Source organism: Paenibacillus camelliae, assembly GCF_023715345.1.
GTDB classification, from domain to species: domain Bacteria; phylum Bacillota; class Bacilli; order Paenibacillales; family Paenibacillaceae; genus Pristimantibacillus; species Pristimantibacillus camelliae.
On sequence record NZ_JAMBNY010000002.1, the window covers coordinates 113355 to 228697 of the forward strand.

The following is a 115343-nucleotide window of genomic DNA, read 5'->3' on the forward strand; positions in this document are numbered from 1 at the left end:
TCGTGCCAAAGCATGCCTTTAGCACGAGCAGCGGTCCCTTAACATGGTTCAATATATAGAATAGCTAGATTAGGATGAACTAGCAACCTTGCCTAGTAGATAGACAAGCAGCTGTTGGTTATGACTAGATATCCGGTCTAGTGATTGCTCGATGACTGATTTTCTTATGTTAGAGCCTCTTACAGCTTCCGCGAAACCCTTTTCAGTCACCTGAATCCATACAACACGTCGATCACGCTCATCACGCTCACGTGTAATCAATTCATTTCGCTCCATACGATCAAGTATTGTCGTAATCGCTGCAGGTGTTGTGTTCAAATACTGAATGAGGTCAGAAGGCTTCATCGCCTCTGATTCCAGCAATAGTTCTAAAATATGTAACTGTCCTTCTGTCAATGGTGCTAATTCCTGCTCTAAGGTAAGTTTCCAATCTCGTGACAGCTTGTTCCATAGCTTAGAAAAATCTTCGGCTACCATGCTCCACCAACTTTCTGACGTTCTTCTACTTTATATTATACTAATCCTAATTGTCGAAAGAAAGATTAATGCAATTAATAGTTTACGATAAAATATGCTGCATTGCGGAAGCTTTTCCTACAAATCAACATAATCGCCAGCATTCATTGTAGTATCTTGCGGAAAGGTTGGGAATTTTGCATGCGCCAAATAAACAAAAAAGCGCTCTGCATAGCATTTAGCTATGCTTACAATTCAGCTTTTGCTGAACAGTAAGCATATGACTAAAGCTCCTGAGCGCCACTTGAATCATAGTGTTTGTAGCTGGATTATTAGTTCTCAGCTTTCGGTTGCTGAATACGATCCGTTACTGAGAATAAAATTAACAGCTTCTCTTCCTTCTCTAGCTGGAAGATCGTTCGACCTGTTGATTTTCTTTCCTCGATGATTGTTTTCTCAGATTGAACAATTTGCATCAATCCTTTATCTGTAAAGCCAGCTAATTCAATGGGTTCACGGCAATAGAAAGCAGACAATAATCGTTGTCCGTTGCTTCTTACTCGTTTACCTTCCTTAAACTCAAACGTTTGGACACCTTTACCACCGCGTCCTTGAATTGGATAATCAAGCAAGAGCGTACGTTTACCATGACCAGTATCGGAAACGACTAGTACTTCACCTTCATCATTCTCTACCCATAGTGCGGCAATGATCTCGTCATCCTCTCGCAGCTGTATTCCTTTTACTCCGCCAGCTGCACGGCCCATTGCATTTACCTCTGTTTCGTAGAAACGGATCGACATACCAGAAGCAGTAACGAGCATAATTTGCTTGGACGAATTGCTAACCTTAACCTCGATCACCTCATCGCCTGCGGCAACCTTACAAGCTGCGATAGCGGTAGAGCGAGTTGTTGCATACTCTTTAAGCTCTGTTCGCTTCACCTGTCCTCGCTTCGTCACAAATACAAGGCTTTGGTCCGTATTAAAGTCCTTCACCGGGATCACCGCGACAATGCTGTCATCCTTAGGCAACGGAATGACGTTGACAATTGCTGTCCCAGTATCCTTCCATTTAAATTCAGGTATTTGATGAACAGGCAATAGGAAATACTGTCCATTTTTCGTGAATAGAAGCAAGTTATCGAGCGTGTTCACCGACAAGCAATGGGTAATCACATCTCCGTCCTTCACCCCTGCACTATCCATCTCTCCGCCTGAACGTGTATAAGAAAGCATACTGGTTCGCTTCACATAGCCTTCATGGCTAAGTGTAAATAGCACATCCTCAGCATTAACTAGAACCTCGAGATTAACCTTCAGCTCTTCGATCTCAAGTTGAATGTCAGAGCGTCGCTCGATCATATAAGCTTCTTTAATTTCAAGCAGCTCTTTTTCAATGACTCCAATTAGCTTTTTGTCGCTCTCCAGAATCGATCGGTAGTATTTAATCTTCTTTATCGTATCGGCATGCTCTTTTTCAAGGCTCGTTATTTCAAGATTCGTCAATCGATACAATTGTAATGTTAGAATGGCATCTGCTTGTCGCTCCGTAAACTGAAACTTCGCAATTAAATTATCGCTCGCATCAGCACGATTTTTTGAAGCTTTAATCGTTGCGATGACATCATCAAGCAGATTCAATGCTTTAACTAAGCCCTCCAACACGTGTGCACGGTCTTCTGCTTTTTCAAGCTCATATTGTGTGCGATGTGTAACGACTTCCTTCTGGTGCTCAATATAAGCTGAAATAATATCAATAAGTCCTAGCTGCTTCGGTGCTTTGTTAACTATAGCTACCATATTAAAATTATACGTAACCTGCAGATCGGTTTTTTTAAGCAAATATGCGAGAATCCCGTTCGCATCAGCGTCCTTTTTTAGCTCAACAACAATACGCAGTCCATTGCGTCCACTCTCATCACGTACCTCGGCGATACCTTCAACCTTTTTTTCTAGTCGAATGTTTTCCATAGCGGTAACGAGACGAGATTTGACAACTTGATATGGAATTTCTGTAATGACGATTTGCTGCTTACCACCGCGAAGCGTTTCGATCTCCGTTCTGGAACGGATATAGATACGTCCTTTTCCTTTTTCGTACGCATCACGGATCCCTTCTCCCCCCATAATAATGCCACCTGTTGGAAAGTCAGGACCCTTCACGATATTCATCATTTCATCTAAGCTAATGTTTGGATTGCGCATATAGGCAACGCTTGCCTCAATAACCTCTCCCAGATGATGAGGCGGGATTTCCGTTGCAAAGCCTGCAGATATTCCGCTAGAACCATTGACTAGCAGGTTAGGGTAGCGAGCAGGTAGTACAACCGGCTCCTTCACCGTATTATCAAAATTATCTTTGAACAGCACTGTGCGTTTTTCAATATCACGCAGCAGCTCCATTGCAATCTTGGAAAGTCGAGCCTCTGTATAACGCATTGCAGCTGCCGGATCATCATCCTGCGAGCCCCAATTTCCATGTCCATCGATGAGTGGATAGCCCATTTTCCAAGGCTGTGCCATCCGTACCATACCTTCATAGATCGAGGAGTCTCCATGCGGATGATAATTACCCATTACATCCCCTACCGTCTTAGCAGACTTGCGGTAAGGCTTGTCCGGTGTATTCCCAGAGTCGTACATCGCATATAGAATACGACGCTGTACAGGCTTTAGGCCGTCACGCACATCTGGAATAGCACGATCTTGAATAATGTATTTGGAATAGCGACCAAATCTGTCTCCGACAACCTCTTCGAGAAATGCCGGTAAAAATTGCTCTAACGGTTCCATCTATTTCGCTCCTTACTCCTCATATTCTGTAAAGTCAACATTTTCAATGATCCAGCGCTTACGTGGGTCTACTTTATCCCCCATCAGCGTCGTTACGCGACGTTCTGCTTTAGCTGCATCATCAATATGCACCTGCAATAGCGTTCTCGTTTCTGGATTCATCGTTGTTTCCCACAGCTGGTCAGGGTTCATTTCCCCTAAGCCCTTATAGCGTTGGAGCTCGAAGCCTTTCATTTCCTTCGTATAGTTTTGCAGCTGTTCATCCGTCCACGCATAACGTACCGTATTCAGCTTGCCTGATTTTTTTGTAATTTTATAAAGCGGCGGCTGTGCAATGTATACCTTGCCACTGTCGATAAGTGGGCGCATATAGCGGTAGAAAAATGTAAGCAGAAGCACTTGAATATGTGCACCGTCCGTATCCGCATCTGTCATAATAATAATTTTATTGTAATTGCTTTCCTCGACAGAAAATTCCGAGCCGACTCCCGCTCCAATTGCTGAAATAATTGCACGATATTCATCGTTTTTCATAATGTCAGCAAGCTTTGCTTTTTCAGGATTCATTGGCTTCCCTTTAAGCGGAAGAATCGCTTGATGCTTAGAATCTCGTCCTTGCTTCGCTGAACCGCCAGCAGAGTCTCCCTCTACGATAAACAGCTCATTGCGGCTGAAATCCTTTGACTGAGCTGGTGTTAGCTTGCCACCAAGATTCGAGGATTCGCTTCTTTTTTTCCCTGATCGAATATCCTCGCGTGCTTTACGAGCTGCCTCTCTTGCTTTAGCTGCTTGTACCGCTTTTTTAAGCAGTGATTGGCCAACCTGTGGATTCTCCTCAAGAAATACATTCATTCGCTCCGTGACAACTGCATCAACAGCACCACGAGCTGAGGAGCTGCCCAGCTGGTCCTTCGTCTGACCGACAAATTCGACCTCAGCCATTTTGATGTTAATTACGGCAATCATCCCTTCACGGAGATCATTACCATCTAAATTCTTTTCCTTTTCCTTCAGGATACCTGCCTTACGTGCATAATCATTCATAACCCGAGTGTATGCCGTCTTGAAGCCTGTCTCATGTGTACCACCACCGCGTGTCGGAATGGAATTGACAAACGAAACAATCGTCTCCGTATAGCCATCGTTATACTGCAGGGCGATCTCGACCTCGATATCCTCGCGCTCTCCAGTATAATGAATGACTTCATGCAGTACAGACTTTCCCTCGTTCAAAAACTCAACAAATTGACTCGCTCCGCCTTCATAATGAAAAACATCCGACGTATTGGTACGTTCATCCTTAATCATTACCTTAAGTCCTGAGTTTAAGAACGCAATTTCCTGCAGTCGATCTGCTAATGTATCATAATTAAAGGAAATGCCTTGCTGGAATACACGAGTATCCGGTTTAAATGTAACCTTTGTACCCGTACGATTCGTGTTCCCTATAATGTCTAGCCCAGTTACGGGCTCCCCGACATGCTCTTTTCCTTGCTCATCGATCCAATACTCAAATCGCTGCTTATAAATTTTACCTTCACGGAATATTTCTACTTCCAAATATTCTGATAGCGCATTCGTAACGGAAGCACCAACACCGTGTAATCCGCCTGATTTCTTGTATCCGCCACCGCCAAACTTACCACCAGCATGTAATATCGTAAACACGACTTGCGGTGTAGGTATACCAGATTTATGAATAGCTGTAGGTATTCCGCGTCCGTTATCCTGAATCGTAATCGAGCCATTTTTATGTATAGTGACATCGATATTTGAACAAAATTTCGCCAAATGCTCATCAACCGCATTATCAATAATTTCCCATACGAGATGATGTAGGCCCGAATTGCCGGTGCTCCCAATATACATCCCTGGGCGCTTTCGTACTGCAGATAAACCTTCTAATATTTGAATATCATCAGCGCCATATTGCTCTGATTTTGGAACGTCATTAAAAAGATCGATTTGCTCTGCCATGATCTTCCCCCAATCAACAACCAATCATTGTCACATCTTTTAGTATTTTAGTGTAATTCCTCGTCCACGTAAAGCTAACATATTTACACTATAAACATAAAACTGTAGTTTTAGCAAACGTATTCTAATAATGATACGCTTAATTGCACCTGCTATGATTCTCATCAGGCATTCGAAATGCGAACACACATTCTACTATAGAAGGCTCTTTTTTGCAAGTTACGCAAGGTTCGCTTCGTATGTAAGCCAGTTTCGGATATGGCGAGGATCCAATTGCTATTAGTCCTGTTCCATTGGCTGGTTCAAGCTAGCACTATTGCAAAAAAGAAAACATGGCAAAGAAGCAAGTGCATGAGCTACTTACTGCCTTCTCACACTACTTGCTTCTCTTGATCATCATATATTACAACGCATTAGCTTTAACTCAGCTATAGGCGCTCTTCATCGCTTCAATAATAATAACATTTGCAGCACGTGATACAGACTGGAACTGTGACAGTGGTAATGGGTTTTGGCCTAGACCCAATTCAATGGTGAAACCTGGACGGCGCCAGTCCTGGATAAACCAATCCTTATAGCCTGCTGTACTGTTTACATAACGGATTGCACGGTAGCCGCTCGCCTGTGCCATTCGAGTTGCATAAATCTCAGACTCTGGCGGCTCCAAGCCCTCAAAGCCCCAATAAATTTCCTCGCCCTGTGTATGCAGCGCGAGAACACGATTAAAGCTACGCTCTCGCGTGAGCTGTGCGATCGCTTGAACCTCAGGCTCGGTAAGTGGAGCTGTTCCCGAAAAGTCTCTTGGCGCAGGCTCTTGTGGCCCTTTCACAGCATCCACCTCCCATAAAGCAGGAAATTGCTTATTCAAGTCAACGCCGCGTATGTTGGCTTTCCAGCCGGTAAAGTCGGTTGATCCGTTATTAATTCTAAGCACCTCTGAGCGGAAAGGCTCCTCCCATGGCGCCCCGTTTATGGCCAAATTAACTCCATCAGGATTAACCATCGGCACAAAGGACATCGTATTCATGGCATAGAGCGGAAACATAAACTGACCCTCAAGCGGGGTGCTATTCGTGACTGCCAGCATATAATCATTAATAAATGTCATTAATGCTCCTGTCGTGATCCATTCATTGGCATGAATCGCCGCATTTACATGAATCTCAGTTGGACCATTACCTACTCGTAGCTCGATAATATCTCTCCCCATTACACTTTTTCCAATAGTATGTGTGGAAAGATTAGGATAAATTCTGCGCAGCGTTTCCATATCCTGAAGCAGCTGCTCATATGTGTAATTTTTCTCTCCATTGATCACTCGACTTGTTACACGGCTTGGAAGTACAATCTTCGTACCGATTTGCAGCTGCTCGCTTTCCAAGGTAGGGTTGCTTTGCAATAGCAAATGTAACGATATATTGTTGCGTTTAGCAATTTGCCAAAGCGTATCCCCTGCTACAACCGTATATTCATTCCACGTATAGCCTGGTATATTGACCAGATCACCTACCTGTAATGTCGAGCCAAGTGAAGGATTACTATCTAATATTAGCTGCAAGGGGACATCAAACATTACACTAAAGCCCCACAGCGTATCGCCAGGACGTACGGCAATTTGCATCGTAATCACCCTCTCATAGCTTTCTCCACTAGTAGCCTATGACAAATGCCTATAAAACGTTCCTATAATATACGCAGTACAACAACGGCGCTCACGCTTAAACACATTGAAAAACAGCAATGAAGACGAAAAAAGCCGACTTTCCTAAGTTAACCGGCATCTTTCGCTCAAGTATTCCTTAGAAAAATCGACTTCCTTAACGCGCTCTATACGTTTATTGCTTATTTGTACTTGCTCCAGTTTGGATCGGAGTTCTCGAGCAAATAGTTAAAGTCATTCTCCAATCGTTTTCGTTCCGCTCTCTCTGCTTCAGCCTTGCGAGCCGCTTCCTCTTCCCTGCGCTGCTTCTCATTCTGCTCCATAGCCTCACTTTGTGCCTTAAGCTTCGCGAGTGTATCAGCATTTAACAGCTCTTTCAGACTAGCTCCAGAAGCTACCGTATCCTGACTTGCAGGCCGTGCAGCCTTTGTTCGCTGCTGTGACATCTTCTTTTGCTTCTTACCCATTTTCTCACCTTCTTATAATTCCTCTATCGATAGACTTGACGCTGCACGACTTGCCAGACTCCGTGCCTCTTCCACTGTACCTGCTGACGATAAAGCTACAGCCATCCTACGGCCAATCTTCGTCTCAGGTTTACCAAATACACGAACAGTTGTATTTGGAATAGACATCGCTTCCTCTAATCCACCGATTGCGAATTGCTTCAGCTCTGCATCAGATTTTAATGTATGCGTCGCTGCAGGCGTTAGCAAACGAATCGTAGGGATTGGTAGTCCCAAAATCGCACGAACATGAAGCGCAAACTGTGACCAATCCTGTGAAGCCATCGTGACCATCCCTGTATCATGCGGACGAGGCGATACTTCACTGAACAGTACACCATTCTTCGTTAGAAATAGCTCCACACCATAAATTCCATAGCCACCCAGCTCATCCGTTATGCTACGTGCGATATGCTCTGCTTGCTCAATCTGCACTTCACTCATCGCATGAGGCTGCCAAGATTCGATATAATCTCCGTCACGTTGAATATGGCCGATCGGATGGCAGAAGCTTGTGCCTGACACAGAACGAACGGTAAGTAGTGTAATCTCCGATTCAAACTCAACAAAGCCTTCCACGATGACACGACCCTTTTGCGTACGACCGCCTTCCATCGCATACGTCCAGCAAGCAGCGATCTCATCCTCGTTGTGGCAGATGCTTTGACCTTTACCAGATGAGCTCATTAATGGCTTAATGACGCATGGAAAGCCAAGCTTATGTGCAGCGGTTCGCAGCTCATCGAGTGAATCAGCAAAGGCATATGGTGCAGTTGGCAAGTCTAGTTTTTCTGCTGCTAACCTGCGTATTCCTTCACGATCCATTGTAAGTCTAGCTGCTCTAGCAGTAGGCACAACATGGAAGCCCTCTGCTTCAAGCTCAAGCAAAGTCTCTGTTGCAATGGCTTCGATCTCTGGAACGATATAGTCGGGCCGTTCCTGTTCAATTATCGCTCGAATAGCAGCCCCATCCTGCATATTCGTAACATAATGACGATGCGCCACCTGCATCGCAGGAGCATGCTCATAACGATCTACAGCTATCGTCTCAATGCCGAGACGCTGTGCTTCGAGTATTACTTCCTTGCCAAGCTCTCCTGAGCCTAGTAGCAGCATTTTTTTGGCATGCTGTGAGTACGGTGCACCATACATAAGAAAAGAACCTCCTTGGAATCATCGACCTCATCGGTCATTATTCTTCCATTATTGAGGTTCTTCTCTTAAAAATCAACTATACAAATCGATACTGCGCTTTAATTAAGCCGTGATAGACGCCTTGCTCCGCCATCAATTGCTCATGGTTGCCCTGCTCAACGATTCGTCCGTGATCGAGCACAATAATATCGTCAGCGTGTCTAATCGTTGATAGACGATGTGCAATCATAAACGATGTACGTCCTTTTAGCAGCACCTTAAGCGCTTCTTGAATCTTTAACTCCGTATCGGTGTCAATGCTTGCTGTTGCTTCATCTAGAATGAGTATCTTTGGATTCGACAGCAGCGCACGAGCGAAGGATAGAAGCTGCCGCTCACCCATTGACAGTACGTTACCACGCTCTTCGACCTGCGTATCGTATCCGTCCGGTAGATTCATAATGAAGTCATGTGCATTAACCGCCTTCGCCACACTTACAATTTCATCATGCGTTGCATCAAGCTTACCATAGCGAATGTTGTCGCGAATCGTACCTGAGAATATGAATGTATCCTGCATCACGAGTCCAACCTGCTTACGCAAGCTTTCTAATGATACATCTCGAATATCCATGCCATCTATTAATACGCGGCCCTGAACAGGGTCATAGAAGCGACATAGCAAATTGATAATCGTACTTTTACCCGAGCCTGTATGACCGACTAATGCAATAGATTGACCTGCTTTTACATTAATCGAAATGTTTTTCAATGCTGGACGATTCGGCTCATATTCGAACACAATGTTCTCGAAGGATACATCTCCGCGAATCTCAGGAAGTGGCTTAGCGTCATCCTTCTCAGATACCGTCGGCTTCTCATCGATAAATTCAAAGATACGTTCAGAGGAAGCCATCGCGATCAACAGCTGCGAATAAAGCTGGCCTAAACGGTTAATTGGCTCCCAAAAATGCGCCATATAGGTAGAGTATGCGACGAGCAAGCCGACAGAAAACAGTCCTACACTAATTAAATACGAGCCGTACCAGTACAAGATACATGCACCAAGTGCTGCCGTTACCTCAATGATCGGACCAAAGCTTTGGTTCATCGCCGATGCTCTATTCCAAGACTTGAGGTTAGAATCATTCATCTGCTCAAAAAACTTAATATTGCTTTTTTCCTGTACAAAGGCTTGTGTTACCTTCATCCCTTGAATACTTTCATTCAAATGAGAGTTAATCCGAGAGTTTTTCATACGTACGTCCTGCCATGCAAAGCGAATTTTTTTGCGCAAGGAGGTAGAAACGAAAAACATAATCGGTACAGTAACCATAACCGCTAAACCTAGCTTAAAGTTCATCACTAGCAGGATAACGATAATTCCCGCGAGCTGAATAATATCCATTAGCAAGTTAACAACACCGTTAGTGAACAGATCCTGCAATGCATTTACGTCGTTCGTCACACGTACGAGCACTGAGCCTGCTGGGCGCTTATCAAAAAAGCGGAAGCTTAGCTTTTGAATATGTGTAAAAATATGACTGCGGATGCTTAATAGTACCTTTTGACCAATAATATTCGAATGCTTAATGCGATATTGGTTCGCGAACATTTGAATAATATACATACCTAGCATTGTCGCTCCCAGCAGCCACAGCGTAGACTTCTCTCCAGTTCCATCAACCGGATGGATAATATTATCGATTGCATAATAGATTAACAGAGGTACACCGAGCCTTGTTAGCGTTCCAATCAACATCATAATAAGAACTGGAATTAGCTCGCGATTATGAGGCTTCAAGTAAGTGTAAAGCCTACGCATTTGCTGCCAGTTAAAGCTTTTTTCTATCGCATCATCATCGGTGTAGACGAAGCGATCACGTTTTGTTGTTTCATTCGCTGCTGTTTTATTCGTTGCCAAGATCTCTCACCCCCTATTCCTGATTGCCTGCTGCAAGCTCAAGCTCGCCAGGAAAATCTGCATATTGAATTTGATACGTTTCACGGTATGGACCAGGCAGGTGCACGAGCTGGTCATGTGTTCCACGCTGAACAATATTACCTTCTTCAAGCACGATAATCTCATCAGCGAATCGCAGCGAGGAGATACGATGTGCAATAATAAACGTCGTTCTACCTGCCATTAATTGCTTGAAGCCTGCTTGAATCTCATGCTCTGTCTCCATATCAACAGCACTTGTTGCATCGTCGAGAATAAGAATTTTAGGATTTTTAATAAACGCGCGTGCAATAGCAATACGTTGCTTCTGGCCGCCGGACAATCCCATGCCTCGCTCGCCGACTACTGTATCATAGCCAAGTGGCATCTCCATAATGAAATCATGTGCTTTGGCTAGCCTTGCTGCTTCCTCAATCTGCTCCTGCGTCACACCCGAGATTCCGTAAGCAATATTATCGCGAATCGTTGCAGAGAACAGGAAGGTCTCCTGGAACACTGGTGCGATAATGGAGCGCAAGCTATGCACATCAAGGTGTTTAACATCAATACCATCGATAGTAATTGATCCCTGCTTCACATCGTAAGCGCGCATCAGCAATTGTATAATTGTCGATTTCCCTGCTCCTGTTGCCCCAAGTAATCCTATAACCGTGCCGGCAGGCGCGTGAATGTTAATATCCTTAATTGCTGGTTTTTTATCAGGGTAATTGAAGGTTACTTGGTTAAAGGATACATCGCCTCTTGCTGTTCTTGGATCTAAAACGACAGCATTGGACTCACTTTTAATGTTAATCGGCTCGTTAAGTAGTGTTAACACGCGTTCACTTGATGCTTTAAACTGTGTGTAGTTGTTAATATGGAACCCTAGTCCCCATAAAGGACCGATAATGTACCATATCAAGCTAAAAAACGCTACAAAGTTGCCTAGTGACAATTCTTTATTGATAACTAAAATGCCACCGACAATAAACAACACAATAACACAAAGGTTCGCAGCCGTTTCCATCGCTGGGAAAAATTTTGCCCACTTAGAGGAAGCCTCAATCTGATTCGTTCTGAATTGCTCGCTTCGTTCAGTAAATTTATGAACCTCATAGTCCTCTTGCGCATATGATTTTACTGTGCGAACGCCTGTAATATTTTCTTGCACAGCAGTCGTTAAATTACTCATTGCTTTACGCATCTCACGGAAGATCGGATGAATCTGTCCCTCAAAGCGAAACGCTAATAGTAATAGCAGCGGTATCGGCAGCAGCGTGATGAGTGTAAGCTTCCAATTCATCATAATCATTGCCGTGCCGCCAAGCACAACCATGAATAGTACATTCAAGAGCTGTGCAAAACCAAAGCCAATGAAATTTCGAATCGCTTCCAAATCTGCAGTTAAACGAGACATCAAATCTCCCGTTTTCGCTTTATCATAATATTGGAAAGATAACGTATTCAATTTCTCATACAGCGTGTTTCTCATTTTCGTTGCAACTCGGTTACCTAATCTGCCGCCGCAAAATCCGTGTAAAAATTGATTAATTGCCTTCAAGCAGACGACCCCAACAACCAAAAGTGAGATAGGTGCTACCAACTCGAAATTGCTAGGCATAATTACATTGTCGATCAAATAACTTACCAGGTAAGGCTGAACCAGTCCAATTCCAGTTGCAAGTACAAGAAAAAGTATTGCTCCGACAATAAACTTTTTCTCTGGTGCATAGAATCGCTTCAGCTGCCTAAATATTTCCAAAACGGTCACTCCTCACTTATTTTAGATATGAAGAATCTTATCAACTCGCTTGTTGTTGAGCAAACATCAATATAATGTAAATCTTTATTTTTTTACGGTTATTGTGGCAAATCAATGAACTAACCTCCCCTTTACTCTCAAATGATGGCATTCATTCGGCTTTATGTTCAAATTACTCCATTTTTGCACGTTTTCACACAAAAAGGCAAAAAAAAAGCTGCTATTTTCGATATCGAAAGATAGCAGCTTCATCACGAACTCAGATCAATTATCTCGAAAGTTAATCAATCAAGCTCCATTGCTTAATTTTCTTATTTACAACCTCAAGCTTGCTTACATAGGATTCATCCTCAAGCAGCAGAAGCTGTTGCTTGCCATACTGAGTGATGCTGTGACCAAGCCTATCCAGCTGAGAAGCGAGAATAAGCTGCCACTGCTCCTCATAATGCTTCTGCCATTCACGCTGAACCTCGCTCATCCATTGCTGTAGACTTGGGAAGATTAGCTCCTCCAGCTCTTTTCTAAGCTTTGCTTTACCGTCCCCTTCAAAAAACTGCTTTGGAGACTTCATCCGTTGGCTAAGCCACTTCATCGTAATGCTGCGCTCCTGCCAATCAGTTGGCTGCTCAGGCTGCCCATATTGCGATTCTAATACGCCAGGTCTCTGATAGCCTGAAAGTCGTTTGGCAGCGAGCTCAGCAAGCTGATCTAACTGCTTGTGAACAGCCGATTCAATCGCTCGCTCTACGCGCATGGTCGTAGCAAGCAGCTCTTGCTGAAGCTCTAGCGCTAGGGAACGCTGTAGCTCTAGCCATGCACTCCATACCGCTTGCGACATGGAGCGACCATCATCCTTCAGCAGTGCAGGATTGAACGCATAGTTATAAAAATCTCCGAAGCGGAATGATAGACGCTGTACAATATAATACATAAGCTCTTCGATTTCCTGCTTCATTGCTAGAGGCAGCTGAACAGCTGCTTCCTCCTCCAACGCTTGTGCTAAGGCATTCATGCTTTGCTTGATGCTAACTACCTGCTGCTCCGCATGGGCCTTAGCAGACTTCGCGTTATCCAGTAGCGCACTGACCATGTTAACCGCTCGTTGCAGCTCAAGCGATGCTGAGTTCAGCGCTAATGCACCAAGCTCATCATGTATAAACGAATGGAATACTTGCTCAAAGCTTGCAATGCCTGAAGCTTCAATAGCCTGGTCATCACTAGATTGTTTCGCTTCAAGCGCAAGCAGGCTCGATATCGGAAACATTCTAGGTGACATGATGCCATGTCGATTTAGATTTGCCTCCACATGCTCCATAACGGAGCGCAGCTCCTGCTCGGTGGAAGCAAGATCCGCTGCATTAACAATAAAAAACATTTTATCCAGCTCAAACTGATCCTTTACACGTCCAAGCTGATCTAGAAACTGACTATCTGCATGTGAAAACGCATGATTATAATACGTAACGAAAAGAATAGCATCTGTACTTTTAATATAATTGAAGGCTACCCCTGTATGACGAGCATTAACTGAATCTGCACCTGGAGTATCAACTAAAATAATTCCGGCTTGCGTTAAGGTACAGTCAAAGTAGAATTTAATCTCTGATACAAAGCATGAGCGATGCTCCTGCGCAACATACGCCTCATATAAAGCATAATCCACCTCGCGATGTCTGCCGAGCCATTGCTCCTGCTCTTCCCAGCCTTCACGAGCCGCCTTAACGAAGCTGTAATGAGCTCTGCCACCGTTATGGATATGTTCAGGAACTAAAGCATCGATAAGCTTAAACAAATGCTGCTGATCCTGCTTCTGCTGCTCAGTCAGCTCTAAGCCTAGCAGCTTTAACGAATAAGCGATATCATCCAGCATCAGCTCCCGCGTCTTCATAAAGATTGTCGCGCTGTTATGCGGATGCTCCGAATCTGGCGGTAATAAGCTATTAATCGCTGCGGTAGTAGGATTCGGACTTACAGGAAGCACGCGCTCTCCAATTAGTGCATTTGCAAGCGATGACTTTCCAGCACTGAACGCGCCAAATAATGAAATGGTGTAGTTGCGACTCTTCAGCCGATCAGCCTTCACGGAAAGCTCTTCGACGATTTGCTCCATTCCATCAATATCTGACAGCAGCTCTGCACATTGCAGCAGGGCTGCTGTAAGCTGCTGGGCATTATGTGCTGCTTTAACTGCTACAGTTCCTTCTTCACCAATACTTGATATAGCGCTTAGGTTGATCGCTTCTTGCTCCTCTACGAAGCTAACATCATTCCCGGTACGTAGATTAGCTACCTTAGGCAGTGTAGGTGCGTCGACTTTCGGTAATAAGAGCTGCTCAAGCCCCTTCCGATAGCTTTCTTCTTGCTGTATGACTGCACGATACTCCACAGCCTGCTGCAATTGCTCAGCAAGCTCTGTCATCTCACCCTTCAGCTCCGCCAGCTTGCTGTGCTCTTGCTCTGCGAACGATAGTGCCAGCTTATCTACAATCGTTAGTGCGTGTCTCCGATAATTTGATTTAATCGAAGCTGCTATATCCTTACAATAGATTAGTGTATATTCATTACCAAGTACTGCACCGCTATGAATACTAGCTATAAGCTGCTGCTCGGTAGGTCGAGCCTGCTCCAGCAGCTTCAGTTCTTCCTCCAGCTGCTCTCGGTTATACGATATGCCTTCCCCAGCTTTTCGAAGCAGCGTTTGCATATGCCAGTGAATATTAGCTTCGGTGAGCTTCAATAGCTCAGAATAAAACGCTTGCAATCGTTCTTCTTGAACGGCAGTTGTTTTTTGCTTAGAGGCTAAAAATCCGGCACGAAAGCCTGGCTTGCGGCTGTCTAAAAATTGCTGGGCAAGATCTCGTAATGCCGCTGGCGTAATGTTCGCATTATCAAGCAGGCTTTCAATCTCCTTACGCAGCTTAACAGGATATTGCTCTACCGCTTCATTTCGCATATCGATTTGCCCTTGTGTCTGCTTCGCCACTTGCTCAAGATCTTCTAGCTTTTCTTGACCGCCAATCTGCACCAACAGCTGCTGCTTCAATGGCTCTGATGCTTGCTCCAGCTCAGTTAGATATGTTTTCGTCACATGCGCTAGAGAGCTCCAGACACTATAAGCTGTCAATTCACTTTGAGCATGCTGCAGGTCGTCGATGAGACGTAATACACTTTCCCACTGATGATAGGGATGCTTAGGCTCACGAAGTGATAGATACATAATACCCGCAGGCTCTAAATGCCAAGCTTGGAAGCTGTCAGCTACGCTTTGCTGGTAGCTCTCAAAGCTCAGCTCTGCATCGCGATGCTTATCGATTTGATTCACAATAAAATATAATGGCTTGCCCCACTCACGTAATTCCTTTGCAAAGGTAAAGTTAATTTCAGACTGAACATGGTTGTAATCCATCACATAAAACACGACGTCAGCCATATGCAGAGCGGATTCAGTCGCCATTTTATGTGCCGCATCGGTAGAATCAATGCCCGGTGTATCTAGCAGCGTAATACCTTTACTCAATAATTCACTTGGATATTCGATATGTACAGAAATATATGATTCTCCGTCTTTACAATATGCATCCAATTGATCAATCGGTACTTCGTCGTAACGAATAATGCCATTTGACGATACTTTTACCTTTGCCTTGCTTTCCTCACCGTAAGCAATTGTTACAACGTTAGCACTCGTTGGTATCGGACTGGATGGCAATAATTTTGCACCGCATAACGTATTTAATAGAGTTGATTTCCCCGCAGAAAAATGTCCACATAAAGCAATAGTAAGCCGACCAGCAGTCAGCTTACTATTGAGCTCCTCTACCTTTTGAGCATGGAGATGATCGTTATGTGCGGACATTTCACTTGAGAATTTGTATAGCTTCTCTCGTAAATTGTCAGTCAGCATTGTCTATTTCTCCTTATTCACTAACCTCATCATCATCAGCCGATGGCAAGCAAATTTCAAACACATTTCCATGTTGCAGGATCATAATATCACGAGCTTTTTCTTTCATTACGACAACCTCTGGCTTCACACGCATACGCTCAATGTATTGCACGGGCACATGACCAGAGCCACTTACCGTAATTCCTTCAATGACAATATCCTCATTCTCCTGAGGTGCTGCTTCCAGCACTTGCTCGTAAATATCAGAAAACTGTTCAAAATTATTAGTGTACACGGAAATGCATTTCATCAATAATCATCCTCTTAACTTTTTGTAGTTTTACGTTTAGTTTTGGTTGAATCAGCAGCTTTCATACGCCGCTGGCCTTCTTTGCATATATCTAGCAGTGGACAGATGTCGCATTGAGGTCTTTGTGCCTTGCAATGATAACGCCCGAAGAAGATCAATCTGTGATGCGTGATTGTCCACTCCTCTCTCGGGACAAGCTTCATAAGCTTCTGTTCAACGACTAACACGGAGTCATCTGGTTTTGCAAATGACAAACGCTTCGAAACACGCTCTACATGTGTATCGACAGCAATTGCAGGTACACCAAAAGCATTAGACATGACGACGTTAGCCGTTTTCCGACCAACTCCAGGAAGCTCAACGAGTCCCTCGTGGGTATTCGGAACCTCGCCGTCATACTTATCAATTACAATACGACATAATTTCTGTATATTGGCCGCCTTGCTGCGAAACAAGCCTATACGTCTTATGTCCAATTCAAGCTCCTCTAAAGGTACTGCCAGGTAGTCCGCAGGCGTTTTGTACTTGTGAAACAAATCAACCGTTACTTTATTTACCGTTTCATCGGTACATTGTGCAGATAATAGTACAGCAATCGTCAACTCAAATGGATTACTATGATTTAGCTCACAATGGGCATCGGGAAACATCTCTGCCAACACATCAAGAACATGCCTCATTTTATCCTTTGCTTTCATCTATAAGCCTCCTCTTCATAACCATCGTTCAAAGTTTAGCGAAAAACGAGTCTGTAGGCAAGTAACATTTCCCCAAAATGGAAAAAAAACTGCCCAAAACGGGCAGCTTTTCACAAAATGTTACTTAAAAGCAGCAAATTATTGGACAAATACTCGAACAATGCGGTGACCTTCAAAGCCCACAACGACATTTTTATTTGCCTTCAAATCGCTAAATGCAATCGGTTTGCCATTGGCGTCAACAAACTCCGCCTCATCAAACAATACAGAATATGTCTTATTATCATGCTTGAAGGAAACTTCCTTCGTCGTATTAGAAATCGTCGAAATCGTCATCGATTGTGCTTCATATAGACGGAATTTTGTAATCGTACCATCCTTTGATGAGAGATCGGCCGTTACGATATCGCCCGGTTTAATATCCATATACGTAAGATTAGTCTTCGTTAAGCTTTCCATAGTAGCATTTTTATAGCTCAGCTCCGTGACGATTCCGTCTGGCAGCTTCAGCTTAATTTTTTGATCGAAGTAATTAACATCCTCAACTGTAGCATTAATCTCCGAGATCATATCATAATAAACGACTTGCTTTCTGCCGTTCGTTTCTACATAACGAAGCATTAACCCTTTCCAGTCTGTTGGGTTCACACTAATAAATCTACGATCTACTAATACACCATCAAGCAAGTATCTTGTAGAATCAGAGATAAACAGAGCTTCTGCGTTCATGCCCGTTGCATCCAGTACTGTAATAAGTCCCTTTGCAGCATCTGCGCTCACCACAGTAGGTAAGTAAAGTGATTTATAGTCTTGCGACTGAACAGAAATACTAACGACCTCATCTTTAGCGTTCAACGTTAATGTCACCTTATCTACATCTGATATCAGATTATCAAGCGTTGCATGCTTAACGTAAGGAATGTTAATTGTCGGAGTCTTCGTTAGCAGCTTACTAACTAACTGTCCATTTTCACCTTTAATCGTAATCATCTTACTAGAATCGGCATAGCTAAAAAATGTTCCATTAACCGTCGAAACAGACGATTCACCTGCAGTTACGAGCTCAATGGAGAGCACTTTAGGTGTACTGCGGAACGTATCTGTTGTAACTTTAATATTGCTATTTACCTTCAGATCGTTAACGGTTAGCTTATTTCCAGAAGTATCTTGGATGATCGTCGTATCATCATATTCAATAGCTACCGGCTTATTATTAACAACGACATAGATGATTTTTTCAGCACTATTCACAATACCGATTGGCGCTGTTAACGTCTCCGTGTAAGTTGCCTCACCTAGCGTCTCAACGAATTTAGCTACGCCATTAATATGAATAAGTGATACGGCTGAATAAAGCTTAAATTGATCTCTCTTTACAGCTAGATCCGAATCGCTGCTATAGAAGCCAGTAGATTGATCAAAAGCATATGTTGTTTCCACATCATGCTCGTAGATCGTGATCGAGTTGTCAGTCATATTCGTAATGACGCCATGCTGCTGATTAGCTACTTTTATTGGAAAATCCTTTTGTGCGCGACTAAGAATCGTAGCAAAGCTAGCACGATTAATCGCTGTTTTCGGAGCGAAGGTCGTTTCCGTATAGCCCTTCACAAGACCAAGCTCAACAGCAGCATTTACATACCCTGTATATTTGCTGTCAATTTTATCTCGATCGGCAAATGTAGACGGTGTTTCCTGTAGCTCTTTTGCTTTAGCTTGTGCACCAATCGTATGAATAATTAGCTTTGTAACCCATTCACGAGCTGCTGGCTTTGCTCCCCACTCTTCATCCGGCTCAGCGGCAGCAATTGCAAATTCTTGTTCTCGATCTAGCAATCCTTCATCAAATGCTAGTGATATGTAAGCCTTATAATCTTCTTTTACATCAAAGCCTTCTGGGAATATAAACACGCCATTTTTATCTACTTTGTGCTCAAGTCCGGCAAAGCGAATCGCCATAATAACCGCTTCCTGCTGACTAATTGTGTTATTGTATTTGAATGTAAACTCACCAGTCGCTTTATTCTCATATCCTTTTACAATTTGCTGCAAGGACAGACGGTAAATATGCTTCTCTGCATATAAGCCCGCTGGCACATCTGTAAATGGAGTTATTCCTTTTTCTGCAGCATGCACGATGGCCACCTGATTAGGAAGCACCGGTAAGGCTGCGCTGCTAACTAACGTAATAGCTACTGCTCCTGTTACTATTTTTTTCCAAGACTTATGTATAGGCAATTTTGTTCCCACCAATCATATAAGATTATCGCGGGTCTACACTTCCACTTAAGTGCGACCCGCGATTCTAGTAAACTATCAATATTATACCATTCTTCTTAAGCAAATTACCCAGAATTATTATTCAAGCTCTAAATATTTTTTGATCCCTTTTGTTAGCTCTTGTGCAAATTTCGTCTGAACATCGTTGTTGAACAGCACCTTTGCATCAGAAGCATTGCTTAAATATCCAACCTCAAGCAGCACGGCTGGCATCGTCGTTTCACGTATCACTTTGAATGAAGCTGTTCTAACGCCGCGGTCATTCAATCCGACTGCTCCCAAAATGTATGGATGTAACGTATTGGCAAGCTTTTTACTATTTTCCCGAGTATAGTACGTTTCCGTACCGTTAATATTCGATGTTTTATAGCTGTTTGCATGGAATGAGATGAACAAATCTGCTTTTTTTCCTATGCCAGGTAGTTTCTCTGCGAAAGCTACGCGCTCAGACAGCTCTAAGAACGTATCGTCCGATCTCGTCAAATGCACAGCAATTTGAGGATGCTTTTCCAGCTCAGCCTTGACCTTCAACACTGCGCTTAAGTTGAAATCCTTCTCACGCAATCCGAGTGTTTTGTTAACGGCACCTGGATCCGAATCTCCGTGACCAGCATCTAGTACGATATGATAGATTGGTTTAGTGTCTTCAGTCTGATCAGGAGTTGTGCTTGGTGGTGTGGATGGGTTGTCCCCTGGTAAAGGCTCCTCTGTTGCCGGCGGAGTATCCGATGGCTCTGGCGTCTCAGTAATCATCCCATTAAAGCTAATAATTAATTCGCCTTCAGAATGAACAAGTGCGTAATTGGCTTGTTCATTCAACAAAACAACCACTCTTGCTGTTAACGGATTACTAGAAAACTGAGAAAAGCGATAGCCGGACAAATCCTTATAGCCATTAAGCGTTACTTCTGTTTGTCCTTTAATGAAGCTGTTCGCAAGCTCATATGTATAGCCGGTGTTATTGAGATCGACGACAAGCCTTGTTGGAGCTGTATCACTTGCAGGCAATAGCATCGTCTTCGGTTCAGTTAACACTCCTGTATAGGCAATATGAAGGTTGCCATCTTCACCTAAGTGAACCTGCGATACCGTGGCATCCTGTACTGGTGAAGGTGTAGGAGACGGCTCAGGCTCTTTGACCGGACTAGTTAGTAGCACTTCAGAGGTTTGCTGCTTCCATTCTACTTTAAGCCCTAACACTTCTGAGACAAAGCGTATAGGCACCATCGTTCTGTTTTTAACAAGACTTGGAGGCTGACTTAACTCATAGCTATCATCATTCACGTAGCCGACTTTTTCACCGATTGCAAGCTTTATCGTAAGCTCTTGATCCAGTACGGTAACTTGTTTTGCCTTGTTATCCCATTTCACTTCATACCCGAGCCCTGATGACAGTACGGCTAACGGTACTAAAGTAGTTCCTTGCTTAATAATAGGATCTACATCAGATACAATCTGTTTACCATCCATAAAAAGCTTGGGTGTGGTGGTTGAAGCATTAACATTACTTGCAAAACCTACCATTACGAATAAAACTGCGACAATAAACAAACTACTAAATATTCTCTTCATTTCCCACCCCGTTGATCAATACTTTCTAACAATCTATCATTTCATTAGACGTGATTTTCTAGCAAAAGTTGCGTTCATTCAACAACTATTTTTACAAGTGAAACATTATCACTATATTATCAAATTATCCTTTATTTTTGTACAATCTTCGCAATGTTTATTGTAAATTAATATCTAAAATTGCGATCATTCGTATGATCATAAAAAATAGAGTGCTCGGCAAATGCCTAGCACTCTATTACGTTCATTATTGATAGATAACAATCGTTTGGATGCCTAGTACGTTTACGAGATAGACTCCTTTTTCATTTAACTGGTAACGATGTGTGAACGAGCCATCGCCGTTAAAGGATTCCATATCGGAATAAGCATTGCTTATACCTTCAACAGATATAGTAGGATTATGCATATCTCGACCAGTTACATTTAGAGAACCGTCTGTCGTTACAATGACATCAGGCACAACATCCATTCCATTCAATGCAACAAAGGACAGGCTTGAATCTGAGAACACTGTATTGTCGTCTACAAAGCTTTGCAGCTCAGCAGCTTGTTCTTTATTCATACTGCCGAATAGTCCCTTGTGGTAATAGGAGTCTGGATAATACAAGGATGCAAAGTCCTCAGCAAAGTTTTCTCCAACACGATTAGACCAGTCATTGGTAGCAGGCACATAATTAGAACGGTCACGAATAGCAAGATATTGCGAGTGATCGCCGAATTTGTGATCCCAGTTATGACCGAATTCATGTAGGAACGTGCCAATACCACCATTTACAACGTATGCACGATGTGTACCGCTTGCTAAGCCCGCATAATGATTGACCGTTACACCATCGTCCTCTGTAATTGTGAACGGCAATGAGAATACCTTTAACCCTTTCAACGCTTCAACTGGCAGGTCAGACATCGTTGCGATCGTCTGCTGAAGCTTTGTATCCTGCTCAATTAGGTCGCTATAATTATAGTCCTGAACGGTGTAGATCGAGCGGTGATATGGACTATTCAAGCTGGTGTCACTACTTTTATTCATTGCTGGATATTCATATGCCTTAGGCTCGTAAAGATGCATATATCTCGCTTCAAGAGCACGGCTAATTACATCCAGCTTTCCAGTTGTGAATGTGCTGTAGTAGGTAATGTCGCGAATCTCTTTTCCTTCGCTTAATACGGACTTGTACTCCTTCATCAGCTCGTTCAATTCTTCACGAATCTTCTGCTCACTTACCTTTTTCTTACCTTGCTGCACCAGGCTCATATAATCCTCATCCTGCTTCGTCCAATTCCAGTATGGAAGCTTACCATGAACAGAAGCAACAGCAACTTGAGGCGCATCCTTAACTATCGTCGCATTTGTAATCGTTGGTGCCTCTACTGCGATAAGAAAATCATTAGGATAGAAAGTTAGCTTCTGCTCCAGTGCCTGCAATACCTCGTGTGCTTTAATATAGGGTTGTCCGTTCACAAAAATAACAGGCTCATTAACCTTAGCTGACGTATCCCCTATCCAGATCGTATCAGATCCGTCCTCGAGCTGAATCGTAGCACCTGCAACACTTGTCAATGTAAAGGAACGGCTTGTCAGCTCTTGTACAGCATAACCAAGACGTTCGAACAGCTCAATTGGAGCATACCAGCCGCTGCGTAGAACTAATGGTTGATCCAGACGAATGTACTGACCATTTAGTCTTAGATCATAGATTGTCCCTTCTGCATCGATGCCTTTATCTTCGAGTTTAAATGCCTCATTCATCGCACGACTCATAAACACGGCAAATTCTGCACGTGTTACGTTAGCATCTGGGCGGAATGTACCGTCAGAATATCCGCTTGAAATTCCGTTGCTAGCTAGTATTTGTATTTCCTTAAACGCTTTGTCTTCTCGCGTCACATCCTTGAATGTGCTTGCCTTGATCGAGTTTAGCTCAAAGGTTTTAACAAGGATCTGAGCCATTTCACCACGTGTTAATGGTTTATTCGGTTCGTACTTTCCTTCTGGCTTGAAAATGTCTAATTCGACTAACGTAACCATATCGTTATAAGCCCAGTGTGACTCTGACAAGTCTGGATATCCTGGATTTTCTTGTCCGGTAGCATTCCAACCAAAGTAACGCATAATCATCGTTGCAGCTTCTGCACGTGAGATTGACTTATCGTCACAGAACATATCTGTTGAACAGCCTTTAATGATCTCGCGATCAACTAAAAAATTAATTTGTTCCTTTGCCCAATGCTTGCTGGAAATATCCTTAAATGACTTAGCTTGTACCGACTGGGCACCCAGTAGCAACGTTAATGCAACCGTTGAAGCAATAATGGCTGACTTTTTCACAATGATGCACCCCATTCTATTGTTAGTATATGAATTATGTAATAAATGGTATTAAACAAAAATAGCTAGCAAGCGAGCCTAATACTCACTTGCTAGCTAAGTTTACTAGCTGTTAACGACTAGCTGCGCACGTTTTTCCTCATATGCTGAAATCAAGTCTTCATGCTTAAGCGTTAGACCGATATCATCAAGTCCTTGAAGTAAGAATTGACGGCGATGCTCATCTAGATCGAAGGAAATATTTAAGCCGTGTTCATCTGTGATCGTTTTGCTTTCAAGATCAACATTAAGCTTATATCCTTCATGCTTAGCCGTACGCTGGAATAGCTCTTCAACCTGCTCTTCAGTAAGCTTAATTGGCAGAATACCGTTTTTGAAGCAGTTGTTGTAGAAGATATCCGCATAAGACGGTGCAATGACAACTTTAAATCCGTAATCAAGAATTGCCCAAGGCGCATGCTCACGAGATGAGCCACAGCCAAAGTTTGCGCGTGAAATTAGAACTGATGCCCCTTGGTAACGCGGTTTATTCGGTTCGAAGTCAGGGTTTACATTCCCTTCCTCGTCAAAACGCCATTCGTAGAACAAAAATTGACCGAAACCGCTACGCTCGATGCGCTTAAGAAATTGTTTTGGAATGATTGCGTCCGTATCCACGTTTACACGGTCTACTGGAGCGACAATGCCTGTATGTTTAATAAATGCTTCCATTCTCGTTACCCCTCTCTTATATGAGCTATTAGTTAGCTACTGGCTCTTTAATATCCCATTTGCGAACATCATAGAAATGACCTTTAATCGCTGCAGCTGCTGCCATTGCTGGAGATACAAGGTGCGTACGTCCACCACGACCTTGACGACCTTCAAAGTTACGGTTAGATGTCGATGCACAACGTTGACCTGGCTTAAGCACGTCTGGGTTCATCGCAAGACACATAGAGCACCCTGCATCGCGCCATTCAAATCCAGCTTCCTTAAAGATAACGTCCAAGCCTTCTTTTTCTGCTTGCAGCTTAACGCGTCCAGATCCTGGAACGACAATAGCTGTAACTTTTTCAGACACTTTATAGCCACGAGCGATTTCTGCTGCTGCACGAAGGTCTTCAATACGACCATTCGTACAAGAACCGATAAATACATAGTCGATTGCAATATCAGTCATTGGAGTGCCTGGTGTAAGGTCCATATATTCAAGCGCTTTTTCAGCTGCTTTACGTTCGTTTTCAGTTGCCATCTCAGCTGGGTTAGGAACAACCGCTTCAATGTTTGTACCCATACCCGGGCTTGTTCCCCAAGTTACTTGAGGGATTAGAGAGTCTACATCGAACTCTACAACCGTATCATACGTTGCGCCCTCATCTGTTTTAAGCTCAGACCATACTTTTACTGCTTCATCGTAATTCGTAGGCGCATATTGACGACCACGTAGGTATTCAAAAGTTGTTTCGTCTGGAGCAATCATACCAGCACGAGCACCAGCTTCAATAGACATGTTGCAGACAGTCATGCGCTCTTCCATGGAAAGTTCACGGATTGCTTCGCCTGTATATTCAACAACATAGCCTGTTGCAAAGTCCGTACCATATTGAGCAATAACACCAAGGATCAAGTCCTTCGCCGTAACGCCTGGTTTGCGTTTACCTACGAAACGAACTTCCATTGTTTTAGGCTTTGCTTGCTGCAAGCACTGAGTTGCAAGCACGTGCTCAACCTCAGAAGTACCGATACCAAATGCCAAAGCACCGAATGCACCATGTGTAGAAGTATGAGAGTCACCACATACGATTGTTTTACCAGGTGCTGTTAGACCAAGCTCTGGTCCCATAACGTGCACGACACCTTGATCAAGTGTGTTAAGATCGTACAATGTAACACCAAAATCTTTACAGTTTTGAGTTAGTGTATCGATCTGTTGCTTAGAGATAGGATCTGTAATGTTAAAACGGTCAAACGTTGGAACGTTGTGGTCCATCGTAGCGAAAGTCAAATCCGGACGACGAACTTTACGACCTGACAAGCGAAGTCCTTCAAAAGCTTGTGGAGAAGTAACCTCATGTACTAGGTGAAGATCAATATACAAAATGCTAGGTTTACCTTCTTCTGACTGAATGACGTGATTATCCCAAATTTTTTCGAACATAGTTTTTTTCGCCATCATACTCACCTCTATCGTTTCTAGCATTGCACCGCAACGCGTTCTTTAATTAACGTAATCATAACATGTCTTTTTTCATAATTCTAAGATATAATAACTATAGAGACTATAGGTAAAACCTATTAAGATTCTATTGTTTATTGATTTTGATAATCCTTCTCAATTAGCTATTGTAAACATGCATACATTTAATATTTTCGCTGAAAGGAATACTAGTTTATGGAATTACGCCAACTAAGCTATGTTATACAAATTGCAAAAGAAAAAAACTTTTCCCGTGCTGCTGAAAAGCTTCATATCGCACAGCCCTCTCTCAGCCAACAGCTCTCGAAGCTGGAGCAGGAGCTCAATGTTATGCTGTTCCGAAGAACGACTAATAGTGTAGAGCCGACCGAAGCTGGAGAGGTGTTTGTTGAGAAGGCTCAGCATATATTGGATGCTGTTGAGCAGCTGCGTCAGGAAATGGATGATATGGCACAAATGCGTAAAGGTAAGCTTGTCGTAGGTACATTACCCATTACAGGTGCTCATATATTGCCGCTCGTGCTCCCTCGTTTCGGCGAACAGTATCCTCAGATCGAAGTTGTGCTTGTCGAGGATACAACATCGAAGCTAGAGCAGCTTACTGCTAGTGGCGGTACCGATGTCAGCTTGCTTACATTGCCGCTAATTGATGCGAATTTGAGCTGTGAGCCTTATATGGAGGAAGAAATTTGTGTAGCTGTGCCAAAAAATCATCGTTTAGCTAATGTAACAGAGCCGATTGAGCTTAGTGAGCTGAAGAATGAACCTTTTATTGCATTAAAGCGAGGACAAGGCTTTCGTCAAATAACAGTAGATTTATGTGCGGAAGCTGGATTTATCCCTAATATCGTATTTGAAAGTACAAATATTGAAACTGTGCAAGCGCTAGTCGCAGCAGAAATGGGAATAGCCTTTGTGCCTAATATGCTTATTAAAACAACAAGCAGTGATTATAGTCCCTTCTATCTTCGTTTGAAAAGTCATCCAACCCGCACGCTCGTTATCGCTAGAGGGAAAGGTCGATATCTCTCGAAAGCAGCACAGGCTTTTATCGAAACATTAAAAGAAACGATTCAAGAACATACTCATTAAAAAAGCGAAGCTGCCCTTGCTGGCAGCTTCGCTTTTTATTATTCCCTATCTATCTTCTATCGAGCACTACTTCTATTCAATCACTCGATTGTAGAATTGTGGCCTACGATCCTCAAATATTGGAATGGTTGCTCGTACTTTCTCAACAATCGATAGGTCAATTTCTCCAGTTAATATCGTATCCTCATCCTGTGCTTCAGCAACGATCTCGCCCCACGGATCTATAACGATAGAATGACCAAAAAATTCTGAATCCCCACTCTTGCCCATTCGGTTGCAAGCTACGACATACATCTGATTCTCAATCGCTCTTGCCATAAGCAGTGTGCGCCAATGATGCAGCCTTGGATTCGGCCATTGCGCAGGAACGAAGAGCACCTTAGCACCCTGCAGTGCTAACGAACGTGCTAGCTCTGGGAAGCGAATATCATAGCAGATCATCATCGCAGCTTGAACTCCGTCTATTTCCAGCTGTCCGAGTTTATCACCGGCTTGCAAATATTTCTCTTCTTCCATCAGACGGAACAGATGCAGCTTGGAGTAATCATTGATGAGCTTACCTTCACGATTAAAAGCAAAGATTGTGTTATATACTCCATTATCTTTTTTCTGAGCGATTGAACCGCCAATAATGTTAACATGATGGCGCTTTGCGAATTCTGAAAGCATCGCGACCGTTTGTTTCCCCTCCGGATCAGCTAATGTGTCAATTTCCGTTAACGCATAGCCCGTATTCCACATTTCAGGAAACAGTATGACATCAGGTTTTTCTGAACCATTAACTGCTTCATTGAGCTTTCCTTTTAGCACTTCTATATTATGTGCAACATCGCCAGCTTTTACATTCATTTGGATGATGGCAAATTTCAACTTTTGTGTCATGTGACGAATGCCTCCTATACTTTGGTACATTTCCCTAATCATACATCGTCATGACGACATGTCAAGATGGGCAAGCTAATGCACGTCAGGTTGATTTGAGCAGTTACTCATCTTGCATGACATACATTTCATATTGAAGGAGTGGTAGTAATGAAACGGTCTATTACAGCATTGCTCATTCTGATGTCCTTCGTCATGATTGCGCCTGTAGCTTCACTAACAGCGTCAGCTCACGAGCCGCAGCAAGTATATGAAGACTACAATTGGGTAAGCATCCCTGCACAATTTATGATGGGCGAGTCGCAATCACAGGCACAACCAGTCAATAACAACATCCAAGTGTTTGATGTTGCGAAGGGAAAGGTTGTCCATGCGGTAGCCAATAATGAACAGTTTCAAAAAACTGCAGAGCAATGGTTAGGGCAAATCACAAGCTTAGCCCCTGAGATTCAACCAGATATGAAGGCGACTTATATCGTTCGTGTTCCGGTCGATCCGGCAAAACCATTGAAAGTTGGACAGGTCACTCTAACGGTGAAGGAAATTTTTCTGTTTTATTATGCGGATCCGAACAAAGAACCGCTGCTGCTTATGTTTGATGACAATAAAAAACCGTATTTCTTCCACATTCATGAAGATATCACACCGTTCATTAAAAGCTTGAATATTCCTAGCTAGCCTGTTGGATTGGCATGTAATAGTTGTATAAAGCTCTTCATTTCTCCAACCATTCATGCTACATTAGTTCTATTGGTTAAGTTTAAGACTTGGAATTTTGAAGCGTGGATGGTGGAGATCATATGACAACAGAGCAACAAATTCATATTGAGCCAGCAGCTCGTATGACCGGGCTGCCAACTCAGTTTTTTTCTACTCTCGTTGCTAAGGCTAATAAGCAAATTGCAATGGGGAAAGATATTATTAATCTTGGACAGGGCAATCCTGACCAGCCTACTCCCTCTCATATCGTTGAGGCGCTGCAACAGGCAGCGGCTAACCCTTTATATCATAAATACCCTCCGTTTAGCGGTTATTCGTTCCTAAAAGAAGCGATTGCTAAACGCTATCTTGAGGATTATGGTGTTGAGCTTGATCCAGCTACCGAGGTTGCTATTTTATTTGGCGGTAAAACTGGACTAGTCGAAATAAGCCAGTGCTTCTTAAATCCTGGGGATATTTGTCTCGTCCCTGACCCGGGTTATCCTGACTACTGGTCTGGTGTTGCACTTGCAGGCGGTAAGATGGAATTTATGCCGCTGCTAGCTCAGCATCAATACTTACCTGATTTTAAGGCCATCGCACCCGATGTTGCCGACCGAGCGAAGCTAATGTTCCTTAATTACCCGAACAATCCGACTGGCGCAACAGCAAGTACTGCCTTCTATGATGAAGCCATTGCTTTTGCACGCAAGCATAATATTATTGTAACGAGCGATTTTGCTTACGGAACGATTGGCTTCGACGGCAAAAAGCCGACAAGCTTTCTTCAATCGGCTGGTGCCAAAGATGTCGGTATAGAGGTCTACACCTTGTCTAAGAGCTATAATATGGCTGGCTGGCGCGTAGGTTTTGCGCTTGGTAATGCCAAGATTGTAGAGCAGATTAATCTTATCCAAGATCACTATTATTGCTCACTGTTCGGTGGCATTCAAGAAGCTGCGACCGTTGCATTAACGAGCTCACAGCAATGTGTGGATGAGTTAACGGCTACCTACGAACGTCGTCGCAATGCATTGTTCCAAGCATTGCATGAGATCGGCTGGAAGGCAGAAATGCCTAGCGGCTCATTCTTCTGCTGGCTTCCAGTTCCAGATGGCATGACTTCATCTCAGTTTGCTGACATCGTGCTTGAGCAAGCAGGCGTCGTCGTCGCACCAGGCAATGGCTTCGGTACTTCTGGTGAAGGCTATGTGAGATTAGGTCTGCTTACGAATGAAGCAAGATTACAGGAAGCAATCTACCGTATCGGCAAGCTTTCCTTATTCAAATAGGCTGTGTCATTTCTTTACAGAGCAAGCCGATTCATGCTATTCTTAATACAATCAAATGATGAAACGTGTTGAAGGGACCAGTAAGAAGAAACGCTTTGTGCAGAGAGTAAATTCCACCGGCTGTAAGAATTTATCTAAGCCTCTTCTGAAACCTATCTCTAAGCGGCCGAGTAGATCGGACAGCGCCTCTGTTATCAGGCATTGAGCTGGGCACAACTGTGTCAACAAAGGTGGTACCGCGGGAGTTAACGACTTTCGTCCTTTATATAGGGACGAAGGTCTTTTTTATTATTTATCATAGGATACTAGGTGAGTATAATGGAACGTATTGTAGTTAAAATCGGCAGCAGCTCATTAACTTCTGCTGAAGGCGGTTTACATAAACCTAATATTGAATTTTTCGCATCAGAGCTTGCTCAGCTGCATCAGCAAGGCAAGCAAGTTATGCTCGTTACGTCAGGTGCCGTTGCAGCTGGCTTTCGTGAGATTGGGTATGAGAGTAGACCGAAGCTCGTACACCAAAAGCAAGCTGCTGCTGCTGTCGGTCAAGCATTGCTTATGCAGGCCTACCAGGAATGCTTTGCCCAATACGGTATTGTTACGGCTCAAATTCTATTAACTAGGCACGACTTTTCTAATCGCACGCGCATTAATCACGCATTAATGACGATAGAAGAGCTGCTCTCTCAGCGTATTGTTCCAATTATTAATGAGAACGATACAGTATCAACAGCCGAAATTGTACTGAAGTTTGGTGACAATGATCACCTCTCCTCTCTTGTTGCTACAATGACGAGAGCTAGTAAGCTAGTGATCATAACGGACATGGATGGCTTATACACTGCTGATCCTAGAAAAAATCCGGATGCAACAAAAATCGAACGCGTTGAGCAAATCTCTAATGAACTGTTAGAGCTTGCTGGCGGCGCGGGCAGTGCTGTAGGCACAGGTGGAATGCGTTCGAAGATCGAAGCTGCACGTATTGCGATGCGTGGTGGTGTTCCAACCTTTATTGGTCGTGTGCAGCAGCAAGGAGACTTAGTTTCTGCTCTTAACGGCAATGGACGTGGAACGTATTTTGATACGGTACAGAACTCTTTACCTATGAAAAAGCAATGGCTTGGCTTCCACTCCACTCCTAGCGGAACCATCGTCATTGATCAAGGGGCCGTCCTTGCCATGCAAGAAAAACATAAAAGCTTGCTTCCAGCTGGCGTCATTAGCTGCAACGGTGAGTTCCATCCAGGCGACGTTGTTGAAGTAATGGATGTTGACGAACGGATAGTCGGGCGAGGTGTCGTGAACTATGCTAGCTGGCAGCTCCAAGCAGCAGCTGGTCTATCAACAGAGGAAGTCCAACGGCGTCTTGATGTGCAGAGGATTGAGGTAATTCATCGTGATGAATGGATAACCCTTTAGGGGAAGTTTAAAAGCTGGGCTTTGATTACGATGTATCTCGTTGCAGCGTAATCGACAGCGAATATGTAACGCTACCGAAGCCTTCTCTGCTCACGTACCAAGAACGTACGCTGCGCTGCTCGGCTTCTAGTATCGTCTCATCTTCTTGGTACTGAAAGCTCAACTTTTAAACTTTTATTGGAATTGGGGACATTTAAAAGTTGAACTTTGATTACGATGTAACTCGTTTCAGCGTAATCGACAGCAAATATGTAACGCTACCGAAGCCTTCTCTGCTCACGTACCAAGAACGTACGCTGCGCTGCTCGGCTTCTAGTATCGTCTCATCTTCTTGGTACTGAAAGCTCAACTTTTAAACTCTTATTTATCATTTATTAATAACCAAACTTTTAATATAGGTATTTATATCAAAGGAGGAATTGTAATGATTACTGAAGTGAAGCAAAAGGCGTTGCTGGCGAAGCAGGCGGCGGCGTTGACGAACAATGTATCGACGGAGCAAAAAAATGAAGCGCTACTTGCGATGGCTGATGCACTAATTGCTCATGCAGACCAAATTATAGCTGCTAACCAAATTGATCTAGATAATGGTCGCAGCAACGGAACAAGTGAATCCCTACTTGATCGGTTAGCCTTGAATAAGGAACGAATTGATGGCATTGCTGAAGGTCTGCGTCAGATTGTTGCATTAGATGATCCTGTAGGTGAAGAGCTTGCTCACTTTACTCGCCCTAACGGACTATCTATTACGCAGATTCGCGTACCGCTTGGTGTAATTGGCATGATCTATGAAGCGCGTCCAAATGTAACGGTAGATGCAACCGGACTTTGCTTGAAGACGGGGAATACGGTTGTTCTTAGAGGTGGTTCAGCTGCGCTAGAATCAAACAAAAAAATTGTTGAGATTATGCGTGATGCCCTAGCCTCTACAGCACTTCCAGCTGACGCCATCCAACTCATCGAGGATTCCGATCGTGCATCCGTTAACGAGATGCTAAAGGCTAATGGATTGCTTGATGTCGTCATCCCTCGTGGCGGCGCATCGCTTATTCGTACGGTCGTCGAGAATGCAACAGTTCCTGTGATTGAAACAGGCTCCGGTATTTGCCATACATTTATCGATGAAACAGCACAGCTAGAAATGGCAAAGCAAATTGCTTGGAATGCTAAAGTGCAGCGTCCTTCCGTTTGTAATGCAATGGAAACATTACTTGTGCATAAGCAATTTGCCGCACAGCACTTATCAGAGCTGCTCGCTCCACTTGCCGACTCACAGGTAGAGATCCGCGGTTGTTCCGAGACAAAGGCTCTATATCCAGCAGCTGCTACTGCAACAGATGAAGATTATGCGACGGAATACAATGATTATATACTAAATGTTCGTGTTGTTGACGATGTACATGAGGCACTTGCCCATATTAGTAAATTCGGCACGATGCATTCCGAATGTATCGTCACCGAAAATGAGCAGCACGCTGCTCTATTTCTACAAAGCGTTGATGCAGCCGCAGTATATCATAACGCCTCCACTCGATTTACGGATGGCTTTGAGTTTGGCTTTGGCGCAGAGATCGGGATTAGTACACAAAAGCTGCACGCAAGAGGACCTATGGGACTGCCTGCATTAACGAGCAGTAAATATATGATTCGAGGCAATGGACAAATTCGTAAATAATATAACCTAAAGAACATCAATGAGAAGCAATAGACAAGGAGGAAACCTAACGATGAACCTTCATGAGGATTCTAGCAGCATAGCCAAACAGCGTTTATGCTTTTATGGTGCAGGTGCGATGGCAGAAGCCATAGTGAGAGGAATTTTGAATCAAGAGCTTGTTCCAAGCAAGCAAATTGCCATGATTAACCGTTCCAACAAGGAACGCCAGCAAGAGCTCCATATGCAATACGGTGTACAGACTGCCATGCAAGGCAAAACCAATGAGCAATATTTACAGGAAGCAGACATCGTATTTCTTGCAATGAAGCCTAAGGATGCCGTTGAGGCAATTCGCAGCCTTAAGCCATTGCTGCGTCCTTCTCAGCTTGTTGTCTCCGTCATTGCTGGACTCAGCATTCAAGGCATGCAGAAGCTGCTAGGTAACGAAATACCAATTGTGCGTACGATGCCGAATACGTCAAGCACAATCGGTCTTGGTGTGACTGGAATTAGCTACTCTAGCACAGTGACTGAGCAGCAGCGATTTATGACAGAAACCATCTTCGATTCTACTGGTATTTATGCGGTAATTGATGAATCGATGCAGGACTCAATAACGAGTATTACTGGTAGTGGACCAGCGTACATTTACTATATTATGGAAATTATGATGAAGGGTGCTCAGCAGGCCGGCTTCACAGAGGAGCAGGCCTCTCAGCTTGTAACGCAAACCGTGCTTGGTGCAGCTTCAATGGTTGAACAAACACAGGAGGCTCCTGCAGACCTTCGTCGCAAAGTATCATCTCCAAATGGAACGACACAAGCAGCGATTGAGGCGATGGCAGAAAACGGTCTTGAGCATGCGCTATTGTCTGGCATTAATCGCTGTGCAGAACGCGCAGCAGAAATCGGACGTGCGATTGAGGAGGATATCTAACATGAGTATGTGTATTGCAACGTATCGTGCTTTTGATGAAAAAGCTGATTTTGATAAAAAAGCATTATCTATTGCAGTCGGCTTGACCGTTGGCAGCTGGACTGAGCTGCCAGAAGCTCAAAAGGCTTCAATGGAGAAGCATCTTGGCAAGGTACTGTCGGTAACCGTTCATGAACCAAAAGATGCAGCGCGCTATGCAGATATCGTTATCGGTTACCCAGATATTAATTTTAGTCGTGACATCCCTGCCCTGCTCGTTACAATCTTTGGCAAGCTATCGATGGATGGCCGTATCAAGCTCATCGATATTGATGTCAGTGAGGATTTTGCTTCCGCTTTCCCTGGTCCGAAATTCGGCTTGCAGGGTGTTAGAGATTTAGTTGGTGTGCAAGATCGCCCGCTGCTGATGAGTATTTTCAAATCCGTTGTTGGCTATGATCTTAATGGTCTGCAGGAGCAGTTTTATCAACAGGCACTCGGTGGTGTAGATCTCATAAAGGATGATGAAATTCTGTTCGAAAACCCGCTTACTCCGATAGAGAAGCGAGTTGAGGTTTGTATGGAAGCAGCAAGAAAAGCTCAGGAGGTAACTGGACAAAAGCTCTTATATGCTGTAAATTTGACGGGGCCGACGAGCAAGCTAGCCGAGCAAGCGAAAAAAGCAATCGCAGCTGGAGCGAATGCTTTGCTTTTTAATACGTTATCCTATGGCTTTGACGTGCTGCATGAGCTAAGCAGCGATCCAGACATTAATGTTCCGATTGCTTCACATCCCGCACTAGCAGGCGCCATCTATCCTTCTGCATACTACGGTATGAGCCCTGCTGTGCTTTTAGGCAAGCTGAATCGCTTAGCTGGAGCTGATCTTGTTCTCTTCCCTTCACCGTATGGTTCTGTCGTTATGCCAAAAGAAGAAAACCTAGCCATCGATGCAGCATTGAAGCAGCCGCTGCATCACCTAAAGCAAAGCATGCCTGTCCCTTCTGCTGGTATTCATCCTGGTATTGTACCGCTTATTATGAAGGATTTTGGACATGACGTAGTCGTAAATGCAGGCGGAGGTATTCATGGTCATCCAATGGGTACTGCTGCAGGTGGACGAGCCTTCCATCAAGCCATTCAAGCCTGCCTTCAAGGCGTATCGCTCGAGGAAGCCGCTACAAAGCCGCAGCATGATGAGCTAGCTGCTGCAATTCAAGCATGGGAGATTAAGCAATCATGACAGCAAAGAAAAAAATCGTATTCTGTGACTTTGATGGAACGATTACGGTCAATGACAATATTGTTGCAATTATTAAGCATTTTCAGCCAGAAGGCTGGGAAGAGCTCGTAAATAAAACCATTTCCACAGAGATTTCGATTAAAGAAGGAGTCGGTTCCCTATTTCGCCTCCTTCCTACCTCGATGAAAGAGGAGGTCGTCCAATTCGGAATCTCAAACGCACGAATTCGTGAAGGCTTTGCAGAATTCGTTCAATTCTGTAAGGATAACGACATTGAATTTTATGTAACGAGCGGTGGCATTGATTTCTTTGTATACCCGATATTAGCACGATATGAGATCGCTGAGGATCATATCTATTGCAATAAAAGTGACTTTTCTGGAGAGCGTATCGAAATTCTATGGCCACATCCTTGTGATGAGCATTGCAGCAACGATTGCGGCATGTGCAAGCCAACGATCATGCGTAAATTCAGTGAGGAGCAATATGAACGGATCATTATCGGAGATAGCGTAACTGATTTCGAAGGGGCAAAGCTAGCAGATCAAGTATTTTCCCGTTCACATCTAACTGAAAAATGCCGAGAGCTTAGCATTGCTCATACGGAATTCGCTACCTTTTACGATATTATCGAGGCTATGAAGCAGAAAGGATAGAAGTTATGAATTTTAAAGATATTCCATTGCAGGACAAGCAGGAAGTGCTTATCAAGCTCCGTGAAATTAAGGATGCATTCGCTTCACGAAATTGGTTTCCTGGAACAGCAGGCAACCTGTCGATTAGAGTTGGTGATTACTCACCAGACCAATTTTATTTCGGCATAACAGCGAGCGGTAAAGACAAATATATCAATACACCGGAAGATTTTTTGTTCGTCGATCAGAATGCACAGCCGGTTGAAGCAACGAATCAACGTCCTTCTGCTGAAACATTAGTTCATTGCGAAATCTACCGTTTAACTGGAGCAGGAGCGATATTCCATATTCATTCTGTATTCAGTAACGTAATCTCTGAATATTTTTGGCATCGCCGCTCTGTACCGGTCGATGGTGTAGAGCTTATTAAAGGCTTGAATATATGGGAGGAAGAATATCAATTGGAAATTCCAATTGTAAACAACTTCGCTCATATTCCTTCAATTATTCCAGAGATAACAGAATCACTTGATCATAAGGTACCTGGTATCATTTTGCGTAAGCATGGTATTTATGCATGGGGCGCTAATGCATTTGAAGCTAAACGTCATCTAGAATCATTTGAATTTATATTCGAATATGTTTATCGATTAGAAATGCTGAAAAAAGGGCTTCCGTCCATATAATTAATAACTGTCATAGTAATGGCAACAAAATAGCCAGCTTACATGAGCGCTCTTCCCGCGATTATGCTAGGAAAGCCTCACTAAGCTGGCTTTAGTTTTCATTTATTAAATCTTAGCTTCTACTACAAGGAAGCTATTCACTCCGCACATCTTAGTCATCATAGCGATCATCATCATCGTCATCATCGTTGTCATCGTCATCGTCATCGTCATAACGATCATCGTCGTCATCATGATAATCAAGCTCTTTGGACAATACCTTACCACCATAAGCAGCGATTTCGATATCTGCTTCTAGCTCGCTATTAACAATTTCGATTTCGTACTTTAGAACGCCATCGTCTTTATCTAGCTCAACCTCTTCTACTTTTCCATCAACAATCTTAAGTGCGATAGCAATAGCTTGCTCCTTCGTAATACGCCCATCATTTGACTTCTTCGTTTGCTTCTCTACAGCTTTTACCGTTGAGGTTGTTGATTGATTTATCTTGCTGCTTTGATTTGCAGCTTTCTTTTGTTTTACATCATCATCATAATCTACTTTAACAATACTACCAGTTACAGCATCGACCTTTACTTCAACATCGTCCTTATCACCTGTTTTAATTTCCACCTCATAGACAGGTTTACCCTTTTCATTGTCTAGTTCAATTTCTTCTACCTTGCCCTCTTGAATAGAAAGAGCTGCTTCCTTTGCTTTTGTGGAACCAATGAATTGCCCTGATTGTGCAGCCATGACACCACCTGTAATACTTAGTGCTGCAACAGATGCAATCGAGATCATCCAAAACTTTTTCATCATCATTTATTCCTCCTCTTTATTTCATAATGTAAGAATAACGTTCGAATCTAAGAGAAACATAAGAGAAAGATTAGAATTTGATGAGATTGTGCTGAATATCTTTCAAAGTTTTCATTATTCGTCGTCGTCATCGTCATCGGTGCCATCATTATCCCAGCTAATTGACATTACCTTTCCTGAAACTGCATGAATTTGTACTACTGCATCTTGACCGTCAGTGGACTCGATTTTGATTAAATAATATCGCTGATCTCCCTTCGAATGAAGATCAATATCATCGATTTCTCCAGCTATCTGCTTTAGAGCAATCTCACTCGCCTTTTTCTCAGAGACGAGCGCTGTAGTAGTCGATGATGGTACAGGGGTAGAGCTATTAGCCGCCTTCTCATTTTGTTCAAGAGGAGCAACTTCACGGCTTGGAGCTTTGTTGGGCTTTGATGTGTTACTTGGGCTTGCAACAGAATTGGAATCTGTGTCCTTAGCTGTAGCTCCCGTATCAACTGATTCCGCTTGCTTTTCAGAACTGCTCGATGGTTTATCGTGATGCATGCCAGCATGCTTATTTTCTGAGAGAGCAGTATCTTCCTCAGAGACAATCGTTGAGCCCGTTAGACTTTCGAGCTTAGCAATACTTTCAATACCTCCACCGCGCTTAGGTACGGTTATTTCATAAGTACCTGCGGTTGTAGCTAACGTAACAAGATACTCATTCCCTTGCTGCTTAGCATCAATAACCTCTCCCGCATACTCTGTCTGCACGATCTTCAGCGCTTCCTCTTGTGTGAGACTTGGAGAAGTATTAACTGCTGCGTATACGATGGCCCCAGCTATGCAAAGTATCCCAAATGAACCTAGTATCAATAATCCCTTGTTTTTTCTTGTCATAGATTCGTCCCCTTTTTACTTTTTCACCTTAGTTTACAGGGGGTTTATTAATTTCACTGAGAAGACACTGCATGATTAAAAATAATCGTAGCCGTTGTGCCTAAACCCTCCACGCTATCTAACTGAATATCTACCTGTATCGCCTCAGCAATTTCCTTCGCTAACGATAAGCCAAGCCCTACACTAACTTTATCCTCTGTTGTTTGCCTCGTCCTAGTCTGATCAACACGATAAAATCGCTCAAATATTCGCTCGAGCTCATCCTTTGGAATACCGATACCATAATCTTTTACAGTAAGCGAATATACCTCTGTCTCATCTTGCTTTAATTCAATTTGTATCGTCGATTCACTGTATTTGCGTGCATTGTCTAGCAATATAATCAATAGCTGTGTTAGCTTTTCTGGATCAGTTTGTACGACCACAGCCTCTTGAGCTGTACTTGAAATAATCGTAATCTCTCGTTGATATGCCTTCCTATAATGCTGCGCTGTTTTCTCCGTTAGCTCGAGGAGGTCCACATCTTTCTTGACGATGTTCCATTGTCGACTTGGCTTTGCAAGCAGCAGCAGCTGTTCTGTCATCTCCTTCATTCGAATCGCCTCTGAATGTATGGCTTCAATGGATTCTTCAAGAATCTCAGGCTGCTGTTTAACTCTTCGCTTAATCAAGCTTGCATAGCTCTCAATGACTGTAATCGGTGTTTTAAGCTCATGAGAAGCATTAGATACAAACTGCTCCTGCCTCTTATAGTTCGATTCTAACAGCTCTATCATCTCATTGAAGGTTTCACCCATCTCATATAGCTCATCCTTTGATTGCTCCACTGATTGAAGCTTCACAAAGCTCCCGCTTCTTACGACCTCCTTCATCGTTCTAGTCATCGCTTTAATTGGCTTCATAATAAGCTCTCCGAGTAAACGACTAGAAAATATCGCAGGGATACATACACAGATCGCAACAACTACTAACACGAGACGAAGCAATCTCAGCATCGAAGTTAGCTCAGCGAGGTTCATCATAAGCTGAACATTCATGATCTGCCCGTTACTTGCGATATAAGGTACAGAAACGTAGCCATATTGTGAATCCTTGAACGAAACCTTCTCAATAATTAAGCTTGGAGAGAATGCAAAGGTATACTCATTCAGCTTAGCCTCTGAGGCCGATGTAACGATGATCGGGAGCTGATTCGGATCATCAATTAATGCGATTAATCCATTTACCGGTACGAAGGAGCGTAGTAATTCCTCTACAACGGCTTGATCACTTGCTTGCTTAAGCTCACTGGTCACATGAACTGCTTCAGCTCTTAGCTGCTGCAGCTCATTCTGCAGGGAGATATAACTAAATACAAAGTAAATCACGATGCTTGCTACACAATGTAGCACAATAAATAATACGGATGAGAACAAATATATTTTTTTACTTAGCTTCATGGCGTTTGCTCTCTTATGACGTATCCAATACCGCGAACGGTATGTATTAATGGCTTATCAAAGCTCGCATCTACTTTTTTGCGGACATAACGAATATACACATCAACGATATTTGTATCTCCTGCGAAGTCGTAGCCCCATACCTCAGTCAATATTTGCTCTCGATTCAAAACAATTTTTTCGTTACGCATTAAATATGCAAGTAAATCAAATTCCTTTTGCGTTAATTGAATAAGTTGCTCGCCGCGATATACCTCTCGCATCATTTCGTTTAAGCGTAAGTCCGCAACCTCAAACCATTGTTCAGTCTGAACTGGTACAGGGGTTGCTTTCGATGAAATACGAAGTGCTGCTCGTATACGTGCGAGTAGCTCTTCTATCTCGAACGGCTTAGTCATATAATCCGAGGCTCCAAGATCGAGACCAGACACTTTATCCTCGATCGAGCTTTTAGCAGTTAATAATATGACAGGCGTGTATTCATCAACCGTTCGTACTCTACGCAGCAGCTCTATACCGCTCATGCCAGGCATCATCACATCTAGAATGAGTAAATCAATGTCGCCCTCACGATAGAGCTCCAGTCCAGTTAACCCGTCACCTGCTACCTTAACGTGATAGCCTTCACTTTCTAGTTCAATTTGAAGTAACCTCGCAATTTTCCTCTCGTCTTCTACGACTAATATCGTATTACTCAAGCCGACACACTCCTTTATAACAACCATGGCTGTCAAGCCTAGCATTTAATATCATTTCATTCATCTCATCTATTAATCTGCTTACTTCCTTTCAATTATAGAACATTCATATTAACGAAATGTAAACTCGATGTGAAATTTTCACGCAAACAAAAAAATGCAAGCGGAGAGAGCTCAAACTCTCCACGCTTGCATCGTCATTACTTCGCTCTTGATATTGTAAATTCAAAGCTTAGCGTCTGCTCGCTAGCAATATGATATTCTGGATGAACCGGCGCACCCCAGCTATCGTCTCCGCCTACGCCCATCTGCTTGCCTGCAACAGTTACGACAGTATAGTGTACATTAGGCAGCTCATAATGATGCACAGCATTTTCTAGCTCGAATGCGGTATAAGGAGCGATGCGGCATTCAACTGGCGCTTCTGGAGAAGAATTGATAACAAGGCCTTGCTTCAGCTCATTCGTTATCGCCACTCTTCTTACGCCTGTACGGTTGCCGCTCTCCTGAGGGACAACATATCTAGCAACGTTATCCTGCGCTCGATTCTGGAACGTCATTAAGCGCGCACCGTGAACACGGTCGATATAGTTCTCCTCTGGTCCCATCGCATACCAATCAAGCAAATCATAGTTAGCTGGCACCTTGAAGGACAGTGCAAAAATTGGCAACGTCGGTAAGCCTTCCGCACCCGAGTAATCAGCTTTGACAGCGATATTTCCGCCCTCAGTTACAGTATAAGCTACTTTTACCTCTAGCTCAGAATGAATGCTGAATTTATACGTAAAGGTAACCGTCACGCTATATTCAGACTGTTCTAGCTCAAAGCCAACACATCTACGAGACAGGCTCGCTGCATACCAAAGTGCACGTTCGTAGCCCTGAGCATAGCCTTTATCGTTATCGGTAGTCGCTCTCCAGAACAGGACATGAGGCGGCTGTGCAATCATCTCACGACCGTCATAATTAACTGAAATTAAAGTACCTGCACCTTTACTGAACATAATGCTGAAATCACTGCCATGGACTCCAACGTTGACATCGCCTTCCGCCACGCGGAATGTACGCTGCTGCAATGGAGCTTCTTGCTTCGCTTCAATAAAGCGATGCTGGCCAAAGGCAACCTCATGACCGACTTCAGCCCATCGTGTTGCTTCTGCAAGCTGGACGGAAGCTGTTACTGTATATTCTCCAGCTGCTGACTGGTCAGCAGTCCAAGCTAGCTCATATTCGCGCTGCTCACCCGCAGGAACGTCTATCGTCAGCTGCTGCTGCTCCAGCACCTCACCATCCCTTGCAAGGGTAATCACCAGCTTGTAGTCGCCGGTGCCTATAAACAGATTATCATTACACACAAGTACTGTATTGCGGGATGGCGTAAGCTTTATATTCTGATAAAGAAACTTTACCTCTTGCATCTTTGGTGTGATTGTACGATCGGCATAGACGATTCCGTTGCCACAGAAATTGTTATCGTTAGAGCGATCGTCAAAGTCCCCGCCATACGCAAGAAACTCTTTACCATAGCGATCCTTCTTCACAATCATTTGGTCGATATAATCCCAGATGAATCCACCCTGATACATTGGATATTTATCCTCAAGCTCAATATATTTGTGCATACCGCCGAGCGAGTTACCCATTGCATGAATATATTCACAGCTAATATATGGCTTCTCAGGATTATTGTTTAAATATGCTTCAATATCTGCTGGCTTCGCGTACATACGAGATTCCATATCACTGCAGGCAGAGAAATTTCGATCATAGAACACACCCTCATAATGAACCAAACGCGTATGATCAGCTTTGCGGAAATAATTTGCAACATTCAATAGTACTTCTCCTACATACGATTCATTGCCGAGGGACCAGATTAGCACGGATGGATGGTTTTTGTCGCGCTCAAGCATCGAAATCGCGCGATCCATAACGATTGCTTCCCACTCCTTATCGTGAAGCGGAATGTTCCATGACGGATCTACTTTACCCATTTTTTGCCATGATCCATGTGTCTCAAGATTCATCTCGTCGATGAGGTAGATCCCGTACTCATCGCATAGCTCATACCATAGTGACTGATTCGGATAATGAGAGGTACGAACCGCATTTAGATTGTTTTGCTTAATCGTTTGAATATCCGATAGCATATCCTCTTTCGTAATAGCACGGCCACGGCGAGGGTTAAATTCATGACGATTAACCCCTTTGAAAATAATGCGCTTGCCATTAATATGCATGACCTTGTCGATGATCTCGAAGCGACGGAAGCCGATCTTCTCATGCAGGACCTCTACAATTTCACCATGCTCGTCACGAACGATAACGTACAAGCTGTACAAGTACGGTGACTCTGCACTCCAAGGCTGTACCACACCTGGCTCAACGCTAACTGTTGCTTGACCGGCAATATCCTGCTTGCTCTCAGCAACAAGCACTTGATCAGCAGTCTTCAGCAATAACTCAACCGAAGCGGCTGCGGCATTCATCAGCTTAATATCGACTGATAAATTACCGTTGCTGTATTGATCGTCTAGGCCAGCTTGAACGAATAGATCCTCGATATGAAGCTTAGGTGTTGCATATAAATATACGTCACGGAAGATACCTGAGAATCGCCAAAAATCTTGATCCTCTAGCCAGCTTCCTGTGCTGCGCTGATACACTTCAACAGCTAACTTGTTTTCCCCGTCAGTAAGATAAGGCGTCAACTCAAATTCCGATGGCGTAAAGCTGTCTTCGCTATAGCCGACAAACTTTCCATTCAGCCATACATAGAAAGCAGACTCTACACCTTGGAACGATATAAATAATGGGAGATTCTTCATATGCTGCGGTACGTTGAACGTTTTTACATAGCTACCTACAGGATTGTCTTCCATATTAACCTGAGGTGGTCTAAGCTCATGAATACCATCCCATGGATACATTGTATTGACATACTGTGGCTTACCGTAGCCCTGCATCTGAATATGGCCAGGAACCTCTATAAAATCCCAACTATCAACACTGAAACCCGTTTCATAAAAGGCAACAGAACGATCAGCTGGTTTGCTACTATAAGAGAATTTCCAAGCACCATTCAGTGAGTGACGAAGACGCATTTCCCCTCTTGTCTCTGCTTCAGCCAACGTCTCATAATAGCGATGATCAGAATGTGCTTCCACACGATTTACTGCGAACACTGCTGGATCTGCGAGCCAATCCAACGTAGGGATTACTGTAGTCATAATTAAACCTCCATTATGATGAATTAGGTGTCTTATACATTCATACTATAAAAGCCAAGCATTGTCTAGAGCATTCAATGCATGGCTTCATATTTTTATTTAACCGAACCTGTCATACCAGCTACAAAATGCTTCTGCATGAAGAAAAATACTAAGGCTGTCGGAATCGTTGATATAACGATAGCGGTCATAATCATTCCGTAATCCGGCGAATAGCTCGAGCCTAGCTGTGAGATAAGCATCGGTATCGTTTGATTCTCTGGCGATTGCAATACGATTAGCGGCCATAAGTAGTTGTTCCAGCTTGCCATAAACGTAATAATGCCCGCTGCTGCATAGGTTGTTTTCATTGTAGGAGCGTAGACTCGAATAAACAATCCAAGCTCACTTAAACCATCAATGCGGCCTGCCTCCAACAATTCCTTAGGAAACATTTTCGTGCTTTGCCGAAAGAAAAAGATTAAAAATGCAGTAACAACAGTTGGTAAAATTACACCTGACAGCGTATCAATACCGATCGCTGGTGCTACTGAACTTAATTTGGCAAACATCTGAAACAGTGGAATCATTATTGCTGCGAATGGAATCATCATCGATAGCAGCAATATCGAAAACACAACATCCTTCGCTTTTGAGCGATAAATCTCAAAGCCATAGCCTGCTAGCGACGCAATCACAAGTGAAAGCAACGTTGTTGTAATCGAAACCTTTGCCGAATTTAGCAAGGCTGTTCCAATATCGATACTAGAGAACAAATTTGATATATTATCAAAAAAATACGAACCTGGTATCAGCTTTCCCTTCGTTACATCTGCAGATGTATTCGTTGCGCTTATGAGCATCCATAAAAATGGGAATATAGAAATGAATGCTGCTAGAATTAAAAAGATATACGTTCCGGTCGTTTTCAGCTTATTCATTTCTTATCACCTGCCAATTTGAATTGCAAAAATGCGAGTATGATAATGATCACGACAATGGAGTAAGATACCGTTGCTGCGTATCCAAAATCAGACGTATACTTAAATGATAGGTTATAAATATAATGCGAAATCGACAGCGTTGCGTTACCTGGTCCACCCTGTGTAATGTTAACGACCTCATCGAATAGCTGTAGTGTACCAATTGTCGATGTAATAGACGTGAATAAAATGATTGGCTTCAATAATGGAATCGTAATACCAAAAAATTGACGCGTTGCGGACGCACCATCTATACGTGCAGCTTCATAGATGGATTGGTCGATATTTTGCAAGGCTGACAAGTAAAAAATCATATTGTAACCAGTCCAGCGCCAAGTAATCGCAATAATTATAGTAACTTTGGCCCAAAACGGGTCCGTGATCCATTCAATCGGAGTCTGAATCAATTGTATACTCATGAATAGCTTATTGATCATCCCGTCCGTTGCAAATAAATACTTAAAAATAACCGAATACGCAACGAGAGAGGTTACTGCAGGCAAAAATATAGCTGTTCGGAAAAAACCTCTGAACTTCAGTTGTCTGCTATTTAACAATACCGATAAAAACAGAGCGAGAATAATCATTACTGGAACTTGCACGATAAGATAAATAAATGTATTGGTTAACGCCGTTGTAAACGTTTTGTCTGAGAATAAACGCTTATAATTATCGATGCCTACGTAATCAAGATTCATTCCTGTTCCAGATTTGAAAGAAAGCAACAAAGCCTGAAGCATCGGATAAAAATAAAATATAACGATCATTATGACGGCTAGACTAATAAACAGCCAGCCGGTAAGGTTTGCCTTGGTTCGAATGCTTGAGCCTCTAATACTTGTACGCCTTACCTCAGTTTTCATGATAGCAAGCCCCTTTCTACGGCTATAAGACGAGGCTCCTTTCACCACTCTATGGCCAGTGGTTTGGTAGGAGCCCGCCTGTGTTACGTGATGCAGCGATTATCTAATTTGAGTTTCAGCCTGTGTTTGCGCATTGTTTAGAACGGTTTCAAGCTCTGTACCGTTCATAAAGTTTTGCATTTCCACAACTAGAATATCTTCGACCGCATACGTATGCATACCGTAATTTACGTTAGGAATTTGCTCTGTCCACGAAGCAAGATCTGCGATTGTTGTTTGTCCGTTAAAAAATTCATCAGGTGCTGTATACGCTTCGCCTTGAGCGGCTGCTTTAAGTGTACCGATTGCACCAATTTCAGTTACAAGCGTTTGATAGAAATCTACGTTTGAGCCAAATGTTTCTTTTAAGAAATCTGCCGCTGCTTCCTTGCCATCTACATTCATGACATACCATGAGCTGCCGCCAAGGTTAGATGCATGAACAGAGCTCGCAGTGTTCGCTAATGTTGGGAATGGAACGATCGCCCATTTGCCAGATTGCTCAGCTTCTGCTTTTACTGAGGCAGTGATCCAGTTACCTGTTGGAATTGATGCAACGTCACCGCTGTTGAATGCACCTACAAACTGACTCCAGTCAGAAATGACTTTTACGATATTTGCATCCATAATGTTTTTGTACGTATTAAACGCATCTTCAAGTGCAGCATTATTTGCAATAAATGGTGTTTTACCATCCTCCTGCAAGTACCATGCTCCTGCGGATTGAATCATCATTCGAATTAATCCAAGATCATTCGGGTCTTGCGTCAGCATATCTTTACCCGTTTTTTCTTTAATCGCTTTACCGATCTCAATGTACTCATCCCAAGTAACGTCTTGCAAGTCGTCTACCGTATAGCCTGCTTCCTGCAAGTAATCAGTACGAACATATAAGCCTGCAACGCCGGAGTCGAACGGTACTCCGTATTGCTTACCTTCAAAGCTAGTCGGACCGATTTTATAATCTGCAAAATCTGCAGCATTGATGAACTCATCTAGTGCAAAGAATGAATCTGGATACGCTTGTAGGAAGCTTTGTGCACGATAATCTTCAATCAGCACAATATTAGGCAACGTTTTTGTCGTACCAGAGTTCAATCCAGCATTAAGCTTCTGTATAATATCATCCTGCGCATTTTCGATAACATTAATCGTTACATCAGCATTTTTTTGTGCGTAAATGCCTTTTGCAGTTTCCATTGCAGCAATATTGAATGCCTTATCCCATGCCCATACCGTAATTTCTTGCTTCTTCCCTGTACTTCCGCCGTTTGTTCCTTCATTAGACGTATTAGTACTTTTGTCACTGTTACTGGAGCATGCAGTTAACAGCATGAAGCTTGCTAATAAAATCGTCAGTAACTTTTTCATTCCATTCAGCCCCTTTTTGTTTCTATAACGAATTGAAAAGATTTGAAAGCGTTTGCCGGCTAACAATTACATTATAGCAATGGTAAAATACGGCACGTTAGCAATATCTTTGTTTCAATTTGTCATTTTTATAGCTTCTCAAGCGGCTGATGCAGTAAGCATAAAGTTGCTATAAATTTCTTTATGTTTTTGTAATATCTTTAGCTGATATGAATGGAATTGTAATAGTAATATGCGTCCCTTTTCCTGTGCTGCTGTTAATGTTCACGCCATAGCTACCACCGTATAGAAGCTCTATACGATCATTTACGTTGCGAATGCCAATCCCGGAGAAAAAGTGCGATGAAGTCTCACTTTTAATATGTTGATCTAGCTTTATCGGCTCAAAGCCAACTCCGTTATCTACGACCTCACATACTAAATTGCCACCATTACGCGAGATCATGACATAGATATAGCCATCGCTTCGTCCTTGAAACGCGTGAAAGAACGCATTTTCAATAAATGGCTGAATAATAAGCTTTGGCAATTGTGCTCGATGACACTGCTCATCAATGAAATAGCTTACATGAATGCTTTCACCATAGCGTACATGATTGATATACACATAGTTTTTAAGATTAATAAGCTCCTGCTCTACTGTAATCGTTTCACTTGCATTGCCTATCGTATTTTGCAGCAGTTCAATTAACGCATTTATGGTGGCAGAAGCCTTCTCTCTATTGCCTTGCTGTACTAATATTTTTACTGAAGCGAGCGTATTGTACAGAAAATGAGGATTGATTTGCATCTGAAGTGCACTAAGCTCAGCATTACGCTGCTCCTTCTGTGTTTTTAATAGCTCCGCGATATATTCATTAAGCTCGTCCAGCATGAGATTGTACGCTTTACCTACTTCAACAATTTCGTTGCTGCCCTTCACTGTAATGTAATTTCCAAAATTACGCTTCGTCACACGTGACATCTGTCGTGCTAGCAAGGTAAGTGATCTTGTAATACGTCTAGACATGATAAATACGATAATTAGCGACACAATAACGATAGCAACACATAGTAATGCTACTGTTTTGACATTAAGCATTTGTGATAAGACGTAACGCTTGTCAATCAGATTGACCAGATAGAGATCATAGTTTGGCATATACGCGGAGAGGATCATATGCTGGCGATTATTCCATTCTACGTTCAAGTATTCATCTTCCTGCTTATCTATCAACTGGGCGTAATTTAACAGCTCTAGTTCCTTCGTTCCCAGTCTTTCAGATAAATTGGATGATATGACAACACCATCACTGTTGATTAGCAGGACATCATTCCCTTTAGTCGTAAAGCCAGCATAATTTTTTCTGAATTCAGCCTCCTTCATTGCGAAGTACAGTACTCCATAGAAATCACCACTCACTTGCTCGACTAATGCTTTTGATGCAACTACAACTGCCTCACTGTTTTTCTTACCATCGATGGTGCTCTCATCTAATTGATAATGAAGCTTTCTTGGCTCCGTTAAGGTTTGCTTCGTTATGCTATGCTCCTGTAAGCCTTTATAGGTTGGTGGCCATATCGTTGTGTCCGTCGCATGACGATTGCCGTTTATTCCGGTGATCACCATCGCAATTGGATACGTCGCTAAGGTAGACTGGATTCGCCTCATTTCTTGGGTAACCTTATAGTGACTGTTCAGTTCCTCTATTGTCGTATATTGACTGCTCGTTAAAAATCTTCTAATTTCACCGCTTGTGTTCGCATTGCTCGCTGTCATCGAAACAGCATAGTTCATGTTTTCCATGCTTGTTTTAATTTGCGTCATAATTTTACTATTGGTAATACTAAATGTGTCGATAAACACTTGCTCTGACATGCGAAACATAACAATCCATGTTGATAGCGCTACAGCAATGATGCTAATGAGCATGATCGAAAACATCTTAATGAAGAGGTCATGATATTTCAGCTTGTCCGCGATTCTACGAAGCTTCATCGCTTGTCACTCCTCACTTGGTCAGACGGACTTTTCCGATACTGACTAGGCGATTGTCCCTTCAGCTTCTTGAATACTTTAGTGAAATAGCTATGGTCGGAATACCCTACCTTCAAACTAATATCTGAAATAGGCAGATCCGTCGTTATCAGTAATTCCGCAGCCTTATCAATGCGTACTCGGTTTAGATATTCACTAAAGCCTTCATCGTTATGGGCCGAGAATAAGCTTGATAGATACGTTGCGTTGAAGTGAAAGTGGCTTGCAACATCGCTTAAATTAATTGGTTCCATGTAATGCTGTTGAATATAGTCCAATATAAGCGACATGCTTGGATTACCAGTTGCACTACGACTTGCTGCTAACGCTTCTTCGATCTGCCATAAGCAGAAATTAAGCTCTTCGATTGCTTCACTCACGTGCTCTGATTCATTAATCGCCCGAATATATTCGTATTTTTTTTGCTCCAGCTGGTGAATGGAACGATCAAGCTTGCCTAACAGAATAAGCATATTGAATATGGCATTACTTAGCTGAGACTTGAATGCAAACACATCGATCGTATAATAATCGATGGCTGCATTGCCATATTGACGAAGCTGGTCTATCGCTAGGTCATAATTCCGACGCTGCAGCTGATCCATGAACATATTCATATCGAAAGCAGGCTCCTCTGCGCTTAGCTTGGGCAGCTCATGCCGAACAATTAAATTTTTGTGCAAGGGTAGAAAATATCGATATGCTGCAAGTCTTTTGAAATGCTCATGGTATTGCTCAGGCAATTGTTCTAGCTCTGAAAAGCTATCTCCTAATATCCAGCATGCGTTATATGCCTTCATTCGTGTTGAGTTCGACAATGCACGCAGCGCAGGCATAATAGTTCCCCATTCTCTTTCATAGCCGTTCATCAACAGCACTGCGTGTTGTGAGTCTGAGGGCATAACGTAAAAATGAAGCGTATTCACAAAAGGTTCAAGTGCTTCCTTCGCACTAAGCAGAACCTTCTCCTTCACATCTGCTAGCTCTTTCACATGGCTCAGGTCAACACCATATATTCGAAAGCTAGGAAATGGAAAATTGGATCCTAGCTCCATACCGTCCATAGAATAACCAGACATTAGCCGATCCAGCAGCATCGTAACAGTCGAAGCTGTGTCTGTTGTCGCTGCATCCTGTAATGCTGGTATGCGGTTAACGATACGTTTTAGAATGGCAATCAGCTGATCCGCATCAAGCTTAGGCTTAAGCAAATAGTCAGCTACCCCTTGCTGAAAGGTTTCTCGCACATAATGAAACTCGCTGAAGCTGCTAAGAACAATGACCTCGATATGTGGATAGTTCTGCTTTATGTGGCTCGTAAGCTGTACACCGTCCATAATCGGCATCACAATATCAGTAATGACTACATGCGGGTTAAGCTGTTCAATCTGCTGCATCGCTTCTTGACCATTTGATGCCTCACCGACAATGAGAAATCCTTCACGCTCCCAATGCAGCAAATGCTTTATTCCTTGTCGAACAAGTATTTCATCGTCGACGATTAATATACGACAGTTTGCTTCCATTGCTATCTCACTTACCCTTCTGTAAAAACTAGTTGTTCCATTGTACATCATCAAAAGTGTAAATGTTAAGTGTTATTTAATCAATGTGGATTTAAATGCAAAAAAACCTTTGCATGCAATCACAAGGTTTTCGTTATTATCCGATATTCCTTACGGCACTCAAAGGTTTTTATTAAAAAATTGACTTTGATATTGTTTTAGCTCTTCAGCATTGTGAACTCGATGTCTTGCCCAATCGATCAGGATACGATCGATGTATCGAAAGCTAAGCTTACCAGCAAACACAGCCTCCTTGAGAGCAAGTGTAATAAGCTCATCGGTATATCGATCATTATCGATCCAGCCGCTAATCGTTTCATATTCCATTGGCGAGAGCGGTCTTCCAAACTCTTGCTCAAACATATGAAACAGCTTGGAAGCATCAGCCTCCTGCTTTACTGCACGAAGCTTCTGACGATCGGCCTGCTTATTCTCTCTACGCATCTGAGCATGCCAGCTGCTAGCCTTCATATACCAGCCACTCCAGTTATAACGCTCGACAATGATGTCGTTCATTGTATCCTGTTCAATACTCAAAAATCCCGTATTAAGAAGCTGCTGCAGTAACCGCGTCACTTCATTGACTGAAACACCCATAACAGCTGATAGCTGTTCAGGTGTTGGGAAAGGGTGTTGATCAACAGTAGATGATTGCATAATGTGCAGCAAAAGCATTGCTTCAGCATGCGACAAGCCAAGCGCATGATAGCTGTTCAACAGCAATGAATGAACGTAAATTCCACCCTCACTCAGCATAACATTCATGCCGTGAGCATACGCCTTCCATATATGATCGCTCAATCCTTCCCCTCCTGAACCATCAATTATTTTACAAGATTAAACGTATCGCGAGCGATAAGAAGCTCCTCATTCGTAGGAACGACCATAACAGCAACTTTAGAGCCTGGTTTAGAGATAATTCTAGGTTCCTTGCTGCGGATTTTATTCAGTTCCTCATCAATTTCGATTCCGAAGTACGTTAATCCTTCACATACGGATTGGCGTAGAACAACGGAATTCTCACCTACTCCAGCGGTGAAGACAAGGACATCAAGTCCATTCATAGCTGCAGTGTAAGAACCAATATACTTTCTCACGCGATATACATACATATCGTATGCCAGTTTAGCATCTTCATTCTCATGCATTGCATCAGTAATTTCACGCATATCCGAGCTTAAACCAGAGATAGCTAGCAGACCACTATGCTTGTTAAGCATAGAGTTCACTTCATTTAATGTTAAATCCTCTTTGTTCATCACAAAAGGAACGACAGCAGGATCAAGATCACCAGAACGAGTTCCCATCATCAAGCCCTCAAGTGGCGTCATCCCCATACTTGTATCGAATGATTTGCCATCTAGAATAGCAGTCAAGCTACCGCCATTTCCGATATGACAAGTAATCATTTTAAGTGAAGCAAGATCTTTACCAAGCGTTTTAGCCGCAACATCACTTACATAAGCATGAGATGTGCCGTGGAAGCCATAACGGCGTACTTTATGCTTTTTATATAGTGTTCTAGGAATCGCATATAAGTATGAAGTTCTAGGCATCGTCTGATGGAACGCTGTGTCGAATACAACAACCTGAGGCACCTCTGGAAGATTGGCATCAACCGCCAAAATCCCCATCATATGCGCTGGATTGTGTAACGGAGCAAGCTCAAACAAACGCTTAATTTCAGTTTTTACTTCTTCCGTAACAATTACTGAGTTTTTAAATGCTTCACCGCCATGAACGATACGATGTCCAACGGCGTCGATCTCGTTCATCGTTTTGACGACACCATATTTCTCATGAGTCAGCATCTCAATAACACGCTTAACTCCAGCTACATGGTCTAATATTTCTTTTACTTCAACAACTTCTTCTTTACCAGTTGGCTCGTGAGTAACGATTGAAGAATCCATTCCGATTCGTTCAACACGTCCGCTCGCAAGAACCGATTCATTCGTCATATCAAAAAGCTGATATTTAATCGAGCTGCTGCCTGCATTAATTACGAGTACTTTCATTAGATCGATCACCATCCGTATCATATTTGAAGAAGCCTACGCCTGTCTTTACACCAAGCTGCCCAGCACGTACCATCTTTTTAAGAGTAAAGGATGGACGGTATCTTAGATCACCATATTCACGGAACATGTTTTCGAGTGCTGCTTGTACAGAATCAAGTCCGAAATGATCCGCCATTTGGAATGGGCCGTACTTGAAGGAGTAGCCGTTGCGCATCGCTAGATCGATATCCTCAGCTGTTGCAACGCCCTCTTCCAGTACATGAAGTGCTTCGTTAATAAATAGGCAGATAAGGCGAGTCGTTACAAAGCCTGGTGATTCGAACACCATCACGGATTTTTTCTGAATCGCTTCAGCAAATTGCTTTAACGATTCCACAGTTTCATCCGAAGTTTTTAAGCCACGAACGATCTCAACCAAATCAACCTTCGATACAGGATGAATAAAGTGCATGCCAATAACACGCTCAGGTGAACGCGTTACACTAGCGATTTCTGTTAAGCTTAATGAAGAAGTGTTACTTGCCAAAATCGTAGACGCATCTGTCACTTGATCAAGCTGTTTAAACACTTCTTTTTTAGCTTCTAGATCTTCCGTAATGGATTCGATAATAAGATCACAATCTGACAATTCGTCCACTTTATTAATTGGCTGAATTCGAGATAAAATTAATTTTTTCTCTGATGAAGTAATCGCCCATTTTTCTATTTGTTTATCAAGGCTAACTTCAATCATATGCATTGCATGTTCAAGACGATCGGCAGAATTTTCAAGCACTAAAACATCTAAGCTGTTTTTAGCTAGCATTTCTGCGATACCTTGACCCATTGTTCCTACACCAATAACTCCAACTTTCTTAATCATAGGTCTAGTTTCTCCCTTAGCTTTTAGTCTATATTATTATACCTCTTTTCAAGAAAATTTGCAGTTAAGGTAAGCGCTATTATGCATTTTGTTGCAAATTTATCGGAATTGCATTCACTTTTTCCATTAAAGTACGGAAGTTTTCACCGTTAATAACTTCCTCTTCCAGTAGAATCGGCAAGGCCTGTTCAAATATGTCAGAATGTTGACTAAGAAGCTGCTTCGTTTTTGCAAGTAGCTCATCAAGAACCTCATTACTAATTAAGCTCCAACGATCCGCAGTCATCATTTGTCCATTAATTATCCCTTGACTCGTTAAGCCTGATTCAACCATCGTTTTAACAATGTTCAGTGCTTGGTCAAAGTCACCTCTGGAGCCCGTGCTACGTTCACCATAGAACAGCTCCTCTGCAACTGCCCCGCCAAGCGTAACCATAATTTTGTGTTCAAGCTCTGATTTCGAATATAAATACTTATCAGCCATCGGAGTATGCCTTACGAAGCCAAGTGCTCCACCACGAGGTGCAAGTACAACCTGTGCAACTGAGCCGGGTGTCGTAAGCTCTGCCATAATAGCATGACCCAATTCATGTCTTGCTACACGAATTTTATCTTCTTTGCTTGCTTCACGATTAATTTTTTCACCAAGCAGTACTTTATCAATCGCCGCTTGGATATGCTCCTCAGTGATTGCATCTGCTTGATCACGCATCGCATAGATTGCGGCTTCGTTCATAACCGCTTCAAGCTGAGCTCCTGAAAATTGATACGTATCTCTTGCCAGCTCTTCAAAATTGACTGTAGCAACTATATTTTTGTTCGCTGCATGCAGCTCTAAAATATGCTTTCTAGATTTCTTGTCCGGTAATGCAACCTCAATATGGCGATCAAAGCGTCCAGGTCGAAGCAATGCTTCATCGAGCATATCCTTGCGGTTAGTTGCCGCGATGAGTAAAATCTGCACATCTGTATTGTGATAAATTCCATCAAGCTCAGTAAGCAATTGGTTTAGCGTTTGATCATATTCACGCTGTTGACCACCGTCTCGCTTTCCGCCAATAACATCAATCTCATCAATGAAAATAATCGCATTTTTCTTACCAGATGCTTTCGCTTCGTTGCGAGCTTTTTGGAACAGCTCGCGAATACGATTGGCACCTGTACCTACGTACATCTCAACGAACTCACTACCTGATGCACCAATAAACACACTATCCGTATAGCTTGCTGCCGCCTTTGCCAGCAAAGTTTTACCCGTTCCCGGAGGACCTGTCAATAGTATACCCTTTAGAATTCGAATACCGCGTTTCGCAATTTCCTCTCGGCGCACCAAAAAATCAAGTGCCTCTTGGAGCTCTTGCTTTACATGCTCCTGTCCACCTACTTCATCAAAGCTAATCTGCTTAATCGCAACACTTTTTTTGTTTTTCAAGCTTGCTAAGCTTTTAACGCCCTTGCCATTACGATTCATAACAAAAATAGCCGAAAACAACACTGTGACTAACACTGCTGCTCCTATATGAACAGTGTAACCAATCGTATATATTGCCGCTGCAGCCACGATACCAATAAGCAGCTCTTTCCAATTATTCTTCATTATTCCACACTCCCATCGTGCCTCCATCTAAAGGCAAAATTTGATCAAAACGCTGATTATCAGCTACGAGTGAAATATACACATTTTGTTGATCCATGCTTGCCGAAGCCTCTACGTGTTCATGTGATGCTTCGATACTATTCATCAGTTCGGGAAGCTTAGAATAGTTTTTATTCGCCATAATTTCTGCTATTTCGAATAAATGGTCTTGCCATACCTTCTCTAGGCTAGTAGATTCTTGCTTAAGCTGAATCGTATAACTTACTGGATCAATCTTATAATCACTTAAAATATTTCTTGCTTCCTCAGCAGCAAGTGCTAGTGTATTGCCATCTATAACATCAAGCGTAACGATATATCCTTCATTTTTATTACCTGATAATTGAATATTAGAAAACTGTGCTTGCTCCAACGATTGCTGAAGCGGCTTCTCCTGTGCAACGTATTGATACGTAAAGCCGCCGCCAATAAGCAAAGCCAAGCAAACAATAAATGTAACAGCCATCGGTTTTAGCTTCATATCTTTCATGTTTACACCTCTATTATATAAATTTGATAGATCATTCGTATATCAATTAGTATATCATTTTTGCTATCAACTTTAATTATATAAAAAAAGGAAACAAGCCGTTTAAGGTCTTGTTTCCTTTGGTATCGTATATTCATCGATAAAATTACCATCTGTCATACGGTAGAATGCAATTTTAAGATGTTCCGTTGCGGTGTCCTTATACTTTATTTCCCATACTAATTGACCATACATATAGCCTGGCTGAAGCTTAATGTCCTGCGCATAAGGCTTTGATGCTTCTACATGAGCCAGCATCTCTTCTTTCGTCATCGCTTCTTCATAAGGAAGCACAGCGAGCTGCTCCTGGGTTGACCAAGCAGAGTATATCATCTCTTCGCTTACATTAGATTGAGCAAGCAAGATCCAATACCGATCCTCCCATATGTACTTGTTAAGCACATATTGTTCATCGAGATTATAGAGTGAAGCTTGTTCAATCACTTCTCGCATCTCGCTCGTTTCCTGCCAAATGCCCTTATGAATATAGCGATAGAAAAAGATGATTCCTACAATGATCAATAATATTAAGAAAAGGGTAAGCACCGTCCATTTTCGACGAGTCATAAATGGTGGTCGCTTTTTTTCTATCGCTCTCATCCTAGGTTAACAATCGCTCAAAGCTAGCCTGAGCTTCGAAACGAATTTTCTCCTCGTCCATCGTTAACAATTGTCTATGCTTCACGAGCTGTTTTCCAGCTACCCATACATGCTCAACATCTCTACCACTTGCAGCATATACAACATGCGACACAAGATCTGTACGTGGGAAGAAGTGTGGCTGATCGATATTAAGAGCAATAAAGTCTGCAGCTTTCCCAGCCTCCAGAACTCCAATATGATCATGCCAGATCGCCTCAGCACCACGAGAGGTTGCAAGCTCAAGGGCTGTATAAGCAGGTACTGCAGTTGGATCACCTGATACGCCTTTGTGCAGTAAGGCAGCAGCACGAATTTCTTGGAACAGATCCATATTGTTGTTGCTCGCAACACTATCCGTACCTAGCGACAGCTTAACGCCTGCACGTAGCAGCTCAGGCACGCGAGCGACCCCACTTGCAAGCTTAAGATTACTAATCGGATTATGGGAGATTGATGCATTAAGCTCAGCAAGCTTTGTGATTTCCTCATCCGTCAAATGCACAGCATGCGCCAGCAAAGCTGGGCGTGTGAAGAAACCAAGCTTCTCTAAATGCTCAACAGGACGCGCACCATACTCATCTACATTTTGCTGAACCTCAGCTGCGGTTTCAGACATATGCGTATGTAACGGCAGATCATAATCATGAGCTGCTTGCACAAAACGCTCGATATATTGAGGCGGACACGTATAAGGAGCATGAGGAGCAAGCATCGTACGAATTCTACCGTTACCTGCACCATTCCATTCTCTAGCGAATGCAACAGAGTTGTTAAGCTTTTCGTTCTGCTCTTCCTCGGAGCATAGTCCGATTACACCGCGTGTTAGAAAGCCGCGTAGTCCTGCTTCGATCGTTGCCTCCGCAATGATTTCCATGCGATCATACATATCAACGAATATTGTTGTACCGCTTAACAGCATCTCTGCAATGGTAAGCTGGCCGCCCACTCTCGTATCCTGCTCTGTATATTTGGCTTCCATCGGCCACATTTTTTCAGCAAGCCATACTTGAAGGTTTTGGTCATCGGAATAACCGCGTAGCAAGCTCATCGCTGCATGACCATGCGTGTTAACAAGACCAGGCATAAACAATAGACCCTGGCCATTCACAACCTCACTGCCTGCTTGAAGTTCAGCACTAGGCTCTGCAGCCCCAACATATTGAATGATACCTTCATCTACGACCATATGTCCTTGCAGAACCTGTGGCTGCTGTGCAGACATTGTAATAAATGCTCCATCCTTAATCCATAGACGATTCATCTTGGTCCTCCTCTTTATTGTTCAAATAATAGCCAAGGCTTAGCAGCTCCTTTGTAAAGTCCGCATGCTGCACTCGTACTTCCTCCGGTGCTCTTAAAATGGTCGGTGCAAAATTGAGGATACCTTCTATACCACCAGCTATAAGCATATTTGCTACGTTTTGAGCTTCCTGTGCAGGAACTGTAATGATCCCAATTCGGATATTTTGCTGCTGAATTGTTTCTGCAAGCTCTTCCATAGGCTGTACCGTTAAGCTGTTAATTTTCGTACCGATTTTTTGCTCCTGTGCATCGAATACAGCAACGATCTGCATATTGTCGTTGCTGTATTTATTATAATTACACAAAGCATGACCAAGATTACCCGCTCCGACAAGTGCGACCTTTATCGTGCGATTGATTTTAAGTATGTGACGAATTTTATCAATCAAGTAATCCACTTCATAGCCAATTCCTTTTCGACCGAAATCCCCAAAATAAGCGAGATCCTTCCGAATTTGTGCAGGATTAAACTCCAAGCGCGAGCCTAGCTCCTGCGAGGAGATCGTTTTAATTTCTCGAGCCTTTAGCTCATTGAGCACTTGTAGATAAATAGGCAGACGCTTAACTACAGCATCTGAAATTTTCACTTGCTTCATTTATTCAACCTCCTTCAACCATTGGTCCATTCGCTGTACCATTTGATCCGTATGCATCGTTTCAATCTTAGGTCCAGGCAATGAATACAGGAAATGCTTTCCGTAATAGGATTCAATAACTCGTGTATCATAAAGAATAACAATGCCTTTATCCGACGCTGTCCGTACAAGACGACCGAATCCTTGCTTGAAACGGATCACAGCCTGTGGAATTGAAAGCTTCATAAATGGATTTTTCTTCTGACGAAGCAGAAGCTCCGATTTGGCTTCAATTAATGGGTGGATAGGCGGTTGAAATGGTAAGCGTACGATCGCCAAACATTGCAATGCTTCTCCTGGTATATCTACACCTTCCCAAAAACTGCTTGTACCAAGCAAAATAGAGGATTGCTGCTGTAGAAAACGTCTGGTCAGTTTTGTACGATTGTTGCTATCAATGCCTTGTCCTAAAACGGTAATATGCTTTGGCTCTAACAGCTCCTTCAGTGGATCATATACTTGCTTAAGCATACGATAAGAAGTAAACAAAACGAGCATTTTTCCGCCAAGCAGCAGAGCGCTATCATGAATCGATTGGACTAGCTTCTCTAAATAATCACTCGGAACGTTGGCTCCCTTAAGCACCGGAAAATCGCGTGGTATAATAACGAGCGCCTGCTTACGATAGTTAAATGGAGATTCAAGTATCACTTCATTCAGCCGATGTTCTTCCTCGTCTCCGTAGCTATCTAGACCAAGCTGTTCCTTTACATAGGTGAAGTTTTTCTGAATGGACAGTGTGGCAGATGTCATTACGACGCTTTCCTTCACGTCAAACAAATACTTTCTTAACAAGCCGCTTACATCAGTAGGTGAAGACATAAGCTGCAGTGAACGATGCTTGTAAGCCTGTGTTCCCTCTAACCAATAGACATAATCGTCGAGCTCAAGCTTAATAAACTGACGTAGCTCATCCTTCAAACGTTGCAGATCTCTCACTACGCCGTTCAAATCCGTCAGTAATCCAGACAATACTAAATCCTCATCAAGTCGTTCCTTCATATCAGAAGACATTTTCTCCAGCGCCTTAGAGAACCGATTCAACTGTAGATATACCTCTTGCTCACTTTCTACGATCTTTGTCCATTGCTCTGGAAGGTCATTGCGGCTCAATCGAAACACAAGTCCCCCAGCCTGTTCAGAAGGTGCATCAGACGCTTGCTGGGCATGTTGAACAACAACGTCATATAGCGCTTCGAACAGTTGATCCCAATACTCCTTAATCGTCTGTAAACCAGGATACGCACTGTCAATCGTTTCATTCCAGGCAGCGGTATGGTCATCGCCCTCTTCAGCGATTTTCACACGTAGAGATGGAAGCAAACCGGTACGAGTATCTTTAAATAGCGAGCTCATTGCATGAATATACGAGAAATAGCTTACTTGGTTTCCAAGATGCTTGCTTGCTACCTCCTCAAGATGATGTGCCTCGTCCAGTACAAGGTAACGGTATGATGGCAATAGACGATGGTCCGCTTGAATATCTGTAAAAATCATCGAGTGGTTCGTAATGCAAACATCGGCAATATTAGCCTCATGCTTTGCACGATGATAATAGCAGCGCTTAAACCAAGGACAAGCGCGATTTAAGCATGAATCTGCATCACTTGATACCGTTCCCCAGAAATCCTGCCCTCTAAGTCCAAGATTTAGCTCTTCCTGATCGCCATTCTCTGTTTCCGTCAGCCATACAACCATTTGTGCAGCAGTGATAGGATCATCAACTGGTGCAATAAAATCAAGCAAGTTAAGCTTGTGCTCAAATTTCCGCATACATAGATAATTGCTTCTACCCTTTAGAAGCGAGGCACGAATGGGAAACGGCAGTACTTCATTGAGCAGTGGAATGTCTCGATTGCGCAGCTGCTCCTGCAGGTTGATCGTATGCGTGCTTACGACGACCTTTTCTTCGGCCTGTATACCGTAATATAGGGAAGGAATGAGATAACCAAGTGATTTCCCTGTTCCAGTCCCTGCCTCAATTAGCAAATGCTTTTGCTTACTAAGTGCTTCATAGACCTCATCAAACATTTGCAGCTGTGGCTTTCTTTCCTCGTAATGCTCATAAAGCTCCCGAAAGCGCTCCTGCACATCGTTCATGTAGTCCTCAAAGCTTTTATTCTGCTCGAAGTAATCGTTGGCATGCTCGGCATCACGAACGGATGTCTCTTCTTGCCAAGGCTTCGCTTTCAGTGCAAATTGGCGATGATAATCGAACTCAGCAGATTCGAATACAACCCCCTGCTCCACGAGTCCCTCATTGTATCTCATAAACCACCCAATATCTTTACTCTCATCAAAAAATGAAGATAGCCGCTGCAGGGTGAGCAGCGGCAAGGAACGTAGCTTCTGAACACATTGAATGAGTATTTCAGCGGTTGCCATAGCATCAGCATCCGCCTGGTGGTGCTGCTCGTGGACAATGCCAAGCTGTTCAGCTGCAGTTCCGAGCTGATAAGAAGTAATCGATGGGAATAATATACGTAATAATTCCATAGTGTCTAACCGTCTTCCTGAGAAAGGCAGATAGCCACATTGATCTAAGGCATGATTTAAGAAGTTGGCATCAAAGCCAACATTATGAGCGACAAGAACGGCATCGTCGATTCGCGGAATGACCTCGAGCAAAGCGTCATTAATATCCGGTGCATCCTGCACATCCGCTTGCTGAATTCCTGTCAAATTCGTTATAAACAGAGGAATTTCAACAGTAGGCTTTACATATGTGCTGAATGTATCAACAATCTCTAGTTCGTCCGATACAACCACTAACCCAATTTGTATAATTTGGTCCAACACGCTATGGCCCGTTGTTTCCAAATCCAAAATGGCATATTTCATTCCTTTACCGTTCCTCTCACATACAGCACAGCTCTGTGCTTCCAAAATATAGTGATAGCTGTTTGAGCGATGCTTGCCTGCAGCTTTGCAAATTTTTAAGCGGATCCTCAAACTGTGGATACAGCTGATACGCTTTATTGAATAATAATTCAGCCTGATTCATATTCAGCTTAATTGCCTGAATACAGCCTAGCGCGTTGTAGCTTAGCGCGAGCCATTTGGGAAAGTCGCTTAATACAGAAAGCAGCTGAAACTGTCTTTGCGCTTCATTCCAGTTGCGCAGGTGCATTAAGCTCATTCCATAATATAGCCTTGCGATATTGCATTCAGGCTGCTCAGTAATAATCATATTCAATATTGAAGCTGCTTCTGCAAACATGAACAGCTTGTAGTAACCCTGAGCCTGATCAAGTGCAAGCTCATGCTCAGCGGAAACAAATAAATCACATTCATTACATAGTATACCATCGTTCTGCTGATCAATCGAATAAACATTTACATATGGCATTTCCTGCTCATGAACGTGCTCTTGCTCAGCTTGGATAGCCTCGTACAATAGTTGTTGTAGGCTTGTGTGATGCTGTTCCTGAGGCATTATGCTGGAAGCTGCAAACGGGCTGCTGCTAAGCTTTTCCTGCCTAACCTCATCTTCTGACTCCTCCTGCTCTTCAATGTCTCGATAAAGCTCGAAAAACAGAGCAATTTTCTCTTCGACAGCAACGTAATGATCCAGTATCTTGTCATTCGTTTCCTTAAGCTGTCCAATGGAATCACAGTAATCTTCTCTTTGATCTTCATCAGCATCCTTATAATGCTGTGTAATGTGGTCAAGAAGCTCATGCATGGATGAAAACAGTTCGTTGATCATACCGCATCCCGCCTTCTTTGATTAGTTGGAGTGTACGGTCATTTTTTGTTGAAAGCACTGTTTTCATTCAGCATGGCAGCTGTTACATAATGAAGGGATTAACTTGGTTACACGATTGTTGAATGAATTTCCTCATTCATATAATGAATGGGTTTATTGTCGCCATCCAGAACAACAATCGTTGGCTTATAATTATGCGCCTGCTCTTCAGTCATTAAGCTGTATGAAATAATAATAACTTTATCACCAGGCTGCACGAGACGTGCTGCTGCCCCATTCAAGCAAATAACACCACTGCCACGTGCACCTTTAATGACATAGGTTTCAAGACGAGCACCATTATTGTTATTAACGATCTGCACTTTTTCATTTTCGAGCAAGTCCGCAGCTTCCATAAGCTCCTCATCAATCGTAATGCTTCCTACATAGTTTAAATTAGCCTCTGTCACTGTCGCACGGTGTAGCTTCGATTTCATCATCGTTCTATACACGTTCGATCACCTCTTCTACTTGGAATAACGCATTGTCAATTAATCGTGTACTTCCGTATTTAACGGCAAGTGCAACGATAAAGCGTTGGCCGCTTGGTAGCTCCTGGAGCCTTTGACCTTTGGCAATAGGATGCAAGCTTGGATATTCTAGCAGCTCAACATAATCAATTTCACCAGTTGTTTGCTTTATATTATTCGTAATAAGCTCGATGCACTGTGCTGCTGTCATCACTTCGTTCAACTTAAGTGATTGAGCAAGCTCGCTTAACGATTGACTTAATACAGTAGCTTCAGTGCGCTGATTTGCATTCAAATAAACATTTCTCGAGCTAAGTGCCAATCCGTCCGGTTCACGTACGATTGGACATGGAACAATCGTCACATTCATATCGAGATCATTGACCATTTGCTCAATAACAGCAACCTGCTGGGCATCCTTCATCCCAAAATAAGCATGCTTCGGCTCAACAAGATGAAATAGCTTACTGACAACTAATCCTACACCATCAAAATGTCCAGGACGAGACGCGCCGCATAAGCGCTCTGTAACACCAGCTACCTTAATCGATGTAAGAGGCTTAGTTGGGTACATCTCCTCTACACTAGGTATAAACACGATATCGGTATGACATGATGCAGCTACCGCTAAGTCTCTTTCCTCATCACGAGGATATTTTTCTAAATCCTCATTAGGACCAAATTGCATCGGGTTAACAAAAATGCTTAATACGACAATATCATTTTCTTCTTTGGCAGCACGCAAGAGGCTGGCATGGCCATCATGCAAATACCCCATCGTCGGAACGAAGCCGATCGTTTGACCTTGCTCCTTCGCTTTTTTAATTGCCAGCTTTAGCTGCTGCTTTGTACGACATATATTCATAACCAGCTTACTCCTTTTCCGTGTCTGCAGCAGTTTTTCCGCTCCCATACAGTGAGTCTAGCGTACCTGCATCAGCTTGAAACACATGTGAAGCATCTGGGAAGTTTTTATTTTTAACATCACTAACATACATACCGATCGCTTCACGGATCGTACTGCCAATATCAGCATAAGTTTTAACAAATTTTTTAGGGAAAATCGGTGAAGAGTATTGCAATATATCATGATAAACAAGCACCTGACCATCACATCCACGGCCTGCACCAATTCCTATCGTTGGAATGTGCAGCTGCTCACTAATAAGTTTTGCAAGCTCTTCTGTTACAAGCTCAAGCACGATTGCAAACGCTCCTGCCTCCTGCAGTGCTAATGCATCATCCAGCAGTCGCTTCGCATCCCCTTCCAGCTTACCCTGAACCTTGTAGCCGCTTAGCTGATGAACCGATTGAGGAGTTAGGCCAATATGTCCCATCACTGGAATGCCTGCCTGCACCAGTGTACGGACATGCTCGCTAATACCGACGCCACCCTCTAGCTTAAGCGCCTGTACATGACCTTCCTGCATTAAACGCGCAGCATTGCTGCACGTATGCTCAAGGCTGACGCCATAAGTCATGAACGGCATATCTGCTACGATAAATGTATGCTCTGCAGCACGAGCTACAGCTTTTGAATGATGGATCATATCATCTATTGTGACTGGAATCGTTGTATCATATCCAAGTACAACATTACCTAAAGAATCTCCAACTAAAATAACATCTACTCCCGCTTCTTCCGCAAACTTCGCTGATGGGTAATCATACGCAGTAATGACAGAAATCGGGTTCCCTTCTGCTTTCATCTTCGACATGGCAGAAATGGTAAGTCTTTTTTTCAATTTTTTCAGCTCCTTTAGTTGTTGGTCACAGCAAAAAAACCTTTTAGCCATCGCTAAAAAGGTCCTCGAACGTAAAGGAAACGATTGCTAGTAATGCTTCCTTCTGTCTCGGTCCCTTCGGCTCTGAGCAGAGTGTGCATTCTAAAATTCAGTTTAGATACGTACACAATTACTAGTGCAGCTTCGTAATGAATACCGCCTAGTAGACCTAGTTTATCAGAAAATGTTTTATCCGTAAATTACTGCTTTACTTCACCCATCTCAGCAGAAAAAATTTCACGTTGTTCGCCATCCTCAAGCTCGACGATAATGGAACCGCGTTCCGTCAGCTTCAGAGGTATTGCATAGTAGCTTTCCTGTGAAGTTGTAATTAAGATAGACTGTCCTAAGGATATAGCATAGCTTTCCCACAGCTTAGCGATTGGTTCAAAGCCTTCGCTTTCATATTGCTGGAATAGCGCTTCCCATCTAAGCATGAAGGCTTGAATAAGCTTTTCTCGATCAACGGACTTGCCGAGCTCTATACGAAGGGAAGTCGCTTTTGTTAATAGCTCTTCGTCATAATCTTTCTCACTCAAATTTACATCTATACCCGTTCCGGCGATGACATATTTTAGACGCTGATCCTCAGCAACTGATTCTAGTAGTATGCCACACAGCTTTTTACCTTTATATAATATATCGTTAGGCCATTTAATTCCGACCTCAAGTGAAGTTATCGCACGAATTGCCTCCGTTAACGCAACAGCCGTTAATAATGTAAGCTGTGGTGCAAGCTGAATTGGCGTTAGCGGTCTTAGTATGGTACTCATCCACACACCCTTCCCATAAGGGGAATGCCAAGGTCGACCTAGTCGTCCCTTCCCTTGCAGCTGCTGCTCGGCAAGGACAACCGTCCCTTCAGGTGCTCCCTTCTCAGCTAGCTCGCGTGCCAAATGCTGCGTAGACGTTACAGCATGATGATATTCGATCGTATGTCCGAATCGATGCTTAACTAATGACTGTTGAACGTTTATAGCCTGTATAGGCTGTGGTACGAAAAGCAACCGATAGCCTTGCTTCGTCACTGCTTCAAATTCGTAGCCTAACGCTTCCAGCTTCTTGATCTGCTTCCACACGGCTGTTCGGCTTATGCCTAACGCCTCGCTAATTTTCTCCCCAGATACAAAGTCCTCTGAGGAGTTAAGCAGCTCAACAAGCCGTTCATGATTACTCATTGTATCGTCCACCTTCGAATTGATTTAAAACATATGTACGAATAGCTTCCTTGCTGTTAACTAGCCTGCCGCTCGCGACTTCAATGAATATATGCTTAAGGCATTCATTAATCCACGGTCCGGAGGGTTGACTACACCACGTGACAAGATCGTTTCCGCGTACAGCGAGTTGCTTTACATGTTGAATTGGTAGTTCTTCATGAAACTTTGCAACCTGACCGACAGCATCATACTCATTCATATACATGTGAAGAAATAGTTCTAAATGATGCACGGGATAGTGCAGCAGCTTGTCCAGCCACTGCTCCTTCCATGCTAGAAGCTCGCCCTTAGCAACACTTAGCTGCAGCTGATCCGCTTCGGCAATCCCAAGTTCAAGCTGATTGCCTGAATTCATACCCTGCATTGGCTGCAGAACCTGCTGCAGCCATTCATGAAGCTGCAATATATGATAGCAAGCCGCCTGAAGCTGCTTGCTTGTCCTAAGCGCCCGCATATCTTCTCTTGCTTGTTCACTGGATACAGCTAGGCTATGAAACAACACGGCCCAATTCATGCTTGTATCTCGATGATTCGGTAGCTTAAGCTCATCCTTTAGCGTTCCAGCAGCTATATGTAACCTATCCTTCGTATGCTGTAGCAACGAGCTTTCCGATAACAGCACAATACCATATATCGGATCATCGGCTTGTAGCAATCGTTCTAATTCATAAGCGACTCTTTCCATCGCAATATGCTTCATCAGCCCTGCTGCTTGCAACATCGCATCCCAGCATTCTTGATCAATACTTAGTTTATATGTAGTAGCAAAGCGAATCGCACGCAGCATTCGTAAAGCGTCTTCTTGAAATCGCTGCTCGCTTGAGCCCACCGTTTTCAAGATCCCTGCTTTCATATGCTCTAAGCCGCCATATGGATCATGCAGCTGCCACGTTCGATCAATAGCCATCGCGTTCATAGTAAAATCTCTCCGCATTAAATCCTCATGCAGATCATCAACGAAGGCGATGTCCATCGGACGTCTGTAATCCGTATAGCCCGACTCTTTGCGAAAGGTCGTTACCTCATAGCTTACGCCATCTACCCTAACGGTTACGGTGCCATGCTGCAAGCCAGTAGGTATGCTATTCGGAAACAGCTCCATTACCTGCTCTGGTCTTGCATTCGTTGCAATATCTATATCATGTAGTGGTCTCTCAAGTACCGTATCTCGTACAGCACCACCTACGAAAAAGGCAGAAAAGCCTGCTTGCAGAAGTCTATCTAGAACTAGACAGGCTTCCTTCATTGCAGGCTGAATAAGATGGAGTTGCAGTTGCAGCTTCATAGAGCCTCACCTTCTATGCACGACACATCGTAGACGTAAATGGCTTGATCTCTGATTCAAGCCCAAGTACTTTATAGTATATACTTTCGTATTCGTGCGTAATCCTATCATTACAGAATTCATTTCTAGCTCGTTCGATGCAAGCCTCAACGACTGAACGATATCGCTTTTCATCCTTCAACAATTCAATCGCATATTGACTCATCGCATCAACATCACCAATAGGCGCAAGATATCCTGTCTCGCCATGAGTGACAAGCTCAGGTATTCCTCCTGCTGTTGACCCAATCGTCGGTACACCACAAGCCATTGCTTCTAATGCAACTAAGCCAAAGCTTTCTTTCTCAGACGGTAGCAGCAGAATATCCGCCATAGATATGACTTGAGCGACATCCTCCTGTTTTCCTAAAAACAGCACCTTATCTTCAAGGCCTAAAGCTTTAACCTTACACTGAATTTTCGTTAGTTCAGGTCCTTCGCCAACAAGAAGCAGCTTTGCAGGTAGCTCCTGCTGTACTTTATCAAATATATCTAAAACATCTGACACACGCTTAACTGGCCTAAAATTAGAGATATGCATCAATATTTTTTCATGTGGTGCTGCATAGTCTCCTCTAAGCTGTGTTACTTCGCGAGGATAATATACACGCTTATCTACAAAGTTGTAGGTTAACTCAATCGGCGTTGTAATATCAAGCAGCTGTCTTGTTTCTTGAATGAGATCTTGCGATACGGCAGTTACGGCATCACTTTGGTGAATCGCTAGTCGGATTAGATCCTTTAACGACTCATCTTGTGCTAGCACAGTAATATCCGTACCATGAAGTGTCGTTACCGTTTTTAATCCATTATTAAGCATTTGCTTAGCAAGGTATGCACAGACAGCATGTGGTATAGCATAATGAACATGTATGAGGTCTAACTGCTGCATTTGTGCGACCTGTGCCATTTTACTAGCTAGGCTTAGATCATAAGGTGGGTAGCGGAACACATAATAATCATTGACCTCTACCTCATGGAAAAACACATTTTTATGAAACTTTCCTAGTCTAAAAGGCATGCTATGTGTAATAAAATGAATTTCATGACCACGCTCTGCGAGTAGCTTACCTAGTTCCGTCGCTACGACACCAGAACCGCCTAATGTTGGGTAGCATGTAATGCCAATCTTAAGTTTACGCGTCAGAGTGACGCACCTCCTGATCTGTAATTACTACAACGTCGTAATAGGATACGGTCCTTTAACGGTAAACCCTTCAGCATATTGCCAGCCCTTGGATTGAGCTAAAAGCGAGTCTCTAGCCTGAACACGCTCAATATACCCATTCGTTAAAGGTGTTGCTACTCCGTCACTCGTTGCAGCGACATTAAATTGAGAAGAATACGCGCGAAGGGCCTTCTCCTTCAGCTCGCTTTCCTCACTTATATTTATCATTAAAGATACGTTATGTACATCATTAATATAGTAGAACATCGTTTGCTCTACTTGCCAAGCAGATAGCTCTGGCATATATTTACGAAGCTTTGCGTTAAATACTGCCTCTTCTATAAGCTTGCTACACATCACATGATCGGGATGTCGGTCCTCCCAGTAAGGCGCAAAAACCAGTCGTGGTCTATAGGTACGAATCATAGCGACTATGGGGTCGATATGCTCTTTCGCAAGCCGTAGTCCTCGATCGGGCAGGCGTAAGCACGATCTCATAGATAGACCAAGCACCGCAGAGGCTTGGGCAGCTTCCTGCTGCCTAAGCTCTACGGTGCCGTTAGAGGACATTTCAGCTTGCGTAAGGTCACATATTCCAACTTTATAGCCGATCGATGTATGCTTAGCAATGGTACCACCCATGCCGATCTCAGCATCATCGGGATGAGCACCAAACACTAAAATGTCTAATTGCTCCATTATTGATCTACTCCCGGCTTATATTTGTGAACAAGCTCACGCCAAGAAAAATCCCCTCGCACTAGCGCCTTCACTAATAGCTCAGCAGTAGCTATATTCGTCGCGACAGGTATGCCTTGTACATCACATAAACGCAGTAGTGCAGTAATGTCTGGCTCATGCGGCTGAGCCATAAGCGGATCACGTAAAAAGATAATAAGATCCATTTCATTTTGCGCTACTAAAGCACCGATTTGTTGGTCTCCGCCTAGTGGACCGGAGCAAAAGCGCTGAATCTGCAAATTGGTTTGCTCCATAATTCTTGTTCCTGTTGTTCCAGTTGAATACAGCTTATGTGAAACAAAAGCCTGTTCATATGCAATAACAAAGTTAACCATTTCATCCTTTTTACGATCATGTGCAATAAATGCAATATTCAACATAATAATTCCTCTCTTCTGCTCCGAGATATAATGTTAGTCCATAATATGTTCAAACCCGTATACTAAACCGGTATAAGTCATTACTTTTTTAACGGCATGGTTAACACCTGGCATATAACCAGCACGATCATACGAATCATGACGAATTTTCAATGTTTGTCCATCCCCGCCAAAGATAACTTCCTGTTGAGCAAAAACGCCTGGCAAACGTACACTATGAATACGGAAGCCTTCATAATAACCTCCGCGTGCACCTTCAATCGTTTCCTTCTCATTAGGGTTACCTTGACGCATCTCTTGTCTCGTCTCAGCAATAAGCTCTGCTGTTTTAATTGAAGTACCGGATGGAGCATCGAGCTTCTGGTCACCGTGATATTCAATAATTTCCACATGCGGCATATATTTTGCAGCTTCCTGTGCAAATTTCATCATTAAGATAGCTCCGATGGAGAAGTTTGGTGCAATGAGCCCACCTAGCTTATACTGCTCGCATAGCTGCTCTAGCTCTGTAATTTGTTCAGGTGTGAAGCCGGTCGTACCCATGATCGGTCGAATTCCCGCTTCGATCGAACGCTTCGCATGTGCATAGGCCAAATGAGGCGTTGTAAAGTCAACCATGACATCTGCCTGCACGCTGTCAATGACATCCTCGAATGAAGCTGCTACCGTGACACCCAGCTTGTTTACCCCGATGAGCTCTCCAGCATCCTTTCCTGCATTGGAAGGAGAAACCGCTGCTACTAACTGAAGCTCTGGGTCGCCAGCAACCATCTTCACAACTTCCTTACCCATTCTACCGCTTGCTCCAATTACTGCTACTTTAATTGTCATTTGCTATTCACCTTTATTCCTTTTTAGTCCAGCGATCAGCATCGCGTGTGTTGAATTTATGCATCACTTTATCGTGAGCTTCAGTCAAATCAATATTTAGCGAATTGGCGAAGCAGTTCAAAATGAACAATATATCTCCTAGCTCCAGCTCGATGGAATTAGGTGCTTCATCAGCCTTCTTAGGCTTCTCACCATAAGAATGATTGACTTCTCTTGCTAGCTCGCCAACCTCTTCAGCAAGTCTTGCTACCAAGGCCAGTGGGCTAAAATAACCTTCTTTATATTGTGATATGTATTCATCAACTTCACGCTGAATTTGCGCGAGCGTTTTTTCAGCCATCGACTTCAGCATCCTTTCATTGCACATTCCAATTCTTATGTTACCGTAACACTATTAAGAAAACAATGTTTTTTGAAGCGAAAAGTAACGTATACTACAAGTACCAAAGCTAGAAAAGGAATGAACATCATGAACATTAAATGGGTTTCCGTTTTGAAGCAAATCCTCCCGATTACGATCGGTGCCGCACTGTATGCATTTGGATTGCAATGCTTTGTTATACCAAATCAACTCATGGAGGGCGGTGTTACTGGGATTGCTGTGCTGCTCAATTACGTTTTTCAGTTCCCGATGTCTGTTACAACACTTGTCATTAACATTCCGTTGTTTCTGATCGGTTGGAAAATACTCGGCAGCAAAAAGATGATTTATACAATTTATGGTTCTGTGGCCCTCTCAGGATTTTTGGCTATCTTAGAAGCTTACTCGCAGCTTACCAGCATCATCTCATTCGAAAATGGCTATGATCCTATGCTCATCGTCTTATATGCAGGTGTTACGCTAGGCGCTGGCTTAGGTATCGTTTTTCGTTTTGGAGGGACTACTGGCGGAATAGATATCATCGCTCGCATATTGTCTCGCTGGAAGGGCTTCAGCATGGGACAAATTATATTAGTCTTTGACGCCATCATTATTGGCATCTCCATTTTTTATATTTCCTTAGATAAAATTCTCTACACATTAGTCATGGTGTTTATCGCTTCTAAAATGATCGATTTTATACAAAACGGCGCTTATTCAGCCAAAGCGTTTTCCATAATCACGGAGAATGGTGAGCGTATCGCAGAAAGAGTAACGCAAGAAATGGATCGAGGAGTAACCATTCTACCTGCGAAAGGGGCTTACTCTGGTTCAACAAAAAAGGTCGTATACTGCGTAGTCGCTCGCTCTGAAACTCATCGTCTCAAGCAGCTCGTACGAAATATCGACCCTAAAGCATTTATTGTTATTCATGAAGTTCAGGATGTTCTTGGTGAAGGATTTAAAGAAGAGGATTAAATTCTCCAGTTTTTAACACCATATGGCTCTTGCTTGTACTTTCGATAGCCAGCAAACGCAAGGAATGCTGAGATGATTGCACCAATGAATAACGCAAAGCTTGTTGCATTAGCATTGGCTGGAGCGGTTACTGCTGGAACAGTAATCGTTTCCTCAGCCATAGCGAAGAGTGCGTGAACAGTAAGCTCCATTCCATCAAGTAAGGTAACTAAGCTTTTATGCTGAGATTGATTCCATCCATCCTTATGTGAGGATATAAAATGCTGTAGCATATCAGAGCGCTTTAACAGCTGAGACATAACCTTCTCATCCCCGACCATGTAAGCGGCCATTTCCATTCTTTCAATACGCTCCATCAGCTTTTCTACATATATATTCGTTAGCTCTACTTTATTTTCCCGTTTGGATTGACTTACTCTGCGAATGGATTGAATATCATCTAATAATAATGCCTCATATTGAAGCCACGGACCTTGCTCAGCCTGCATGAGAGAATCGACGGCCAAGCGCAGTCGATTAATCGGCTCTCGCCAAACAATGCCAGACTCCTTATTAACAAGTGCCTTTTCCACGGTTAACACATCTTCTCTCATCATCGTCCATGCATTAACTGTACCTTGCTGTAGAAGCTCTGGCTCATTCAACTGGTGCTTTAAGCTCTGAACGAGCCTGTACACCTCTTGTTTATGTGAAGCATTGCCTTGCTCATATAGCTCGGCAATTGTTTGTTCCAGCTTAATTAAGCGAGTGTTGCCTTTGTTATGCTCATCGCCCTTCGCTTCAACTTTACCGAATACAGTTGCCATCAAAGCTAACAGACATATTACACTTATACATGCCATAATACCAATACGAAATTTCATAGCCGTCCCTCCCAGTATCATACTATGGGAAGGAAGGACAAGTTATGCCTGTTTTCTAAACAATTTCCAGCTAATTAACCCAACAATAAGACTGCATATGGAAAGTAAATAGGTTAGGATCATGACGGTATCAACATGCGAATGAAGCGTTGACGGCAGCCATGGATAGATGCCGAACGTATAATCCATTGTATCATTCAACAGAAGCCATGCTGTTGCCGCCACAAAGCTCGCTAAGCTAAGCTTCATAAATCGGGCATATAGCATCACCTCTACAGCCATCGCTATATGCGAGGTCATCAGCATATAGCTTTGCCAGTTAAGAGGGTCGCCTTGCGCTGCACCTGCAATAATAACAGCTGTCGCCCATATCCCATATTTGAAGGAGCATACGACTGCTAATGCGTTAATAAACCGCACTATACTGCTGACAATTACATTTGTGCCCTTTGGTGGAAACAGTAGAAATAATACCGAGATGGAGAAAAATAAGCTCGCAGTTGGTGAATCCGGTACGAAAGGCAGCATCCAGCTTTCCTTCTGCTCGATTGTCCAGATTAGCTGGTTTTCATACCATATGTACCCATAAATCGTTCCTGCAAAATTTACGATAAAGAGCAGCCACAGGAAGCTGCGATTAAGCAGCAAAGCTGGACTGAATAACAATGAAAATGATAATTTCATAAATGTATCCCTTCTTTGAAAAAAGACCCCGCCGCTAATGCGACAAGGTCTTTACAATTAAGACTGTGTTTGCTTTGATAGCCATTCAGCTAACTGATTAATTTCATCGGTTGAGAGCGTACCCTCAAACGCTGGCATGCTGCCATTGTTTTTACCGTGAATAATAATATCAGCAATTTCTTCGGTAGTCATACGATTACCGATGCCTAGAAGTGAAGGACCACCTGCGCCGTTAAGGTCTGCAGCATGACAAGCAATACACTGTGCCTCAACTACAGACGCGAAGATAGGATCCTCAGGCTCAATAATCGCTGGTGCTTCTGCCGTTTTCAGGAAGCTTGGACGCTCTTCTCCGCGTTCTAACGCTTCACGAACCTTATCTGCACGCTCATGGTGCTCAGGCACGATACCCTTTTCTTCAAGCTGGTGCTGGTAATGATCCCAGGATACAACCGTTAGATAAACTACTGCTGCAATGGAAAGAAACATTAAGGAAGATGCGATTGGACGGCGATAGAAACGACGCTCTTTACCTGTATCAAGGAAAGGAGCTAGCATTAATGCGCCGAACATGATCCCCGGAATACCCAATGTACCAAGCAGTATGTAATCTTGCGAAACGTACGGATATTTCAAGAACTGATACAGAAACAAGAAATACCAGTCTGGCATCGGAATAAAGGATGCGTTCGTTGGATCAGCTGGGTAGCCAAGTGGTGCAGCTTCTGCCATAACCCACACAAGAAAACCAACTAATACAACACAGCCTACCATCCACTCTTTTAGAAGAAAGTTTGGTATGAAGGCTTCCGATTTACCAGGGAAAGAAGTATAGTCTGGCGGTGTGCTGTCTCTGCGACCAGATTTTTTCACACGAGAATCGCCAACGTATACAATTTTTTCGTCTGATTTATGACCGTGTGCCATCTTTACTGCCTCCCTTCTATTATAGTGGACCAGAAATACCTTGTCTTCTAATCATAATAAAGTGCGCCGCAAGCATTGCAATGAGTGCTCCCGGTAAGAAGAAGACGTGAATTGCGAAGAATCTCGTCAGCGTCTGCGCACCTACTATGTCTCCACCATATAAGAAGGATGCAATATATTCACCGATATATGGAACAGATGCTGCAATCTCTACCCCTACTTTTGTTGCATAGTAAGCTTTGTTGTCCCAAGGCAACAGATAGCCTGTAAAGCCAAGGCCCAACATAATAAAGAAGATAAGCATCCCTACTACCCAGTTCATCTCACGAGGCGCTTTATAAGAACCTGTGAAGAAGACGCGTAGTGTATGTAAGAACATCATAACAATAACTAAACTCGCACCGAAGTGATGCATCCCGCGAACAATTTTACCAAACGGTATTTGATGCTGCAGGTAATCCACACTTGCATAAGCGTGAATAATGTCTGGAACGTAATACATCGTTAAGAACATTCCAGATAAAATTTGAATAACTGTAATAAAGAACGTCAAGCCACCAAAGCAATAAACAAATGCTGAGAAATGATGTGCTGGGTTAACATGCTCCGGCACCTCATGGTCCGCAACATCTCTCCAAAGCGGCGTAATATCGAGACGTTCATCAATCCAGTTGTAAACCTTTTTAAACATCTAATTTACGCCCTCCTATGCTCGAGTGTTGGCAATAATGCCGCCAAGATACACAAAGCCATCTTGAATTTCAACAACGTATTCATCTAATGGCAAGTTTGCAACGGTAATGTTTTTACCGTCTCTGGAATAACGGGCATCGTGACATGGGCAATCATATTCATTTCTGCCGTGTGTGTTCCAGAATACTGTGCATCCTAAATGCTTACAAACTGGGGAAAGTGCAAAGATTGCTCCAGATGCATCTCTAGAGATCCAAGCTACCTTTTCCGTTTCACTTTTGTACCAACCATCAACCTGGCGAACCTTGAATTTTACTTCTTGCGGCTCAGCCGTAACTTTACTTTCTTCAATAACCTTTACTAGCGTGCTTTCGCCACCTTTTGCTAGCAATGGATCTACTGCAAAGCGAACCATCGGCAACACCGTGCCGCCTACCATAAAAGCTGTTGTTCCGCCAAGTGTATAGGATAAAAATTGACGACGGGACATCTCTTTTCGTTGGACCGGCTGGTGCTTCGAATCCTGATGTTCATGGTTACTCATTTTCTGTTCTAACCCCCTTTGCCAACCAATTCTGCCGTTTTGCGTAAAAGCAAAACCATATGACGAACTAGGACATAAATATAATAGCCCAGCTACCAAATACCGTCAAGAATTTGGCAGGACATATGTAACAATTAGGCAATGTCGTTCAACAATTTGTTATCATTTTGTCACAATTGACACAGAATTGCAAATGTTTCACCCTTTTTTCGCCCATTTGATGCGATTACTTTATAAAATATAGCAATATTATGAATGCCACAGTTCACGTATTTTTCTACTTATTTCCACATCACTTGGCAAATTACCATCCTCAGTCGGTGCGATCCATAGATCTGCCTCATTTATTTGAAACATGATATCGCTTTTAGACGTAATAAGGATGATATACTTGTAGCCCTGACTTTTTAAGTTAGCGCAGCACCTCGCTATTGCTTGCTGGCTCCCCTCGTTACCGTATACATAATGGTAAGCAGGGTAGGTTACGATTCTACCTCGGTACGGTATCTCAACCAGATCCATCACATCACGTAGCTGCTCTAAGTAATTTGTAGCCTCTGATGGCGTTTCTGTTCCATCAAGCCCGGTAATTGGCAAGAGACATGTATCAACATACGGCTTTAGTTCATCCCACTGTTCAGCTTCAATCTCGCTAAACTTCACATAGATCTCCTCCTTCTTGTATGTCTAGTCTACATCTTACATAACAAAGCCGCCAAATGCTATAGGTCCAGCACCGGCGGCAAGCTTATCTCTTAGAATTCCAGTTCACACAGGAAGCTATGCTCTGCCCTAACCTATGAAGATTCCAGCTGCTGAAGTTTTTTGGTTAGCTCATAGAACTGCTCCTCATTGCCTGTTGCAAGAGACTCATCAATCGCCTGCTGAAGCTTATCTCGCTGGTAGCTGCGCAACGATTCATCAAGAATCAGCTCTGCAGTTAAACCGAGCATTGCTTCATATTGAATATTCATCTTATCGATACGAAACACCTCCACTTGCGGTGCTAATTATTCCTATACTCGTATCCTTTGAATACATAGCTTTCCATTGTTCTTTTCATTCGTTCAAGGTCAGCATCATTAAGCTCACGAACAACCTTAGCTGGTGTTCCTAGCGATAAGGTATAGGCCGGAATTTTACTATTTTCCGTAACAACAGCACCCGCTCCTATTAAAGCATATTCACCTATTTCCGCTCCGTTCAGGATTATAGCGCCCATTCCTACTAGGCTGCCTTGTCCAATGGTGCAGCCGTGAATAATCGCACTGTGTCCAACAGAGACTTCATCCTTTACGATTAGCGGCTGATCTGTGTTGACATGCCCAACGACGCCATCCTGAATGTTACAGCGATTCCCAATCTGAATCGGTGCAAGATCTCCTCTTAACACAGCATTGAACCATACGGTGCTTTCATCGCCAACCGTTACATTGCCTACAATTTTTGCTCCTTCCGCAACATATACACATTGTCCTAGTCTTGGACGAAAAGATTGATATGTAATTAGCATTAGACCAGCTCCCCGTTAAATGTAGTGAAATTTTAACAATGGAGCTATGTATTGTCAATGTGTACTAACGTTATGGATAAAGCTCAGATAGCAATCGCTTTGCAACTGGTGTGGCTTGCAGCAATCGACCAGACTCCACGTCATCACTCACCTGAAGTAATCCAAAGTGCTGCATAGGCTTTACTAATCGTTTATGTAAAATCTGTGAAGCTGAATCAAAATAGTATGGCTTGATGAACGGCAGCAATACCCGCTCAATGGATTCGAGCGTGCACCAGCTGCTTGATAACATCGTTATCCAGTACATCAGTGCTCGAATATTCGGAATTGGCGTCCGATACCGTTTCATCCAATGGATGACAACCGTTTTAAGCTCTGAAGCTTCAATCTGATTCGGTATCATCGTTGCATTAACTACGATCCGATCTTCCTGAAGCAAGATCCATCGTTTACTCCATAAATAGTCATAAATAAGTGTCATCCGATCTGGGAGCTCCCCAAATCCTTTACCGTAGCCAAATTTCCATGCCCCCTTGCTCGGGAGCTCTTCTTTAATTGAACTCGCTTCATTAAGCTGCAGCACTGCTCTACGATGCAGCACACCGTCCAGTGCAGCATTGGGATTGTTCTTCGTTATATATTCAATCATCATACTCATATCAAGCAGCAGCTTTCCGCTTTCATCCTCATAGTTAGCCGGTGCTTCTACATAGCTGGCTTCCTTCTGTAGTCTACCGAGCAAATGCTGCCTGAATCTAAGCTTAAAATCTGCCGGTACATGAAACATGTAGCGCTCATGCCCACGATATCCATTAAACAGCCAGCCTTTACTTTTGAAGCGTGCAATCATCTCTCTTGGTGCGGCCACCTCAGTCGCTTCTACTGTTTTCTTTCTTTTTTTCACTTGGTTCCTAGTTGTTGCTGATTGAGCAACTGCTTCCTTACGATGTAATGCGCTTGTAGGCTGCATATCAAATCGACATTGCTGAAGTAGGGCTATTAAATCCTCTAAGCTATATGCTTTCAAATTTTCGAACAACAAAAAATTCAAAAATCTAAGCTCTTCCAGTCGCAGTCGATCGATACTTTGATTAATAACCTCCTTTTGATGAGCATTTGCTAAAATTGCTTGTATGAGCTCATGCTTTGAATGACCGTTGCATTCGCAGCCATATTGCTCTGCGATTGAGGATAGCTGCGAAATGTCCGCGTAGCTAAGCATATCTGATAAATTCATCGATGATCCTCTCCTGCCTATTTGTTATCCTGCTTCAATGTGTATGTATTTGTAGTATTGGTAATTTTTAAGGTTTCATACTATTTTCCACAATTTTTCATCCCGTTCAATGCATAAAAACATCAAACTTCTTAGCTCACAATAAGCAAATTCATTCCTCTTTGTTTTGCAGCATGTCATTACCTTATCCACTCAGGTCGCATTTAAAACAAAAAAGGAACAAACAGATGTGCTTCGCGGAGCTGTTCCCCACATTTATCACATCGTTTGTTCCCTTAACCTTTAATAACTTTTATCTGATAATAGCTAGTATGATCACCTTGATAGCTTGTCCATTTGCTAGCCTAGATTACATAACGCAAAAAACGTATGATGAATAATTCTAGTCATTATCTACGCGTTCATGCAGCATTTTTTATATTTTTTCCCACTACCACAATAGCATAAATCATTGCGTCCGAGATTAGCTTTATTTACTTTTGCATCTTGTTCAGCTGGCTCCGTCGTACCATGCGTAAGTTCATTGGCACTGTGCCCTTTTAAGCACCATTGCGGTGTATTGTTATACATAATAATTAAACGAGGGAGCAGCATATTCAACGCATCCTCAGTAAGCTTCATTTCACGATTCATATAATCGACCAAATCCTGAAGCTGCAGCCCTGCTCGAATTCCAAACTCGGATTGATCTGCTACAAGGTTCGCCTCGAATTTAGGCAGTTGAAAGTTTTTCATGAGCATGTCAACAAGCATCTGGTGCGCTTGTGTACGCAGTACAAATTGTTCCTCACCAGCCTGCTGTAATTGAAGTGCAGTAAACATCGCGTGCGGCACGTCCTCACGCTTGCTTTGCTCTTTAATAATCAATGTTGGATCTGGAATAGCGTTATGATAAACATAGCTATCATTGACTCCAATATCGCTACGATAGTGACGATAGTTTACGATGATATGCATATAGGGTGCTTGAAGCTGCTCAAACATAGGGTATCGATCACTTAGTTCCTTTACCTGCTCATGCGTAAGTGCACCGTAATAGTACATCATGCCTTTGATCGTCTTTAGGAATATCGAATTTCTCTCGATGATTTTACGATCTAGCTTCGTTAAAACCTCTTTTACTACTGGAATAAGCTCAACAGGCATCGCCATTGCTTCCCGTCCGGCAACGGTGTGCTTAAACATTAAGCCAAGCTCTTGCCAGTATTGCGTCATCTGTTCAGTCCAATCCTCCGTAACAGCAACGATACCGTTTTTAGACGCCGCGTATTCCAGCAAAGTGATGCGTTCATCATCCATCACATATAAAAGAGACATTAACTCCGTTTTATAAACGATTGGCAATTGCTCAATTAACGCTTCTAGCAACTGCTCCCGATTTAGCTTACTTACATTTTTTACAGATGCATTTCTACGAATAATCGTTAGCGCATCCTTAGATAGATTGCTCAATGCATCGCGAATCAACAATTCGTCCTGCATCACACGAACCTGTTCCAAACTTACAGACATTGTAAATCCTCATTTCATCATGATTGTCCAACCATTAGGCATAACATTAATCATATCTTATTTCTCTATATGCCGCAACTTCATTCATGACAAGAAATTGCTTACTGCTATCGCAAAGCTCAAGCCTAAACACATGTATCAAGCTCTAGATGCTTGGTACAATTGTGCAGCATCAGCTGCCAAGACTCACTATCACGCTTCAAGATAGAGTAAGACAAATTGTTGATACGTTTATCCTCTATAGTCGGAAAAAGCTCTAGTAATAGCTCTGCAATAAAGCTGCCATGCGTGACACATAGGATGTTCTGTTCCGGGTAACTAGCGTATAGCTCATTCAGCAGCGTCAAGCCTCTCGATCTCATTGCCTCATCAGTTTCAGCTCCTAGATCAAGCTCCTTCCAGCCTTCTCCCCAGCGCTCAACACGCTCCTCTAGCGTTGTACCTTCGATTTGACCGAAGTAACGCTCTCTTAATCGTGAATCGGGGGAGAGCATTGGAATTTGCAGAGCTTCTGCAATATGCTGTCCTGTAGCCATTGCTCGCTGTAAATCGCTCGTTATTAGATAGTCCCAATGCTGGTCCTCACGTTCTCCTTGCAGCCTCTGTGCAAGCAGCTTCGCTTGCTTAATCCCGTTCTCGTTTAATGGGATATCGGTTTGTCCTTGAATTCGCTTAACAGCATTCCAGCTCGTTTCACCATGACGAATCAATCCTATCTGCATGCTCCATCCACCTTCCAATTATTGTCTAGTTCTCGTAAACCAGCCCATCACCAGCAGCGTCATAACGATACCGACGAATGATAATGCCACGTAGTATTGAGGGAACGTTGGTACAACCTGTAATACAATAGGATCGCTTATACTTGCTACTGGAATGGATCCTGTATAAATTGAAGTGTAAACACCTTCGTTTGCAGATGCATTAGCTACGTCTACAATTCCAGAAACCTTGGCTGTAGGCAACGCAGTTGTATTCTTATAGTAGTCAAAAATAAATAAAAATAATGCAATTGAAAACATAGCGAGGCAGCTGGCAATTGCAATCGCAGCATTCCGCCGAAAGCTTTTGGTAAACTGATACCGCTTGCTTGTAATTGGCATGTACCATGCTTCTTCCTCATATATTCGCTTCATCACATTTTCACTAATATTCGCCGAGCTATGTAATGCACTGTTGCCAAGCAAGGATTCCTTTTCATCCAGGACAGGAAATGCAATTGGTTCTAAATCCAAATTAGCAGCGCAATGCTCACAGTCGAACAAATGCGCTTCAATTTCAATTCGCAGTGGATTTTCTTCATCTAGCTGCCAGTACGTGTGTAGAAGCTCATCTACTTGCTTACAATTCATTTCCGATTCATCCTTTCTAAGTCATGACTGCCAGTGTCTTGAACAATATAAGGCTCTAGCTGACCCTTGATACTCGCTCTTGCTCTAAACAGCAATGACTTCACTGAGCTGACTGTCTGTCCTAATATATTCGCAATTTCCTGATAGTCTAATTGTTCGTATTCTCGTAATATAATGGCCGCACGCTGCTTCTCAGGTAATTGATCAATTGCTTTTCTAACTAAATGCATTCGTTCAGTTAGCAGCAGCTGTTGCTCAGGCGTTGCTTCAGTAGATACGATAGGTTCGATATTAACTTCTTCAATCGATACCGTAGCTGCTTTCTGTTTTCTAAGCTCACTCAGCACTGTATTTTTAGCAATCGTATAAAGCCATGTTGAGAAGGTAGCATCGAGCTCACGAAACGTATGTAAGCTTTTATAAGCTTTATAAAACGTTTCTGATGTTAAGTCCTCTGCTATAGATTCAAGCTTGGCGCTTTTCAACATATGATAAATAAATGATAATATTCTTCGCTGGTAGCGATTCATCAGCTCGGTGTAGAGCTCGACATTGCCATCCTTGATTTCACGTATAAGCTGGGAATCAGTCATAACAGGCGAACCTCCTCCACCTGCAATTTCACCCAAGGATGTATATATTCATATACTTCACAAAGGTATAAAAGTTGCGTTTTCGATACTGCTATCGTAATGAACCCATAAAAAGTAATCGTTATAACCAATATAAAGGCAATAAAAAAGTAACACTCCTCTTTAGAATAACATATCTCTGAAAAAAGAGGCAAAAAAAAGACCACTCAATGAGTGGTCCGTGTTCATCTTGAACACAAATGTTATTGGATAGGAGTGGAGAGAAACCATACTGTACTTTTATTATATGTATACGCTTCCACTTTGTCAATAAGCGCTTTCATTTTAAATAAATTTAATTTTTTATATGAAAAAAGAGATAGAAAAGGGAGCAGACCAGTTATAGCCCCTCCCTTTTAACGTACTACATTAAAAATTTATAATTCTACGTGATAGCCTTTGCTTTGAAGTAGCTTGATTGCGTCATCCAGCTGTTCCTGTGTACGAAAGCTAAGTCTCAAGACACCAGGAATTTGCTCACGACTTTCAATAATCTGGATATTGCTAATATTGATATTTTCCTTACCCAGCTCTGAAGCAATTGATCCAACTATACCCGGATGGTCAGGAATATCTACAAAGCAATCAAATACGGAATGGATAATTCCTTTTCGTCTCTCTGGCATTCTTGAACGGAACTGCCCAGCCGAGGCGAAGGCGTCCACGATTGCCGGTCCATCACTTTGCTCAAGCATCGTGCGAAAATGTGACATCTGCTGCTGCCAGTCGTCAAGCAGCTGAAGCAGCACTTCCTTGTTGTCCAATAATATATCACGCCAAAGCGGTGGATCGCCCGAAGCAATTCTTGTAATATCACGGAAACCACCCGCTGCTAGAAGCTCGTATAGTCCATTGCTATCATTATAGCTTCTCACCTGATTAACTAGTCCAACAGCAATGATATGAGGCAAGTGACTGATCGCTCCAACGATCGTGTCATGCGCTGCTGCATCTACCTTTACGATATGCGCTCTCGTATAGGAAAGGAGCTGCTCTAGCTCCTCTATAGCATGCGGAGGCGTATCCTGCTCTGCAGTTAGTACATAAAAGGCATTCTCCAACAATCTGCTCGAGGCAGCCTCGACACCGGAACGCTCTGAGCCTGCCATTGGATGTCCACCAATAAATATAACATTTTGGGCTGCTAACGCCTTCGCCGAATTCATCACCGAGAGCTTTGTACTGCCCACATCAGTAATGATACAGCCTTCCTTTAGTGGAATCGTGCTCAGCTTTTGAATATAATCATCCATCATTCCGACAGGTACGCATAGAAATATAAAATCAGCATCACTCGCTGCTTCCTCAACAGACGTTGTTGCATAATCAACAACGCCGCGCTCAACATACTTCTTCGCTGATGCTTCTCGATTCGAATATCCGCATAGCAGCAAATCCTGTTGTCCTTTAAGAGAAAGTGCGATGGAGCCACCGATAAGACCGACACCGAAAATCGCTACTTTTTTCATCGTTTAATGTAGCACCGCCAATTCTGTTAACACTTCCTCCAGCGCTCGCACGAATTTAATATTTTCCTGCTCTGTTCCAACAGACACACGTATCCATGTAGGGTAATGCTTCCAGCCTGCACGAATAATAATGCCCTTACGAAGCAATAAATCGAAAATTTGCTTTGAAGGTGTACGTACATCTACCAATATAAAATTACCGTGTCCTTTAAAATATTGCAGACCTAGACGATCAAAAGCTGAATGCAAATAGTCCAGTCCAGCCGAATTTGCAGCAACGCTGCGCGCTAAAAACTCATCGTCAAGCAGCGACGCTTTCGCTGCCACTTGTGCCAGTCTACCTGTATTGAATGGCTCACGCACTTGGTTAATGGTTCTGATTACGCTTGCTTCACCAATTCCATAGCCAATACGATTAGCAGCCAGACCGTACACTTTGGAGAATGTTCGTAGAATTACGACATTAGAAAATCGCGGAAGTAATGATACGCCATCAGTGAAATTATCCGCCGTAACATATTCACAATACGCTTCATCGAGAACGACGAGTACATGCTTCGGCATTTTCTCTAAAAATTGAACGAGCTGCTCATGCTCTACGACCGTACCTGTAGGATTGTTAGGATTACAAATCCAAACGACCTTCGTTCGATCCGTTACAGCAGCAAGCATGGCATCTAAATCATGTCTGCCATCCTTTAAAGGCACCTCTACAATTTTTGCATTCTCAATCTCACAATTATGCTTATATTGTGAGAAGGTTTCATTCGCCATTACCGTCTCGTCCTCAGCTGTTAAGTACGCTCGGCATATCATAAGTATAATATCACTGGAGCCTGTTCCGAAAATGATTTGATTTTCTTGAACTCCGAGCCTTTTTGCCAATACAGCAGTAAGCTCGACGCTTGCTCCATCCGGATATATATTTAATTGGTCTATTTCATCAAGCATAGCTTCTCTAGCCTTCGGAGAGTAGCCAATTGGATTTTCATTCGAAGCTAATTTGATCACTTCATCTAATCCAAGCTCACGTTTTACATCCTCAATCGGTTTGCCCGGTTGATATACCGGTAAGTGCATAATGTTTACTTTAGGCTGCATGAGCCATTCACCTCTTCGTCATAATTACTTTAAAGCGTTAATTAGCGACTGCTTTTAACTATTTTCTCATAACTGCCCCTGCATTTAAAGTAAATCTTTAAAACAAGCGTTTCGACACTACGGATATGCTGTAGTTTCTATTCTCTTGGGGCCTATTAACCAATAACCACTATACTACCAACAAACCTCTCTTTTCTTGCTGCCAGTATAGTTCCAATATATACAGGTGCTCACGATCCATGGACGCTGTTATACTGAAGTAAACGAAAATAATTTTTCTTACAAACTAAGCATTATATTGGAATAGAGAGGAAGAACCTTGCCTTGAAAAGATATATATTTGCAGCTCTATTTTTCATGGTGGCTGCTGTCGTTTTTCTATTCGCTACAGTGAATAAAAATCCACTGCATATTTATTTAGTACCTGAACATTTTACTGGTGAAGTAGTAGTTACCTTTAATCAAACAGATTCCCAGCCTCTTGCAAAAGAAAAAAATTCATTTGTTTACTCCATACCTGATTCAGGCAAGTTAAGTACCTCATCTGCCCTTGAAAGTGGGCCAGTTGAAGTTTACTTTGTTGACAGTCAGGGTCAACGTATAAAAGTAGATCAAGAAATCCTTCACGGCGTAGCTTCTACACATGGTGGCGACCGAGAAACGATCTCAAAATTTTTTATCGGTACAAGGGAGCAATACGAAGCTTATGTTAACCAACAATAGCTTCACACATATGACCACATCATCCCCAATAAAGATTCTTAGAAATGAATACTAAAAAAACAGGATGGAAAAATGACCGCATTTTTCCATCCTGTTTTTTCATTACTGGAGCTTGTTAGCACCATTTTATATTACAATCAATCATTTCAAATCGCATTCAACGATTTCATTACGATAAATAATTGCATGAATAATTATCCCTTTAACGCTGCCACGAATTGCTTAATATTGTTAAGCCCCTCTTCTCTTGTTGCAGCATTTTGCAAAAGTGGCACATTGTTCTCGATCGTACGAACGATGGCGCTGCCGACGATGACACCGTCACATTTTTGCTCAAATCTAGCAACCTGCTCGCGGGAGGATATACCAAAGCCAATTGCAATCGGTACATCACTGGAGCGTCTTACAAGATCTAGAAACTCATCGACTTCCGTATGGAAATCAGAACGTTCACCCGTTACACCAAGCGACGATACGCAGTATACGAAGCCTCTAGCCTGCTTCGTAATGCGCACAACTCGCTCTTTGGAGGTTGGAGCAACAAGCGGAATAAGGTGAATATTATACTGCTCAGCAAGTCTGCGTAGCTCTTGATCCTCTTCGATAGGCAGGTCTGGTACAATTAATCCGCTAATATGATTTTGAACGACTAGCTCAAAAAAAGCCTCCATTCCAAACTGATAGATTGGATTGTAGTACGTAAACAGAATGAGCGGAATCGTTACACCTGCTTCACGTAGTCTACCGCCGAGCTTAATGCAATCAGTAAGGGTTACTGAATACTTCAATGCACGCTCAGACGCTCGTTGAATAACAGGTCCATCCGCAAGCGGATCGGAATATGGCACGCCTAGCTCAACCATATCTGCGCCTGCCGCTTCTAACGTCTTAACAATATCCACCGTATCATCAAGCGTTGGATCACCGCAAGAAATAAAAGGTATCAATGCATTCTTCTGCTCAGCTTTAAGCTCAGCAAATTTCTGATCAATTAAATTCATGATTCGTTCCCTCCAAGGTATCCCATGATCGCTTCAACATCCTTGTCTCCTCGTCCAGATAGGCTGACAACAACAACCTGATCCTTATTAAGCGTTGGAGCAAGCTTAATCGTCTGAGCAATCGCATGGGCTGATTCCAATGCAGGGATAATTCCTTCGGTACGGGACAGCTCCTGCAGCGCATCCAATGCTTCTTGGTCTGTAATCGGCACATATTGCGCTCGACCTGCATCCTTTAAGTAGGAGTGCTCAGGACCAATTCCAGGATAATCCAAACCAGCTGAGATGGAGTGTGCTGGAAGCACTTGACCGTGTTCGTCCTGTAGCACATAGCTCATCGAGCCCTGGAATACACCGTGGCGGCCTTTCGTCATCGTAGCCGCATGCTCTTCTGTATCAACACCACGTCCTGCTGCTTCAACACCTAACAGCTTAACGCCTTCATCTTCTATGAATGGATAGAACATCCCGATTGCGTTACTTCCGCCGCCAACAGCTGCAACGACATAGTCTGGCAGTTTACCTTCATATTTCATTATTTGCTCACGAGACTCGTCTCCAATAATGCGCTGGAAATCACGAACCATCATTGGATAAGGATGTGGCCCAGTTGCCGAGCCAAGAATATAGTAGGTGTCCGTTACGTTACTTACCCAGTAGCGAAGCGTCTCGTTGCAGGCATCCTTCAGGGTACGTGTTCCGCTCGTTACAGGCACGACCTCAGAGCCTAACAGATTCATGCGGAAAACGTTCAGCTGCTGACGCTTCATATCCTCTTCACCCATAAATACTTTACATTCCAAGCCTAGCAGCGCAGCAATGGTAGCCGAGGCAACCCCATGCTGACCCGCCCCTGTTTCAGCTATAACCTTTGTTTTGCCCATACGCTTTGCGAGTACCCCTTGTCCAATCGTATTATTGATTTTGTGGGCACCTGTATGGTTAAGATCTTCGCGTTTTAAGTATATTTTAGCGCCGCCAAGCTTCTCACTTAAATTTTTTGCGTAATACAGTGAGGTTGGGCGACCGGAATATCTATATAGCAAATCAAGCACTTCTGCTTTGAATTCTGGGTCCTTGCTGTAGTGAAGATACGCTTCCTCCAGCTCAAGCAATGCGTTCATTAATGTTTCAGGTACGTATCTTCCACCGAATGGCCCGAAACGACCATTGGAATCTGGATATTGTGTCATGCGTCTATCACCTTTCTAACAAACTCTTTTATTTTAGCGATATCTTTTTTACCATCTGTTTCTACTCCGCTCGATACATCAATGCCATCCACATCGTAATGCTGGAGCAGCTCAGTAACATTACCAGCATGTAGCCCGCCAGCAATGAGTAGCGGCTTGTTAAAATAGTTCGCTGCTTGTTGATAAGCATTAATCGCTTCCCAGTTGAACATTTTTCCTGTTCCTCCGCCTGGGGCATCAATTAATATGCGTTCGACATACGGCATAAATGGTTCTAGCTCAGCAATTAGCTGAGAAAGCTCTATCTTCTGCACATCTGCAGCAATAGATATAACTTTCCATAGCACTTGCCCCTTAAGCCTTGCATGCAGCGCTGCATAGTAATCAAGCGACTCTGTGCCGTGAAGCTGAATAATATCAAGCTCTACCGTATGCAGTAGCTCAGTCATATCTTCAAGTGGCATGTTTACGAAAACACCCGCTGCCCGTGGCGGCTTTCCATCTCTGCAGACAAGCTGCTTAATAGAAGTAGTGAGCTCTATCCCCTCTTCTACCGAAACCTGTCTCTTACTTGGAGCAAAGACCAGTCCAATTTCAGTAATATCAAGTCCGTCCATCGCAGCTATCGTAGAGGTATTTCGCAGCCCACAAATTTTGATATGCGGAGTGATACTACTCATTGCTCCACCTTACCCATTAACGTTTCTATTGCCGCACCAACATCACCTTGACGCATAAAATGCTCACCGATCAATAATCCTTCTGCACCAACAGATCTTACATATTCATAATCCTCATTGCTCAAAATACCACTCTCACTAATTTTGATTACGTTAGAAGGAATAATTTCTATCAATTTAGCTGTCGTTTCAAGGTTGGTCTCGAACGTATGAAGGTTGCGATTGTTAATGCCGATCAACGTCGCTTTATTCATCTGCAGTACACGTTGAAGCTCTTTCTCATCATGCACCTCAACTAGCACATCCATTCCTAGCTGCTTAGCAAGATCGTAGTAATCACTTAATTGTTGATCTGTTAATATGGCTACGATTAACAAGATACAATCTGCACCGATCAATCGTGCCTCATAAATTTGCAAAGGATCAATAATAAAGTCCTTGCGCAATAGTGGTAAGTTAACTTCGCTGCGAATATCAGTTAAAAATTGATTTTTGCCCTGAAAGTACTGCTCATCTGTTAAAACAGAAATGCAGTCTGCTCCTGCTGCCTCATAGCCTTTCGCTAACGCTACAGGATGAAAATCCTCTCTAATGAGACCTTTAGATGGTGAAGCCTTTTTCACTTCAGCAATTAAGCCTAACGCTCTATGACGATTACCTGCACGGAGAGCTTTCTCGAAGCCTCGACAAGCCGGCAACTCTGCAATCTTCTTCTCTGCCTCAGCAATCGTTAATTGCCCAGCCAATTGTTCAACCTCTTGTTTTTTCGTTTCAACGATTCGATTAAGAAACATGCGTCAATTCACCTGTCTTCTCAATTAATTGGTTTAATTTTAGTGCTGCTTTACCTGAATCAATAATGTCAGCAGCAATGGCAACACCTTCACGATGACTATCTGCAAGACCACCAAGATAAATGCAAGCTCCTGCGTTAGCCAGTACTATCTCACGATACCCGTCTTTTCGTTTACCGTCAAATATTTCACGAATTATTTGAGCATTATATGTCGATTCTCCACCTAATATCTGCTCCAGTGGATACCGCGTTAACCCTAGCTCCTCAGGTGTAATATAATAGGTAGAGACACGACCGTCCTTAAGCTCTGAAACCTTTGTAGCCGCAGAAATACTAATTTCATCAAGTCCATCATCACTGCTGACAACAAGAGCTCTTGTAATACCAAGCTCACCAAGCACTTCAGCAATAACCTCTGTTTTACTAGCATCATATAAGCCAAGCAATTGACGATCGGCATTCGCTGGGTTCGTAAGCGGACCAAGCATATTAAAAATCGTGCGTGTCCCGATTTCCTTTCTCGGAGCAGCCGAATATTTCATAGATGGATGATAGAGCTGAGCAAACATAAAGCAAATGCCGACTTCGTCTAAACAATCCTTTGCTTGCTGAGGTGTAATGTTAATATTGACGCCAAGCGCTTCTAGCACATCTGCGCTTCCAGACTTTCCAGACATCGCACGATTTCCGTGCTTCGCTACATGAATGCCTGCCGCAGATGCGATGAATGAAGAAGCCGTCGATATATTGAACTTGCTGATGCCGGAGCCGCCCGTTCCGCACGTGTCCAGCAGACCCGATCTACTGCTGTTCACACGATTGGAAAAGCTTCTCATTACTTCTGCAAGACCAGTGATTTCGTCCTTCGTTTCACCCTTCATACGAAGTGCAATCACCGCTGCGCCGATCTGAGCACCTGTCGCTTCCCCACTCATAATTTGACGCATCACACCACGCGCTTCTTCACGCGAAAGGTTATCCCCATTAACAAGCTTTTGAATTGCTGCCTGCATCGTTAATTGCTCACTCATCTCAATCTCCTCCTACTTTACGATTTCATAATCAGAATTAACCGCTGTTTGGTTCACTTGACGATTCGGTGAGAACATTTGCTCTGCCACGCGAATTGCCTTCAGACTTGCTTTCGCCTTGTTCACCGTTTCTAAATACTCACTTTCAGGATTCGAATCCCATACGATTCCTGCACCGCTTTGCACATAGGCGCGATTGTCTTTGAAAATAATCGTCCGAATCGTAATACAAGCATCCATCGAGCCGCCAAAGCCAAGATAGCCAATTGCTCCTGCGTAAGCTCCACGCGCCTCATTTTCCAGCTCAGCAATGATTTCCATCGCTCTAAGCTTAGGCGCTCCTGATACGGTGCCAGCAGGCAAGCAGGATATGAATGCATCGAAAAAGTCTTTATCTTCACGAAGCTCACCAGATACATTAGATACGATGTGCATGACATGAGAATAACGTTCTATCTCCATAAATGAGTCACAGCGTACGGAACCAAACTTTGAAACCTTTCCGATATCATTGCGACCTAGATCAACAAGCATAAGATGCTCCGCTCTTTCCTTCTCATCTGCAAGCAGCTCTTGTTCTAGTCGCTTATCCTCTTCTACCGTTGCCCCGCGTGGACGCGTACCTGCAATTGGGCGTGTTTCTACCTTGCCATTGCTTACCTTAACGAGTGCTTCTGGTGATGTTCCGACGATGACCTGCTCTCCCATTTTTAGATAATACATGTAAGGAGACGGGTTCATGACGCGCAGGACGCGATATACATGTAGTGGATCAACTGTTGTTTCGATATTGAAGCGCTGGGAAAGCACGACTTGGAAGATGTCTCCTGCTCGAATGTAATCCTTCGCTTGGTTAACATTGGCGATAAATTGCTCTTTTGTAAGATTCGATTCGACCTCACCTAGCTCTGGATCCATATCTAAATTGCCATTCGGTATATCCGTTACGATGTTGACCGAACGAATTTCATCCGTCAGCGCATCAATTTTATTCAACGTTGCGTTATATGCTTCCTCGATCTCACGATCATTCGCTCCATCGGCAATATGAATATTGCTTACTAATAGTAGTTGCTGCTTTAAGTGATCGAATACGATGATCTGATCACAAAACATAAACTGAATATCATTCATACCCATATCGTCGATCCGATGAGCAGGTAGCTTTTCATAATATTGCAGAAGATCATAGCCAAAAAATCCGATTGCTCCACCTGTAAAAGGAGGAAAGTCCTGAATAACTGGCGTACGGAAAGCTCTCAGCTTTGCTTTAAGCAGCTCCAGCGGCTTATCATACAGCACTTGCTTGCTTCCTTGCTGCTCAAGCACCATTTCACCGTTCTTACCGTACAGCATCATGAATGGATCAGTTCCAATAAAGGAGTAGCGAGCCCATTTGGCTCCCCCCTCCACACTTTCAAGTAAGAAAGCATGCTCCTTCTTCGCAAAATGCTTAAACAGTCGAATGGGTGTTTCAGTATCTGCCATTACTCTGCGAACGATTGGAATTAAATTATAGCTGCTTGCCATTGAAATAACTTGCTGTAGCTCCGTTGTCATCATAGGCACTCTCCTCTAGGCTTTTCGCCGAATCTTTTGTACAAAATTTATGATATAAAAAAGGCCCCTGCTAATGAGCAGGAGCCGTTAGAATTCAATTCAAATAGAAAATAAGTATAAAAAATGATGCCAAAGCTAGAGTGTATTAAAATACACATACTTCAGCCTACCTATTCAACTATTCTCGTCTCATCTCTAAAACATCTCATCTAAACTCATCTCATCTAATTTTTACTATACGCTATTCACCTTAAATTTGTCAATCACTTTACCAAATCAGGTCGAAGCACCTTAGCGCCACCAAGATAAACATGCTTAATCTCATGCTGCGCCTTTTCTGTATTAACAAGGACCATCAAGCGCACACATTTTTCGAGACTACCCTGCACAGGAACCTCTAAGGAACACATTAATGGTACGAGCTCCCAGCCTGGAAGCTGTCGAATCGTTTGTGCTGGAAACGCCTGATCCAAATCCTGCGTTACCGTAATGAGAATGCTCGCAACATCTTCAGGCTGTACATCATTCTCCTGGATTAGTGTCTGTAGCATCGCTAGTGTAACTTCTTTAATCTGTGCTGCATCATTCGCCTCAACAGTTGCAGCTGCTCTAATTCCACGAACTCTCATGATTATGCCTCCTGCTTAAGCTCTTCGATTATTTCTCTTACCCACTGTACAGGTACATCTGGCTTTATCTCCACTTTACCGATCTCGGTTGGAACAACGAATACGACCGTTCCTTCGGAGAATTTTTTGTCATGCATCATCGCTGCAATGATATCATCTGTATCATAATGTGCTGGGATACGCGTTGGCAGTCCACAGCTTTCAAGCGCTAAAGTCGTAACGCGTAAAAGCTCTTCAGAAGCGCCGTATCGCACCCCTAGCTTAGCTGATCCAATCATCCCGATGGAGATCGCCTCTCCATGCAGAAGCTCATTGTAGCCAGCGACAGCTTCTAGTGCATGACCGATCGTATGCCCCAAATTCAAAATTGCTCTTAGACTTGATTCTTTTTCATCTTGTGACACAACCTGTGCCTTCACGCCGCACCCTTTATATAACGCATAACCTAAAGCATCAGGCTTCATCTTGATTAAGTCATTGGCATGCTCGATGCACCACTGAACGAATGACTCATCCCAAATCAAGCCATGCTTAACCACTTCAGATAATCCAGCCTTTACTTCACGCTCAGGTAAGCTTTGCAATGTGTTTAAGTCATACAACACGAATTCAGGCTGATGGAATGCTCCGATAATATTTTTAGCCATCGGATGGTTCACCGCAACCTTGCCGCCAACACTGCTATCATGTGCAAGGATCGTCGTAGGAATTTGGATAAATTTTACACCACGCATATAAGATGCAGCAGCAAAGCCAGCCAAGTCTCCGACAACTCCACCACCAAGCGCTATAATCGCTGATTTACGGTCCAAGCCGCCTTCCAGTGCTTTGGAAACAAGCTGTTCCAAATTCGCCAGTGATTTTGACTGCTCACCTGATGGAACGACTGCAGATACTACGCGATAGCCAGCAGACGATAGTGAAGCAGTAATATCATCTAAGTATAGAGGAGCTACCTTCTCATCCGTCACAATCATGAGTGGAGATTTTTTGCCTATACCATGATTTTCGAAAAAAGAAGAGACCTCAGCTAAGAGGCCTTCCCCTATATAAATCGGATAAGAACGTTCGCCAAGCTCAACATTCAGCTGACGCATTCTAGTAGTTCTCCAATTGCTCTTTATAGTTTTTAAGGTTAGCGTGAATTTCCTCGATCGAATCTCCACCGAATTTCTCAAGGAATGCACGAGCAACTTCCCAAGTTACAACATGTTCTAGCACGACGCTTGCAGCAGGTACCGCACAGCTGTCAGAACGTTCAACCTGTGCTGTAAACTCTTCTTTTGTATCAATATCTACACTACGAAGTGGCTTGTACAGTGTTGGAATTGGCTTCATAACACCACGCACTACGATCTGCTCTCCGTTTGTCATACCGCCTTCGAAGCCGCCTAAGCGATTCGTTGCACGATGATAGCCCTTCTCTGGTGTATATAGAATTTCGTCATGTACCTCTGAGCCGCGCAATTGTGCTGCTTCAAATCCGATACCGATCTCTACACCCTTGAACGCGTTAATGGATACAACTGCTTGAGCAATACGTGCATCAAGCTTACGATCCCACTGAACATGACTGCCTAGTCCGATTGGCACCCCTTCAATGATACATTCTACAATACCACCAATGGAGTCGCCTTCCTGCTTAATTTGATCGATGTAAGCTGTCATTTTTTCTTCCGTCTCTTTGTCCACAACACGAACTGATGATTCCTCAGTACGTGCGATAAGCTCATCAATTGGAAGGTTATTTTTAGGTGCCTCAATCTCACCAATACGAATAACCTGACCCGCTACTTTAATACCGAATTCAGCCAGAAGCTGTCTTGCTACTGCACCGACAGCAACACGAGCAGCCGTCTCTCTTGCGGAGGAACGTTCAAGTACGTTGCGCAGATCCTTCAAGTTATACTTCAAGCCACCATTAAGATCGGCATGACCTGGACGTGGACGGTGAACGCGACGTTTTGTCTCATCGTTGCCTTCAATCGGCTCGATATTCATCACTTTCGTCCAATGCTTCCAGTCGTTATTCTCAACAACTAGCGCTACAGGCGCACCTGTCGTTTTACCGTGACGAACACCACCTACAATATTCGCAGTATCCTTCTCGATTTGCATACGACGTCCTCTGCCGTGGCCCTTCTGACGACGCTGTAGCTGAAAATTCAGCTCTTCAAAATCTAGCGTTAAATTACTAGGTAATCCCTCTATAATAGCGGTCAGCTGAGGACCGTGGGTTTCCCCTGCTGTTAAGTAACGTAAACTCAAAACTAGCTCCTCCTTCAACATGCAAAACATTGTTCTGCTTTAGTGTAATGCCGTAAACATCTTTGCTCATTATAGTACAGCACTGCGGGTTTGACAAGAAACTGCAAGCAAAAGCAGAACAAGGTGAGCTGTGCGATCAATATGAAGGCACCTGTGCTCACCTCATCATTACAGCCTTAATAGTTAGCATTTTCGATAGAAAAATGTATCGGCAGTTTCGAATCCATATTGTGATGGAGTAAAGATTTGCTCGGTACTGCCAACGAACAATATACCACCCTTTTTCAGTGCTTTTGCGAATTTATGATACAAATCATGCTTAGCTTCTTCTGTAAAATAAATCATGACATTACGACACACAATGAGATCGAACTCCGAATCAAATGCATCGTACAATAAATTTTGCTGTCTAAAGTCGACCACGCGTTTCAATTCAGGCTTTACGGAGTATACGCCTTCTTCTTCCAAAAAGTATTTTTTTAGAAAGGATGCAGGCACATCTCTTACCGAGCGATCCAAATAATAGCCCTGTTGCGCTTTTTTCAGCACACCTTGATCTAGATCCGTAGCCAGCAAGGTTGTTTTATGAAGAGCTCCCAGATCATCAAGAATCATCGCAAGCGTATAGGGCTCTTCACCCGTAGAACAAGCAGCACTCCATATTTTCAGCTTGGAAGAGGACACGCTAATCATATCCGGTAAAAACTGCTGACGCAGTATGTCCCAGCGCTGAGGATTTCTCCAAAACTCCGAAACATTAATAGTCATCCGGTCTAGAAACTCCTCAAGCATAGCTGGTTGCTGCACAAGCGCCTCGTAATAGGTTTCGAACGTTGTGTATCCATGCTTAAGACGAAGAGTAGTGAGTCTGCGCTTCATCTGAGCTTCCTTGTAAAGCGATAAATCTATCGCAGTCTTCTTCTTTATGTTGTCAATAAATCGTAGAAAGTCCAAGTCGTCTGTCATATTTAAGCCCCCCTATCAAGCTTAAATCCAGCGCTGGATGCTATGCTCATACTCGACAAGCTCCTGCTTAGAGAAGAAGATGGATATTTCTCTAGCAGCGTTCTCTTCGGAATCAGATCCATGGATAAGATTAAAATTTGTATGTACTGCATAATCGGAACGGATCGTTCCCGGTGCTGCTTCAACTGCATTGGTTTTACCAATCATCGCACGTGTTAAAGCAATGACATTATCGCCTTCCCATACCATTGCAAACACAGGTCCGGATGTAATGAATTCAACTAATTTATCGTAAAATGGCTTTCCTTTATGCTCTCCGTAATGGCGCTCAGCAAGCTCTTCTGATATCTTCATAAACTTTGCAGCGACTAGCTTCAAGCCTTTTTTCTCGAATCGTGTGACGAGCTCACCAATTAACCCTCTTTGTACGCCATCAGGCTTAATCATTAAGAATGTTCTTTCCATCGATAATGCCCCTTCCCCTAAGCGCATTAGTAATTTCTCTTACCAACAAAATGAGCAATTTCAGTTAGGCTTTTACGTGCTGAATTAGCGGGCAGTTGCTCCAGAACCGCTAACGCTTTTGCAATATAACGATTGGCCAACTCATCTGCAAGCTGGCTTCCCTCGCTTCTACGAATGTAATGAATGGCTTTGCTCGTATCCGCACCGTCACCCTCGGAATGGATTCTTTTAATCTCCTGAAGGAGAGGCTCACGAACAGCTTCATCCTGCAATGCAAGAATGACAGGAAGCGTAATGTTGCCTTGGCGAATATCTGATCCTGGAGGTTTGCCAATTTGCTTCTCTGTTCCGTACAGATCGAGCAAATCATCCCGAATTTGAAAAGCCATACCAACATTGTAACCATAACGATATAACGCATTATAATGCTGTGGGCTGCACCCAGAGACAATTCCACCGAGCTGTGTGCTAATCGCAAGCAGCAATGCCGTTTTCCGTCTGATGCGCAGCAAGTAATTGCGTATCGACTGATCCGTATTAAAGAAGTCGCGTATTTGTTCCATTTCTCCAATACACATCTCTACAAGTGCCTTTGACAGCATTTGATGTACGATCGGGTTATTAATTTGAGCAATTTGCGTTAACGCTTGGCCGTGAATATAATCCCCTGTGTACATCGCAATGCGATTGTCCCATTTAGACTTTACCGTTAATTGCCCTCTGCGCGTAGTAGCATCATCGATTACGTCATCATGCACAAGCGAAGCCATGTGTATAAGCTCGAGTGTGACGGCTACCTTTTTAAGCTCCTCAAAATGATACGACCCAAACTTTCCGCCAAGTAGTACGAAGATTGGTCGTATCCGCTTGCCACCTGCTTTAAGCAGATGAAGCGCCGCATCTGATAGCAACGGTTGCTCGTCAGTCACGACACGCTCTAGCTCATTTTCTATTTTATTAATATCGCCCTTCATTTTGGCGTATATTTCCATCAGTTTCATATTCTCACCCTAACCGTTGCGGCAACTATACTTTTTCTCACCCGCTTACTTTTGTCCGATATGCAACGCTGCAATACCGAAGAAAAAGTTTTTTACATAGACGTTTTTGGAGCCAGCTTCCTCAAACAGTGCTTTAAGCTCTTTCGCATCTAAAAAAAGCTGTAAGGAATCTGGCAGCCACTTGTAGGCTGCAAACTGTTTTGCAAAAGCTTTACCAAGCAACGGTACAATTTTCTCGAAGTAAAAATAATAAATGCTCTTAAATGGCTGCGCCTGAGGCTTTGACATATCGAGGCAGACAATTTTCCCACCTGGCTTTACTACGCGCAGCATTTCGGATACGACCTGCTTATAATCAGGTACATTCCTAAGCCCAAATCCAATCGTGACAAAGTCAAACGAGTTATCAGCAAAAGGAAGCTCCATTGCATTACCTTGCACAAGCTTAATTTGGTCACTTAATCCAGCGGCTGCTACTTTGCGTTTGCCAACTGCTAGCATCTGCTCACTAAAATCAAGACCAACTATGTTACCTGTTCCACTAGCCTTAGCTAAATCAATCGTCCAGTCACACGTACCGCAGCATAAATCGAGTGCGGTTTGCCCTGACTTCACATCCATGAGCTGCATCGTTTTTTTGCGCCAAGTCTTATGCTGCCTGAAGCTCATAATATCATTCATTTTATCGTATTTCGGTGCAATATTTTCGAATAGATCATGCACATGACTTTTAGAAGAATCTTGCATAGAGTTAGAACTCATTGGGCCTCCACTCGTTTCATTGAATATTTCGCAACTTTCATCGCCATTTCCTCCATTAATGCATGAAGCTCAAGCTTCAGCTCGGAAAAATGCTCATGATCTAACAAGCGATGAATCGCTTCATGCGCTGTATGTAGCTTGTCTAGCATAAAATGCTGAATCTTATATTTTTCAAGTAAATGCTCATATTCATTTTGTTTAATTAATGTTTTTTCCTCAGCTGTTATCGTCATGCCGAGCAATGACCAGTAAGCGAAGCTGCGCGCATAGCCGCCCGCTGCCAAACTGTTTTTTAGCTCCTCATAGATTACTTCAAAACGAGACACATAGTGAAGCAGCTCTTCCCATATGCTGTGCAGCGGATCTTCAAAGAATCGCTTAAAAGGCTGAAACATCTCACTTTTAAGATTTATTCGGCTACTTAAATAGTCCTCTGCAGAAAGAGTAGCTGCCTGAACCTTCTCATATAGCGTAACCTTCATGCGATTCACATCTGCAACCGCTTTACTTAATAGCCCAATAAGCTCCACTTCTCCAGCCTTAGCCAACAAGTGGTAAAAGCGCGCACTAAAGTAATCACCTGCTAAAATTTTTAATTGTCTTGAACGCATTTGCTCTTCCGTTCGTTGTCCAATCTCCGTATCGATAAGATCATGGGTATCCATACCTAGTTGAACTAAAGCTGTTACTATATTATATAGCTCCGAACGCTCCATATTGATATTAGAGCTTCTAAGGGCACCGAATAGCAACTGCAATCTAGGCTCTGCATACGCAGGGAGCTCTGTATGTTGCTGAATCATATCATATTGGACAAATGGTGCTGCAGCATCGGCTACACGGTATTTTTTCATTGATGAAGCCTCCGAACAAAAATAGGTAACATTCCTCTTTACAATGCAAATTATTATATCATATATTTTCTGTCATTCCTAGAAAGGTTATTACGACATCGAATCTTTCTTAAATCTCATAGTGTAATGGCCAAAAAGCTGACTTTCTGATTCGAAGCCATTCATTCCAAGTCCGATCTTCAAGCCAATGGATATCCTCTAACTGCTCAAGCCCTTTTTCAAGCCAAACGTCGTCTTGATGAATCGTAAGCTGAAGCAATTGTTGCTGCTCTTGCTTAAACTTCTCTTCTCTGTATACCTTCAGCTTCAGCTGTTCAATATTGTTGCCGTAGTAAAATGCAAGCGCAATATACATAGGTACAACTCGATATAGCTGCTCTTGAATCGTTTCGTCTTGCTTTAACAATAACTCAACTTGCAATACACCGTGCTGCAGCTTAATCGCACTTAGCGTCGTTGTATCAATATGTTCAGACAGTACATCAACGAGATTATTGTTAGTCAACGGCTCACTTTTATGATGTGTCATCGCTGCCAAATGAGTTTTTGGCACTTCGACATAACGGCTGACTATTAAAACGATTCCCAATAACAGGATGACGACAACTAATCCTTTAAGCAGTGCTAATGCTATTCTCATTAACAATCGCTCACTCTCTACATCATTTATAACAGTGTACGGTTGACTTGTACACAATATTCAACTTTTCGAGAGTTTTATAGTGATTGCTGCACAATCAACGACAATTAGGGTTAGGTATATAGAAAAATCCCAGCTCTAGTTGCTGGGATTGACTATGTATCGACTATTCATCCGTATGAATTTCGCCGTAACGCGTTAAGACGTGAGCCTTACCTCGAATTTTGATTGCAGAAGTATGGTCTGTAAATTGACATATTAGCACTTCGTTTTTATCTAGCTTTTCTGTATGATGAAATCGAGTATCCTGTCCACGAGTTAATCCCATGATCGTTACTCCTGCGTCTTTCGCTCTAATAACAACATAATCACCTGTTTGCTGCTCCATTGTTTATACCTCGCTTTCTGTAACAAGCATTCTCATGCATTATATTGGATATTCGATGAATTCGCAATGCTGATCCGTTCAGTTCCATATAAAAAAAGCTACAGCAGTCATAGAAGACCCGTAGCTTTAATTTTCACATGCACTATTGTGCAACGATTTCTTTTAACTGCTTACCAGGCTTAAACGCTGGGATTTTGCTTGCAGCAATTTCGATTTCTTCACCTGTTTGTGGGTTGCGGCCTTTGCGTGCTTGACGCTCGCGCACCTCAAAGTTACCAAAGCCAACAAGTTGAACTTTGTCCCCGCTCTGAAGCGCATCACCGATTGCTTCAAATACAGCATCCACTGCTTTACCTGCATCCTTTTTTGATAGACCAGATAGCTCTGAAACCTGATTAATTAAATCCGTTTTATTCATAGTTTCACCTCCTTAACGTAGGCTGTTATTTCTCATATTGACCTTTTTCTAGAAATATATACCTTTTGACAATAAAACTATAGTAATACAAGGGACGAGCAAATACAAGTATTGCTGTAACTTTTATATAATTGCTTGAAGTGACTTGTCTTTTCTAAGTTTTGAGCTAGGTTTGTTTCATCTTAATACGATTCTTTCAACGAAGCTAGTAGCCTCAGAACTATTTTCAAATTCGCTTGTCCTATTCTAAACTATCTTTACTCTTTCGACGTACTATCATACATACGATACAAAAAACCTCCTGTTATCGTCATCGATAACAGGAGGTTTTTGACTAACAGCTTGGAGCATTATAATATGATTGCAATTAGACCACCAGAGCCTTCATTTATAATTCGGCCAAGTGTTTCCTGTAGCTTGTAGCGTGCATTGTCAGGCATCATCGCAATTTTGCCTTGGATGCCTTCTCTTACGATGTTATGCAGCGAACGTCCGAATATATCAGACTCCCAAATCTTAATTGGATCGTTCTCGAAGTCCTGCATTAAGTAGCGCACTAGCTCTTCACTTTGCTTCTCAGTACCGATGATCGGTGCAAATTCTGATTCAACATCAACTCTAATCATATGGATTGACGGAGCTGTTGCCTTCAATCTTACACCAAAGCGTGAGCCTTGACGAATTAGCTCAGGTTCATCCAGCGCCATCTCTGCAAGAGAAGGTGCTGCTATGCCGTAGCCTGTCGTTTTAACCATCTCAAGCGCCTCAGCAAAGCGATCATATTCCTTCTTCGCATGTGCAAATTCCTGCATCAGTGCTAGCAGATGGTCTTTGCCGCGAATCTCAACACCGACCACTTCCATAAGAATTTGATCGTATAGCTCATCAGGAGCGTACAGATCAATTTCAGCTACACCCTGACCCATATCCATACCGCTCAAGCCTGCACGACTAATGAACTCGTACTCCATGAATTGACCGACAACACGATCTACATCGCGTAATCTGCGAATATCCTTCACTGTGTCACGGACACAATTCTCAAAGTTCGTACGAAGCCAATGCTGCTCGTTTAATACCATAACCCAGCTAGGTAAGTTAACATTTACTTCGTGTACTGGGAATTCATACAGCACCTCACGTAAAACAGCTAAGCCCTCTTCTTCGTTCATCGTCGCAACGCTTAAGGCGATAACCGGAATATCGTACTTTTCTTGAAGTTCATCTCGTAACGCTAATGTTTCTTCACTGCGAGGCTTAGTAGAGTTCACGATCAGCACGAAAGGCTTACCGACCTCTTTAAGCTCTTCAATGACACGTTCTTCAGCTTCCACGTACGAGCTGCGAGGGATCTCAGCTATGGTGCCATCGGTTGTAACTACAACACCTAACGTGGAATGCTCTTGAATCACTTTACGGGTCCCAATCTCTGCAGCTTCCTGAAACGGGATCGCCTCGTCAAACCACGGTGTAGTAATCATACGCGGACCGTTTTCATCCTCATAGCCCTTTGCCCCGTCTACAGCGTAACCTACGCAGTCAACAAGCCTTACATTTACCTCAAGTCCCTCGGAAACTCTTAGTTGTACCGCTTGATTAGGTACAAACTTCGGTTCAGTCGTCATAATTGTTTTTCCTGCGGCGCTTTGCGGCAGCTCATCAACAGCTCGGACACGCTCAGACTCTACTGGAATGTTGGGAAGTACCACAGTCTCCATAAATCGTTTAATGAAGGTTGATTTGCCCGTACGGACTGCACCGACTACTCCGAGGTAAATATCCCCGCCAGTTCTTTCGGCAATGTCCTTGAAAATATCTACTTTATTCACTGAATATCCCCTCCCAATTGATTTTCCGGTTCGCCGCCATCCACCGGACAAAAGGGCAGGCCAGCGACGCAACTCGTACATACTTATTGGACTTGTAATATCATATGTTTGCTTTGTCCAAATATTCCGATAGCATACAATTTTTCTCACTGCTCCGCTATCTCTCTTCCAAGACTGAAATATATGTATCACTCTATCGTTATATTCATAGTTGCTTATGTTTATGACCAATTGTAGAATGTGCTGAATACATGAAAACGTAAAAAGGCTTGCTATTGGGTGGTTAAATGCTCAACCAAACAAAAGAAAGCCTTGTAGATGTGGTTCAAAAATCTCAACTTTGATCACGAAGTGACACTGAGGGTTGCTCGACGGCGAAGCTTGAATTCAGCCGAGTCTTCCGGTGCTCACGTACTATTGCGTACGCTGCGCTCCTCAATCTCTAGCTTCATTCGATCTTCTTGGTGCTGAAAGTCGAGTTTTTGAACTTTTATTTAAAGTTGTAGTTATAAAAGCACACCTTTGATCACGATGTGATACTGAAGGTGGCTCGACGGCGAAGCTTGAATTCAGCCGAGTCTTCCGGTGCTCACGTACCTATTGCGTACGCTGCGCTCCTCAATCTCTAGCTTCATTCGATCTCCTTGGTGCTGAAAGCTGAGTAGACTGAATTATTCGTATGGTACAGGCTCATCGTTATGCAGCTTGTACTTGGCTGACTTCACCGGCACGTAATCACTGTACATGACAAGCAGCTCGCGTAGGTCGTTTTCATCGGTAAGCTCATAATCAGGATGCTGCATCATCATTTGATAAATATCGCTAGCATAATTAATATAGACCGTGCCGCTTTCGCCGAGCAGCAGCTCAGATATGCTGCCTGAGTAGATGCTGTGAAGCTGCGGAGCCTTCATATCCAATGCTCCGTAATCTATAGCGTAGAAGCCGTCATAGACTTGATCAGCTGCGGGTAGCACACCATTGTTACTCTTATAAGCATCCACCTGTCGCTGTACATCGATTATTTTTTGGATCAAGTAAATGCTTTGTGCCTTGACTGTAGGCTTTGTATCCTCATTAAGAATTAAGAAATAATAATTCCCGCCGCCCTCGAACGAAGAGCTTGGCAATACTTCTACATATCCTTCCTGCTTCAACATATCAAAGTTGACACGGAACTTTTCATAACGATCTACAGTCGAATCGCTATTATGAATCGGCAAAATACCTTTGTCAGTCATATATTGATCCACTGCCGCCTGTACATTGCGCATTGATTCCTTCGAGACTATGGTTGTCGAAGAGGAATCTGTTTGCGGATACAAACAGCCTGATAATAATAAGGCGATAAGTGTAGCAGTAAATGAAAGCTTAATTTTATTCATATTGTAATGCTTCGTCATGTATCTAGAACTCTCCTACCATAAAGTGTCCTCCTCCTGCCGCTGTGCCAGCTGCTTGGCAATCGCAGCTCGAAGCGGATCAGGTGGAAGCTGTATTACCACTTGTCCTTCCTGCAAGACTGTCTGACAAGCCAAGCGAGTTCCCGTTTGCTCTAGCCCAGACAGCTTTCGTCGTTCATTCTCCTTCATAGGTGCGAGACCCGTCCAATCTTCGATATGAACCTTACACATAAAGCACGAGGCATTACCACCGCAACGAGTTACTATTGCGACGCCTGCTCTTCTCGCAGCCTGTAGCACTGTTGTCCCTGAGCGGACCTTTACTTTACGAGCAAGCGGCTCAAACGTTACTTGTACGTCCATTGGGAGCACCCCCGTATCACTTAAAAATATGTTTTATTTTTGGCTACAATCTTTGCGTCACTGCTGTTTATGACGGCCTGACAGCCTAAACGGTAGCCTTCATCAAATTCTTCAGGCTCCAATCGATCCCATTCTTCATCCGTAATTTCTTCTAAATATTGCGCGCCCTCAACAATGAGACAGCGACATCTTGCACATGTTCCTCTTGTGCAAGAAAAGCTCCAGTCCACATTATGCTTGATCGCATGATCTAGCAAAGTTAATCCTTCTTCTGCTTCTACTTTTTTGGTGATCGTCCGACCAGTTAATTCAATCATATTTTACCGCTCCTAATCGTTATGCCTTATATTATTGAGATGACTCCGAGAAAAAAACCGATAATTAAGCTGAAAAATGCAATTGTTGAAAGCACAAATTTAATTACACCCTTTGTCTTATAGCGCGCAAACGTAATTAAAAATGCGGCAAGTGCCATAAGACCAATGCCAATAAGTGAAACCCACATCTTTGTCATCGGATCCATAAACATAATTCCCCTATCCTAAATATGTATGTAAACGTTAATCGTTTCTATTATAGCATCACTCTAGTAATGTGACAAAGCTTGTCGGCGCTCCGTAGATAGTATCCAATTACTGTTGTCAGCGCTCCGTACATAGTGAGGCTTCAATTGCTGTTGTCAGCGCTCCGTAAAGGTGTTGTTTCAATTGCTGTTGTTCCCAGATTTCTTAAAGTATTTTATTGGTAGAAATCTGGAAACAAAGGCAACCGCTTCGCTTTTACACTAACACCTTTACTCCGCTGGGGCTCTTTGCGGGCGTCGCTACGCGAGCTTGCCTCATTATTACTCGCTAGAGTGTTTGTGGGGGGTGCTTCGTTGTGAAACCTTACCATTACTCCATTGGAGCTCTTTGTGGGCGGTTGCTACGCGGGGTTCGACTCGCTATTACTTCGCCGCACAACAAAAACAAACAAGCGCTGAGGAAGCTTATCCTCACCGCTTGTTATGATTATTTCATATCATATTGTTGCTGAACTTATTTCATCATTATCTTCATTAGCGATTCAAGGTTGGAGGTTTTCACTCCACTTGATTGGATCGTATGAGCAATCTCATTGATCTTCGCATCTGTCAGCTTAATATTTGCCATCGTGGCTACACGTTTAATTAGCTTTCTTAGCTCAACGTCGTTCTCTAGCGTGTCGGGTTGTACGGTGCTGGCCACTTTGCTTACTGATGTCGTTGAAATATTTTTTCCTGTTTTCCGTTTAATCGCGCCTAGCACATCTTTCGATAAATCCTTTGACATATTCTTACCTCCTCCACTTCGCACATTTCTGTACATCATATGTGGAGATAAGCTATCTGGTTACGAAAAATACTTTGGCCTACGAATTCATCTCGTTCGTTTTCATCCGTCCCATTAATGCTTCAATAGAACGATCGATTGGCTGGTCACTAAACAACACCTCATACAATTGCTCCGTAATCGGCATCTCTATGTCGTATTTCTTTGCAAGATGGTAAGCGGCCCGTGTCGTTTTTACCCCTTCCACGACCATACCCATTCGCTCCAGTACAACTTGAAGTGGTGTACCATCGGCAAGCATATATCCTGCACGCCAGTTACGGCTATGCTGACTTGTAGCTGTGACGACAAGATCTCCGACTCCTGCTAATCCTATAAAGGTCAGTGGGTTTGCACCCATTGCTACGCCGAGGCGTGAAATTTCAGCAAGCCCTCTCGTAAGCAATGCTGCCTTGGCGTTGTCGCCAAGCTGCAAGCCATTCACAAGCCCAGCAGCTAGCGCGATAATATTTTTTAGCGCCCCTGCCACTTCGATCCCTACGACGTCTGTATTCGTGTATACGCGGAATGAAGAATTCATAAACGCCTCTTGAGCTTTCTCAGCGATCTCATCCTTCTCCGATGCTACCACCACCGTCGTAGGCAGCTTTAGAATGACCTCCTCAGCATGTGAAGGGCCAGAGATGACTGCTATTTCGTCCTGTGGACGACCTAGCTCCTCGGCTAACACAACAGACATACGCTTCAAAGTCTCAGGCTCGAAGCCCTTCGTTGCATGAACGATAATACTCGATGGATCAATATAAGGAGCAGCAGCCTCTGCCACTGAGCGCATCGCACTTGATGGCGCAACAAATAGTGTGATGCTAGCGCCCTCTAAAGCTTGTCTCATATCCGTTGTTGCAGTGATGTTGGGTGGAAGCACTCGATTGGGCAAATATTTTTCATTATGATGCTGCGTAGTGATCTCTTTCGCTTGAGCCTCCGTACGCGTCCACATTGTCACTTCGAATTGATTACACGCTAGTACATAAGCAAGTGCTGTTCCCCAGCTCCCTGCTACAAGTACAGCTGCCTTCTTGTTTAATGTAGATTCAGTGCCCATAATTAAGCCCCTTTCTTGCTGCCTAGCTTATTCTCTGTCCCATTCCACAGCTTAACGATGTTTGAGCGATGACGTATAAAGGCGAAAATACAAATAATAACAGTACCGATCACATTAGCCCAGCTATATTGGGTACCACCTTGTGTAAAATGGAAAATGGTAACGAAAATCGGTGTTAAAAACGTAAATATTAAAGATCCTAATGATACGTATCGCGTAATAAAAATACTTGCAATCGCAATAATACCAGCGATTAAGGCAGGAATAAAAACAAGAACGGACAATACGCCAATCGCTGTTGCTATTCCTTTTCCACCTTTGAATTTAAACCAAATCGGCCAGTTATGGCCTACAATGGCCGCTAAGCCACATGCAACAGGAAGCCATTCAAGGTCTGATAAGGCGCGTGCAAGCACAACGCCTCCCATTCCTTTCAGCAAATCCAATGCAAGCACTGCAATAGCTGGACCAATTCCTAGTACACGCAGAGTGTTCGTGGCACCAGCATTACCACTACCGTGATTCCGTATATCAATGCCTTTAAACAGTTTCGCAATAACGATACTAAAGGTAATTGAACCTACCAAGTAACTTATGACTATCGCTACAAATGGTAACAATATGCTCTCCCCTAATCCTGATCAGATTTTTTTCGAGAATAGATGCGTACAGGTGTGCCTTCGAAGTCGAACGCTGCTCGAATTTTATTTTCCAAATAACGTTCATAGGAGAAATGCATCAATTCTGGATCATTTACAAAGCAAATAATGGTTGGAGGCTTTGTCGCCACCTGTGTAACATAATTAATACGCAATCGTTTACCTTTATCTGTTGGCGCAGGATTAATGGCTACAGCATCAGACACGACCTCATTTAACAAATGAGTCGGAATGCGTAAGGCATGCTGCTCAGATACATGATTGATGACTGGGATCAGTTTATGTAATCTTAGCTTTGTTTTAGCAGATAGGAATACGATCGGAGCATAAGTCATAAATAAAAATTGCTCACGAATGCTCGTTGAAAAATTCTGCATCGTTTTATCGTCTTTTTCAACAACATCCCATTTATTTACGACGAAGATTGAAGCTTTTCCAGCTTCATGAGCATAGCCCGCAATGTGCTTATCTTGCTCGATGATCCCTTCTTCACCATTAATAAGAACAAGCACGACATCCGCACGCTCAATTGCTTTCATAGCACGCATGACGCTGTATTTCTCTGTCGTTTCATATACTTTTCCGCGTTTTCTCATACCAGCGGTATCAATCAACACATACTTTTGTCCATCAACCTCAAATGGTGTGTCGATTGCATCACGAGTTGTTCCTGCAATGTTACTAACGATTACGCGGTCTTCTCCAAGCAGAGCATTAACTAACGATGATTTCCCTACATTCGGTCTACCGATTAAGGCAACCTTAATGACATCATCATCATATTCCTCTTCTTTTGGTGCTGGTAATAGTGCAGTAGCAGCTTCTAATAAATCACCTATTCCAAGACCATGAGCGCCAGATATTGCAATCGGGTCACCGAAACCAAGTGCATAAAACTCATAAACCTCTTCCTGTCTATTTTCATTGTCCACCTTATTAACGGCCAATACGACAGGCTTTTTTGAACGATATAGCATTTGCGCTACTTCATCATCTGCGTGCGCAATCCCTACCTTCGCATCAACCATAAAAATAATAACATCAGCTTCTGCTATAGCGAGCTCAGCTTGCATTTTTACCGAGCGCATGATTTCATCATCGCCATCAATTTCAATTCCGCCTGTATCTATTATGCTGAATGGTATTCCGTTCCATTCCGCAGTTCCATATAAACGGTCTCTTGTTACCCCCGGTTTGTCCTCAACTATGGCAAGGCGATCACCAATAATGCGGTTGAAAATCGTAGATTTCCCGACATTTGGTCGACCGACAATTGCAATTACGGGTCTAGCCATATGGATGTCCACTCCTCTAATCATACTTTCGTACTCCATCATAGCAAAAAAGTGTTCGATTGGCTAACTTTTCATCTTTTTTCCTAATGATTGCACGACAGTTAACATTAATCTTCCTACTATCGTCCATACTGATTTGATCACAACTGTACATAACATGGATAATGAAACGTAATCCCACCAAAGCAAGCTACCTAGTGTTCCATTGTATTCTCCACGCTGCTGCCACATAAGCAAAGGCTCCGCGAGCGTCGCTCCCCAGAAGAGAATTAGCGCATAGGTAGAGTAGTGAAGCTGCAATAGCACAAGGAGCATCCCACTTACGAACGCAATATTAACTAATGTAATATTCGCACCAGCCCAAGGTGATATGGCCGTAAATGCTCGCAGCATCGTTAAGGATAAGGCAAGCACCATCGTATAAAGCGCGACCAGCTTTAGCTCAATTCTAGTATTCAATATTAGAGCGATGAACTGCAGCAAGCTAATCACAATAAACGAGGATGAAATAGTAAGCATACTATTGCTTATAAAAACATCAAAGCTCCAATTTATTAATTCTCCGATCCATATGAGTATAACAATCGGTATAAGAATGACTAGCTTAATATGCCTTTCGATCCAGCGTTTCCAGCCTGTTGCAATCATAATTATGAGCATAACACAGCATAATGCAGTCCAATATCCTTCAACCATTGTGATCACCCCTACATAATATGCACGGTTCGAAGCACAATTATTGCTAAAGCAGCAAAAAGCCCCAACCTGGTCTTCATAAACCAGGCTGAGGCTTCATCACATTAACATTCGCTTACTTAAATTGGCTTAGCTTATCTCCAAAGCGTTCTGCCAAGGAGTAGCTCATATTGTTACCGTTTAAGCTTACATCAGGATTGTTGATTTCCTTCATATCAGGCACTGGATGATCAGTTTCCTCATGAGCTGGAGCCTCTTGTGTTGCTTTAATGCTTAGGCTCACGCGCTTATCAGATGGATTAAATTCAAGAATTTTCACTTGAACCTCTTGTCCTTCTTTCACTACCTCATATGGGGAATTAACATGACGATGAGCTAGCTGGGAAATGTGCACGAGACCTTCAACACCTGGTGTAATTTCAACAAATGCACCGAAAGTAGTCACTCGCTTCACTTTGCCGTCAACAACGTCATCAACATTGAATTGTGTTGCTGCTGTTTCCCATGGACCAGGCTGAGCTGCTTTAATAGAAAGGCTAATTTTTCCTTTTTCAGCTTCTACCTTCAGCACCTTCACCGTTACCTCTTGACCAACAGACACGACCTCTGCTGGATCTTTTACATGCTCCCATGCAAGCTCAGAAACATGAACTAAGCCGTCTACACCACCAAGATCAACAAAAGCACCGAATGGCGCAATGCGCTGAACAGTAGCTGTTAGCTCTTGCCCAACCTGCAATGATGCAAGCTTGGCTGCTTTTTCTTTTTCATACTCAGCTTCAAGCACATCTTTTTGAGATAGAATAACTTTATTGTTTTCGCGATCAATTTCCTTAACGATGACGCGAAGTGTACGACCTTTGTAATCACTGAAATCTTCAACGAAATGACGTTCAACCATCGAAGCAGGAATAAATGCGCGTACGCCAACATCAGCAACAAGGCCGCCTTTTACTACATCAGCAACGACAACTTCAAATACATCACCTTGCTCAAAATGCTTTTCAATGTCATCCCAGCCTTTTTCGTTGTCAACAAGACGTTTGGATAGCGTCATTGTTTCCTTGCTGTCGTTAATGGAAAGAACTTTAAGCTCAACTTCTTCGCCCACCTTAACAACTTCAGCTGCTTGTTCTACAGGAACGGATGATAGTTCACGCAGTGTAATGATTCCATCATATTTATAACCAACGCTTACATAAGCTACGTTATCTTCAATTTTAACAATTGTACCCTTCACAGTGTCACCTTTTTTCAACGACACCATTTCATCTAATGCTGCTTGATTCGATTCCTCAACTACAGAATCTTGAACTTTAGTTTCTTCAGACATGTATATAACCTCCTCAATTCATAAACCTTATTAATATTTAAAGCTCAATACAGAAAGGTATTCAGCAATAAAACTATTTAACTGATGCTTTTAACTTATGAATTTGGTTCATAATTTCTCCTGTAACTGCTTCATAAATGTCCTGTCCTTCACTTGCCGTAACGGCTTCAATGTCAACAGGCTTGCCGTACACGATAAGAGTACGACGAAACAGCTTGTAGTTTCCTACAATTGCAACAGGAACAACAACCGCTTTACTGCGTAGTGCAATCATGGCAGTTCCCTTTTTAGCTCCAAGCGACGCGTTGGGATCATCTGTTTTCTGACGAGTTCCTTCAGGGAAAATCCCCATTACCTTACCTGATTTCAGTATATTGATGGATGACTTAATCGCATCAATGCTTACTCCACCACGCTTTACAGGGTACGCTCCAAAGGATTTAATTAGCGGACCAAGCAAAGGGATTTTGAATAACTCTTCTTTCGCCATGAAATGAACTTTGCGCTCAATGAGCACACCAACAGCTGGCGGGTCTAGTAGACTTATATGGTTAGAGGCAATAATTACTGCCCCTTCTGCTGGAATATTCTCAGTCCCCGTAGCTTTAATTCGGAATAACACTCGATAAATAAATCGTAAAATAGCTCTGAATATCGTATAGGACATTTATTCACTTACCCCCATAAGCTTTGTATTACCAAGCTTTACAATGAAGGCTACCACTTCATCAATGGACATATCGCTGCTATCAAGCAGCAGTGCATCCTCGGCTTGAATTAACGGGGCAATATCTCTCGTTTCATCGAGTTTATCCCTTGCAGCAATTTCAGCTTCAAGCTGTTCAAGCGGAATGTAATTGCTCTCTGTTAACTCACGATAACGTCGTAAGGCACGTTCCTCAACCGAAGCAGTTAAGAAAATTTTCAGCTCAGCATCAGGCAGTACATGTGTGCCAATGTCACGTCCATCCATTACGATGCCTTTATGCTTAGCGAGCAAGCGCTGCATATCGCCGAGTTTTTTTCGCACATGCTCATCAGAGGCATAATGAGATACCTGAGCAGTTACCTCTCTAGATCGAATCAGCTCTGTAACGTCTTCATTATGTAGCAGGATTTTTTGTCCTTCTGGTGTTGGTACTAGCTTTAGATCTATCGCTTCTACTAAAGCTTGCAGCTCAGACGCTTGCGATGGCTTTATGCCATTGCGTAAAGCGTGCAAGGCAACGGCACGATACATTGCCCCTGTGTCTACATAAACATAGTTCAATGCTGCGGCTACTTTACGAGCAACTGTACTTTTGCCAGCCCCAGCAGGACCATCGATCGCTATATTAATGCGATCAATAGAAGTTAATGTCATAGCTATGGGCAACTCCCTTCAAGATGAGGCCAAACAAAAAGCAGGCCACGCCTGCAATTATCGATTAATATTGTACCATAGTTCTAATTTTGTTGCAAAACTACGGCTCGAGCAGCCGCCTTCCTTCCCAGCGCTCAGTCGGAACGAGAACATCACGTACAATGTCAAATTGCATAAAAAACTGAGTAATAAATATAACAAGCAAGCAGATCAGAACGACCATTATCGCTCGCTTACAGTAGTGGTCGATCCATTTCGTATAGTGACGCCAAGGCTTCATGGGATCCTCCTTTTTGGATGATATCATTATCCTTACCGCCTATACTCCAAATATTCACATATTAACGATCACGGAACTGAATTTGCTTCTCGAATAAAAATCGAATGACGCGCTGACGTTCTTGCTCGGCAATTTCATCAAATTTAACCATAATAATTTTGCGACCAGTTTCTAGTTCCTTTTCTCGCAGCACCTCTGCTTCAAAACAGCTGTGCTCAATCGTTCCGTTACGGTGTGGCAGAAGCAACCAACAGCTAAGCTTCTCACCAGGTTCGAATGATTGATTACGATTAATCATAAAGGAAACACCACCGCCACCGATATCATCGGTTTTGAATACGAAGCGCTGACCTTGTTTATTTTTTACTGCTATATCCACCTCAATATCAATCCGGAAAAAATTACGGCGTTGGACCGAGGTCATCGCATCTTCTGAAGGTCTCGCGATCTCATAGAAAATCAGCTCACCTTCTGCGGCCTCTCTAACCTTCGTTACATAGGTTTCGAAAAAATGCTTTACTCCTGTATTGGTTATAAATGAGGCACTTAGCACATCCCCGGCTTGAAGGCGCTTCATGCGTCCGTTTTTCGTATTAATAGGTAGTTCAATCACAAGCACCTGCTCATTCTCATCTGCTACCCTAGTTTTATATTCTACAGGTTCTTTTGTTAATTCTTCTTTAAGCTGAAATATAATAACCTGACTAACCTTTGGCACGATCACAAAAACTCCTCCCTCCGTAAGGGATATTATACCACTTACGTACTAGAGGAGCTATATTAACTTTTAGCTAGATACCGCCTGATCACTGCGACTCATTTTTTCTATTTTCTCTTCAATACCTGTTTCAGCATTGATATAGATACGATAAAGCTGATCATTAATATTGCCAGTAAATTCGTAGCATAATACCTCTTCTCCCAATTCTCCGTCTATTATCGCTAATCGTTGGTCTTTGATCGAAAAATCAGGATTCAAAGCAGTTATGGCTTGATTTAGAGATATGCTTGGTTTATTCATTTGGCGATCACGGTGATGCGCTGCATAATCAGCAGCGTGAAAACCGATGACTTCGCCATCATCTAACGCTACCTTTACTGTTATTTTATCTGGATATACGAGCGTATCGTCTTCCATTTCATATACATAGGTGAAGGTACCGGTATTATAATATTCATCATAGCTTACCGCCTCCATATCATCATAGCCATGCTTCTCAATGAAGCTTTCTGCTTTTTCCTCAGCCTGTTCCAGCGTTAGCGTCGCTTCAGAGACATCTCGATAATGTGCATACATAACAAGCTTACCGCCCTTTGCTGCAATACTCACCTTCTTGTCTCCATCAGCATCATCCTTTACTGAAGCCATATACGTAGGGAAATCACTATCCTTACCATTCTCTTTAATTTCTATGTTTGAAACATCTGTATCCATAAACTTAGCAGCGATTTTCACCGCTTCCTCTGCAGTAATAGGCTTACCGCTAAGCAGTTTAACACGCTTATCCGTATACATACTGTTAACTGCAGGTCCCCACTCTACTTCACCATACTGAGTCGACTGATCGTTTACGTGACGCAAGCTGCTTACGACAGGGTTAGATGTTCCGCTTTCGTTAGCTGATAATGCAACCTCAACATCCATCCAACGCAGGCTGCTGCTCATAATATTATTTTGAAGCTCACTAAGTTGAGATGAGATTTGATGTGAGCTGTTATAAAGTGATTTTAATGTTTTAAATTCCTCACCGCTAAGCGGTTGTTTACCTAAGTCGCGCACCGATGTTTTATAAGCAAAGTTGGAAACGCGTGACAAGAAGTTTTCAGTATCAGCAAATGGAAGGTAGCTTAGTGGAAGCTGACTAATCGCATGCTGAGCCTCACTTGTTATTCGCCAGACATTAACAAGCCCCTTACGTTGAAAATCTTTAGATGCGGAATTCACGGCAAGCGTATTTCCAAGTTCATCGTTAAGCTTATGAACATAATATGTTAAGTCACCGAAAGCACGTTGGTAACTATTCTCCGCCTTAAGCAGCACATTGTTTTTCTCTTGGTGTTCCTGATAACCCCAATACATCGCACCGATAAAAAGCACAGTCATTATCGGAAACATTATCATACTTAGACGTCTGTACATACAAAAAGCTCCCTTCAAGTTCCAATCTAAGCTTAGTTTGGATCGTTAAAGGAAGCTTTATACATCAAACATTACATAGGATGTTCCTCGATTTCTAGATCATCCACATTATCGCAAATACACATTTTGAAACCTGTTTCATAGATTCCCTTATCTCTTCGGCCACGCAAAATATATTTTTCCCCGCATATCCTGCAGCGAATGACAACTTTCACTCGCATTATGCCAACCCTCCTAATACAAATCTTATTGCATTAGTATGGACCGGAATACTATAAATTAACCTCATCTTTCGGACGAACATATCGAAAAGGAGATTTTACATGAGCAGATTTCATTTTAGATAGACCAAATAGCCATAGCAAAGCCATGAAAGGTATAATGGCGATAAGCCAATCGTTCTCTCTCCATACAATAATCCAATCATAAAGTCCATGAAGGATGATCGGCAGCAATAACGATAGTATTAAATGAAGGTTATTCCTTTTTGAATTAGAGAATTTGGCCCTTCCTAAATAATATCCCATAACAATACCAAACAGCATATGACCAGATACAGGTAGCATTGCCCGCATGAGCATCGCACTTAAGTCTGCTGGCATAAATATGGAATACAACAAATTCTCTGTAGTAGCAAACCCTAAAGAAATCGCTCCTGCGTATAAAATACCATCATACGGCTCATCAAACTCAACATGATTATAGATGAGATGGAATAACACAAACCACTTAATAAACTCCTCAACACTGGAGGATTGAATAAAAGCCATAACAAAGCTGCTGTCACCAAGCCATATCTCTACTCCACGCTGTAATACCATTATAGGAATGACAAGCAAAATGCCGACTAAGAAAACTTTTAGTACCATATGGATTGGCTCTGCCTCGTATTTATCCTTAAGGTATAGAAAGGTCAGCAAGGATAAGCCTGGCGCCAATGCAGCTGTAATTATGGAAAAAATGACCATACGTTTTCCTGCTTTCCCTGCGCACAACGTATCGTGCAACATTTAAATATAATCTAATGGTTATATTATAACGAAGATTTAAACAAAAAAGAACATTGACTTTTTGCCGTCAATGTTCTTTTTCTCCTGTGTACGTATATTTACTGAAAGTGAGCACAAATTTGCGTAACTGCATCATCAGCCATAATGATCTTTCCGTATTCCTCTAGCATGGCATAGGTAACGGATGTTGCATCACCATATTCGGCTAATACTGCAAGCACCGAGTTAAACGTTGATGATTCTATATCTGATGGTTCAATGGACAAGATCCATTTATTGTTATAAGAATATAAGGTTCCGCCCTCGGTGAGCTGCGATGCCTTTAAACTTTTACATACCGAGATGACATGTTCAAAATCATTGAACGAATACATGATGATATCGCTATGCTCCATCGTTACATCCAGATCATAAATATCATCTTCTAGCTCGTCGTCCTCACCAAATCCGTCTACAGTGTCGCCTCCACGTTTACCACGTGTAACAACTACAAACATCCCCTGTGCAGGCATTGCGTATACTTCCACAGCTAGAGGTCTGCCACTTGCTTCAAAGCCGAGCTCATTATAAGCCTGCTCCATAAGTTCCATAAAAAGATCATGAAGCTTTGGAGGCTCACGTAACATGTCTTCCTTTTGGATACCCCGCTCCAACAAATCGTCGTAAGTCAGGAAAATCCTAATCTTGTCCTGACCCAATCTTTCGATCTTCATGACAGGATCCTCCTTTGCAGCATCTGACTATAGCTTATGTATTTCAAATTAGATTGTGACCAATTCTACATACAATAGCCTTATGTTTACTTTAACATGTCTTTCTCTTTATTGCACTACTTTAGCAAAAATTAAGTCATTCATTAAGTAGTCCATACGAAGTTGTAGCGAAATCGTTTCATAAATTATGTAGTACTAAGTTTTTTTGCTGATAATTATTATTTTTATGCGTAAATATACGCCTTAATGAGTACCTAAATAAACTTTAGCAATTTTCAAAATCTTTTACCTTCATATGATAAAGGGAGCTGGCTTACTAAGAAGCCAGCTCAGCTGAAGTTATCTTTAAAGAATTAGTGCTTAATGGATGAGGAATCACTTTTAATATCTTCGACTGTCGCTTGCAGCTCAGGATCGCTGTTAATAATTCCTTCAATCATCGACACATTCATTTGATGGTTTGCAGGAACATTAGATGTGCTGCCGGAGCTTTGCTTCTGTGCTTGACCTTGACCTGCTTGATTCGTTGCTTCACTTTTCGTAAACTTTGACATTGCCTTAGACATGACATTGCCCTTCATATCAGACATTGCAGTTTGTACGGCCTGTGCCATTCCTGATTTACGCTGCATAAGCATGACAGCTCCAACCATACCTAACATACTCCCTAGAAAAAAGCTGGTCATTCTCATCTTGAACACCTCTCTTTAATATGACTTCACATGTAGCTTGACCTGAATACAGTGGAGTCATACAAGTTAGGTTTAGGTAAAACAACCAAACAGCTACTGTGTTTCAGTTGTTGTTGGATAGTAGCTGCTGCCGTACCACAGAAGGAAAAGCACAAGCGCTACAAACAGCACAAATACAACATTATAATAAATTCTTGTCAGTTTACCTTTGCTCGAAGGGTATTTTTTGGAGCGAGGTGGAAGGGAATTTTCTTCCGCATCCTCGAAGTTATGAATAGCACGGCCAGTCTCATGGTGTTTAGCTCTGTTTGCTCGACTGAACTTTTGCTTTCTACTCATAAATTATGATTCCCTCCTATATTTGATCATTAGTCCCATTATAAAATCAAATAAGAAATGTGCAAACATCGGTGCCCAGATCGTGCCAGTTTTGATATAGATCCATCCTAAGGCATAGCTAATACAAAACACTAGCCCTGTTGGGATCCAATGTTTTAAATATCGAACATGTATAACTGCAAAAATAATACTTGTCCAATAAGGACCGATGGCATGCTGAATTGCTCCACGGAATAGAAGCTCCTCACAAAAACCAACAATTAGACAGATGACTGCAATGTGCCACACTGGACGGTTAGCGAATATTTTTTCATTGATTCCACCGTCATCTGCAAATTCATCAGGTACGAATCTTGACAGAAAAAAGTCTGCCGCTACCGCAGCTAGCGCTAATCCTC

General features: G+C 42.9%; 113 protein-coding genes (1 of these 113 only partly in view). 11 read left to right on the forward strand and 102 right to left on the reverse strand.

Annotated elements, in window-relative coordinates; all coding sequences use genetic code 11:
• Nucleotides 1–69: 69 nt before the first annotated feature.
• From M3180_RS06590 to leuC, 16 genes are all read right to left on the reverse strand, one after another.
• Nucleotides 70–477 carry a MarR family winged helix-turn-helix transcriptional regulator gene (locus M3180_RS06590; RefSeq protein ID WP_251666515.1) on the reverse strand — a complete coding sequence of 136 codons (408 nt, stop codon included), beginning with the start codon at nt 475–477 and terminating at the stop codon, nt 70–72.
• 311 nt (nt 478–788) lie between these two features.
• On the reverse strand, nt 789–3251 hold the full coding sequence (gene gyrA, locus M3180_RS06595) for a DNA gyrase subunit A (protein ID WP_251666516.1): 2463 nt from the start codon (nt 3249–3251) through the stop codon (nt 789–791).
• Between the two features lie 12 nt (nt 3252–3263).
• The gene (gene parE / locus M3180_RS06600) at nt 3264–5228 is read right to left on the reverse strand and encodes a DNA topoisomerase IV subunit B (protein ID WP_251666517.1); all 1965 of its coding nucleotides are present in this window, start codon (nt 5226–5228) and stop codon (nt 3264–3266) included.
• A gap of 424 nt (nt 5229–5652) precedes the next feature.
• Nucleotides 5653–6849 carry a M14 family metallopeptidase gene (locus M3180_RS06605; RefSeq protein WP_251666518.1) on the reverse strand — a complete coding sequence of 399 codons (1197 nt, stop codon included), beginning with the start codon at nt 6847–6849 and terminating at the stop codon, nt 5653–5655.
• Between the two features lie 221 nt (nt 6850–7070).
• Entirely contained in the window at nt 7071–7355 is a 285-nt protein-coding gene (locus M3180_RS06610; RefSeq protein ID WP_251666519.1) for a YqkE family protein, read from the reverse strand.
• A gap of 12 nt (nt 7356–7367) precedes the next feature.
• The gene (gene purT / locus M3180_RS06615) at nt 7368–8546 is read right to left on the reverse strand and encodes a formate-dependent phosphoribosylglycinamide formyltransferase (RefSeq protein WP_251666520.1); all 1179 of its coding nucleotides are present in this window, start codon (nt 8544–8546) and stop codon (nt 7368–7370) included.
• A gap of 79 nt (nt 8547–8625) precedes the next feature.
• Nucleotides 8626–10452, reverse strand: a complete 1827-nt coding sequence (locus M3180_RS06620; RefSeq protein ID WP_251666521.1) for an ABC transporter ATP-binding protein — start codon at nt 10450–10452, stop codon at nt 8626–8628.
• Between the two features lie 13 nt (nt 10453–10465).
• On the reverse strand, nt 10466–12232 hold the full coding sequence (locus M3180_RS06625) for an ABC transporter ATP-binding protein (protein ID WP_251666522.1): 1767 nt from the start codon (nt 12230–12232) through the stop codon (nt 10466–10468).
• A gap of 280 nt (nt 12233–12512) precedes the next feature.
• Nucleotides 12513–16136 (reverse strand): dynamin family protein, encoded by a 3624-nt coding sequence (locus M3180_RS06630; RefSeq protein ID WP_251666523.1) that lies wholly within the window; start codon nt 16134–16136, stop codon nt 12513–12515.
• Between the two features lie 13 nt (nt 16137–16149).
• Nucleotides 16150–16428: an NAD/NADP transhydrogenase alpha subunit gene (locus M3180_RS06635; RefSeq protein WP_251666524.1), complete on the reverse strand. Its 279-nt coding sequence runs from the start codon at nt 16426–16428 to the stop codon at nt 16150–16152.
• 14 nt (nt 16429–16442) lie between these two features.
• Nucleotides 16443–17126 carry an endonuclease III gene (nth, locus tag M3180_RS06640; RefSeq protein ID WP_251666525.1) on the reverse strand — a complete coding sequence of 228 codons (684 nt, stop codon included), beginning with the start codon at nt 17124–17126 and terminating at the stop codon, nt 16443–16445.
• Nucleotides 17127–17264: 138 nt separating this feature from the next.
• Nucleotides 17265–19364, reverse strand: a complete 2100-nt coding sequence (locus tag M3180_RS06645; protein ID WP_251666526.1) for an S-layer homology domain-containing protein — start codon at nt 19362–19364, stop codon at nt 17265–17267.
• A 120-nt stretch (nt 19365–19484) separates the two neighbouring features.
• Entirely contained in the window at nt 19485–20978 is a 1494-nt protein-coding gene (locus M3180_RS06650) for an N-acetylmuramoyl-L-alanine amidase (RefSeq protein ID WP_251666527.1), read from the reverse strand.
• Nucleotides 20979–21225: 247 nt separating this feature from the next.
• Nucleotides 21226–23310, reverse strand: a complete 2085-nt coding sequence (locus M3180_RS06655) for an S-layer homology domain-containing protein (RefSeq protein WP_251666528.1) — start codon at nt 23308–23310, stop codon at nt 21226–21228.
• Nucleotides 23311–23415: 105 nt separating this feature from the next.
• Nucleotides 23416–24021 (reverse strand): 3-isopropylmalate dehydratase small subunit, encoded by a 606-nt coding sequence (gene leuD / locus M3180_RS06660; RefSeq protein WP_251666529.1) that lies wholly within the window; start codon nt 24019–24021, stop codon nt 23416–23418.
• A gap of 28 nt (nt 24022–24049) precedes the next feature.
• Nucleotides 24050–25465, reverse strand: coding sequence for a 3-isopropylmalate dehydratase large subunit (leuC, locus tag M3180_RS06665; protein WP_251666530.1), 1416 nt, complete (start codon nt 25463–25465; stop codon nt 24050–24052).
• A gap of 219 nt (nt 25466–25684) precedes the next feature.
• Between leuC and M3180_RS06670 the strand changes: the two genes are divergently transcribed.
• Entirely contained in the window at nt 25685–26581 is an 897-nt protein-coding gene (locus M3180_RS06670; RefSeq protein ID WP_251666531.1) for a LysR family transcriptional regulator, read from the forward strand.
• 72 nt (nt 26582–26653) lie between these two features.
• Here M3180_RS06670 and M3180_RS06675 read toward each other — a convergent pair whose 3' ends face one another.
• Nucleotides 26654–27463 carry a carbon-nitrogen family hydrolase gene (locus M3180_RS06675; protein ID WP_251666532.1) on the reverse strand — a complete coding sequence of 270 codons (810 nt, stop codon included), beginning with the start codon at nt 27461–27463 and terminating at the stop codon, nt 26654–26656.
• 150 nt (nt 27464–27613) lie between these two features.
• On the opposite strand from M3180_RS06675, the gene M3180_RS06680 reads away from it, so the two are divergent.
• The 3 genes from M3180_RS06680 to proB all read left to right on the forward strand — a co-directional run bounded on the left by M3180_RS06680 (nt 27614) and on the right by proB (nt 30873).
• Nucleotides 27614–28141 (forward strand): hypothetical protein, encoded by a 528-nt coding sequence (locus M3180_RS06680; RefSeq protein WP_251666533.1) that lies wholly within the window; start codon nt 27614–27616, stop codon nt 28139–28141.
• 122 nt (nt 28142–28263) lie between these two features.
• Nucleotides 28264–29454, forward strand: a complete 1191-nt coding sequence (locus M3180_RS06685; RefSeq protein WP_251666534.1) for a pyridoxal phosphate-dependent aminotransferase — start codon at nt 28264–28266, stop codon at nt 29452–29454.
• Between the two features lie 315 nt (nt 29455–29769).
• Nucleotides 29770–30873, forward strand: a complete 1104-nt coding sequence (proB, locus tag M3180_RS06690) for a glutamate 5-kinase (protein WP_251666779.1) — start codon at nt 29770–29772, stop codon at nt 30871–30873.
• Between the two features lie 211 nt (nt 30874–31084).
• On the opposite strand, the gene M3180_RS06695 is transcribed toward proB, so the two are convergent.
• Entirely contained in the window at nt 31085–31222 is a 138-nt protein-coding gene (locus M3180_RS06695) for a hypothetical protein (protein WP_251666535.1), read from the reverse strand.
• A gap of 75 nt (nt 31223–31297) precedes the next feature.
• Between M3180_RS06695 and M3180_RS06700 the strand changes: the two genes are divergently transcribed.
• The 5 genes from M3180_RS06700 to mtnB are packed head-to-tail and all read left to right on the forward strand — an operon-like array spanning nt 31298 to nt 36010.
• Nucleotides 31298–32548, forward strand: coding sequence for a glutamate-5-semialdehyde dehydrogenase (locus M3180_RS06700; RefSeq protein ID WP_251666536.1), 1251 nt, complete (start codon nt 31298–31300; stop codon nt 32546–32548).
• Nucleotides 32549–32600: 52 nt separating this feature from the next.
• Nucleotides 32601–33467 (forward strand): pyrroline-5-carboxylate reductase, encoded by an 867-nt coding sequence (gene proC / locus M3180_RS06705; RefSeq protein WP_251666537.1) that lies wholly within the window; start codon nt 32601–32603, stop codon nt 33465–33467.
• A 1-nt stretch (nt 33468) separates the two neighbouring features.
• Nucleotides 33469–34689 (forward strand): 2,3-diketo-5-methylthiopentyl-1-phosphate enolase, encoded by a 1221-nt coding sequence (locus M3180_RS06710; protein WP_251666538.1) that lies wholly within the window; start codon nt 33469–33471, stop codon nt 34687–34689.
• Entirely contained in the window at nt 34686–35345 is a 660-nt protein-coding gene (locus tag M3180_RS06715; protein ID WP_251666539.1) for a 2-hydroxy-3-keto-5-methylthiopentenyl-1-phosphate phosphatase, read from the forward strand. The genes M3180_RS06710 and M3180_RS06715 overlap by 4 nt, the downstream gene beginning before the upstream one ends.
• A 5-nt stretch (nt 35346–35350) precedes the next feature.
• Nucleotides 35351–36010 carry a methylthioribulose 1-phosphate dehydratase gene (gene mtnB / locus M3180_RS06720; RefSeq protein WP_251666540.1) on the forward strand — a complete coding sequence of 220 codons (660 nt, stop codon included), beginning with the start codon at nt 35351–35353 and terminating at the stop codon, nt 36008–36010.
• A 151-nt stretch (nt 36011–36161) separates the two neighbouring features.
• Here the strand turns inward: mtnB and M3180_RS06725 are convergent, their stop codons facing one another.
• From M3180_RS06725 to M3180_RS06870, 30 genes are all read right to left on the reverse strand, one after another.
• Nucleotides 36162–36815 carry a PepSY domain-containing protein gene (locus tag M3180_RS06725; protein ID WP_251666541.1) on the reverse strand — a complete coding sequence of 218 codons (654 nt, stop codon included), beginning with the start codon at nt 36813–36815 and terminating at the stop codon, nt 36162–36164.
• 111 nt (nt 36816–36926) lie between these two features.
• Nucleotides 36927–37697: a PepSY domain-containing protein gene (locus tag M3180_RS06730; protein ID WP_251666542.1), complete on the reverse strand. Its 771-nt coding sequence runs from the start codon at nt 37695–37697 to the stop codon at nt 36927–36929.
• A gap of 53 nt (nt 37698–37750) precedes the next feature.
• Nucleotides 37751–39136, reverse strand: coding sequence for a HAMP domain-containing sensor histidine kinase (locus tag M3180_RS06735; protein WP_251666543.1), 1386 nt, complete (start codon nt 39134–39136; stop codon nt 37751–37753).
• Nucleotides 39133–39834 carry a response regulator transcription factor gene (locus tag M3180_RS06740; protein WP_251666544.1) on the reverse strand — a complete coding sequence of 234 codons (702 nt, stop codon included), beginning with the start codon at nt 39832–39834 and terminating at the stop codon, nt 39133–39135. The genes M3180_RS06735 and M3180_RS06740 overlap by 4 nt, the downstream gene beginning before the upstream one ends.
• A 200-nt stretch (nt 39835–40034) precedes the next feature.
• On the reverse strand, nt 40035–43064 hold the full coding sequence (gene lacZ / locus M3180_RS06745) for a beta-galactosidase, LacZ type (protein ID WP_251666545.1): 3030 nt from the start codon (nt 43062–43064) through the stop codon (nt 40035–40037).
• A 95-nt stretch (nt 43065–43159) separates the two neighbouring features.
• Nucleotides 43160–43984, reverse strand: a complete 825-nt coding sequence (locus M3180_RS06750) for a carbohydrate ABC transporter permease (RefSeq protein WP_251666546.1) — start codon at nt 43982–43984, stop codon at nt 43160–43162.
• Nucleotides 43981–44889, reverse strand: coding sequence for a carbohydrate ABC transporter permease (locus tag M3180_RS06755; RefSeq protein ID WP_251666547.1), 909 nt, complete (start codon nt 44887–44889; stop codon nt 43981–43983). Before M3180_RS06755 ends, M3180_RS06750 begins: the two co-directional genes overlap by 4 nt.
• Nucleotides 44890–44988: 99 nt before the next feature.
• Complete coding sequence (locus M3180_RS06760; protein WP_251666548.1) at nt 44989–46299, reverse strand: ABC transporter substrate-binding protein; 1311 nt, start codon at nt 46297–46299, stop codon at nt 44989–44991.
• Between the two features lie 181 nt (nt 46300–46480).
• Complete coding sequence (locus tag M3180_RS06765; RefSeq protein WP_251666549.1) at nt 46481–48277, reverse strand: sensor histidine kinase; 1797 nt, start codon at nt 48275–48277, stop codon at nt 46481–46483.
• Nucleotides 48274–49842 carry a response regulator transcription factor gene (locus M3180_RS06770; RefSeq protein WP_251666550.1) on the reverse strand — a complete coding sequence of 523 codons (1569 nt, stop codon included), beginning with the start codon at nt 49840–49842 and terminating at the stop codon, nt 48274–48276. Before M3180_RS06770 ends, M3180_RS06765 begins: the two co-directional genes overlap by 4 nt.
• Nucleotides 49843–50001: 159 nt before the next feature.
• On the reverse strand, nt 50002–50682 hold the full coding sequence (locus tag M3180_RS06775) for a DnaD domain protein (protein ID WP_251666551.1): 681 nt from the start codon (nt 50680–50682) through the stop codon (nt 50002–50004).
• Between the two features lie 23 nt (nt 50683–50705).
• Nucleotides 50706–51899, reverse strand: coding sequence for an acetate/propionate family kinase (locus tag M3180_RS06780; protein WP_251666552.1), 1194 nt, complete (start codon nt 51897–51899; stop codon nt 50706–50708).
• On the reverse strand, nt 51880–52764 hold the full coding sequence (locus M3180_RS06785) for a 3-hydroxyacyl-CoA dehydrogenase family protein (protein WP_251666553.1): 885 nt from the start codon (nt 52762–52764) through the stop codon (nt 51880–51882). Before M3180_RS06785 ends, M3180_RS06780 begins: the two co-directional genes overlap by 20 nt.
• 79 nt (nt 52765–52843) lie before the next feature.
• Complete coding sequence (locus tag M3180_RS06790; protein WP_251666554.1) at nt 52844–54361, reverse strand: AAA family ATPase; 1518 nt, start codon at nt 54359–54361, stop codon at nt 52844–52846.
• Nucleotides 54351–54890, reverse strand: coding sequence for a hypothetical protein (locus tag M3180_RS06795; RefSeq protein ID WP_251666555.1), 540 nt, complete (start codon nt 54888–54890; stop codon nt 54351–54353). Before M3180_RS06795 ends, M3180_RS06790 begins: the two co-directional genes overlap by 11 nt.
• Nucleotides 54891–54992: 102 nt before the next feature.
• On the reverse strand, nt 54993–55496 hold the full coding sequence (locus tag M3180_RS06800; protein ID WP_251666556.1) for a hypothetical protein: 504 nt from the start codon (nt 55494–55496) through the stop codon (nt 54993–54995).
• Between the two features lie 34 nt (nt 55497–55530).
• Complete coding sequence (locus M3180_RS06805; RefSeq protein ID WP_251666557.1) at nt 55531–56832, reverse strand: amidohydrolase; 1302 nt, start codon at nt 56830–56832, stop codon at nt 55531–55533.
• Nucleotides 56813–57469, reverse strand: a complete 657-nt coding sequence (locus M3180_RS06810; protein WP_251666558.1) for a redox-sensing transcriptional repressor Rex — start codon at nt 57467–57469, stop codon at nt 56813–56815. The genes M3180_RS06805 and M3180_RS06810 overlap by 20 nt, the downstream gene beginning before the upstream one ends.
• Nucleotides 57470–60349 carry an ATP-dependent DNA helicase DinG gene (gene dinG, locus M3180_RS06815; RefSeq protein WP_251666559.1) on the reverse strand — a complete coding sequence of 960 codons (2880 nt, stop codon included), beginning with the start codon at nt 60347–60349 and terminating at the stop codon, nt 57470–57472.
• 16 nt (nt 60350–60365) lie between these two features.
• Nucleotides 60366–61217: a tetratricopeptide repeat protein gene (locus M3180_RS06820; protein WP_251666560.1), complete on the reverse strand. Its 852-nt coding sequence runs from the start codon at nt 61215–61217 to the stop codon at nt 60366–60368.
• 107 nt (nt 61218–61324) lie between these two features.
• Complete coding sequence (panD, locus tag M3180_RS06825) at nt 61325–61708, reverse strand: aspartate 1-decarboxylase (protein WP_251666561.1); 384 nt, start codon at nt 61706–61708, stop codon at nt 61325–61327.
• Nucleotides 61701–62591, reverse strand: coding sequence for a pantoate--beta-alanine ligase (gene panC / locus M3180_RS06830; protein WP_251666562.1), 891 nt, complete (start codon nt 62589–62591; stop codon nt 61701–61703). Before panC ends, panD begins: the two co-directional genes overlap by 8 nt.
• Before the next feature lie 7 nt (nt 62592–62598).
• Nucleotides 62599–63522 (reverse strand): 3-methyl-2-oxobutanoate hydroxymethyltransferase, encoded by a 924-nt coding sequence (gene panB, locus M3180_RS06835; protein WP_432806909.1) that lies wholly within the window; start codon nt 63520–63522, stop codon nt 62599–62601.
• A gap of 188 nt (nt 63523–63710) precedes the next feature.
• Nucleotides 63711–64688, reverse strand: a complete 978-nt coding sequence (locus M3180_RS06840) for a biotin--[acetyl-CoA-carboxylase] ligase (protein ID WP_251666563.1) — start codon at nt 64686–64688, stop codon at nt 63711–63713.
• Nucleotides 64681–66015 (reverse strand): CCA tRNA nucleotidyltransferase, encoded by a 1335-nt coding sequence (locus tag M3180_RS06845; protein ID WP_251666564.1) that lies wholly within the window; start codon nt 66013–66015, stop codon nt 64681–64683. Before M3180_RS06845 ends, M3180_RS06840 begins: the two co-directional genes overlap by 8 nt.
• Nucleotides 66016–66028: 13 nt before the next feature.
• Nucleotides 66029–67201: an N-acetyl-alpha-D-glucosaminyl L-malate synthase BshA gene (bshA, locus tag M3180_RS06850; protein WP_251666783.1), complete on the reverse strand. Its 1173-nt coding sequence runs from the start codon at nt 67199–67201 to the stop codon at nt 66029–66031.
• A 27-nt stretch (nt 67202–67228) separates the two neighbouring features.
• Entirely contained in the window at nt 67229–67921 is a 693-nt protein-coding gene (gene bshB1, locus M3180_RS06855) for a bacillithiol biosynthesis deacetylase BshB1 (RefSeq protein WP_251666565.1), read from the reverse strand.
• Nucleotides 67921–68343: a methylglyoxal synthase gene (locus M3180_RS06860; RefSeq protein ID WP_251666566.1), complete on the reverse strand. Its 423-nt coding sequence runs from the start codon at nt 68341–68343 to the stop codon at nt 67921–67923. The genes bshB1 and M3180_RS06860 overlap by 1 nt, the downstream gene beginning before the upstream one ends.
• Before the next feature lie 33 nt (nt 68344–68376).
• Entirely contained in the window at nt 68377–69174 is a 798-nt protein-coding gene (dapB, locus tag M3180_RS06865) for a 4-hydroxy-tetrahydrodipicolinate reductase (RefSeq protein WP_251666567.1), read from the reverse strand.
• A gap of 13 nt (nt 69175–69187) precedes the next feature.
• Nucleotides 69188–69514 (reverse strand): nucleotide pyrophosphohydrolase, encoded by a 327-nt coding sequence (locus M3180_RS06870; protein WP_251666568.1) that lies wholly within the window; start codon nt 69512–69514, stop codon nt 69188–69190.
• Nucleotides 69515–69643: 129 nt separating this feature from the next.
• On the opposite strand from M3180_RS06870, the gene M3180_RS06875 reads away from it, so the two are divergent.
• Nucleotides 69644–70513: a YitT family protein gene (locus M3180_RS06875; RefSeq protein WP_251666569.1), complete on the forward strand. Its 870-nt coding sequence runs from the start codon at nt 69644–69646 to the stop codon at nt 70511–70513.
• Here M3180_RS06875 and M3180_RS06880 read toward each other — a convergent pair.
• The 15 genes from M3180_RS06880 to hisC form a co-directional block, all read right to left on the reverse strand.
• Nucleotides 70510–71376, reverse strand: a complete 867-nt coding sequence (locus M3180_RS06880) for a sporulation protein YpjB (protein ID WP_251666570.1) — start codon at nt 71374–71376, stop codon at nt 70510–70512. The two genes, M3180_RS06875 and M3180_RS06880, sit on opposite strands and share 4 nt — an antisense overlap.
• Before the next feature lie 42 nt (nt 71377–71418).
• Nucleotides 71419–72060, reverse strand: coding sequence for a DUF1405 domain-containing protein (locus M3180_RS06885; RefSeq protein WP_251666571.1), 642 nt, complete (start codon nt 72058–72060; stop codon nt 71419–71421).
• A gap of 57 nt (nt 72061–72117) precedes the next feature.
• Complete coding sequence (locus tag M3180_RS06890) at nt 72118–72987, reverse strand: menaquinol-cytochrome c reductase cytochrome b/c subunit (protein ID WP_251666572.1); 870 nt, start codon at nt 72985–72987, stop codon at nt 72118–72120.
• A gap of 19 nt (nt 72988–73006) precedes the next feature.
• On the reverse strand, nt 73007–73678 hold the full coding sequence (gene qcrB / locus M3180_RS06895) for a menaquinol-cytochrome c reductase cytochrome b subunit (protein ID WP_251666573.1): 672 nt from the start codon (nt 73676–73678) through the stop codon (nt 73007–73009).
• Nucleotides 73679–73693: 15 nt separating this feature from the next.
• Entirely contained in the window at nt 73694–74224 is a 531-nt protein-coding gene (locus tag M3180_RS06900; RefSeq protein ID WP_251666574.1) for a Rieske 2Fe-2S domain-containing protein, read from the reverse strand.
• Nucleotides 74225–74473: 249 nt separating this feature from the next.
• Nucleotides 74474–74887 carry a DUF2487 family protein gene (locus M3180_RS06905; protein ID WP_251666575.1) on the reverse strand — a complete coding sequence of 138 codons (414 nt, stop codon included), beginning with the start codon at nt 74885–74887 and terminating at the stop codon, nt 74474–74476.
• 134 nt (nt 74888–75021) lie between these two features.
• The gene (locus tag M3180_RS06910) at nt 75022–75198 is read right to left on the reverse strand and encodes an IDEAL domain-containing protein (RefSeq protein ID WP_285855646.1); all 177 of its coding nucleotides are present in this window, start codon (nt 75196–75198) and stop codon (nt 75022–75024) included.
• A gap of 32 nt (nt 75199–75230) precedes the next feature.
• Nucleotides 75231–75737, reverse strand: coding sequence for a gamma carbonic anhydrase family protein (locus tag M3180_RS06915; protein WP_251666576.1), 507 nt, complete (start codon nt 75735–75737; stop codon nt 75231–75233).
• 70 nt (nt 75738–75807) lie between these two features.
• Nucleotides 75808–76974 (reverse strand): hypothetical protein, encoded by a 1167-nt coding sequence (locus tag M3180_RS06920; RefSeq protein WP_251666577.1) that lies wholly within the window; start codon nt 76972–76974, stop codon nt 75808–75810.
• Nucleotides 76975–77367: 393 nt separating this feature from the next.
• Entirely contained in the window at nt 77368–78486 is a 1119-nt protein-coding gene (locus M3180_RS06925) for an SEC-C domain-containing protein (RefSeq protein ID WP_251666578.1), read from the reverse strand.
• 125 nt (nt 78487–78611) lie between these two features.
• Nucleotides 78612–79208, reverse strand: a complete 597-nt coding sequence (locus M3180_RS06930) for a histidine phosphatase family protein (protein ID WP_251666579.1) — start codon at nt 79206–79208, stop codon at nt 78612–78614.
• An 18-nt stretch (nt 79209–79226) separates the two neighbouring features.
• Nucleotides 79227–79838, reverse strand: coding sequence for an anti-sigma factor family protein (locus M3180_RS06935; protein WP_251666580.1), 612 nt, complete (start codon nt 79836–79838; stop codon nt 79227–79229).
• Entirely contained in the window at nt 79835–80431 is a 597-nt protein-coding gene (locus M3180_RS06940) for an RNA polymerase sigma factor (protein WP_251666581.1), read from the reverse strand. Before M3180_RS06940 ends, M3180_RS06935 begins: the two co-directional genes overlap by 4 nt.
• Before the next feature lie 416 nt (nt 80432–80847).
• Nucleotides 80848–81939: a prephenate dehydrogenase gene (locus M3180_RS06945; protein WP_251666582.1), complete on the reverse strand. Its 1092-nt coding sequence runs from the start codon at nt 81937–81939 to the stop codon at nt 80848–80850.
• Nucleotides 81940–81942: 3 nt separating this feature from the next.
• Nucleotides 81943–83040, reverse strand: coding sequence for a histidinol-phosphate transaminase (hisC, locus tag M3180_RS06950; protein WP_251666583.1), 1098 nt, complete (start codon nt 83038–83040; stop codon nt 81943–81945).
• A gap of 324 nt (nt 83041–83364) precedes the next feature.
• Between hisC and M3180_RS06955 the strand changes: the two genes are divergently transcribed.
• A complete protein-coding gene (locus M3180_RS06955) occupies nt 83365–83763 on the forward strand; it encodes a DUF6843 domain-containing protein (RefSeq protein WP_251666584.1) in 399 nt (132 codons plus the stop codon).
• A gap of 194 nt (nt 83764–83957) precedes the next feature.
• On the opposite strand, the gene trpA is transcribed toward M3180_RS06955, so the two are convergent.
• The 39 genes from trpA to M3180_RS07150 form a co-directional block, all read right to left on the reverse strand.
• Complete coding sequence (trpA, locus tag M3180_RS06960; protein WP_251666585.1) at nt 83958–84764, reverse strand: tryptophan synthase subunit alpha; 807 nt, start codon at nt 84762–84764, stop codon at nt 83958–83960.
• On the reverse strand, nt 84761–85957 hold the full coding sequence (gene trpB, locus M3180_RS06965) for a tryptophan synthase subunit beta (RefSeq protein ID WP_251666586.1): 1197 nt from the start codon (nt 85955–85957) through the stop codon (nt 84761–84763). Before trpB ends, trpA begins: the two co-directional genes overlap by 4 nt.
• Nucleotides 85954–86637 (reverse strand): phosphoribosylanthranilate isomerase, encoded by a 684-nt coding sequence (locus M3180_RS06970; protein ID WP_251666587.1) that lies wholly within the window; start codon nt 86635–86637, stop codon nt 85954–85956. Before M3180_RS06970 ends, trpB begins: the two co-directional genes overlap by 4 nt.
• On the reverse strand, nt 86634–87431 hold the full coding sequence (gene trpC / locus M3180_RS06975; RefSeq protein WP_251666588.1) for an indole-3-glycerol phosphate synthase TrpC: 798 nt from the start codon (nt 87429–87431) through the stop codon (nt 86634–86636). Before trpC ends, M3180_RS06970 begins: the two co-directional genes overlap by 4 nt.
• On the reverse strand, nt 87421–88464 hold the full coding sequence (gene trpD / locus M3180_RS06980; protein ID WP_251666589.1) for an anthranilate phosphoribosyltransferase: 1044 nt from the start codon (nt 88462–88464) through the stop codon (nt 87421–87423). The genes trpC and trpD overlap by 11 nt, the downstream gene beginning before the upstream one ends.
• Before the next feature lie 12 nt (nt 88465–88476).
• Entirely contained in the window at nt 88477–90027 is a 1551-nt protein-coding gene (trpE, locus tag M3180_RS06985) for an anthranilate synthase component I (RefSeq protein ID WP_251666590.1), read from the reverse strand.
• Nucleotides 90028–90287: 260 nt separating this feature from the next.
• Nucleotides 90288–90653 (reverse strand): chorismate mutase, encoded by a 366-nt coding sequence (gene aroH, locus M3180_RS06990; protein WP_251666591.1) that lies wholly within the window; start codon nt 90651–90653, stop codon nt 90288–90290.
• 2 nt (nt 90654–90655) lie between these two features.
• Nucleotides 90656–91750, reverse strand: a complete 1095-nt coding sequence (gene aroB, locus M3180_RS06995) for a 3-dehydroquinate synthase (RefSeq protein ID WP_251666592.1) — start codon at nt 91748–91750, stop codon at nt 90656–90658.
• Nucleotide 91751: 1 nt separating this feature from the next.
• Nucleotides 91752–92921, reverse strand: a complete 1170-nt coding sequence (gene aroC / locus M3180_RS07000; RefSeq protein WP_251666593.1) for a chorismate synthase — start codon at nt 92919–92921, stop codon at nt 91752–91754.
• 183 nt (nt 92922–93104) lie between these two features.
• Nucleotides 93105–93887 carry a CheR family methyltransferase gene (locus M3180_RS07005; protein ID WP_251666594.1) on the reverse strand — a complete coding sequence of 261 codons (783 nt, stop codon included), beginning with the start codon at nt 93885–93887 and terminating at the stop codon, nt 93105–93107.
• 21 nt (nt 93888–93908) lie between these two features.
• Nucleotides 93909–94352 (reverse strand): nucleoside-diphosphate kinase, encoded by a 444-nt coding sequence (gene ndk, locus M3180_RS07010; protein ID WP_251666595.1) that lies wholly within the window; start codon nt 94350–94352, stop codon nt 93909–93911.
• A 26-nt stretch (nt 94353–94378) separates the two neighbouring features.
• On the reverse strand, nt 94379–95353 hold the full coding sequence (locus M3180_RS07015; RefSeq protein WP_251666596.1) for a polyprenyl synthetase family protein: 975 nt from the start codon (nt 95351–95353) through the stop codon (nt 94379–94381).
• 45 nt (nt 95354–95398) lie between these two features.
• Nucleotides 95399–96115 carry a demethylmenaquinone methyltransferase gene (locus M3180_RS07020; protein ID WP_285855647.1) on the reverse strand — a complete coding sequence of 239 codons (717 nt, stop codon included), beginning with the start codon at nt 96113–96115 and terminating at the stop codon, nt 95399–95401.
• The gene (locus tag M3180_RS07025) at nt 96112–96969 is read right to left on the reverse strand and encodes a heptaprenyl diphosphate synthase component 1 (protein ID WP_251666597.1); all 858 of its coding nucleotides are present in this window, start codon (nt 96967–96969) and stop codon (nt 96112–96114) included. Before M3180_RS07025 ends, M3180_RS07020 begins: the two co-directional genes overlap by 4 nt.
• 109 nt (nt 96970–97078) lie before the next feature.
• Nucleotides 97079–97609, reverse strand: coding sequence for a hypothetical protein (locus M3180_RS07030; protein WP_251666598.1), 531 nt, complete (start codon nt 97607–97609; stop codon nt 97079–97081).
• A 166-nt stretch (nt 97610–97775) separates the two neighbouring features.
• The gene (gene mtrB / locus M3180_RS07035) at nt 97776–97997 is read right to left on the reverse strand and encodes a trp RNA-binding attenuation protein MtrB (protein ID WP_251666599.1); all 222 of its coding nucleotides are present in this window, start codon (nt 97995–97997) and stop codon (nt 97776–97778) included.
• Nucleotides 97998–98139: 142 nt separating this feature from the next.
• Entirely contained in the window at nt 98140–98415 is a 276-nt protein-coding gene (locus tag M3180_RS07040) for an HU family DNA-binding protein (protein ID WP_251666600.1), read from the reverse strand.
• A gap of 350 nt (nt 98416–98765) precedes the next feature.
• Complete coding sequence (gene spoIVA, locus M3180_RS07045) at nt 98766–100244, reverse strand: stage IV sporulation protein A (RefSeq protein WP_251666601.1); 1479 nt, start codon at nt 100242–100244, stop codon at nt 98766–98768.
• Between the two features lie 671 nt (nt 100245–100915).
• Nucleotides 100916–101647 (reverse strand): YphF family lipoprotein, encoded by a 732-nt coding sequence (locus tag M3180_RS07050; RefSeq protein WP_251666602.1) that lies wholly within the window; start codon nt 101645–101647, stop codon nt 100916–100918.
• A gap of 15 nt (nt 101648–101662) precedes the next feature.
• A complete protein-coding gene (locus M3180_RS07055) occupies nt 101663–102010 on the reverse strand; it encodes a 2Fe-2S iron-sulfur cluster-binding protein (protein ID WP_251666603.1) in 348 nt (115 codons plus the stop codon).
• 20 nt (nt 102011–102030) lie between these two features.
• Nucleotides 102031–102327 carry a 2Fe-2S iron-sulfur cluster-binding protein gene (locus M3180_RS07060; protein ID WP_251666604.1) on the reverse strand — a complete coding sequence of 99 codons (297 nt, stop codon included), beginning with the start codon at nt 102325–102327 and terminating at the stop codon, nt 102031–102033.
• Between the two features lie 26 nt (nt 102328–102353).
• Nucleotides 102354–102533: a DUF2768 family protein gene (locus tag M3180_RS07065; protein ID WP_251666605.1), complete on the reverse strand. Its 180-nt coding sequence runs from the start codon at nt 102531–102533 to the stop codon at nt 102354–102356.
• Nucleotides 102534–103047: 514 nt separating this feature from the next.
• Nucleotides 103048–103320, reverse strand: coding sequence for a stage VI sporulation protein F (locus M3180_RS07070; RefSeq protein WP_251666606.1), 273 nt, complete (start codon nt 103318–103320; stop codon nt 103048–103050).
• A gap of 79 nt (nt 103321–103399) precedes the next feature.
• Nucleotides 103400–104425 (reverse strand): NAD(P)H-dependent glycerol-3-phosphate dehydrogenase, encoded by a 1026-nt coding sequence (locus M3180_RS07075; protein WP_251666607.1) that lies wholly within the window; start codon nt 104423–104425, stop codon nt 103400–103402.
• Between the two features lie 2 nt (nt 104426–104427).
• Nucleotides 104428–105048, reverse strand: a complete 621-nt coding sequence (gene plsY / locus M3180_RS07080) for a glycerol-3-phosphate 1-O-acyltransferase PlsY (protein WP_251666788.1) — start codon at nt 105046–105048, stop codon at nt 104428–104430.
• Between the two features lie 8 nt (nt 105049–105056).
• Nucleotides 105057–106379: a ribosome biogenesis GTPase Der gene (gene der, locus M3180_RS07085; protein ID WP_251666789.1), complete on the reverse strand. Its 1323-nt coding sequence runs from the start codon at nt 106377–106379 to the stop codon at nt 105057–105059.
• 63 nt (nt 106380–106442) lie between these two features.
• Nucleotides 106443–107075 (reverse strand): hypothetical protein, encoded by a 633-nt coding sequence (locus M3180_RS07090; RefSeq protein WP_251666608.1) that lies wholly within the window; start codon nt 107073–107075, stop codon nt 106443–106445.
• 115 nt (nt 107076–107190) lie between these two features.
• Nucleotides 107191–108408, reverse strand: a complete 1218-nt coding sequence (gene rpsA / locus M3180_RS07095; protein ID WP_251666609.1) for a 30S ribosomal protein S1 — start codon at nt 108406–108408, stop codon at nt 107191–107193.
• 73 nt (nt 108409–108481) lie between these two features.
• Complete coding sequence (locus tag M3180_RS07100) at nt 108482–109075, reverse strand: lysophospholipid acyltransferase family protein (protein WP_251666610.1); 594 nt, start codon at nt 109073–109075, stop codon at nt 108482–108484.
• A complete protein-coding gene (cmk, locus tag M3180_RS07105) occupies nt 109076–109771 on the reverse strand; it encodes a (d)CMP kinase (protein ID WP_251666611.1) in 696 nt (231 codons plus the stop codon). It lies immediately after the preceding gene.
• A gap of 100 nt (nt 109772–109871) precedes the next feature.
• Nucleotides 109872–110051 (reverse strand): hypothetical protein, encoded by a 180-nt coding sequence (locus M3180_RS07110; RefSeq protein WP_251666612.1) that lies wholly within the window; start codon nt 110049–110051, stop codon nt 109872–109874.
• A 61-nt stretch (nt 110052–110112) separates the two neighbouring features.
• Nucleotides 110113–110775, reverse strand: coding sequence for a flagellar brake protein (locus tag M3180_RS22890; RefSeq protein ID WP_251666613.1), 663 nt, complete (start codon nt 110773–110775; stop codon nt 110113–110115).
• Between the two features lie 63 nt (nt 110776–110838).
• Nucleotides 110839–112191, reverse strand: coding sequence for a germination protein YpeB (gene ypeB / locus M3180_RS07120; protein WP_251666614.1), 1353 nt, complete (start codon nt 112189–112191; stop codon nt 110839–110841).
• A 71-nt stretch (nt 112192–112262) separates the two neighbouring features.
• The gene (locus tag M3180_RS07125) at nt 112263–112412 is read right to left on the reverse strand and encodes a hypothetical protein (protein WP_251666615.1); all 150 of its coding nucleotides are present in this window, start codon (nt 112410–112412) and stop codon (nt 112263–112265) included.
• Nucleotides 112413–112463: 51 nt separating this feature from the next.
• Nucleotides 112464–113159, reverse strand: coding sequence for a glutamic-type intramembrane protease PrsW (gene prsW / locus M3180_RS07130; RefSeq protein ID WP_251666616.1), 696 nt, complete (start codon nt 113157–113159; stop codon nt 112464–112466).
• 140 nt (nt 113160–113299) lie between these two features.
• Nucleotides 113300–113914, reverse strand: coding sequence for a genetic competence negative regulator (locus tag M3180_RS07135; RefSeq protein ID WP_251666617.1), 615 nt, complete (start codon nt 113912–113914; stop codon nt 113300–113302).
• A gap of 353 nt (nt 113915–114267) precedes the next feature.
• Nucleotides 114268–114606 (reverse strand): hypothetical protein, encoded by a 339-nt coding sequence (locus M3180_RS07140; RefSeq protein ID WP_251666618.1) that lies wholly within the window; start codon nt 114604–114606, stop codon nt 114268–114270.
• 93 nt (nt 114607–114699) lie between these two features.
• Nucleotides 114700–114945, reverse strand: a complete 246-nt coding sequence (locus M3180_RS07145; RefSeq protein ID WP_251666619.1) for a hypothetical protein — start codon at nt 114943–114945, stop codon at nt 114700–114702.
• Nucleotides 114946–114948: 3 nt separating this feature from the next.
• On the reverse strand, nt 114949–115343 hold the 3' portion of the coding sequence (locus M3180_RS07150; RefSeq protein ID WP_251666620.1) for a CPBP family intramembrane glutamic endopeptidase. It continues 208 nt past the right edge of the window; 395 of the gene's 603 nt are visible here — the last part of the coding sequence; the start codon falls outside the window, past its right edge; it ends in the stop codon at nt 114949–114951.

Bases quoted from the DNA above. Each gene is read 5' to 3' on its own strand.
- cmk (WP_251666611.1), bottom strand. From the start codon at position 109,771: ATGACATTAACTTCTATTGATCGCATTAATATAGCGATCGATGGTCCT.
- M3180_RS07055 (WP_251666603.1), bottom strand. From the start codon at position 102,010: ATGGACGTACAAGTAACGTTTGAGCCGCTTGCTCGTAAAGTAAAGGTC.
- M3180_RS06760 (WP_251666548.1), bottom strand. From the start codon at position 46,299: ATGAAAAAGTTACTGACGATTTTATTAGCAAGCTTCATGCTGTTAACT.
- M3180_RS07065 (WP_251666605.1), bottom strand. From the start codon at position 102,533: ATGGATCCGATGACAAAGATGTGGGTTTCACTTATTGGCATTGGTCTT.
- M3180_RS06630 (WP_251666523.1), bottom strand. From the start codon at position 16,136: ATGCTGACTGACAATTTACGAGAGAAGCTATACAAATTCTCAAGTGAA.
- M3180_RS06650 (WP_251666527.1), bottom strand. From the start codon at position 20,978: ATGAAGAGAATATTTAGTAGTTTGTTTATTGTCGCAGTTTTATTCGTA.
- M3180_RS07140 (WP_251666618.1), bottom strand. From the start codon at position 114,606: ATGAGAATGACCAGCTTTTTTCTAGGGAGTATGTTAGGTATGGTTGGA.
- purT (WP_251666520.1), bottom strand. From the start codon at position 8,546: ATGTATGGTGCACCGTACTCACAGCATGCCAAAAAAATGCTGCTACTA.
- parE (WP_251666517.1), bottom strand. From the start codon at position 5,228: ATGGCAGAGCAAATCGATCTTTTTAATGACGTTCCAAAATCAGAGCAA.
- M3180_RS07070 (WP_251666606.1), bottom strand. From the start codon at position 103,320: ATGTCAAAGGATTTATCGAAAGATGTGCTAGGCGCGATTAAACGGAAA.
- M3180_RS07015 (WP_251666596.1), bottom strand. From the start codon at position 95,353: ATGAAACTGATGGAAATATACGCCAAAATGAAGGGCGATATTAATAAA.
- trpE (WP_251666590.1), bottom strand. From the start codon at position 90,027: ATGATGACAACGGAGCTACAGCAAGTTATTTCAATGGCAAGCAGCTAT.
- trpD (WP_251666589.1), bottom strand. From the start codon at position 88,464: ATGAGTGAGCAATTAACGATGCAGGCAGCAATTCAAAAGCTTGTTAAT.
- panB (WP_432806909.1), bottom strand. From the start codon at position 63,522: ATGGCTAAAAGGTTTTTTTGCTGTGACCAACAACTAAAGGAGCTGAAA.
- M3180_RS06735 (WP_251666543.1), bottom strand. From the start codon at position 39,136: ATGAAGCTAAGTAAAAAAATATATTTGTTCTCATCCGTATTATTTATT.
- M3180_RS06800 (WP_251666556.1), bottom strand. From the start codon at position 55,496: ATGACTCGTCGAAAATGGACGGTGCTTACCCTTTTCTTAATATTATTG.
- M3180_RS06940 (WP_251666581.1), bottom strand. From the start codon at position 80,431: ATGACTGATTCCCAGCTTATACGTGAAATCAAGGATGGCAATGTCGAG.
- prsW (WP_251666616.1), bottom strand. From the start codon at position 113,159: ATGGTCATTTTTTCCATAATTACAGCTGCATTGGCGCCAGGCTTATCC.
- ndk (WP_251666595.1), bottom strand. From the start codon at position 94,352: ATGGAAAGAACATTCTTAATGATTAAGCCTGATGGCGTACAAAGAGGG.
- dapB (WP_251666567.1), bottom strand. From the start codon at position 69,174: ATGACAATTAAAGTAGCAGTAATTGGAGCAAGCGGTAGAATGGGTAAG.
- M3180_RS07060 (WP_251666604.1), bottom strand. From the start codon at position 102,327: ATGATTGAATTAACTGGTCGGACGATCACCAAAAAAGTAGAAGCAGAA.
- M3180_RS06790 (WP_251666554.1), bottom strand. From the start codon at position 54,361: ATGAAGAATAATTGGAAAGAGCTGCTTATTGGTATCGTGGCTGCAGCG.
- M3180_RS06910 (WP_285855646.1), bottom strand. From the start codon at position 75,198: ATGAATATTCAATATGAAGCAATGCTCGGTTTAACTGCAGAGCTGATT.
- M3180_RS06750 (WP_251666546.1), bottom strand. From the start codon at position 43,984: ATGAATAAGCTGAAAACGACCGGAACGTATATCTTTTTAATTCTAGCA.
- M3180_RS07090 (WP_251666608.1), bottom strand. From the start codon at position 107,075: ATGGTTGAAGGATATTGGACTGCATTATGCTGTGTTATGCTCATAATT.
- aroB (WP_251666592.1), bottom strand. From the start codon at position 91,750: ATGCGTCAGCTGAATGTTGAGCTTGGCGAACGTTCTTATCCGATTTAT.
- M3180_RS06870 (WP_251666568.1), bottom strand. From the start codon at position 69,514: ATGGCTGAAAAAACGCTCGCGCAAATTCAGCGTGAAGTTGATGAATAC.
- M3180_RS06780 (WP_251666552.1), bottom strand. From the start codon at position 51,899: ATGAAAGTACTCGTAATTAATGCAGGCAGCAGCTCGATTAAATATCAG.
- bshB1 (WP_251666565.1), bottom strand. From the start codon at position 67,921: ATGGAGCAATTAGACATTTTAGTGTTTGGTGCTCATCCCGATGATGCT.
- M3180_RS07025 (WP_251666597.1), bottom strand. From the start codon at position 96,969: ATGAAAAAATACCGTGTAGCCGATGCTGCAGCACCATTTGTCCAATAT.
- M3180_RS07030 (WP_251666598.1), bottom strand. From the start codon at position 97,609: ATGAGAATAGCATTAGCACTGCTTAAAGGATTAGTTGTCGTCATCCTG.
- rpsA (WP_251666609.1), bottom strand. From the start codon at position 108,408: ATGTCTGAAGAAACTAAAGTTCAAGATTCTGTAGTTGAGGAATCGAAT.
- mtnB (WP_251666540.1), top strand. From the start codon at position 35,351: ATGAATTTTAAAGATATTCCATTGCAGGACAAGCAGGAAGTGCTTATC.
- M3180_RS06635 (WP_251666524.1), bottom strand. From the start codon at position 16,428: ATGAAATGCATTTCCGTGTACACTAATAATTTTGAACAGTTTTCTGAT.
- proC (WP_251666537.1), top strand. From the start codon at position 32,601: ATGAACCTTCATGAGGATTCTAGCAGCATAGCCAAACAGCGTTTATGC.
- dinG (WP_251666559.1), bottom strand. From the start codon at position 60,349: ATGAAATATGCCATTTTGGATTTGGAAACAACGGGCCATAGCGTGTTG.
- M3180_RS06805 (WP_251666557.1), bottom strand. From the start codon at position 56,832: ATGAATCGTCTATGGATTAAGGATGGAGCATTTATTACAATGTCTGCA.
- M3180_RS06880 (WP_251666570.1), bottom strand. From the start codon at position 71,376: ATGAAATTTCGTATTGGTATTATGGCATGTATAAGTGTAATATGTCTG.
- M3180_RS06885 (WP_251666571.1), bottom strand. From the start codon at position 72,060: ATGAAATTATCATTTTCATTGTTATTCAGTCCAGCTTTGCTGCTTAAT.
- M3180_RS07145 (WP_251666619.1), bottom strand. From the start codon at position 114,945: ATGAGTAGAAAGCAAAAGTTCAGTCGAGCAAACAGAGCTAAACACCAT.
- M3180_RS06945 (WP_251666582.1), bottom strand. From the start codon at position 81,939: ATGAAAAAAGTAGCGATTTTCGGTGTCGGTCTTATCGGTGGCTCCATC.
- M3180_RS06700 (WP_251666536.1), top strand. From the start codon at position 31,298: ATGATTACTGAAGTGAAGCAAAAGGCGTTGCTGGCGAAGCAGGCGGCG.
- M3180_RS06605 (WP_251666518.1), bottom strand. From the start codon at position 6,849: ATGCAAATTGCCGTACGTCCTGGCGATACGCTGTGGGGCTTTAGTGTA.
- ypeB (WP_251666614.1), bottom strand. From the start codon at position 112,191: ATGTACAGACGTCTAAGTATGATAATGTTTCCGATAATGACTGTGCTT.
- M3180_RS06670 (WP_251666531.1), top strand. From the start codon at position 25,685: ATGGAATTACGCCAACTAAGCTATGTTATACAAATTGCAAAAGAAAAA.
- M3180_RS06840 (WP_251666563.1), bottom strand. From the start codon at position 64,688: ATGAGTAATCATGAACGGCTTGTTGAGCTGCTTAACTCCTCAGAGGAC.
- M3180_RS06730 (WP_251666542.1), bottom strand. From the start codon at position 37,697: ATGACAAGAAAAAACAAGGGATTATTGATACTAGGTTCATTTGGGATA.
- M3180_RS07135 (WP_251666617.1), bottom strand. From the start codon at position 113,914: ATGAAGATCGAAAGATTGGGTCAGGACAAGATTAGGATTTTCCTGACT.
- M3180_RS06710 (WP_251666538.1), top strand. From the start codon at position 33,469: ATGAGTATGTGTATTGCAACGTATCGTGCTTTTGATGAAAAAGCTGAT.
- M3180_RS06890 (WP_251666572.1), bottom strand. From the start codon at position 72,987: ATGGCACACGGTCATAAATCAGACGAAAAAATTGTATACGTTGGCGAT.
- M3180_RS06590 (WP_251666515.1), bottom strand. From the start codon at position 477: ATGGTAGCCGAAGATTTTTCTAAGCTATGGAACAAGCTGTCACGAGAT.
- M3180_RS06860 (WP_251666566.1), bottom strand. From the start codon at position 68,343: ATGTTGAATATTGCATTTATTGCACATGATCGTAAAAAGGATGAAATG.
- trpB (WP_251666586.1), bottom strand. From the start codon at position 85,957: ATGACACAATATCCAGATTCCAATGGTCGTTTCGGGCCATTCGGTGGA.
- M3180_RS07110 (WP_251666612.1), bottom strand. From the start codon at position 110,051: ATGAAGCCTTGGCGTCACTATACGAAATGGATCGACCACTACTGTAAG.
- M3180_RS07100 (WP_251666610.1), bottom strand. From the start codon at position 109,075: ATGTCCTATACGATATTCAGAGCTATTTTACGATTTATTTATCGAGTG.
- mtrB (WP_251666599.1), bottom strand. From the start codon at position 97,997: ATGGAGCAGCAAACAGGTGATTATGTTGTTATTAGAGCGAAAGACGCA.
- qcrB (WP_251666573.1), bottom strand. From the start codon at position 73,678: ATGTTTAAAAAGGTTTACAACTGGATTGATGAACGTCTCGATATTACG.
- M3180_RS06680 (WP_251666533.1), top strand. From the start codon at position 27,614: ATGAAACGGTCTATTACAGCATTGCTCATTCTGATGTCCTTCGTCATG.
- M3180_RS06935 (WP_251666580.1), bottom strand. From the start codon at position 79,838: ATGAATTGTAAGCAAGTAGATGAGCTTCTACACACGTACTGGCAGCTA.
- M3180_RS07005 (WP_251666594.1), bottom strand. From the start codon at position 93,887: ATGACAGACGACTTGGACTTTCTACGATTTATTGACAACATAAAGAAG.
- der (WP_251666789.1), bottom strand. From the start codon at position 106,379: ATGGCTAGACCCGTAATTGCAATTGTCGGTCGACCAAATGTCGGGAAA.
- M3180_RS06925 (WP_251666578.1), bottom strand. From the start codon at position 78,486: ATGTCTGTAAGTTTGGAACAGGTTCGTGTGATGCAGGACGAATTGTTG.
- hisC (WP_251666583.1), bottom strand. From the start codon at position 83,040: ATGCAGCCTAAAGTAAACATTATGCACTTACCGGTATATCAACCGGGC.
- leuD (WP_251666529.1), bottom strand. From the start codon at position 24,021: ATGGAAGCATTTATTAAACATACAGGCATTGTCGCTCCAGTAGACCGT.
- M3180_RS06810 (WP_251666558.1), bottom strand. From the start codon at position 57,469: ATGAAGCAAGTGAAAATTTCAGATGCTGTAGTTAAGCGTCTGCCTATT.
- M3180_RS06725 (WP_251666541.1), bottom strand. From the start codon at position 36,815: ATGATGATGAAAAAGTTTTGGATGATCTCGATTGCATCTGTTGCAGCA.
- M3180_RS07075 (WP_251666607.1), bottom strand. From the start codon at position 104,425: ATGGGCACTGAATCTACATTAAACAAGAAGGCAGCTGTACTTGTAGCA.
- panC (WP_251666562.1), bottom strand. From the start codon at position 62,591: ATGAATATATGTCGTACAAAGCAGCAGCTAAAGCTGGCAATTAAAAAA.
- lacZ (WP_251666545.1), bottom strand. From the start codon at position 43,064: ATGACTACAGTAATCCCTACGTTGGATTGGCTCGCAGATCCAGCAGTG.
- M3180_RS06610 (WP_251666519.1), bottom strand. From the start codon at position 7,355: ATGGGTAAGAAGCAAAAGAAGATGTCACAGCAGCGAACAAAGGCTGCA.
- M3180_RS06795 (WP_251666555.1), bottom strand. From the start codon at position 54,890: ATGAAAGATATGAAGCTAAAACCGATGGCTGTTACATTTATTGTTTGC.
- M3180_RS06900 (WP_251666574.1), bottom strand. From the start codon at position 74,224: ATGAGTAACCATGAACATCAGGATTCGAAGCACCAGCCGGTCCAACGA.
- M3180_RS07020 (WP_285855647.1), bottom strand. From the start codon at position 96,115: ATGAGTTCTAACTCTATGCAAGATTCTTCTAAAAGTCATGTGCATGAT.
- M3180_RS06820 (WP_251666560.1), bottom strand. From the start codon at position 61,217: ATGATCAACGAACTGTTTTCATCCATGCATGAGCTTCTTGACCACATT.
- M3180_RS06970 (WP_251666587.1), bottom strand. From the start codon at position 86,637: ATGAGTAGTATCACTCCGCATATCAAAATTTGTGGGCTGCGAAATACC.
- aroH (WP_251666591.1), bottom strand. From the start codon at position 90,653: ATGAGAGTTCGTGGAATTAGAGCAGCTGCAACTGTTGAGGCGAATGAT.
- M3180_RS06845 (WP_251666564.1), bottom strand. From the start codon at position 66,015: ATGAAGCTGCAACTGCAACTCCATCTTATTCAGCCTGCAATGAAGGAA.
- M3180_RS06930 (WP_251666579.1), bottom strand. From the start codon at position 79,208: ATGCAGATAGGATTGATTCGTCATGGTGAAACGAGCTGGAATGCTGTT.
- nth (WP_251666525.1), bottom strand. From the start codon at position 17,126: ATGAAAGCAAAGGATAAAATGAGGCATGTTCTTGATGTGTTGGCAGAG.
- M3180_RS06875 (WP_251666569.1), top strand. From the start codon at position 69,644: ATGAACATTAAATGGGTTTCCGTTTTGAAGCAAATCCTCCCGATTACG.
- gyrA (WP_251666516.1), bottom strand. From the start codon at position 3,251: ATGGAACCGTTAGAGCAATTTTTACCGGCATTTCTCGAAGAGGTTGTC.
- M3180_RS06785 (WP_251666553.1), bottom strand. From the start codon at position 52,764: ATGATTAAGAAAGTTGGAGTTATTGGTGTAGGAACAATGGGTCAAGGT.
- M3180_RS06915 (WP_251666576.1), bottom strand. From the start codon at position 75,737: ATGCTAATTACATATCAATCTTTTCGTCCAAGACTAGGACAATGTGTA.
- M3180_RS07125 (WP_251666615.1), bottom strand. From the start codon at position 112,412: ATGCGAGTGAAAGTTGTCATTCGCTGCAGGATATGCGGGGAAAAATAT.
- M3180_RS06765 (WP_251666549.1), bottom strand. From the start codon at position 48,277: ATGAAGCTTCGTAGAATCGCGGACAAGCTGAAATATCATGACCTCTTC.
- trpC (WP_251666588.1), bottom strand. From the start codon at position 87,431: ATGTTTCTTAATCGAATCGTTGAAACGAAAAAACAAGAGGTTGAACAA.
- trpA (WP_251666585.1), bottom strand. From the start codon at position 84,764: ATGAATTTAATTGATCAGAAATTTGCTGAGCTTAAAGCTGAGCAGAAG.
- M3180_RS07050 (WP_251666602.1), bottom strand. From the start codon at position 101,647: ATGACGAAGCATTACAATATGAATAAAATTAAGCTTTCATTTACTGCT.
- M3180_RS06770 (WP_251666550.1), bottom strand. From the start codon at position 49,842: ATGGAAGCAAACTGTCGTATATTAATCGTCGACGATGAAATACTTGTT.
- M3180_RS06685 (WP_251666534.1), top strand. From the start codon at position 28,264: ATGACAACAGAGCAACAAATTCATATTGAGCCAGCAGCTCGTATGACC.
- M3180_RS06675 (WP_251666532.1), bottom strand. From the start codon at position 27,463: ATGACACAAAAGTTGAAATTTGCCATCATCCAAATGAATGTAAAAGCT.
- leuC (WP_251666530.1), bottom strand. From the start codon at position 25,465: ATGGCGAAAAAAACTATGTTCGAAAAAATTTGGGATAATCACGTCATT.
- M3180_RS06715 (WP_251666539.1), top strand. From the start codon at position 34,686: ATGACAGCAAAGAAAAAAATCGTATTCTGTGACTTTGATGGAACGATT.
- M3180_RS06920 (WP_251666577.1), bottom strand. From the start codon at position 76,974: ATGAATTTATCAGATATGCTTAGCTACGCGGACATTTCGCAGCTATCC.
- M3180_RS06755 (WP_251666547.1), bottom strand. From the start codon at position 44,889: ATGAAAACTGAGGTAAGGCGTACAAGTATTAGAGGCTCAAGCATTCGA.
- M3180_RS07040 (WP_251666600.1), bottom strand. From the start codon at position 98,415: ATGAATAAAACGGATTTAATTAATCAGGTTTCAGAGCTATCTGGTCTA.